The following is a 115,343-nucleotide window of genomic DNA, read 5'->3' as shown; positions in this document are numbered from 1 at the left end:
GGAAGATGGCTTCGTCCATGCCGGCAATATCACAGCTGTCAATAAATACGTGTGTCGTGAAGGTGCTGCCGCCTAATTGGCGGATGAATTTGCCCGCATTACGGGCAACAAAGTTATAAACGTTAAAAGTGGAAGCCGCGTTGATCTGGAATATTTTATCACTTCCATCATAAGCGGCGCCGCCGTTAAGCGTAACCGTTCCGGCTGCCTTGATTGTCAGTGCATCCTCACCGATATCGGTCCAGACAATATTGGCAAGATAGGCATCCCCGTAGGTATGGATACCGTCGGCGGCGGGAGATCCAAGCACGACATTCTTCAGGGTTGCGCCATTTTCAAGACGGAAGACCGGCTTCTGTCCTTCAGCCTGGCTGCCGTCGCCCAGCGAGGAGCCTGCGATAAAGGTTCTGCCTTGCCCGTCGTACACTTCTCCTGCTCCAACGACTATCGTGGAGTTAACCGTCGTGGAGCTTGGGGAGACTTTGACCAGTGTCCACTGCTGATTGGCGCCCTCCAGATCGGTCCATTGATTAATGTTGGCGCCGGGAGTGGTGGAGTAGGTGTAGACTTCGGCCACCTTGCCGCTGAAGCGGTTCTTCAGCTGGACATAGCCGCCGCTGTCCTCCAAGGCCCAGTGCTGGTTCGTACCGTTGATATTCTGCCATTGAACGATGTTGCCGCCGTCCGCAGTCGAATACTGATAGACTTCAAGCGCCCGTCCGCTGTTGGCATTGATGATCTGGTAATAGCCGCTGCCTACGCTGACAAAACGCCAGAGCTGGTTGTCTCCGCCAAGATCGGTCCACTGCGATACGTTGGCGCCGTTTTCATGCGACCAGTTATACACCTCCAGCGCTTGTCCGCTGTTGCGGTTAATGATTTTGTAGAGTCCGTTGTTGGAGACGGAGGCTGCCTCTGCGCGGGGGAACTGCCCCAGCACAAACACCAGGATAAATGCCGTCAGCAATGCAAAGCTTTTTTTCAGCACAATAATAACGCTCCTTTAAATAGATTTTTGTTAAGCGCTTTCGTAATGCTTGAGCCTATGATTTTCCACGTCCTCCCTGAACCGTGAATTACCATAAATATACCATATTATGGTTTAATATATAGTGAAATGGTTGAAAATTCTGTGAATAAATGGATTTATTTTACTTTTGCACACGTGAACTCAGCTCTGGATACCATTTTATCGTCCTTTGTTTTAAAAAATGCCGAAAGAATGAGTTATTCGCTCAGGCTTTCGGATTTTTGGGAAGAAAAAAGTAAGAGGTGATGAGAGTTGGCCCTCAATAACGGCAATTCTGCCGTTAATTCGGGACACGCGGGCCATCCCCGCCTCAATAACGGCATTTCTGCCGTTAATTCGGGACACGCGGGCCAGCCCAGCCTCAATAACGGCATTTCTGCCGTTAATTCGGGACACGCGGGCCAGCCCAGCCTCAATAACGGCATTTCTGCCGTTAATTCGGGACGCGCGGGCCAGCTTTGCCCCAACAACGGCAATTCTGCCGTTATTTCGGGACACGCGGGCCATCCCCGCCTCAATAACGGCATTTCTGCCGTTATTTCGGGACACGTGGTGGCAATCCCACCGGCGGACCTTCATTAACGGCATTTCTGCCGTGATTCCGGAGCAATCCCACCCGGGGACCTCCATTGTTATTTCGGGGCGCACGGGCCAGCTTCGCCTCAACAACGGCATTTCTGCCGTTATTTCGGGACGCACGGGCCATCCCCGCCTGAATAACGGCATTTCTGCCGTTATTTCGGGACGCGCGGGCCAGCTTTGCCCCAACAACGGCATTTCTGCCGTTATTTCGGGACGCATGGGCCAACCCTGCTCCAACAACGGCATTTCTGCCGTTAATTCGGGACGCACGGGCCAACCCCGCCCCAACAACGGCATTTCTGCCGTTAATTCGGGACGCGCGGGCCAGCCCCGCCTCAACAACGGCATTTCTGCCGTTAATTCGGGACGCACGGGCCAACCCTGCCCCAACAACGGCATTTCTGCCGTTATTTCGGGACACGCGGGCTAACCCCGCCTCAATAACGGCATTTCTGCCGTTAATTCGGGACGCGCTGCAGTAATCTTGAGAATAATCTCACACAGCGAGCGAGAAAGAGTAAGCGAATGAGTGTGGAAGTCAGCGTGGGGAAGGGAGCTGCCGGATGCTCAGCTTGCCCACTCCGCACCTGCACAAGGGGATAAGCCCAAAAAGCCCAAAAAGCCCAAAAAGCCCCCTACACGCGTACCTATAGACTGGACACTTAGAAAAAAAGGATGCGGGCTGTTGTTCGCTTGAAAGAAGGCATGGAACTATGAAGCCTTACTCCATTTCGCCCGCACAGATTGTTTGGAGAAGCGTACGATCCGTTCATTCCGGTAACTTATTTTGGGTCAGGTTCTAAATGATCCTCCGATTTCTCGCTGAAACACCCCCGTCCCTCATAAGGACGGCGTAGCCGTTTCTGCTTGAAAGATAAGAATGTATATGTTTTGGGTTCCCCGCAAAGTACCTGAGTCATCATCGAAGCCAAGGCCCCACTTTGTGGGGTTATTTTGTGATTCATTCCGGCCATATTTCCGGATTAATCATTCCGGGGACCACCGCGGGATGCGGGACCGCAAGAAATCCGCTGATCAGGATGAAATGCAGCTTGAATAAATAAGGATGTGGAAAGTATGGAGGATTGAAGGTATGCTTGTAACAGCTGCGGACATGGCGCAGGCGGCAATTGAACGCGGAGGGAGCAAGACGGAGACATGGAAAGACTGCAAAGTATTTTATTTGATTTGGACGGCACCTTAACCGACCCCAAGGAAGGCATTACCAAAAGTGTGGAGTATGCGCTGGGCAAATTCGATATTGCCGTGGAGCATCCGGACCTGCTTTTACCCTATATCGGACCGCCATTATATGATTCATTCGTCGACATACAAGGCTTCAACACAGAGAATGCACTCCAAGCCGTTGAATTCTACCGTGAACGGTACCGCACGCTGGGCATGTTCGAGAATGCGGTAATTCCCGGCATCCCTCAATTGCTTGAAGAGCTAAAGGACCGGGGCTTCGATCTGTACGTTGCCACCTCCAAGCCGACGGTGTTTGCGGAAGAGATTATCCGGCATTATGGCCTGGAGAAATACTTCAGGCATGTGGCAGGCAGCAACCTGGACGGCACCCGCTCCAAGAAGAAAGAGGTGATTCAGCATGTGCTGGCTGAGAATGGCATTGCTGCGGAGGAAGCGCTGATGATCGGGGACCGCGAGCATGATATTATCGGTGCCCAAGCCTGCGGCGTAGCCTCGATTGGCGTCTTGGTCGGCTATGGCTCCGAGACAGAGCTGCGAACCGCCGGGGCAGATTACATTGCCCGCAATGTGAAAGAGATAGGTGAGATTATCTCACGCATTGACGCCAATATTATTGACATAAAATAATTTCCAAAAACGACAGATGCTTCCTGAGCAGGAGCAAGGACCCGCTAAAAAGTCTATTTCTTTTGCGTGGTTGACATTTCTTAAACGGCATGAGTATTATGTAACCAGCAACACCATATCCAAGGCGATGACCAAAGACATGATATCCTTCGCGGACTGGCCAGAGAAAGAAGTGAACGGTGAGAGCTTCTTACAGAGACCGGCAGGATGTTACCCCTTTGCAGCCGTGGCACTGAACCCTCCTTGCTGCTTAAGGCGGCTGTAAATGCCACCGTCTTATCCCCGATAACGGATACCAATGAGGATCATGTGCATATTCTTCCGCCGAACAGCCGGAGGGCGGATATCACAGGTCAAATTAGGGTGGAACCACGAGCCAGAACGCACTCGTCCCTTTCCGGGAGAGCTGCGTTTTTTGCGTTCTGTACATGTATAAAATTGAACTTGAAATTCTGATGAAAGGGTAGAAGTAACGGAGGGGAAGTTTGGAACAGTAGGAGCATAGCGTCCGCCTTTATGATTGAATTTCTACCGTTATCAACGGTTTAAATGGAAAAATGCAGTCATAACAGCGGCCGGAAGTTCAAACATTCTCCGCAGTTACGCCGAGAACCCATAAATAGAATATTTAAAGTTTAGTTTATACAATAAATCTTAGAAGAACTGGAGGCCGAAATCATGGAGATCAATGTCGCACTGCCGGATGGAACAATCAGGAGGTATGCACGCAGCACCACGATTGCAGAAGTAGCGGGATCGATAGGCGCCAGTCTGAAGAAGCATGCCGAAGCTGGGAAAATCGACGGCAGGCTCGTTGACCTGCATCAACCGGTTGAGCACGACAGCTTTGTTGAAATCGTACTTGCGGACAGCAGGGACGGACTGTCCATTCTCAGGCACAGTTCTGCCCATATTATGGCTCAAGCCATTAGGCGCATATACGGCGCACAAAAGGTTAGGCTGGGTATCGGTCTGGCAATAGAGGACGGCTTCTACTACGATATCGATATAGACCAACCGATCTCAACTGAAGACTTCGCCGCCATTGAGCAGGAGATGCAGAAGATCATCCTGGAAAATCTGCCGGTTATCCGGCGGATGGTCAGCCGCAGGGAAGCGCTCGCACTTTTTGCCGCACGGGATGAACCGCTCAAGCTGGAATTGATTCATGGACTGCCGGAGGACGAAGCAATCAGCCTGTATGAGCAGGGAGAGTTCACTGAGCTGTGCCGGGGTCCGCATGTGGCTTCCACAGGCCAGATCAAAGCTTTTAAGCTGCTGAGTTCAGCAGGTGCCTACTGGCGTGGTGATTCCAACAATCCAATGCTGCAGCGGATTTACGGAACAGCTTTTCTCAGGAAGGCGGAGCTTGAAGAACATTTGCACATGCTGGAGGAAGCCAGGAAACGCGACCACCGCAAGCTCGGCAAGGACCTGGGGCTTTTCATGTTCTCCGAAGAAGCGCCTGGCATGCCGTTTTATCTGCCGAAGGGGATGCTCCTCCGCACAGAGCTGGAGAACTTTTCACGTGGCTTGCAGCGGGAGTGGGGGTATGACGAGGTCCGTACACCGCTGATGATGAACAACCGGATGTGGGAGCAATCGGGGCACTGGGATCACTATAAGGACAACATGTATTTCACTCAAGTAGACGACACCAAAAATGCGCTTAAACCGATGAATTGTCCGGGGCATATGCTGATTTTCAAAAACAGCCTGCGCTCCTACCGGGAGCTGCCGATGCGCATTGCAGAATTCGGCCAGGTTCACCGCCATGAGTTTTCAGGAGCGCTGAACGGGATGATGCGGGTGCGCAGCTTCTGCCAGGATGATGCCCATCTGTTCGTGCTTCCCGAGCAGATTGAAGAAGAAATCGGCAGCGTTATGCAGCTGATTGACTACATTTATAAAGTGTTCGGCTTCGAATACAAGGTGGAGCTGTCCACACGTCCCGATGATTACATGGGCTCGGAAGCACTGTGGGATCAGGCGGAAGCATCGCTGCAAAAAGTATTGGAGAAGCGCGGGGTCAGCTATCGGGTGAATGCGGGAGACGGGGCTTTTTACGGGCCGAAGATTGACTTTCATATTCAGGATGCGCTCAAGAGAAGCTGGCAGTGCGGAACGATTCAACTCGATTTCCAAATGCCTGAGAAGTTCGATCTGACGTATGTCGGCGAAGACGGCCAGAAGCACCGTCCGGTTGTGATCCACCGCGCCATTTATGGCTCGGTTGACCGGTTCATGGGGATTCTTACAGAGCATTTCAGCGGCGCATTTCCGCTATGGCTGGCTCCGGTGCAAGTGAAGCTGCTGCCTGTCTCTGAGCACTATGCCGATTATGCCTTTCAGGTGAAAAAGGAGCTGCAGGACGCCGGGATTCGTGTCGAGCTTGATCTGCGGAATGAAAAGCTGGGCTACAAAATCCGTGAGGCCCAACTGGAAAAGGTGCCTTACATGCTTGTACTCGGTGAACAGGAGAAAGGCTCCGCCACTGTAGCTGTGAGAAAACGCTCAGACGGTGATGCCGGAGTCATGGGGATCGCTGAGCTTGTCCGGCAAATCGTAAGTGAGGCGGCGGCAAGAAGTTAAGTGTTTCTTCATTAATTTTCCGGAAATATGTCGGCAAATAGGCCGACCGGAAGCAGTTCCGTTTTTACATAAACGGGGCTGTTCTTTTATATGAATGAGGCAGACAAGGCGGTGAGGGAAGGCGTGCTGCGCAAGCACCGGATTACTGCGGAGGGCTGCATTTCGGACAATGTGCTGTACAGCATCATTGAAGATGAGTGGCCTGCGGTAAAATAAAATCTGCATTATTTGCTTCATGTGAAGTACGCTGAACAACATTTCTATGTTTACGGTTCCGCCAATCTGCCCCTCATTCATAATGTAAATAGCCAGAATTCTGTATCATTGGTATAATAGAAACATATATTCCCGGTATAGAACGTGAAACTAACAGTCCTATGGTTCCATTCTTAAGTTCCCTATATGGGCCGGAAAACCGAAGCGATTGCACTTTGTACAGTAGAATCTCGTGAGAAATGCAGATTTGACCCATACTCCCGGAATCTGTTGCATGAAATACAGCAGAATGCGATTCATCGCCAAGCGCGGGGCGTTCTATTGCACAAAGTACAGCCACGCGGCTGGTTCTTATTGATTTCGGACATAAATGCCACAGAGTTCAAGCTCAATCTATATAGCCCATATTCCACCCTTCATGGGGCAGATATGGGTTTATGTTATTTTGGTGAGGTGATCGATTGAAACAGACGGCGCAGGTATGGGAATACATAGAGCGGATTTATAATTTTATGAAGACAGGTTGGCGTGAAGCATGAACTGGAGTGATTTTGGAGAACGGAATAAACGGCTTAACCCCCTATGGAGCCTCGGTGCCGGCATGAATCTTGGCGAGCTGCAGCCCTATAAGGAAATGCTTGCGCTCAGCGTGCTGCTGCAGGTCTATTATCTGGAGCTGGAATCCAGTGAGCAAAGGACCAGGGAGGATATTGCTGATCTGGCTTGGAGTTCGCTGGAACGCTTCCATATTGCCGGACTGGGCACGCCCGAGTCGGTGGAGCGGCTGGTGGACGGATTGCTGTGGAGCGGGAGCGGCGGGGATTTTGAAGCTTTTTATTATGATGATGCTACCCGGCAAATGACGGTGCAGAAATACAAGTATTTCTCCGTGGACGAGGATGCTACCCGCAGCAGCTGGGAAGAGACCGGCAAGACGGTCTACCGGCTGTCCGAATATGCGATGGAGCTCATCTTCATGAGCCATGAGATTATTGAAGAGTTCCAGATCAGCATCAAGCTGCTGGAGATCCAGATGCATATCAAGCACGGGCGGGTGACCCGTGCCATGCAGGATGTGAATGAACTGGTCACGCGGGTGCGGAAGATGACGCAGCAGCAGCAGGAATACCGCAATGCGCTGCGCCGAAATCCGAAGCATATGTTCAGCGGATACGGCGTGCTGCGGCATCAGCGGCTGGAGGAAATTCATCTGCAGTTTGATGAGGAGCGCAAGCATTTCGATAATATCCACCGTTCGCTCGCCCGTCTGGCCAATGACGAGAAGGATGTCATCGACTTCAATGAGCTGCGCCAGCTCTCCGAACGGGTGGAGCTGTCCAGAAGGGTGCATGATGAGCTTGCCGGGGTGGTGCTGAGCATCTTTGAGGCGGAGACGAATCTCAGGCTGAATTTCCCCGAGCTGTTCTGGGGAGCCGCGGGCTTTAATTTCCGCACGAATGTCTGGGAGGAATGGATCAAGCCGGAGGGGCTGCCGGATGCGGACAGCCTTGAGCTGCTGATCAGCGGCTTGTTCACTCCGAATCAGGATTTTATCTATCCGCTGGCCTGGGCGTGGGAGGAGCAGGAGGTCGGATTTCTGCCTGAAGAGTTTTTGGATGGGCCGGATGAGGCTGGAGAAGAAGAGAAGCCCCCGTATACGCCGAAGTCAATTCCCTGGCCGCAGGTCACCGGGCTGTGGCTTCCGGTATTTCTCGGACTGGCGGACACAGGAAGCTTTACCTTTTCTGCAGAAGCCTTCACGGAGGAAGAACAGCGCAATTGGTCGGCTGCTCCGGATGCAATTGATCTGTGGGCGCAGTTCTTCCACACGGAGATAAGCGTTCAGGCCGAAGACACGGACAGCCAGGGCGGAGCGGCGGATGAATGCCAGAAATTAATCCAGCTGCTGCTGGCGGCAAGGCCGGAGCTGGAGGTGCTGCGCGGTAAGGTGCTGCGTACAATGATCCGGAGCGGACATAGCCACCCCGTCTCCTGGCCCGGCCTGGAAATGAGTCCTTATACCATTACTATAGTTGAGAGGTGAGAGATTACAGCATGAGTTATTCACTTGAACAATTACAACAGGCCTCACGGCTGTTTTTTGACCTGCTTCGCCGGAAGGTGATTTCGCTGGATGATCCCGCTGCCGCCGAATGCATTCAGGACAACGGCGCTTATGATGCCTTGCAGTACATGGCCAAAGAAGGAGGCTGCCGGATCATGAATTCCGGACACCGCCTGCATCTGCTGGTCAATCCGCTCGGCTCGGGCTTTGCCAGCAATTTCACGCAACTCAGGAACAAATATTCACGGATTGAGCGCAAAACCCATTTACATATCATCAACATCATTATTCTGGTCTTCCTCGCCGAGATGGACCAGGATGAGCACCACTTCAAGCCGGGACAGGACAGCATGTCCTATATTCAAATCTCGGATCAGGTATCCGCGCTGTTTCAGGCATGGATTGAAATGGACGACGAGGGCGGCTTCAGCAAGCAGTGGCGCCTTGATATCCAGGCGATGCACAAGGTCTGGTCCAGCCTCTACATGCAGACCAAAAGCCAGGAGGAAGGCGATTCCCTGACCCGCGGCGCCGGTTCCCGGATCGGGCTGATTCATGAGGGCATGAAGCTGCTGGAGGAAGAGCATCTTGTATTCATCTCGGAGAACGAGAAGCGGATCTTCCCGCGGGAGGAACTATATGAAAGGATGCGTTATCTGTACCACGATGTTGACCGTTATAAGGAACTCAAGGCACTCACCCTGCGCACCTTGACGGAGAAGGAGGGGGAAGCCCATGCCGCGCATTGAACGGATTCGGATTGCCGGACTTAAATATGAGAAGATGCTCAAAAAGTATGACGATATGATTCTGGACCTCAGCAATGAGGAAGGGCCGGCCAACACGCTGATTACCCTGATGAACGGGGGCGGCAAGGGGGTGCTGCTGCAATCGATCTTTCAACTGCTGATTCCAAAGGCGGCATGGGGCAAGGACAATGAGAACCAGGTCGAGGCTTTCTTCCATAACCACAAAAAACAGCTGAAGCCCTACACCTTTCACGTAGCGATTGAGTGGCGGCTGGATCACAGTGAACGCACGGAGTATATGACTACCGGCATCGCGATGACGGCGCACAGCTCGGTGGATCAGCTGGAAATCAAAGTGGACTACCTGCTCTATGCGCTGCTGGATTATGAGGAGCATGCCGAGCTTACGCTTTCCACAATGCCGCTGTATGATGCCGGTGCCGGAGGCCCGGTGAGCTTCGAGAGCATTCAGCAGTTTGTCCGCGACCGCCGGGGCGAAATTGCTTCCTTCGGAAGCCACAGCTCGGATCTGAAAAAATATTATAATTTCCTGGCGGAACGGGACATCCATATCGGCGAATGGCGCAACATGCGGCGGATTAACGGTGAAGAGGGAGGGATTAAGGGCTACTTCCAGAAAAACGATGCCTTCACGAACCAGAATCTGTTCGAAAGACTCATTATCCCCGAAATCGGCACCAGTCTGAACGAAGGCTTGTCCGAACAGGAAGGCTCCCTGCAGAAAATGTTCACCGATGCGGCGGTTGTTGCCCAGAGACTGCCGATGCTGGAGCAGCGCGAGAAAGCTTTTGCCGAATTTACTGCACTTGCCGCACCGCTGCATGAACTTGTGAGGCAGGGAGTGGAAGCGGACCGGAGCCACCGCGACACGGAGCTGCTGGGACGGCAAATGTACACCGTTATCCATGACGAGCTGAGAACAGCCGAAGAGCAGCGGCGCCAAAAAGCAGATGAGCTGGTTCAGCTTCACCGGGAAGCCCGCCAGCTGAGTTTTGAAGGGGATAATCTGAGTTATCTGCGCAGCAAGGAGGAAGCGGACCGGAAGCGGGAGGATTTCAAAAAGCTAGGCGATAACCAGACCCGGGCCCGGCAGCGGCTGGAGGAATCCAGAGCGAAGGAAAAGACACTTGAAGTGGCCCATTACCTGGCCAGGCGGAAGGTCCAGCTCCATCAGATGGAGCAGTGGCAAAAGGAAATCGAAGCGATCGAAGGCTCTCTGGAAATGAAGGAGCGCCAGGAGGTGGTGCAGGCCGCGAAGGAAGAGCTGCGCAGCCAGTGGGAGCAGGTACTCAGGCTGTGGCAGGGCCGGATTTCCGGCTTCAGCCGCCGCCAGCAAGGCTTGACCGCCGAGGAAGCCGGGCTGCGCAAGGAACGGGAAAGCTCTCTGCTGGAGCTTGGCGGTCTTGAGAGCCGGATTAACGAGCTGACCCTCTCCATCCGCCAATACACGGAAGCGCTTGGGGTCTTTGCTTCCCGCCATGGACAGGAAGCCGCCCATTCTCCGGCTGCGTCGCTTCAGCGGGCAATCGCCTACGCCAGAAGCTTCGCCGAGAATGGCGCCTTGCTGAATGATCGGCGGAGAGCGGCTGAAGAAGAGCGGTTCAGCCTGCATAAGAAGCATACCCGGCTTACCGAGAAGCTGCTTGCACATGAACAGCAGGAGGCCGGGCTTCAGGAGCAGCTGGATGTGCAGCTGGGCCGGGAATCACAGCTCTGGTCGCAGCTTGTAGTGCTGCTGGAGCTGTATGAGGAGCATAACCGGCTGGGAGCTGCAGGCTTGTTCGAAGCAAGGGCAGTTGTTCAGGAGCGGTTCATCCGCAGGCTGGATGAGGCTGAGGTGGAGACCAAACGGCTCAGAAGGGATTATTACCATCAACTGCTGGATGTTGAGCTTCAGCATGAAGCCTACTGGCTCCCGAACAGTGATCTGCTGACGGTGAAGGACAGGCTGGGTGCGCTGAAGATCAGCTCTATGCTCGGCAGCGCCTTCCTGAACGATCAGCCTTACCTGATTCGCGAGGAGGAGCTGGAGCGGCATCCTTTGCTGCCTTACGGACTCATCATTACCGAACGGGAGGCTGCCAGGCTGCAGCCCGGAATGCTGGACGGCCTGCTGCTGAAATCAGCGGTGCCGCTCTTTATCCGCGAACAGATGGCACAGTCTGCGCTCCAGCCCTTCCTGCTGCTGGACGGGCAAGGTCCGCAAATGGTTCTGCAGCCGGACCGTTTTGTGGAGTGGAGGCAGGGGATTTCGTCCAGACTGAAGGACCGGGAAGGCGAATTGCAGGCTGCCGAAGGCTATTTGTCCAAGCTGAAATCCGCCAGGCAGGAATATGAACGGTTATTCCAGAGCGAGCATTCGGCCAGTCTGAAGGCCAGGCTGAAAGCCCTCGGAGAATTGCGTAATGAAGTGCGCAAGGGCCTCACTGAACTGGGCGCGGAAATCGGCGGAAACGAAGCTGGGATTACAGAAATCGTGAAAGAAGCTGCCGAATGCGAAGCCGGTAAAGCCGAGCAGGAGGCGAGAGCTGCTGCGCTGCGTGAATGGAATGAACAGACCCGGAAGCAGGAGCAGGATTATAAGGATAAACAGAAGGCGGTAGACCGCAAAAGCGGGCTGGGCAAGGAGATTTCAGGCAAGGAGCAGCAGCTGGCACAGCTAAAGGCCGATATGGACAGCACAGCCCTGGAGCGGGAAAAATGGATTGGAGATACCAAGTATTCGTTGTTCCCGAGGCTGCAAGCCTGGTTCCCGGAGCTTGTTTTTCCTGACGGGCTTCAGGCTTCTTCTGACGGCAATGAAGAACTGCCTGCGGAATCCACGCTTGATGCTGCGGTTCAGGACAAGCTGCTGCAGACCCTAAGCACACTGGAAAGCCTTCAGCAATCCCTGAGCCGCAATGAGCTGGAGGTCCGTACGCGGGCCGCACAGATCAAATCGGCAGCCGGACAACTCGCTGAGCTTGAAGCTGCGCTCCAGCAGCTTGACAGTAACTGGCGCAATGTGCAGGAACCCGGCGACACCCCGGACTCGGTCATGTCGGCCAGAACAAGGCAAAAGAGCGGAACAGCATTACTGGATGAGGACTACCAGGATGTACGTGATTCTTTCATCCGCTGCCAGACCGAGCTGGACAATCTGCAGAAGCAGCTGGCCAAAGCGGAGAAGTCGATTAAGGAGAAGCACGAGCGGGCGGTGGAGCTCTGGCATGATTCGCCGGACCGGAAAGAGGAAGCGATCCGGGCACGGGCACGGGACAATGAATATGCATTGGACACCTGCAAGCAGAGAGTAGCTTCCCTGGATCAGCGGCTTCAGACGCTCGCCAGCCAGAGCAGGATTATGGAGACTCATGTGGAAGGCCGCCTGCAGCTGCGGGATGTGCCTGGAGAGGTGCAGCTGCGTACAAGAGAGGACTGCGAACGTTCGGTCGCTGAATGGCTGGTGCGAAGCAGGGAGAGCCGCAGCGAACGGAGCGAAATTTCGCGGAGAATCAAGGAAGAAAAGAACGCGCTCAGCGGCAGGCTTGCCAAGAGCGGCTGGAACGCCGAGCTGGAGACCAAGATTCAGGAACGGCTCAATACCGTTCACTGGGAGGATTTTGCGATTGCGCTCCAGGTGCTCGATTCTATGCTCCAGAGCTCCCGGGATCAGATTGAGAGCATCCGCAGCGATAAAGAAGGCATGGAGCTGTCCCGCAAAATGTGGGTGGGCCGCGCGGCCAAGCGGGTCGTCCAAATCGTGGACATCCTGAAGCGCATGGAGCGGCGGATGATCATCCACAATGAGAACGGCCATGCGTTCCCGCTCGTACGTTTGAATTATAAGAATATTACCGTACCGAAGACAACCGAAGATATCGAACCTTTGGTCAGCGGCTACTTCAACCGCTGCATCGGCAGCCTGCTGGAGAAATTTCCGAAGATCGAGCAGGCTCCGGCAGCCGCGGTGAAGGAGCTGATCAGCGACGGCAAGCTTGTCTGCGCCGCCATGCAGAACCGCTTCCCGGTCTTGCAGGTCTACAAGCCGGTGACAGAGAATTATTTCCTGTATGCTGCTCCCGAGGAGCACCACTACTCCGATTGGGAGGTCATCAACCGCGGCGCACTGGATGAAGCGGTGGGCAGCGGCGGGCAGCGCCAGTCGGTTCAGCTGCTGGTGGCGATGATGATCATGACCCATAAACGGGTCAACCGGGAGAATAAGGGCTGGACAGTCTTTTTGTACGACAATCCGTTTGGTGAAATGGTCTCCAACAACGTGCTTGATCCGGTATTCGAAATCTCCAGGGCACTGCGCTTCCAGTGGCTGATCGTTACGCCGCCGGAGCTTGTCAAGAACGATGTAAGTGTACGGTTCGGCGTGTACTGGCAGCTTTATTTCGGCGGAGAAAAGGGAGATCAGCTGGAATCCACCCTCGTTAAGGGCGGGCGCAAGCTGATTCCGGCTTCATTGTTCTGATTTTCAAATCACAGGATTGGAAGAAGGGACGGGATAACCTATGAAGAATCTGCAATCGGCAACAGCCTTGTATAATGGCATAAAGATGCAGGACAATGGAACTATATCCCATTCCGTGCGTAACCGATATAGAAGATAGGATCTATGACAAGCCGGGGGGTTGCGTATGAAACATACAACGTTTAGAACCGCACTTATTGCCATGCTGCTCAGTGTATGGCTGCTGCCGTCGTTCAGCTCCGCCCAGACAGCCGTTCCAGATCACACCGCTTCGTTTTACGTGAACGATTTTGCCAATGTGATTGATGCCAAAACCGAGAATTATATGGTCAACTACGGTGTGCGCCTGCATCAGAAGGACGGGGCGCAGGTCGTGCTCGTTACTGTTGATTCCACGAACGGCATTTCCATGGAGGAATACGCCACTTCTCTGTTCAACTCCTGGGGAGTCGGGTCGGCGGACAAAAATAACGGAGTGCTGGTGCTGTTGTCCATCAAAGACGACGATTATTGGGCCGTTCCCGGCAAAGGGCTGGAATCTGCGCTGAACGGCAATAAGCTGTCGCAGATTCTCTCTGAATCACTGGAGCCGGATTTCGCCAGAAAGGATTACAGCGCCGGCGCACGTAAGACCTATGGTGCGTTGGTCCAAAGTCTTGGCGGGATTTACTCTGAAACGATAGGCTCCAGAATTTACGTCGGCGATAACGCCGGGGTGTTCAAACAGGTCACCAAGGATTATCTTAACCAATCCGGCAACCGGTATCAGCCTACAGCCAACAGCGGTGTTTATGTCGTAACCGTTAAGAATTCGGGAGACAAGAGCCTGGAGGATTACACCTATGCCAAGTTCGCATCGATGGGGGCCGGACCGAATGATGTCCTGCTGGTGCTGGATACCGGCGGTGACAACTATCATGTGCTGCAGGGAAAGGGCATAGACGGCATACTGACCAATGACGCAGTCAAAGATATTCTGAATAGAGAGCTTGAACCGTTATTTGCCCAAAAGGATTATGCCGCCGGCGCAACCGCTGCGGCCAATGCTTTTTACAGCTTTTTTCTGGCCCGGGCGGATCATGTCCAGGAGGCGGCGGCCAATTCCGGCACACCCGCGGTGGCCGCCGGTCAACCCGTAAAAGGCTCTGCAAGCCCCGTTACGGTCAAGGAAGTAACGCCCGTTTCCATGTCCAAGGGCTTGACCATCCTGACAATCTTTCTGTTCATCATTCTCCTTATCAGCTGGGCTGCGTCTCGGCGCAACCGGCATATTGCGCTCTATGGAATGCCGGTTAATCCATACAGCGCGCGCAATATCCGGCGTTACGGCACCTGGTACGGCCAACCCGGCTACGGCTCAGGGAGCCGCTGGTATAACCGCCGGCACCGCCAGCGCAGATCCCCGGCGCCGCAACGTCATTCCGGCAGCAGCTTCTGGGGCGGCGGCTCCGGCGGCGGCTCGACAAATCACGGCGGGGGCGGCTCTTCCGGCGGAGGCGGAGCCGGACGCAGTTCTTCACACCGTGAGACGAATCACGGCGGCGGATCAAGCAGCGGAGGCGGAGCCGGAACACATTCCTCCGGCTCCTCCGGAGGTTCCAACCATGGCGGCGGAGGCAATGCAGGCGGCGGAGGCGGCGTGGGACGGCATCGCTAGCATGTAACCATCCTAAGTGGGAAAAAGCACCACTAATTGAACCCGATTGGCATAAGGAAAACTCTTAGTGGGAAAAAGCACCACTAATTCTGCCAAAAGCAGCCGCATGTGGTAAATTGGCTGGAATTAAGTGTACAAAATCCCACTAAAGTCTTTTGTAGCTACAATTCGAGTGAATTAGTTTTACTTTTTCCACTTAGCTTCCTTTCCCTATTCATCTAAATAAGGTTAGCATTATTAGGTGAATTGTTTCTCCGTCACTATCATTGGAGCTGCCAGTTGGCAGCTCTTACTCATTTATAGCGGGAAATATACTGTAAGCTTCATGCGCACATGTTCAATAGGGCGATGAAAGGAAATACAACAAATAGGTTCAGGAGCGCTTGGAAGTAAAGGGAACCCTTAGCAATAGATTTGTAGAGTTGGAAAACTCCGGGAGGTCCGTTCAGCTGTTCACAAGCGCTTTGGCAATCTGCACACCCGCTTCATTTGGTATAGGCCTTAGCAACAATTAAACAAACTGAAACCTTTACTCTCGCATTATCGTCTATGATGGGGGATATGAGCCAATACATACTTCCATTATCAGGAAATCCCAGGGAGGAAATCAAGAAGTGAACTCTTCATCGTTACCGCAGCGCTCTACAGTCCGCAAGAAGAAGAAGCCTGTCCGCAAACGCAAGAAAAAAAGCTTTTTCCGCACACTCTCCAGAGTCTTTCTATTCTGTATATTCCTGCTGCTGGCCGCCGGGGGCTGGCTGTATTTTGCACCCTCTGCCCAGAACACCCGTTATTTGATTGCGGATACGCTAATTACGACACAACACCGCTATATGGCGAAATATATTATTGGCGAAGATGAACTGGAGGACCGCGTCACAGAATACAATCAGCGGTTTCAGCATATGGGCGACGAGAAGGACACCCATGTGATTGAAGAACCCGCCGCAGAGGAACAAGTGAAGCCGCTGGTTGAGATTGAGAAGGTGGCCGGCAGCGGTTACAGCGGCTATGTTATGACTGTCAATGACCCGACCAAAGTCCGCTTGGGTGTTCCGGACAAGATAGGCTCGGGTGAAAAAGTGACCAGCATGGTCGCCCGCACGGGAGCCGTTGCCGGTGTGAACGGCGGCGGGTTCGCCGACCCGAACTGGAAGGGCAACGGCTTCAAGCCGATTGGCCTGGTCATCTCACAGGGCAAGCTTTTCTATAATGGTCTCGGCGGCAAGAATTCCACACAAATCGTTGGATTGGACAAGCAAGGGAAAATGATCGCCGGGAACTACACGCTGGAGGAGCTAAGCAAGCTGGGCGTACAGGAGGCCGTGACTTTTCAGCCGCGGATCATTGTTAACGGCAAAGGCCTGATCAACAACGCGGCAGAAGGCTGGGGGATTGCACCGAGAACGGCGATGGGCCAGCGTGCGGACGGCGCACTTCTGTTCGTAGTGATTGACGGCAGACAGCCGGGATACAGCATTGGTGCGAACCTCTATGATGTGCAGCAGATTATGCTCAAGCATGGGGCCGTAATCGCGGCCAACCTCGACGGCGGTTCTTCTACAGTTCTGGTGAAGGACAATGAAATCCTTAACAAACCCTCGTCGCAATATGGCGAGCGCTACCTGCCCACTGCATTCCTGGTGTTCGAGCATCCTGAAGAGGCTGACATCAAGAACATCTGGGAAGGTCTTGACCCGTCCAAGATCGATGCAGGTAAAAAGCGCAGCCAATAGAACGGATTGCGGGACAGCCATTCATTCAGCATGGATGGAACAAAGAATCTGTGCTACGATAATCAAAAATAAAGGTGCCGTCCTTTTTTAGGCGGTATCTCTTTTAACAGCTAGTGAGTGAGGGATCGGCAACAGCAGTCCTTGCCCAAAGGAGGAACAGGTTTGACTTTGCAGCAGCTCCGCTATGCGATCGAGATTGCCAACAGCGGCTCGATGAATGAAGCGGCCAAGAGGCTTTTTGTATCCCAGCCAAGCCTCTCCAATGCCATCAAGGAGCTGGAGAGCGAGCTGGGCATTACGATCTTTGAACGGAATAACCGGGGCATCAGCATTTCAGCCGAAGGCGTGGAATTTCTGGGTTATGCCCGGCAGATTATTGAACAGACTGAATTTATGGAGAACCGCTATACCGGCAAAAAGCGCAGCCCGCTCTATTTTTCCGTGTCCACCCAGCATTATGCTTTTGTTGTGGATGCTTTTGTGAAGCTGCTGAAAGAGAACAAGGTGGCGGAATACAACTTCAGTCTGAGAGAGACGCAAACCTATGAGATTATCGAGGATGTGCGCACGCTCCGCAGTGATCTGGGGATTCTCTATATCAATGAGGGCAATTATAAAGTGATGAACAAGCTGTTCAGTGACGGGAATTTGAAATTCACCCCGCTGTTCAACACCAATCCTCATGTGTATGTGAGGGCTGGACATATTCTTGCCGGCAACGAAATGATTACGCATGAGGATATCCTGCCGTTTCCGTACATTACCTTTGAGCAGGGCGACAACAACTCTCTGCATTTTTCCGAGGAGATGCTCAGCTTCACGCAGATTGAGAAAAATATTCAGGTGACCGACCGGGCAACGCTGACCCAGCTCTTGCTGGGCAGTGATTCCTACACTGTAGGTACAGGAATAATGGATGCAGAGCTGAATGGCGACGGACTGGTGACAATACCTTTTGACAGTCCTGAAGTGTTCACTGTGGGCTGGATTGCCCATAAGGACCGCAAGCCGGGCGAGATGATGTCCACCTATATCGATATTCTCAACGACCTGGTCTCCAGAAATTATTTCGACCTTAAATCTTTTTTACTCTAACAGCAGGAGGGACGTATGATCAGTCCAGTTATCGGCTCCACACGAAATACTCCGCCCTTTCGCTACGATATCGTCGGCAGCTTCCTCCGCCCGGAGGAGCTCAAAGCCGCACGCAGTCTTCACCTACAAGGTGAAATTACGGACGGGCAGCTTCATGAAATCGAGAATACGGAGATACTCAAGCTGCTGGAACAGGAGAAGGCGCTAGGCCTGAAGGCTGTGACCGACGGAGAATTCCGCAGGTCCTGGTGGCATCTTGATTTCTTTTTTGGGATTGCAGGAACGCAGAAGATCAGTCTGGATCAGGGCAGAGGAGCCAAGGAGGGCGTGCAGCGGGCAGAAAGCTTCCGGATTGCCGGCAAAATCGCCTTCGGGAATCATCCTATGGTCAGCCAATTTATTGAGCTGCAAAGGATGGCTGGAGATACCCTGGCCAAGATGACCATTCCATCTCCGGCATTGTTTCACTTCGTGCAGGATTATAACGGAAATGAGATTTATCCTGACCGGGAAACGCTGTACCGTGACATTATCAGCGTCTACCGGGATGCAATTCAGGCATTCTACGAAGCGGGCTGCCGTTATCTGCAGCTGGATGATACGACCTGGGGAACCCTCTGCAGCGGCAGACACCGGGCGCATCTGCGCAGCCGGGGCATTGATCCCGATCAGCTCGCCAAGGATTATGTGCGGCTGATCAATGAAAGCATCGCCGGACGGCCAGCGGATATGACCATTGCGCTGCATGTCTGCCGGGGCAATTTCCGGTCCGCCTGGTTTGCCGCCGGGGGCTATGAGCCTGTTGCGGAAGTATTGTTCGGCCAAGCGGAAGTCGACGCTTTTTTCCTTGAATATGACAATGAACGCTCCGGCGACTTCGCGCCTCTTCGCTTCATCCGGGGTCAGCAGGTGGTGCTGGGTTTGGTAACTACCAAGCACGGCGGACTTGAGAGCAAGGAGCAGATTATCGCGCGCATTGAGGAAGCCGCCCGGATTGTCCCTATCGACCAGCTGTGCCTCAGCGCCCAATGCGGCTTCGCCTCCACCGAGGAAGGCAATATTCTGACCGAGGAAGAGCAGTGGGACAAGCTGCGGCTGATTATTGAGACGGCGAATGAGGTTTGGGTGTAAGGGATGAAGGATGATATGGCTAATCCATAAAAGTATGAACGAAAAGAAGGCAGGAAAACTTTCCTGGCCTTTTTTCGTTTGTTCTCGAAAGATAAGAACTTATATGTTGCCAGCTATAAATCATGGTAGATGAAATAGCGGGAAAAAGATGACTTAATCCAGGCTGATTTCCTGAAAAGGGAAACATTGACCGGATTGGGTATCCGTTTTCCCCAAAGGAATACTATCGAGTGCTGCCCAAAATACAACGCCAAAATACAACGCCAAAGCACAACCCTAAAGATATACCAGTAGTAAGAGAGTTCTTATTCATAGTCAACACCTCACTTTTTTATATATTATGAATTTAAACTTTATCAGTTTCAAGCAGTCGGGCGTAAACCCGGGAAGCGGCATAACACACCGGATTTTTGTTTTATATCACATCAAATGTTATTTGAAGAATACATATGAACACTAACATTTTGTGAAAAAATTATGAAATAATATCTTCTTGGCTGAACTAGGGATATACTGGACAATAACGGTCATTTGCAGCATAACGGTTATCCGGAGCGCGTTATGACTTGTTCATTACGGGAGGTGGAACGATGGGGGTTCTTTCAAGTATCCTTCAGTCATATGATGACATTGAGGAAGAACTTAAATTTTTTATTTTTGATAACTCATCCATAGTGTTTGCTGAGTTCACCTCGGATCTCCTGCAGGATGGGACCATGAAATGGGCCAAACTGAAACCGATTGAGGTCTATTTGCAGGCGCATGTGCTGTCGGATTATGTTCGCTTAACCTCATGGTGCTCGTTGATTCTTAAGAATGTAAACAGCCGCAATGTTGGGAAGTTCGAGCAAAGCATCGGCAATGTTCTGAGCTATATAGAGCAGGATACGATCCTGATGTTCACTACTTTGAAGGATATATTTGCTGATATCAAAAGTGAACTGGATCTTCAGCGCCATATTATTGCCCAGCCTTACCGGGATACGCTCCTTAATAAACAGATTGGATAACAGAGGCAGTACCACAGCGAGGATTACAGCTCTCGTCCCCAAGACGACAATCTTGCGGATGAGGGCTTTATTGCTTTTTGGCAGGTGATTTTTCATGCATGGTCAGAAAAATAGCAAAATGTGCAAATCCCGATAAGCGTGGACAGAATGCTGGCTTTGCTGGATTTTTAGCAGGCGATGGGACTGCCCTTTACGGGATATATCGAACAGAGGTATAATATATGGGACTGTTTATAATTAATGTTGGAAAGTGAGCGGGAACAATATGGGTCGTAAGTGGAATAATATTAAAGAAAAGAAGGCGTCCAAGGATGCCAATACAAGTAAGGTATACGCCAAGTTCGGTGTGGAAATTTATGTAGCCGCGAAGAAAGGTGAGCCGGACCCGGAATCGAACCGTGCGCTGAAGGTCGTGCTGGAGCGTGCCAAAACGTACAATGTGCCCAAGGCCATTATCGACCGGGCCCTGGACAAAGCCAAAGGCAGCGGCGACGAAAACTACGTAGAGCTGCGCTACGAAGGATTTGGCCCAAGCGGCTCGATGATCATCATCGATGCGCTGACCAACAACGTCAACCGTACAGCGCCTCTGGTCCGCTCGGCGTTCAGTAAAAACGGCGGCAACATGGGTGTCAGCGGTTCTGTAACCTATATGTTCGAGCCAACGGCTGTTATCGGTCTGGAAGGCAAAACGTCCGACGAAGTCATGGAGCTGCTGATTGAAGCGGATCTGGATGTGCGCGATGTGCTGGAAGAGGACGAGGCTGTAATTGTCTATGCCGAGCCTGACCAGTTCCATGCTGTGCAGGAGGTATTCCGGGGCGCCGGAATTACGGACTTCACTGTGGCTGAGCTGACCATGCTTCCGCAGAACTACGTGGCTCTTCCGGAGGATGCCGAAGCACAGTTCGAGAAGCTGATTGACGCTTTGGAGGAGCTGGACGATGTGCAGCAGGTCTACCATAACGTGGATTCGGAAGAATAGAACCGCCGTTAACCAAAGCCGGACAGGCTGAGCATATCTGCCTGTCCGGCTTTTTGCGCGTGAATGGAGTTAACCCTGGTCCGCTGCGGCGTATAATCACCTCTATACTTTGCCACAATAAACTGAAGTGACTATCAATTCTGTAATCTTTAAAAAACACAATAAAGAAAATTAATTTATCCTGAATTGAATCAGCTTATATGAGTGGAACCGGAGAACCTGAACAAGCGGATGGAACGCAAGGAGGAGATTCATAGGGGACTGAAGCGAAGTGTAAAAAGTAACACTAATGGGCTGGAATTCTGGCTCTAACGGGCTTTAGTGGGATTTTGTACACTTCATGGAGGCCCGCTCCCGCCATACGGCTGATTTCAGCCGGATTAGTTGTACTTTTTCCCACTAGGGATGATCCAGGATCGGAATGAGCTACCTTAGTTATCCTTTTTACCACTAAAATGGCTGTCATGGATGTACAATGCTTCAATTAGAGGGTGGATCAACTACTACGGACACTTCTACAAATCGCAGCTATACTCCGTTTTACGTCATAGACGGCAGAGTTTCCGGTAAAGGGCATAGTACTCTTTTACACTACGATGTGTTATATTCTATGAAAAATAGCAGGAACGTATGTGCTTATTTCATGAAAAGAGAGCAGGGGTTATCGTGGCGGAGTTCCGGGTATTAAGCGTGGTCCATACCGTTTTAATTAAAGATCAAGAAATAGTTCTGCTCAGGCGCTGCAACACCGGACATGATGACGGCTGCTACGGCCTTCCGGCAGGACGGCTGGATGGCGGGGAACAATTGCATGAAGCAGCTGCCCGTGAGGTATATGAGGAATGCGGAATTACTGTTCAGCACCAGGATTTGAAGAGGCTGGGGGTTATGCATATTAAGACGAATGACGGCGGACGGATTGATTTTTTCTTCACCGCTGAGCGCTGGTCGGGTGAGCTTCTAAATGCCGAGCCAGATAAATGCGATGATATTGGCTGGTTTTCTTTGGACAAGCTGCCTGAGAAATTGATTCCTTTTGTGAAGCAGGCAGTGGGAAAGCTAAGGGATGATTTTTGGTTCTCCAGCCATGGGTGGTAAGCGGTGTTCCTATACCCTAACATAAAGCTTAACAGGGTTGTGTAATTTATCTTATTGACAAAAGTGCAGCGAATTCCTATTATCTTATTAATCCTATGAAAATACTCGAAATTAGTTGACCGGCCAGCCGGAGGCTCTGTACATAAAGTGAATCTGCCCTTATGCGGATTTGCTTTATTGCCCAGGGCCTTCTTTTTTTGAAAACATAGGAACCCGTGTAGAGCGGAAATCAGCTTTGTTTACCAATCGTTGTGATTAATATCACAAAATCTAATAGGAAGAAGGTTGCGCATGACCAATCATTTGTTTACTTCCGAATCCGTTACCGAAGGCCATCCCGACAAAATCTGTGATCAAATTTCCGATGCGATCCTTGATGCGATACTGGAGCAGGACCCGGAGGGAAGAGTGGCTTGTGAAGTTGCAGTTACCACCGGACTAGTCCTGATTGCCGGCGAGATTTCAACGGCTGCGAGTGTGAACATACCCCTCATCGCCAGAAAGACAATTCTGGACATTGGTTACAACCATTCCTCACTTGGCTTCGACGGCAGCACCTGCGCGATTCTCAGCTCGCTGGATGAACAGTCGCCGGATATTGCCCAGGGTGTGGACCGCGCTTTCGAATCCAGAACAGGAACCGGGGCGGAAGAGGACAGTGACGATCTTGGCGCAGGTGATCAAGGGCTTGTGTTTGGGTATGCCACGGATGAAACGGCGGAGCTGTTCCCGCTGCCGATCTCATTGGCACATCGGCTCTCCAGGAAACTGGCGGAGGTGCGGAAGAACGGCAAACTCCCTTACCTGAGACCGGACGGCAAAACCCAGGTTACCGTGGAATACGATGGGGAGCAGGCGGTCCGGGTGGATACCATCGTTGTCTCCACGCAGCATGACCCGGATGTGGAGCTGGATCAGATATGGAAGGACATCGTTCAGCATGTGATTGAACCGACCGTACCTGAAGGGCTGCTGGACACAGAGACCAAATACTATATTAATCCTACCGGACGGTTTGTAGTTGGCGGGCCGCATGGTGACGCCGGTCTGACCGGACGGAAAATCATTGTGGATACTTATGGCGGTTATTCACGTCATGGCGGCGGAGCCTTTAGCGGCAAGGACCCGACCAAGGTAGACCGGAGCGCGGCATATGCAGCGCGGTATGCAGCCAAAAATATTGTCGCCGCCGGACTGGCGCGCAGAGCGGAAATCCAGATTGCCTATGCCATCGGGGTTGCGAGTCCGGTATCGATATCCGTCAACACCTTTGGAACGGGCAGCTTATCCGACCGTCAGATCGCTGGGCTTGTGACCAACACCTTTGATCTGAGGCCTTCAGCAATCATAAGGCAGCTGGATCTCAAACGGCCTATTTACAGCCAGACTGCGGCGTATGGTCATTTTGGCAGAAGCGATATTGATCTTCCCTGGGAAAAGACAGACAAGATTGAGGAACTGAAAGCAGCGGCCGGGCTATTGCGGAACCCTGCGGAAGCTGCACAGGCTGCACATCATACACTTAGCTGATTTGTGATATCGTACCGGACTTGAGCATGAACATTAGGAGGCATACATGATGGCAAAAAAAGCGAAGCACATAGCGATTTACGGCAAAGGAGGCATCGGCAAGTCCACGACCACTTCCAATATCAGCGCCGCTCTGGCGGAGGCGGGCAAGCGAGTTATACAGATCGGGTGCGATCCAAAGAGCGATTCCACCAATACGCTGCGCGGCGGCAACTATTTGCCTACAGTGATTGACAGCCTTAGAGACAGCAGCAATGTCAGGCTGCAGGAAATATCCGCGCTTGGCTTCAAAGAAATTCTCTGCATTGAAGCCGGCGGACCGGTGCCGGGTGTGGGCTGCGCGGGCAGAGGCATCAATGCCGCGGTAAGCCTTCTGCAGGAGCTGAATGTCTTCGAGGAATTCGAGGCGGACTACGTGCTGTACGATGTCCTCGGGGATGTGGTCTGCGGCGGATTTGCCGTTCCGATCCGTGACGGAATTACCGACCGGGCTTATGTAGTCAGTTCATCGGATTTTATGGCGATCTATGCGGCCAACAATTTATTTAAAGCCATTAACAAATATGCCCCTTCAGGTGGAGCAAAGCTTGGCGGCATCATCGGGAACAGCATACTGCCCGGATATCCGCAAGAACTGATTCAGGATTTTGCCGCGAAGACAGCAACATCCGTAGCAGGCTTTGTCCCCCGCTCCCCGGTGGTTGCACAGAGTGAGCTGTATGGAAAGACGGTCATTGAAGCCAGCCCCGAATCTGCGCAGGCGGATGTGTACCGGAAGCTTGCGGCAGCGATTGCGGAGAATGAGGAGCTGACAATTCCCAATCCGCTGAATGTGACGGATCTGCGGGATTGGGCCAGAAGCTGGGGAGATGCCATCCAATCCGAGGCTGCCGCCTTTGCGGCGGCAAGCCGATGAGGGAATTGATATGAGCGACCTTCGTCAACGGTTTCCGCGTACAAGAGAAAAAAAACATGCTGCCTTAACCGCCTATGCGGGAGATTATGCCTCCTTGGCTGCAGAATTGGGGGAACAAGAGAGCAGACAGCGTATCCGCACATATTCGGAGACAGCCTATGATGAAGTTATCGGGGCGCTGCAGCTGCTTGGCAGAATCAGCGGAAGCGTGACGATCATTCACGGTCCGCCGGGCTGCGGCGCGGTCAAGCTTGAGGATTACCTTAACCGCAGCGGAAGCAGCTGGATAATCACCAATATTGAAGAGAATGATTCGATCCTGGGTGCGGATGACAAGCTGGGTGAAGCTGTAGAGCGGGCTTACCGCGTGTACCGTCCGGAAATTATTTTTATCCTGGCGACACCCGTCATCGCCATTAACAATGATGACATTCAATCGATCATCGTGGATAAAAGCGATTCTCTCGGCATCCCGGTTGTTCCCGTCTATGCCGCAGGCTTCAGGTCCAAAACCTCCGTGTACGGCTATGATCTGGTGTATCACGCACTTGCCAAATATGTATTAAGCAAGGAGGCACCGGAATCCCCGGCAGCGGCAATTAATCTGTTCGGCACGGCGGAAACGCACACAGACCATATTGTCAGAGATCTTGCCGGGGCTGGAGTTTTCGTTAATCTGGCTGCCGGGACATATTCCTTGTCCGTACTGAGAACAGCCAGACAAGCGATAGCATCCATTGCCATCGACAATGACAATGCCCTTTATTTGCTTCACTGGCTGGAGGAGGAGTACGGGATTACGCATCTGCGGGAATCCGCACCGATCGGCATCCGCAGCACAGAGCGCTGGCTGCTTGCTGCCGCCCGCATCTTCGGTTCCGCTGAGATTGCAGAAGCTTACATTGAAGCCGAGAAGAATGCAGCGGACAGTATCTTGAACAGCAGGCTTCTTAGTACTGCTTCGGTGTTCATTGATCTGCCTCCCCAGCAGGCCTTTGGTGTGTCCGGCCTGATTACGGAGCTGGGAGGAAGGGTTGCCGGGGTTGCCGTAAGCCATATAGACCGCTCACATGCGGATACTGTCCGTGAGCTTCAGGCGCAGCGGCCGGATACGCCAGTCTATGTCCAGCAGGGGCAGCCTTTTGAAAAGGTGAATCTGCTGAAGAAGCTGGCGCCTGACCTGTATATTGGGCGGTCCGAGGATGCAGTATGGGCGGTTAGGGCGGGTATTCCTGCCGTTGCCATTGATCATTTGGATATTTACGGCTTTGCCGGCGCAAAGGCCTTAAGTTCTGCTATAGCCAATGCTCTGCGGAACAACGCCTTAAGCAGGTATGCGGGAGAAGGCGGAGAGCTTCCTTACCGGAATAACTGGCTGAACCGAAGCTCCAACTGGCATATCAAACAGGAGGTGAAATAATTGGGGGCAGCGATAGCGATCAACCGCAACAGCTGTATGCTTCACGGTGCGGTGCAGACGGTAAAATCAATCACAGGCGCGGTGCCGGTTATTCATTCCACCTCAGGCTGCGGGGTTCAGCAGTATGTGGGTGTCAGCAGTCTTAGCGGCAATGCGGGGTCTGGGGATACAGGCGGGCTGGGACTGCCATCGACTAATTTTCTGGAGCGGCAGGTAGTCTTCGGCGGAACCTCACGGCTCAGGGAACAGCTTAAGAATACTGTGAAGGTGAAAAGCGGCGACTTCTATGTAGTGCTGACCGGCTGCACTCCTGAGCTGGTAGGAGACGATGTCCCTGCAATGACCAAAGAGCTTCAGGAGCAGTCTTACAAAGCCGTCCACATCAGCACACCGGGCTTTAAAGGCAGTGTGCATCAGGGCTATACCGCCGCTGTTCTGGGGATACTGCGCCAGTTCGATAAGCTGTCAGCTGTCTTAAGTGAGAGGGACACGCGCAGGGTCAATATCTTCGGTGTGATTCCGGAACAGGATGTCTTCTGGAGGGGGAATCTCCGGGGCTTGCAGAACGGCTTTGCGGAAATCGGTGCGGAGGCCAATGTTCTATTCGGGCCGGGCTCAAGTCTTGACGAGTGGAGCCGGATCTTTTCAGCCTCGCTCAATCTGTCATTTTCCGTCCATAGCCTGGAAATATGCAAGTGGCTGGAGCAGCAGGCCGGTATTCCCTATCTGCATTTTGACGGCTACCCGGTGGGAGCCTGGCAAACGGCACAGCTGCTGAGAAGTGCGGCGGAGAAGCTGGAATTGGACGGGCGCAAGCTAGAGGAAAGCATTGCCCGAAACCTGAACGAAGAACGCTATTATATTCTCCAGCTGCTGGATGCCTATTACCGCTATGGATTTCAAAAAAGCTTCGCCTTAATCGGCGACAGCAGCATCGTGTCCGGCCTGCTCCAGTTTCTGGTTGATCCCCTTGGCCTGATTCCCCGGATCATTGTCCTGACAGACGATCTTCCCCGGGATACGCAAGCTTCTCTGTCCAAGAGCTGGACCGGACTCAGCGCCGGCAGCACCCTGGAAATCATTTTTGAGCAGGATGGGCAAAAAATAGAAGAACTGGTGCTGCGCAGCGGTATCGGGCTTCTCATCGGCAGCTCCATTGAGCAATCTGCAGCACAGCGTTTGAACATCCCTTTTCTGCCCGTATCCTTTCCCGTTGCCGACCGCACTGTTCTCAATAAAGGGTATGCCGGTTTCACAGGCGGTTTAACGCTGCTTGAGGATCTGGGGAGTGTCATAATCGGCGGAACAGCCCTCTAAATCTGGTTGTCATATGCCGGAGCCGGAAAAAGAACTTGCCCCGCTATTATTCCGAGTATGCGCATTGAATATTATTAAATTGGGAGAGTGACATATGAGCAGAGCACACATCAAAAGCGATTTATACCGCGAGCTGGCCATCAAGAATGAACTGGGGGTTGAAGGGGTAGCCGCAGATCCGGCGATATTCAAGCATCTAAGCTTGGGAGGCGATTATCAGGAGCAGGTGCATTTATGCTTTGAAATGGATCATGAAACCCATGAGGGCTTTGACCTGCCTACGGGCTACGAAACGCCGGGCGGATTGCGGATCAGCTTCAACTGGGACCGTAAATCGGATTATGAAATTGTGTACGACAGCGGGCAATATGTGCTGACCCACCGTAAAAAGGAGCTGTTCCCGGTTGAATTTGAGAAACGGCCGAAGTTCTACAGCCAGCGGGCATCCGACGGAACGCCTTTTTCCAGAATCGGCTCCTTTGCCCATGGGGGGACCATTTCCATCGCCTACAGCAATGAATGCTCGCTGAAAGAAAAGGGCCAGGATTGCCTGTTCTGCAACATCAACGCTACCAAGGACACTTACTCGGAGCTTGAGGGAATCAAATGGAAGAACCCCAAGCAGATCGGTGAAGCGGTAGCTGCCGCTTATAAGCTGGACGGAGCCAGACATACGAATATTACCGGAGGCTTCGTGCCGGAGCGGCGGGAGGTGGATTACTACATTGATGTGGCAGAAGCGATTCAGGAGCATACCGGGCTTCAGGATTTCAACGGCACGGCCGTTATCGGCGCTCCGCTTGACCTCGGCATTATCGAACGCTATAAGGAAGCCGGCTTCCGCACACTCGCGATGAACCTTGAAATGTGGGACACCAACTTCTACAATGCCATTCTTCCGGGCAAGGTCGCCGAATGCGGAGGCAGGGAGCACTGGATCAAGGCGCTGGAATATGCAGCCAAGGTATTCGGCAAAGGCAAGGTCAGATCCGGTTTTGTCGCCGGCATTGAACCTAAAAAAGCGACACTTGAAGGTGTGGAATACCTGGCTTCGATTGGTGTGCTGTCCTTGACGGGAGCCTGGATTCCGAATCCGGGCAGCGCGCTGGAGGGCCACCGGACGCCAAGGGCGGAGTGGCATCTCGATATGGCCTATAAATCCCATGAAATTTTTAAAAAGTATGGTTTTACCTACAATGATTATTTTGATATTGCCCCGAGCCCGAACTTCCTGATCCATGATTTGTTCGCCATTGACGAGGAGCTTTTGCCCGTGTTCACGGCAAATGAGTCCGTGGAAGAAGCAATATAAGCAAAGACCGGAAAGTCAGACAGAAAGGGAGCTGCGAGCATGGCAAAGAAGATAGCTGTTATCGGCGCGGTAGAACAGGAAATTTTCCCTCTGCATGAAGTGCTCCTGCACGAACCGCATTGGCAGCGGACAGAAAGGGGGACCTACCATCATCCGCTGCTGGATTTGGAGGTTCACACCGTGGTCAGCGGGGTAGGCAAAGTGAACTCGGCTTACCGGACGGCGGAGCTTCTGGCAGCTTTCTCACCGGAGCTGGTTGTTAATATAGGTTATGCCGGAGGTCTTGTCCCGCACGCGCAACCCGGCGATATTGTGATTGGCACGGATTACAGGCAGATTGATTTTGTCAGTCTCACAGAGGGCTTTGCCGCCGGAATGGTGCCGGGAGCCTCACCCAATATTGTGCCCGACCGCTTCATCGGAACCGTTGAACAGGTTAGCCGAAGCCTTGGCTACCGTTTTTTCACCGGCCGGATTGCCACCGGAGATTTTTTTCTGAATGATAGTATTCGCAAGGCGGAAATTATCCGCGACTTTGCTCCGGTTGCCTTTGATATGGAATCGGCAGCCATCGCGCATGTCTGTGCAGCCAAGGGAGTTGCTTTTGCGGTTGTCAGAGTATTGTCGGACCTGGCGGATGAGGAGGCCGCAATCCCCCTGGAATCCGAGCTGGCGGATATCGCCCGCAGACCGGTTTCTGTAGTTCTGCAATCATTGAAGGAATTCTACGGGGTATCTGCGGATTCTGTCCTGAAACTTAAATTATCCTAAGGTGGGAACAAGAATGGGAGAAGCCTTGCTGACGATATCGCAGCTGAACAAGCAGTTTGAAACTGCAGCCGGACCGGTGCAGGCTCTGGAGGATGTGAACCTGCAGGTGCAGGAAGGGGAGTTCATTACGGTGATCGGTCCCAGCGGATGCGGCAAAAGCACCTTATTGCGTATTGTGGCCGGTCTGGATACGCTCTATAGCGGCAGTGTCAGTCTGGAAGGTGAGCAAATAGCCGGACCCGGCATCGACAAGGGGTTTATTTTTCAGGAGCACCGGCTCTTCCCCTGGCTGACTGTGGAGAAGAACATCGCTTCGGATTTGCGGCTTTCCAAGCAAGAGGTGCGTGAAAAGGTGGATAAGCTGATCGGGCTGGTGAAGCTCCAAGGCTTCGAAAAGGCATATCCCAAGGAGCTGTCCGGAGGAATGGCGCAGCGTGTCTCCATCGCCCGCGCGCTGCTGCGGAATCCGAAGATTTTGCTGCTCGACGAGCCTTTCGGCGCCCTGGACGCTTTTACCCGTGCGCATATGCAGCAGGTCCTGCTGGAAATCTGGAAGACTAATCAAACGACAATGATCCTGGTTACCCATGATATTGATGAAGCTGTATTTCTGGGCAACCGGGTGGTCATTCTGGAGCCAAGGCCGGGTAAAATACGTAAAATCGTCCCTGTGGACCTGCCCTATCCGCGCAAAAAAACAACGGTTTCCTTTCAGGAGCTGCGCCTTAAGGTTTTGAATTATTTTGAAAATGTGGATGAGCTGGAGCTGGTCGATGGGGCGGGGATTTAAAGAAACGGCTGATCTCCGGCCGGAAAGGAGAAGGGGAATGTCGAATAGGACAGCCGCATTTAAGATTTCAGGAAGCCCAGGAAGAGCAGCTGTATTCAGCCTGGGGCTGATCGTTCCCGGCACTGTTCTGCTGCTTTGGCAGCTGCTTGGCCATTATGGAGTCATTTCGGAGATGCTTTTTCCAACACCCTATACAATCGTACAGGCATTTGCCGCTTTGGCGGTCTCCGGTGATCTATGGATGCATCTGCGGATCAGTCTGGTTCGGGTTGTGGCCGGATTTCTGCTCGGGGGCATTCTTGGGTTGGTGCTGGGAATCATAGTCGGCCTCTTCCGTAAAAGCGAGCGGCTGCTTGACCCTTCACTGCAAATGATCCGCATGATTCCGAGTCTTGCAGTGGTGCCGTTGTTCATTCTATGGTTCGGCATCGGTGAGGAATCGAAGGTGCTGCTGATTGCCAAAAGCGCCTTTTTTCCATTGTATATCAACGTCTTTATGGGGATCCGCAATGTGGATAACAAGCTGTTTGAAGTGTCGCGTGTGCTGGGCTTCAGCAGATTGAAGCAGACGGTGAAGCTGGTGCTTCCTGCGGCGCTCCCGAATATTTTCCTCGGGCTTCGCTTATCGCTTGGCTTGTCTTGGCTGGGTCTGGTTGTCGCCGAGCTGATTGCTTCGACTTCCGGCATAGGCTATATGATGTCCGACGCCCGCCAGTTTGCCGATACACCGGTAGTATTCGTGGGGATCATCACTTTTGCTGTATGCGGCCTTCTCAGCGATATTTTGGTCCGTGAGGCTGAGAGGAGACTGCTGGGCTGGAAAGAAGGCTCTTAAGGCCGGAACGGAAGGAGGTAAAACATGACTGAAATCTCTGAGGGAGTGCTGCCGGGTGCTGCAACAACTCTGGATAAAAGTGTGAGCCAGCCTGCACGCAACAAACTGCCCCCTTCAGGTTCGGCGGCGGTACGGTGGAAGCCGCTCTTTGCAGACATCGCCATTGGGGCTGCCATTCCCCTATTGACAGTCGCAGCGTGGCAGCTGGCCAGCATTATGGGAGTTGCGTCTGATGAATTCCTGCCGTCCCCGGTGGCGATATTCAAGACTTTTCTGAAACTGGCGGCGTCGGGGGAGCTGGTGCATCATCTATATGTCAGTATGGGGAGAGCCGGACTCGGGTTTCTGATCGGTGCCGGGCTGGGCTTGCTCCTGGGAATCCTGGCCGGCCTGTCCAAGGCGGCAGAATATCTGCTGGACCCCAGCGTTCAGATTCTGCGGCTGGTTCCACATTTGGCTATCGCTCCCCTGATTATCCTTTGGTTCGGATTCGGAGAGGTGTCAAAGGTGGTCATTATTCTGACCGGAGCTTTTTTTCCGATGTATATCAACACATTCATCGGCATCCGGCAGGTGGACAACAGGCTGTTTGAAGTGGGCAGGGTGCTCGGCTTCCAGGCAGCCGACAGATTGCGGCGGCTGATATTGCCGGCAGCCTTGCCGGACATCTTACTTGGCTTGCGGCTATCCTTGGCCGTTGCCTGGATTGGTCTGGTAGTTGCCGAGCTGATCGGCTCGCAATCCGGTGTAGGCTTCCTTATTAATGAGGCGAAGCAGAATTCGAACACTGCCGTTATTTTTGTGGGAATTGTAATCTTTGCCGTCATTGGCAAGCTGATTGATTCCCTGGTTCGCCTGCTGGAACGCCGGCTGCTGTTCTGGAGAGACAATTATCAGGGTTAGGAAACAGAAAAGGGGGAATTGGCAGTGAATATTCACCATATACAATCAGAGCTTCGCAGGAGTTATATCAACCGGTTCTATTTTTTGCCCATTTCGGCATTGATGGCAGTTATTCTGCTGCTCTCCGCTTGCGGGAATCCCGGCAGCAATAACGCCGGAGCCGGTTCTGACACGGGCGCCGCCGCCGCTTCGGCTAAAGAAACAGAAGGTACAGCTGCAGCTCCCGCCGTGCTGAACTACGGCTTCATCGGCTCCAATACGCTGAATCTGCCGGGTGGTGCAGAAGGCTGGGGGCTGTACAAGGGGATAATCCAGGAGGAACTGTCTAAGTACGGGATTACAGAGGTTAAGGTAACGGGCTTCCCGAACGGTCCGGACCAGACAGAGTCGCTTATCAGCGGCAGACTGGATTTCGGGAGCCTCGGCGACACACCGGCAATTATCGCGTACGCCACCGGTGCCAAGACGCGGTTAATTTCGCAGCTGGCAACCAACCAGATTGCCTATCTGATCGGCAAGAAGGACGGACCGGAGACGGTGCAGGATTTACAGGGCAAAACGATAGCCATCCAAAAAGGCTCCTTCATGCACCGTTACATTGCTGGATTGCTGGAAGAGGAGGGAGTAAGCGGCTACAAATTCGTTCATATGCTGATTCCGGATGCCGCCGCCGCTTTGGCCCGCGGGGATGTGGATGCCACCACGAATAACGGGGTACCCGCCCTGAAGCAGGTTGCTGACGGCTACCCGCTGCTGGATGATGCCACCAAGCACCCTGCTTTGCTGGGCTCCAGTGTAACCGTAGTCTCAGAGAACTATCTCAGCAAGTTTTCCGCCTTCCCCAAGGTATGGAATGATGCCCGCGAGAAAGCTCTGGCCGATTTGAAGCTGCATGAGAGCGAGTACTATGAATTCATAGCCAAAGTCAATGATACGACACCCGAGATTGCCAAACAGGTCTATCCGATCGGCGATATCAAGGAGACAGCTTTCTCTGAAGAAGGAACTGCGCTGCTGGAGGGAACGAAGAATTTCCTGGTGAAGGAGAAGCTGGCCAAACAAGATTTCGACATCAGCTCATGGAAGCTGCAATAATACAATACGAGTTGAAACAGGCTCCGGTCCGTGAAGATTATTCACAGTCCGGAGCCTTCTGTATAAGCCGTTTCTACTTAATATGCTAAAATAGTAGGAGGTTCCTCCGCGGAGCCGGAATATATCACGAAAGACGCTTCAAAAGGGAGACTGCCATGGACTATGATTGTCTGATTGTGGATGACGAGCGGGAGCTGGCCGAGACCACCTGTGAATATTTTAATCTGTTCGACGTACGGGCGGCATATGTCACTGATGCCCGGGCCTGCCGGAGCTTTTTGCGTGAGCACAGGGTGTCTCTGCTGCTGCTCGACATTAACCTGAACGAAACCTCGGGCTTCCAGCTGTGCAAGGAGCTGCGGCAGGAGACAGGCATTCCAATCCTGTTCATCAGCGCCCGGACCTCCGAGGATGATGTTCTGATTGCTCTGGAAATCGGGGGGGATGATTATATCCACAAGCCCTATACCCTGCGCGTTCTGCTCGCCAAGGTGAAAGCTGTGCTCAAGCGTCTGAACTCCGATGGAACTTCACCTGAAAGGGAAACGTGGAGCGCAGGGCCGGTACGGATTGATCCCGAATCCCGGAGGGCCAGCCTTGAGAACGGCGAACCGCTTAAGCTGAAGGCGATGGAATACAAGCTGCTCAGCTATTTGATCCGGCATAAAAACCGTGTCATCCCGAAGGAAGAATTGTTCTCAGGGGTCTGGGGGGATGTATTCGCCGGAGACGGAACCCTGAATGTACATATCCGCCATTTACGCGAGAAGATCGAGCCAAATCCCCACGAACCGGTATTTATCCGCACGGTCTGGGGCGTTGGCTACGTGTTTCAGGAGGATTAGCCATGCTCCGCAAGCTGCTGGGTGCTTTTGCCGCCGCCGCGGCGGTCATCGGGATCAGTCTGTTTGTGCTGTTGACGAGCCTGCAGGAGAATGCGCCTCCGGACCGGGTGGCTATTAACGGGATCGTGAAGCAGACCGAACGAAACTGGGGAACACCGGAGCTGTTCCAGCGTATTCCCGGCCCCCTGGAATACGCCGTTCTGGATCAGGACGGGAAGCTGCTGTTCCAGAGTAAAGCGGGATTGTCCCGCTCTGTCAACGAGGCGCTCAAAAACAGGGAGACCCCGATGGATCTGACGGTAGACGGGCAAGTTGTAGGAAAGGTGATTGTTCATAACGATGACCGGGACGTCTTCAGCCGCTGGAAGAGGCAATTTGCGCTGGCAAGCGGAGCTGCTATTCTCCTGCTGCTGCTGCTCGGGCTGCTGTATATTTCCTATTTGAACCGGATGATTATCCGGCCTTTCGGCAGGATGCAGCGGTTTGCCCGGCATATTGCCCGCGGAGAGCTGGATTTTCCGCTGGAGATGGACCGGGATCATCTGTTCGGAGCCTTTACCGAAAGCTTTGATATCATGCGCGAGGAACTGGCCGCCGCCAGGCGGAATGAATATTTGGCCAACAAAAGCAAAAAGGAGCTGGTTGCCGGGCTAAGCCATGACATCAAAACACCGGTGGCCTCCATCAAGGCAATCACCGAGCTGCTGCAGGTTAGTGCGGTCGGCGAGAAGACGGGCCGGCAGCTCGGCATGCTCTATTCCAAAGCCGACCAGATCGACCGGCTGGTTACGGATATGTTCCATTCAACTCTGGAAGAGTTGAATGAGCTGCAGGTTAAGATAACTGAAGAGAACAGCAGCCTGCTGAAGCTGCTCATCGCCAATGCCGACTATTCCGGTATCGTCTCCGTGTGTCCGGTACCGGAATGCATCATTGCCATTGATGCGGTCCGCCTTCAGCAGGTTGTGGACAATATCGTGCACAATGCCCGCAAATATGCAGGTACAGGCATCGATATAGCCTTTTTTATACGGGAGGGCTACCTGGAAATGGAGCTTGCCGATTACGGCGCGGGGGTGCCGGAGGAAGAATTGCCGTTCCTGTTCAATAAATACTTCCGCGGAAGCCGGTCGGAGCATCAAAGCGGCGCCGGGCTTGGGCTGTACCTGTCCCGCCATTTGATGCGGAGAATGCACGGGGAAATCGAGGGCTTCAACCGCCCCGGCGGGTTCACGGTGAGGCTGCATATTCCGCTTGCCGGCAAAGTTTAAAAGCGTGGTCCAAATCACCACATTATTAAGAATTGGTTAAGGAATGCGCAAAGCCCTGTTAAGGACCTTCGTTGTATGATTAAGCTGCAATGGCGGTTGCCGTTGCAGCCATTAAACCGCCGGATGTGGAGGGCGGATAATGAGCACAGCCGGACGGAGTGGAGCAAATAATGACGGGAATCATAGAGGACATGGGAAGAGAAGTTCTGCTGCAGACCAGGAAGCTGGGCAAGACATTCTCGAACGGCGGGACCCAGCAGCATGTATTGAAAAACCTGGATTTGACATTGTATCAAGGCGATTTCACCGTAATTATGGGCAGCTCGGGGTCAGGGAAATCCACCTTGCTGTATGCGATTTCCGGCATGGATAAGCCAACGCTGGGCGAGGTTCATTTTGCCGGACGCGAGCTTACCGGTATGAACAATGACCAGCTGGCGGTATTCCGGCGCAGCAACTGCGGATTTGTATTCCAGCAGATTCACCTCCTTGATACAATGAGTGTGCTCGACAATGTGCTGTCCACCGCTTTTCTTGTCCAGAAGAACCGGGCACAGGCGGTGGACAAGGCCCGTGAAATGCTGGACAGAGTGGGGATCCGGGCCCAGACGCAAAAGAAATTCCCCTCGCAGATTTCCGGCGGCGAAGCGCAGCGCGCGGGCATTGTCCGGGCGCTGATCAACAGTCCGCAAGCGCTGTTTGCCGACGAGCCTACCGGAGCGCTCAACAGTGCTGCGAGTGAAAGCGTGCTCGATATCCTGACGGAGGTGAACGGGCAGGGACAGAGCATTATCATGGTAACCCATGATATCCAAACCGCACTCCGGGGCAACCGCATTCTCTTTTTGCGCGATGGTGTCGTGCTGGAGGAGCTGCGCCTGGAGCGCTACAGCAAGCATAACCCGCTGCCGGACCGGCAGGAGAAGCTGCAGAGCTTCTTGTCGAAGCTGGGGTGGTAGCATGGCATCTGTAATTGGAAGACTTGCCTTATCCAATATCCGCAAGCGCAAAAGTGCTGCAGCCACGCTGTTTATCCTGGTTGCGCTGACCGTGCTGCTCTTGACTGTCGGACTTTCTGTCAGCTTCAAGCTGGGGTCGTTCCAGGAGGAGAAGACGGCTGAGCTGCACACTCCGGATTTGCTGGCCTACTATAGCGACAGCAGCCATGCCGAAGCCTACAAAGCCCTGGTCGAAGCTGATCCGGCGACCATTTATTTGGAGGAGGAGAACGCCCTTCTGCTGCAGGAGAGCAAGGTTAAATACGGGGAATCCGATGTGCTGGCGGGATTGCTTATCCTGCATGCACAGAATCCCCGTGAGCTGTCCCCGCTTCCGGAGAAGGCGGTGAATCCGCAATCCGGCCGGCCTGATGCCGTCTACCTGCCTTTAATGTTTCATCTTTCCGGCGGCTATGATGTTGGAGACAGCTTTTCATTTTCGGAGGGAAGCCGGGTATTCTCTTTTCCGATTGGAGGTTTCTTTGAAGATGTCTTGCTCGGAACCTTCAATATGGGTGCTGTGAAGCTGTTTGCGAATGATTCGGCTTTTGAGCATTTGGAGAAAGAGCTGGGCCAAAAAGCCAGGTATCATTTGCTCTCCGCCACCGTGCAGGATTCCGTGAAGGCCGAACAGCTAGGCCAACGGCTGTCCGAGCAAATTTCCACCTGGGACTCAAGGAGCAATTTTGCGGTTATTGATGCGCAGACAGGTATGGAGGGGAACAAATTCTACGTCAATCTGCTGTCCGCGATCCTCGTTGTCTTCTCACTGCTCATGGTCATCATTGCCCTGATTGTAATCCGTTTTCAAATCGTGGCGCAAATTGAGGATTTTATCGTGAACATTGGGGTGCTGAAAGCAAACGGTTATACCTCGCGGCAGATCAGGGGAGCGATGCTGCTGCAATTCTTCGCGGTGAGTCTTGCGGCCGGATTGCCGGGCCTGGCGGCAGCGGGAGCACTGATGCCGTTTGCCGGAAATCTGATTTCTTCTTCCATGGGGCTTTTATGGCCGTCTGCGTTTGACTTGGCCGCTGCCCTGATCAGCCTGGCGGCCGTGGCGCTGCTGGTATTGACGGTTGCTTTCCGGGCCAGCAGGCTTGTCCGGCTCATTACGCCGATCAATGCCCTGCAGAAAGGGCTGAGCAATCATAATTTTAGAACCAACCGGCTTCCTTTGGCCGGATCAAGGCTGGGCCTGCAGCTGGTTCTGGGCCTGAAGGCTCTGTTTCAGCAAACCAGACAGAATGTGATGCTGCTGGTGATTGTGGCCGGATTGACGTTTTCCAGTGTTTTTTGCATCATCATGGGGTTCAATATGAGCGGAGACAACACGGAATTTATTCGTCTGGTGGGTGTGGAGCACAGCAGCATCAGTCTGACCTTGAAGGAGGGCCGGATTTCTCCGGAGCAAATTGCCGATTTGTCGGCGATGGAGGGTGTGCGGAAGCTGACAATGCTCGACCAGATGGTCGCATCCATTCAGGGCAATGTGCTGCTGCTGCAGGTGTCGGATGATTTCGGCAAGCTGGAAACGCAAACGGTCTTTCGCGGCAGAAATCCCCTGAATGACAACGAAATTTCTCTTTCCGGCATTGTTGCGGAGCGTGCCGGCAAATCTGTCGGGGATGAGATAGCAGTTGCCGTAAACGGAATATCGCAGAACTATATAATCACCGGCTTAAGTCAGCAGATTACCCAGCTCGGGATGGTTGCATCCATGACGGATGAGGGCTTCCGCAGATTAGTGCCGGACTATACAAGGCAATCGGTTAATCTGTATCTGAACGATGGGGCGGAGATTGCCGCATTTATGCAGAACGTGGAAGACCGGTTTCCGGGGACCTGGGACATTCTTAACGTGGAAGAGCGGCTGCAGGGGCTTCTGAAGACCTTTGCCGCCGCAATGACGGCCCTGACCTGGATTATTGCCTCTGCTACCATTCTCGTGGTCAGCCTGATCCTGTATCTGGTCATCAAGACGCTGATCCTGAAGCGTAAGCATGAATTCGGCGTTCTCAAGGGACTGGGCTTTACTTCCCTTCAATTGATGACGCAGATTACCTTCAGCCTGCTTCCCGTTATTGTCACGGGAGTGCTGGCGGGCAGTGTGCTGGGATACTTTTATTCGGACCAATTATTTGTCCTCCTGCTCTCCGGCTTGGGGATTTACAATGTTGAAGCTTCGGTAAGCCTGCCGCAGGTGCTGATTCTGTGTCTGGCCGTTGTTGCCGCAGCGTATGCGGTGTCCATACTGGTGTCGCGGCGGATTCGCAGAATCAGCGTATACGGCCTGATCTCCGAATAATACGCATGCCCGGCGAACATACCCTTTTCATAAATGGCTCCCGCCCGTGAGGCTTGTTCACAGGCGGGAGCCTGCTGTATGCAAATGCGGCAGGCTCCCGGCGGATACGGATAAATAAATTGTCTGGTGCGCGTCACAGAAATTGTGTATGCTGGAGTTCTGAAAACTTTCGGCAGGAGGCTTAGCGAAGCAATGGAACATGGCAGTATGGCAATGATTGCAATTTTGGTGGTTTGCGGTTTTTTGGCCGGATTGATTGATTCTGTGGCGGGGGGAGGGGGACTGATTGCCATCCCGGCTCTGCTGTCTGCAGGAATTCCGCTCCCGCTGCTGCTTGGCAGCAACAAATTGGCCGGAACGCTGTGCTCGTTCACCAGCACGGCGTCTTTTGTGCGTTCCGGGAAGATTAACTTCGGACTGGTCAAATACTTAGTTCCGCTCTCTGTGCTTGGGGCGGTAGCCGGCTCGCTAACGGTTCGGCAGGTGCCTTCGGAGTTTCTGAAGCCGCTCGTGATTGTGATGCTGATCGTGATTACGGTCTATACCCTGTTCAAAAAATCCTGGGGCGATGTCTCGACCTTCAACGGCGGCAGCAAAAAATCACTTCTGACCGGCTTGGGCGCAGCCCTGGCTATTGGATTTTATGACGGCTTCTTCGGCCCGGGAACCGGCTCGTTTCTGATCTTCGCCTTTCTGATGCTTGGCTTTGAGTTCGTGACTGCTGCCGGCAACGCGAAGGTGCTTAATTTTGCCAGCAATATCGCAAGCCTGCTGACGTTTGCCGCTGTAGGCTCGGTCAGCTTGTATTACGGACTTCTGCTCGGCATACCGATGGTATTCGGCGCTGTTGTCGGTTCCAGAATGGCAATCCGCAAAGGTGCCGGCTATATCCGTCCGCTCTTCATTGCGGTCACCGTTATCTTGATCGGGAAGCAAATATGGGATACGATGCACTAAGAACGGCTGCGGAGATGAATGTTATGGAGCTCCGCAAGTACATAAAGAAACTGTCTGGAAGCTGCGGCATGAGGTCATGGAGGCCGGAGCATGCGGATACGGGCACTGCGCGCATTGCGGGCTGCATCATGGAGAAGCTCTTCGGCGATGCCGGGGAAGTGTGGGGAGATGAGACTGGATATGAGTAAGAAGCTATACTACGATTCCGCCTATCTGAAGGAATGGCAAACCTCGGTCAGCGGAACCGTTGAGCGGGAAGATGGGCTGTACTTGATCCTGGAGGAAACGGCATTCTATCCGCATGGTGGCGGTCAGCCTTGCGATGCCGGGACCATTGGCGGGATTCCTGTGCTGGATGTCATCCTTGAAGGTGAGGAGGTGCTGCACAAGGTTGCGGCTGTGCCGGGTGAAGGTACGGTCAGCTGCCAGCTTGACTGGAGACGCAGATTTGACCATATGCAGCAGCATAGCGGCCAGCATTTGCTCTCGGCGGTATTCCGCGGCCTCTTCCAGGCGATGACCTTGAGCTTTCACCTGGGCGGCGATTATGCGACCATAGATATTGAGCTTGCGGAGCTGTCGCCGGAACAGCTGGCCGCAGCGGAGCAGGAGGTTAACCGGCAGGTTGTTCAGGACCACAGTATTGTGAGCTATTATGTCACCGGTGAGGAAATGGCCCGCTTGCCGCTGGTGAAGCTGCCCAAGGTAACGGAGAATATCCGGATTGTCGAGATCGAGGGAGTGGAGCACAATGCCTGCGGCGGGACCCACGTTTCTTCTACAGGAGCGATCGGGATGATCAAGCTGCTGAGAGCGGAGAAGCAGAAGGGCAACATCCGGATTACCTTCAAATGCGGAGGGCGTGCGCTGGATGAGGCTAACGCTAACCAGCGTATTCTTGGCGCGCTTTCCGCCAAATTCAATACCGGCAAGGATGAAATTATGGACCGGATCGGGAAATGGGAGGCCGAACAGAAGCTGCTTCAGGCTGAGCTGGCGCTATTTAAGGAGCAGAACGCCGGATATTTGGCACAGGAGCTTTTGGCCGGACAGCAGCAGGAAGCCAGCGTGCTCGCCGAAGTATTTGAAGAGAAGCCGTTCAAGGATTTGCAGAGTCTTGCCGTCAGGCTGACTGCAAGCACGAAGCTTCCCGTGCTGCTGCTGACGGCAGCGGAGAATAAAGTGGTGCTTGCCTGCAGCGGAGCTGACTTCTCCTGCGGAGCCTTCTTCAAAGCAACCTTAAGCGAATTCCAGGGAAAAGGCGGCGGAAGCGACAAAATGGCGCAGGCGGGCTTTCCGGCTTGGGAGGATGCACTGAGATTTTATGAATTCGCCAAAGGTTCCATTTAAACAAGCGGAAGCGCGATAATCGAAAATTATGGAAAAACCTCATTGACAGATGGGAAGGGCTGCTCTATAATCCAGATTAACCATTTAATAGCATTGGATTAGTAGGAATAATAGATCAGGGCTGACCGGTTCTCCGGAAGTCGGAGCTCCTAGTTTTACTATGGAGCGTCCGGCTTCTTTTTTTCAAAGATTAGAATTTATATGTTTTACGCTATCAATTAGCCTTATCTTTCTCGCTGAAACGGATACCGTCCTTATAAGGACGGCGAAGCCGTTTCCACTTGTCCTGATGTGTGATTGTTATCACAATTCCTTTTGCTATTAGGGCTAAATATGCCGACCGGTTAACTGGAGGCTTGACTTGACTAAGTATTATTTAGTCGAATCAAGCCTTTTTTATTTTTATCAAACTTGGAGGGAAGCAAGCATGTCAAGAGTTGCGAAGAAACTGACCGATCTGATTGGAAACACACCGCTTCTGGAGCTTGCCGGCTACAGCAGAGACAAGCACCTTGGAGCCTCGGTAATTGCCAAGCTGGAATACTTCAATCCGGCCGGAAGCGTCAAGGACCGTATCGGCTACGCGATGATCAAGGAGGCGGAAGAGCAGGGCTTGATCGGGCCCGGGACGGTGCTGATCGAGCCAACCAGCGGCAATACGGGAATAGCGCTTGCCTTCGTTGCCGCTTCCCGCGGCTACCGGCTGATTCTGACGATGCCGGACACGATGAGCATTGAACGCCGTAATCTGCTGACCGCGCTGGGTGCAGAGCTGGTGCTGACACCCGGGGCGGAAGGGATCAGGGGTTCCGTTCTCAAGGCGGAGGCTCTGGCAGCAGTTACGCCGAATTCGTATGTTCTCCAGCAGTTCAACAATCCGGCGAATCCGAAGATCCACCGGCAGACCACAGCCGAGGAAATCTGGCGGGATACCGGCGGAAATGTGGATATCTTCGTCAGCGGAGTGGGCACCGGCGGTACCATTACCGGCGTGGGGGAGGTCTTAAAGGAGCGGAAGCCAACCGTAAAGATTGTAGCCGTAGAGCCGTTCAATTCTCCGGTGCTGTCCGGGGGGAATCCTGGTCCGCACAAAATCCAGGGAATTGGCGCCGGGTTCCTTCCGCTGATTCTGAACCGCGGAGTCATCGATGAAGTGTTCAAGGTCCGGAATGAAGAAGCGCTGGAGACGGCCCGGGAGCTATCCCGCACAGAGGGGCTTGTAGTCGGCATTTCCTCGGGAGCTGCGGTCTTTGCCGCCTCACAGCTCGCCAGACGCAAAGAGAATAAAGGCAAAAATATAGTGGTGCTGCTGCCGGATACCGGGGAAAGGTATCTATCCACCGAACTGTTTCAGAAGCCGGTACAGACTGGAGGGATATCATGAGCCCAGTAATTGAAAGGCCGCGCTACGTGTGCGCCCTGGGCGGTGCCATCGGCACAATCCAGTCCTTGCCCCGCGCCATCCCGATCCTGCATTCTTCGTCCGGCTGCGGGGGCAATCTTGCCGGAGCCTTAAGCGGAGCTTCGGGATACAACGGGGGGAATTACTGCGGGGGCCAAGCGCTTCCCAGCTCCAACGTGTCCGAGCGGGATATTGTATTCGGGGGCGAGGGACGGCTCGGAGAACAAATCGAGAATACATTGAAGGTCATGGACGGCGATCTGTATTTTGTGGTCACAGGCTGCATGGTTGAGATGATTGGCGACAATGTACATGCTGTAGCCAAACGCTTCAAGGGGGGCGAGCTGCCGGTGCTCGCAGCGGAAACGGTCAGCTTCAAGGGCAATTCCTATTACGGCTACGGGATTGTTCTGGAGACTTTATTCCGCGAATTCGTGGAGTCCTCACCGGTCAAGGACGCAGGCACCGTCAATCTGTGGGGAGTTGTCCCGATGCAGGATGTATTCTGGAAAGGCAACCTCGGTGTGCTGAAGGATTTACTGAAGAAGCTGGGCTTTGAGACGAATACGTTTTTCGGCCAGGGAGAGACGCTGGATAATCTGAAGAACGCTGCCAGGTCCAGCCTGAATATCGTCGTTTCGGATGCATATGGCATTGAGGCGGCGAAGGTGTTTGAAGAAGTGCATGATGTTCCTTATCTTACCGTACAAATGCCCATCGGCGATCATGGCACTTCGCGTTTCCTGCGTACAGTAGGCAAGGCGCTCGGTGTGGATGAATTCAAGGTGGAGAAGCTGATCCGCGAGGAACGCAAGGCTTATTATCCCTATCTGGAGCGGCTGGCGGATGTCTATAATGACCTGGATTTCCAGCGTTACGCGACTGTGGTCGGCGATCCGAATTATACCCAGGCGCTGACCAGATTCCTCGCCGACGATCTTGGCTGGCTGCCGGAGCTGGTAGTGGTTACGGATATTCTGGATGAGCCGCAGAGAGAGCGGGTGCTCGCAACCTTCAGCGATTATGAATCGGGGTTAATCCCTGAGGTTGTGTTCGATCAGGACGCTTCGAGCATCGGAGGGCATATCAACCGTCATTGGCCGCAGAGCCACGGGCAAAAATATCATAAAGGGTTCTCACCCGGATTCATTATCGGAAGTGTTATGGAACGCGATACGGCAGAGCAATTCAAGGTGCCGTTGCTTCCGGTGACGTATCCGATCTCCAACCGAGTAGTCCTTAACCGCGCTTACGCCGGATATTCCGGCGGCCTTACCCTTGCCGAGGACATATTGAGTCTTGTCGTCAGCCACCGCTAACCAGTAAACAGGAGGTAATGTCCAATGGATTATATCAAACATAAGGTACCGCCAGTGCGTGAAGACCGTCTTGCGGCCTGCGGAGCGTACGGTGGCACCTGCAGCGGACTGTCTGCAGATTCCAAGAAAGGCTGCCTGTATGCTTCAAAACGGACCTTCTCACAGACACAGGGCTGCCAGCTGAATCTAAGCCTGTCGATGATCAGCTCGCTCCGCGATGCCGTGATGGTAATTCACAGCCCGATCGGCTGCGGCGGAAACCTGATCCAAAACGCCGGGATTAACAAGGTGTTCCAGAAATTGCGTCAGGAATCCGCCGTCGGTCTGCGCTGGATCAATACGAACCTGAGCGAGGTAGATGTGATCAGCGGAGGAGAAGCCAAGCTGCGGCAGGCGGTGCTGAAGGCAGAGCGCGAATTCCGCCCCGCGTCCATTCTGGTGTTCAACAGCTGTGTTCCCGCCCTGATCGGCGATGATATTGACGGTATCGTGGATGATCTGCAAAAGCAGATATCCGCTACCTTGGTGCCTATTCACTGCGAAGGGTTCAAGACCAAAATTCAGGCAACCGCCTATGACTCTGTCTATCATGGTCTGATCCGCAATCTGGTGGGTGAAGATAAAAGCACGAAGCCTGCGGTCCTTCGGACGCCGGAGGAGGAGACGCAACATCAGGCCAAAATCAGCAAAACGGTTAATCTGCTTAATGTCGGCTCCATGAGCCGGATTGACGAGGAAGAGCTGGTGCGCCTGCTGAAAATCCTGGATCTGAACGTGCGGATTCTGCCTTCCTATTCACATCCGGATGATTTTACATATGCCCATGAAGCTGCCCTAAATGTAAGCATCTGTGCCACACATGACGATTATTTCGTGGAGCATTTCAAACAAAAGTACGGGATTCCCTACGTGCTGCGGACGATTCCAATAGGGATTGCCAATACCAACAAATGGCTGCGGGATATCGCTGCGTTTTTTGGCCTTGAGGAAGAGACAGAACGGCTGATTGCGGCGGAAACCGCGGAGCTGGAGAAAGCGCTGGAACCCTACAAAGCCCAGTTCAAAGGAAAAACGGCCTTTATTACCGGAGGCGAGGTACGGATACTCACTACCGCTGAGCTGCTGCATAACCTCGGAATGGAGATTTTGGGGCTGCGGGGATACCATTTCGACAAATATGGGGAGCATCTGCTTGATGAATACCTGGAGGATGTGCCGGGTTCAGAGCAGACGATTTTTAACGTAGGTGCAGGGCAGGTATTTGAACAGGCCAATCTGCTCACCAAAATCATACCGGATCTGTTCGTCGGGCATATCGGTGTAAACGGCTCGGCGGCCAAGCAGGGCTTCCCGATTTTTCCGCTGTTCGGACAGAGCGATGATTATCTCGGTTATAAAGGTGTCTATGAGGTGGCTGCACGGGTCAGCCGCATTCTCAAAAATCCTGCATTTAACAGGAATTTGCGCAGTAATACAAGGCTCCCTTACCGGGAGAGCTGGTATGAGCAGGACCCGTTCAGCTATATCAACGATTCGGCAGCAGCGGCTGCCCACATCGGTTAGCAGGAGGCGGCAGGAAGGCCTTAACTCATCAGGCATCTGAAAAGAAGAAAGGAGAATGTGAAATGTCCGCAACTGAAGCAAAAATCATCATCAGCGGGGTAACCCGCAAGTATTCGATCCGCCGGAACACAGAAGAAGCCAGGAAGGAATTTACCGCTTTGCAGGAAGTGGACCTGACGGTAAGGCCCGGTGAATTCTTGACCATTGTAGGACCCAGCGGCTGCGGGAAGTCAACACTGCTGGATCTGATCGCCGGGCTTGCGGCTCCGACGGAAGGCGCATTGTACATTGACGGGAGAAAAATCACCGGCCCCGCTCTGGACAGAGGTATTGTTATGCAGGGGTACGCCTTATTTCCCTGGCGGACGGTCCGCCGCAATATAGAGTTTGGCCTCGAAATCAAAAAGGTTCCAAAGAGAGACCGCAAAGCCGTCAGTGACCGTTATTTGGAGCTTGTCGGGTTAAGCGGCTATGGCGACCGTTATCCGTATGAGCTGTCGGGTGGAATGAAGCAGCGGGTGGCGATTGCCCGCGCACTTGCTTATGACCCTGAGGTGCTGCTTATGGATGAGCCATTTGCCGCAGTGGATGCACAGACCCGGGAAACGCTGCAGGATGAATTGCTGCAAATCTGGGAGCAGACCGGGAAGACGATTGTATTCGTGACCCACAGCATTGATGAAGCAGTCGCTCTAGCCGACCGTGTCGTTGTCATGTCGCCCAATCCGGGCAGAATCCGCGATATTGTCGATGTCGCCCTGCCCCGCCCCAGACGTGTTGGGGATGTGCAGGCCACCGCTGATTTCAGCTGGATCAGGCACCGGGTATGGGAACTGCTGCAGGGAGACAGCGCACCGGTTAAAGGTGTACAGCAGCAGGCTGCACCCCAGACAACATTGGAGCTTGCAGAGCAGCTGTCCTCATCGGCAGTGCTATAAACGTTCATGGCGGCTTGAGATAATGGAACACTGTGATTTAAGATGTGCTTGGCGATGGCTTGAATCGGCTTCGCCGCTCCGGTGCGGAAAGGCAATGCTGAGCATGTTTTTACGGTGAGCTCTTCCGCTTGTAGAGGTTGTGCAGGAAGATATAAGTACCGGAAGGAGCAGGGAATGGCAAGAGCACTTGTGGTGAACCAAATTACAGAGCTGATCGGGAATACACCGGTGGTGAGGCTGCAGCGGCTGACAGGAGCGGGACATTCGGAGGTACTGGTTAAGCTGGAGTGCTTCAATCCGTCCGGCAGCGTCAAAGACAGGGCGGCTTACCATATGCTCCTGGATGCTGAACGAAAAGGCCGACTGCGGCCCGGAGGAACGGTTATTGAAGCCACGAGCGGCAATACAGGAATCGGACTTGCCATGAATTGTGCAGTCAAAGGGTACCGCTGTGTTATCGTCATGCCAGATAATGCATCCTCTGAGCGTATTCAATTATTGAAGGCTTATGGTGCAAAGGTGGTGCTTACGCGGGCTGCCGGAGGCATGAAAGGCGCGCTGGACATTGCAGGTCTGCTTCATGCAGAATTTCCAGGCAGCTTCATGCCCGGGCAATTTGAGAACGCAGCCAATCCGGACATCCACAGAAGGACAACTGCGGTCGAAATCGCAGCGCAGACAGACAGTAAGCTGGATGCGTTTGTAGCCTGCGCTGGCACAGGCGGTACAATTACCGGAACCGGAGAAACGCTGCGAAGCCTCATTAAGGGAATTTCTATCTATGTTGTTGAACCACAGGGTTCTCCCGTACTCTCCGGCGGTAACCCCGGACCTAACCGGCTTACCGGTACCGGTCCGGGGTTTATACCGGCTGTGCTTAATACCGCTATCTATGATGAAATCATCCAGGTTGCCGATGAAGACGCCCTGTCAGTTATGAGGCTGCTTGCCCGCAGTGAAGGATTGCTTGTAGGCCCGTCCTCAGGAGCGGCAGTATGGGCCGGCATGCAAATTGCCAAAAAACTGGGGCCGCATAAAAAGGTGCTGTGCATAGCACCGGACAGCGGAGAACGGTATTTGAGCATGGATTTTTTCTGACATTCCAATAACAAGGTCACGCATTCGTAAGCTCACCGACTATTTGGCGCTAGCCTCTGCTTTTACGGAAGGATTTCATATGAAAGCTGGTAATATGGCGGAATAAGGCTTGTCCGTCATCTGAAACGGCAAAGTCCCGGCTGAGCGGAAGCACCATGGCCCGGTAAGGCTCAGGCAGCCAGATGTATTGATGCACATAGGAGGTGCCGATAAATCCGCAGTGCTCCCAGAAACGGACCCGCGCTGCGTTCTCTTCCGTGTTGTCCGCTTCGACTTCTATCAGAACCGCATGTATATGATGCTCCTTCACCGCCCAATTGCAGAGGCTCTCGAGAAACTGCCTGCCCAAACCACGGCCCCGCTGCGCAGCATCTACGGCCATGTAATCAATAATCAGCATTCGTTCCGCAGTGGAACCGCTAAGACCTGTAACTGCCATCGCCGCGATTGTTCCGTCCTGGTATCCGGTGTGGAGCCAGGCTATTTTTTTGTCCAGCATGGCATGCAGAATGTTAACCGGCTTGGCACCGTGGGGGAAAGCTTCCCGGTAGAGCGGTTCGAGCCTTGCCCATAGCGCGTCGTCCCACTCATCGTAAGTCATGAACTCAAGTGTCATGTAAGTCGCCTCCGGATTTATCATAGCAGAGCTGATCTCACGAAGTAAAATATGCCCGGGTTTATTTTTCGATTTTTACCAGTCAAGTAAGCAGCGGCAACATCATGCCGGCGGATGAACCGAGATTTGCTAAGGCGGCCATTCAGGGCAGGGTCTGTTGAGTGTCCCGACAAAGAGGGGTCTTGGCTTCGAAGGCAAAAAAGGACTCGAATCCAAGCTGGGCCTGGGTTTGAGTCCTTTTTTGTGAGTGCTTGGATTAAGGAGGATTGGCTGCTAGGCCATCAGCAATACGGAAGATGCCTTGATGACAGCAGTGACAGGAGAGCCTTCTTTAAGCTCCAGCTCGCGCAGGGCTTCTACTGAAATAATGGAAGTAATCTTCTGGCCGCCTGTGTCGACAACAATCTTGGCATTGACTTGCCCTTCTTCAATCGAGACCACTTTGCCTTCAAACTGGTTTCTGGCGCTGATTTTCATGGCTTATCCTTCCCTTCAGTTAGAATGATGGCGAAAAAACAATGTATAGTGTGGTTCTTGGATGTTATTGGCGGATAGTGATTTAAATATAACTAGATCATACTAGATATATATTCAGTAAACAAGAATTTCCTTGTGATATCCAGGGTTATTGGTGAGAGATTTGAAGAATGTTCTGAATGTATGGGCGAGGCTGGACCTTCAAAAGCAAAGCCTTCATAATAGGTGAGGTGGGCGGCTGCTCATTATGCATCATATGAAACCAAACGGGAGGTTGAATAGATGAATTACCGCAAACTGGGCAAGACAGGGTTATCCGTCAGCGAGGTGAGCTTCGGCACGTGGGCCATTGGCGGCGATTGGGGCGTGAGCCGGGATGAGGATGGATTGAAGGGGCTGGCGCTGGCGCTGGAGCAGGGAGTCAATTTTTTTGACACTGCGGATGTATACGGCTCCGGGCATGCCGAGGAGTTGCTCGCGAAGGCAACCAGGGGCAAAGAGGATCAGATACATATTGCCACTAAATTCTGCCGGGCAGGTGACATCCATGATCCCGGGACCTATTCGGAGCGTAAGGTAAGCGATTACTGCGAGCAGAGCCTGCGCCGCCTGAACCGGGAGGCTGTTGATCTGTACCAGATTCACTGCCCGCCCATTGAAATCCTGCGTGACGGAAGTGTGTTCCGGGTGCTGGACAAGCTGAAGGCACAAGGGAAAATCCGCCATTACGGAGTCAGTGTAGAGACGATTGAAGAAGGGCTGCTCAGCCTGGAGTATCCCGGTGTTGAAGCGCTGCAGGTGATCTTCAATCTGTTCCGCCAGCAGCCGGCGCAGGAGCTGCTGCCCCGGGCGGAAGCGGCAGGGGCAGGAATACTGGTGCGGCTGCCGCTTGCCAGCGGATTGCTGACCGGAAAGTTCAAGAAAGACAGCACATTTGCTGCCAACGACCACCGGAATTTCAACGCCAACGGGGAGCAGTTCAATGTGGGCGAAACCTTTGCCGGACTGCCTTTTGTGAAAGGTGTGGAGCTGGCCCGGGAACTCGAATGGATTGCGGATGGACGCGGCAGCATGGCCAGAGCGGCGATGCGCTGGATTCTGGACCATCCCTCTGTCAGCTGTGTCATCCCCGGATTCAAGAATGAATCCCAGATAACGGACAATCTTGCCGCATCTGAAGTTCCATCCTTCAGCACAGTGGAGCTGGAGCGGCTAAGCGCTTTTTACCGGACTGAGGTTGCTCCGCATATCCGTGGAGGTGTATAGCCACACTGTATGAAAAATATAACCATCGGCCTGCTCGCGCATGTAGACGCCGGCAAAACAACCTTCGCCGAGCAGCTGCTTTATCACACACAGGCTATACGCAGCCGGGGCCGAGTGGACCATAAGGATACCTTCCTGGACACGCATGAGATTGAAAAAGCGCGCGGGATCACCGTTTTTGCCGATCAGGCAGAGTTTGTTTACGGGGATACGCGGTATTTTCTGCTGGATACGCCGGGACATGTCGATTTCTCCCCGGAGATGGAGCGCGCACTGCAGGTGCTGGATTATGCGGTAGTGATTGTCAGTGCGGTCGAGGGGGTGGAGAGCCACACGGAAACGGTATGGCAGCTGCTGCGCAAGCACGGGATTCCTACCTTCTTCTTCATCAACAAAACCGACCGTACGGGGGCTGAACCGCAGCGCGTGTTCGGGGAGATTCGCGGCCAGCTTAGCGCTGATGCGCTGAAGCTCCCGGAATCGGGGGGGACAGAATTGCCGGAGGATATCAAGGCCTTTCTCGCCGAACGCGATGAGGCCTTGCTTGAAGCTTATCTTGAAGGGACTATGGGAGAATCGCAGGCGCAAGAAGCCATGGTGCGGATGATACGCGCAGGAAGGATATTCCCGTGCATGCATGGCTCCGCCTTGCTGGATCAGGGAATTACCCCGTTTCTGCGGTGGCTGGAGACTCTGACTGTGACCGGTTATGATGCCGCACTGCCTTTTGCCGGCAGGGTGTACAAGATCCGCCACGATGAGAAGGGTACCCGCATTACATACATCAAAGCGCTGCAGGGAGTGCTCAAAGTAAGGGAAGAGCTGGCCTGCGGACCGGATGATGAGACTGAACCCGAACGGATTACGGGGATACGCAAATACAACGGCCTGAAATATACCTCAGCGGATTGGGCTGCTGCCGGTGAGCTGTTCGCTGTCACCGGGCTGTCGGCAGTTATGCCGGGAGACGGTGTAGGTGCTTTGCAGGACAGGCTGGGCAGTGAGCTAATTCCGACGCTGAAGTCCAAGGTGCTGTTCGGGCCTCCGGTTCATCTGAAAGAGGTGCTGAATGCTTTTCAGCTGCTGGGAGCGGAAGATCCTTCCCTTAACACAAGCTGGGATGAACTGGTGCAGGAGCTGAATATTCAGGTTATGGGGCAGATTCAGCTGGAGATTCTGGAGCAGCTCCTGCGCGAACGGTTCATGATCCCGGTAGCTTTTGGCCCGCCGGAGATTCTTTACAAGGAGACGATTTCCGCTCCTGTGTACGGCTGTGGACATTTTGAACCGTTGAAGCATTACGCCGAAGTGCTGCTGAAGCTTGAACCAGGCCCGCGGGGCAGCGGGCTTGTGTTCATCAACGAGTGCCATCCCGATGACCTGGCGGTGGGGTATCAGCACCAAATTGGACAGCATCTGCTGGAGAGCGGACACCATGGTCTGCTTACCGGCTCTCCGCTTACGGATCTGCGGATGATACTGCTGAGCGGAAGAGCGCATAACAAGCATACCCATGGGGGAGATTTCCGGGAAGCCTCGTTCCGTGCGTTGCGCCAGGGTCTGGAGCAGGCAGACAATATCCTGCTGGAGCCGGTCTACGACCTCAAGATCAGGATAGACACCGGTGATCTGGGCAAAGTAATGACAGATATTCAGCAGGCCAGCGGCAGCTTTGCCCCGCCGGAGATCACAGGAGCCAAAGCTGTAATTACCGGGAAGGTGCCGGTAGCCGCTTTTATGAATTACGCGGTCAGACTGGCTTCGATGACACAAGGAAAAGGGGCATTATCGCTCAAGGTTGCAGAGTATCAGCCCTGCCGCCAGACGGACGAAGTGATCGCACTGAAGAATTACAATAAGGATGCCGATCCGGCATATACGTCTTCTTCTGTCTTCTGCGCCAAAGGGCAGTCCTATTCTGTGCCTTGGGATGAAGCACGGGCGCATATGCATATCAAAAACGGTTATGAAGACCGCAAGTGAAGAGAGGATGAACCGGCATTATGAGTGAAATCATCGATAAAGTCGCCTGGATTGTGATTGCGGATGGACATGTGCTGGGTACACGCTCCAAAGGCAAGGATACCTATTACTTTCCCGGAGGCAAAAGAGAGCCCGGTGAGAACGATATCCAGACGTTGATACGTGAAGTCAAGGAAGAGCTGTCTGTGGATATCTTGGCGGATACGGTCACACCGTTTGGCACGTTTCAAGCGGCAGCGGATGGCAAGGCGGAAGGGGTGCTGGTGAAGATGGCCTGCTTTACCGCCGGTTACACCGGTGAATTGGCTCCGGCTGCAGAAATTGCGGAAATGGCCTGGCTTTCTTATGGAGACCGGGAGCGTGTGTCGGAGGTCAGCCGGATTATATTTGACCAGCTCCATGAACTGATGCTGCTGAATTAACGGATATACATCAACAAAAACCAGCGTTCAAGCCCGTTTTGAGCCATTTCCATGGCCTGAGGCGGGCTTTGTACTTGTTTAGGGGATTATGTTTTTCTGTCCATTCTGGAGAAGGGAGGCTAACCGGGATCGCTGCCGCTGTTCCGCGGGTCCGTCCGCTCCGCTGTTTAAGCGGGAGGCGGTTCTGTCATCTTTAAAAAACACAATAAGGAAACTTAATGTATAGGAATGGAACCGGCGAACCTGAACAAGCTGATGGAACGCAAGGAGGTTCATAGGGAACGGAAGCGAAGTGTAAAAAGTAACACTAATGGGCTGGGATTCTGGCTTGAACGGGCTTTAGTGGGATTTTGTACACTTAATAGAGGCCCGCTACCCCCATACGGCTAATTTCAGCCGAATTAGTTATACTTTTTTCCACTAGGGATGATCCGGTATCCGAATGCGGTGGATTAGTTATCCTTTTTACCACTAAATGGCTGCCCTTGGATGAATGGTTCAAGTTCATCTTAAATTAAGCGTATTCCTCTGTAAGGGAGACAAACGGATCGATTAGGGTTCCTTTTTCCCACAAATACTTGCGAAAAAGCGGCTGAGGGAATATGAAGTGACCTTTTCACTTGGGCTTAGCCGCCGGGTCTCAGCAGGAAGGTCTGGAGAAATCGGGGAGGAAGAGCTTCAGCCGGCCAGGGAACCGCAGCCAGCCTTACACCTGAAATGCCAACAGCTGCGCTGCCCGGTCAAGGACGGCATAGCCGTTTCTACTTAAAAGATAAGAATTTATATGTTTCACGCTATAAATTAGGCTTATCTTTCTCGCTGAAACGGATACCGTCTTTATAAGGACGGCGAAGCCGTTTCTACTTGTTTTTCGGGACTGTAATCCCAATGAATGGATTAAAAAGCTGAGGACATATGTCCTACCGCGAATTTCGAATATGTCTTTTAATGAATACAGAGAATAAGACAGAGGAGAGAGAAGCTATGCGCGGAATTATTTTTGCATTTATCGGCGGGGCCTGCATTACGCTGCAAGGGGTGGCCAACGCGCGGATCAGCCAGGATATCGGCACCTGGCAGGCCGCAACCGTTACCCAGTTTACCGGATTTCTAATGGCTCTGATGATTCTGCTGTTCGTGCGGGATGCGAAGAGGCAGGGTTTCAAGCAGGTCAAGCCCTTGTATCTGGTCGGCGGGGCGTTGGCCGCATTTGTTATTTTCAGTGAGGTTACGGCTATTCAGGGCATCGGCGTTACACTGACCATCTCTGCGCTTTTGATCGCCCAGTTGTGTCTGACCTTTGTCATTGATATCAACGGGTGGTTCGGCATGGTGAAGCAGAAGATGCGGCTGCCGCAGTTTATCGGAATCGGCATGATGATTGCCGGAGTGGTTATTTTGAAATTTTAAGGATGGGAGCGGGCCATGAGAGAAATTCTGGATTTGGAGCAGCTTCAGGCCTATCTTCAGACTTATGCGCTGGAGTCCATTTTCACAGAGGAACTGAAGGGGCATTTGCACCTGTATGGCTTCGCCCAAGGGGAGCATATCTGCTCCAAGGGAGATCCTGCCGGGATCCTGTATGTTCTGGTCAAGGGAAAGCTCAAAATCTACACTGCCACACCGGAAGGGAAAACACTTATTATCTCCTTCAAAACACCGCTCGAGCTGATCGGCGATATTGAATACATTCAAGGCACGGAAATGATCAATACGGTGGAGGCGGTATCTCCGGTGCATATGCTTGGCATAGAGTACGGCCGGCTTAATAAATACGGCAGAAATCACCCGCCGCTGCTGCACTTCCTGCTGGAGATCATTACACAGAAGTTCTACCGCAAATCGAATTTTCTCAGCTTGAATCTGATGCATCCGGTAGAGGTGCGGCTGGCCAGTTACCTGCTGTCCATCTCTTATGATGAATCCGACCCCAATTTTACCGGTAAGCTGAATACGATCAATCTGATTGATACCGCTAATTTCATCGGCACAAGCTACAGGCATTTGAACCGGGTAATCCAGAAGCTAAGCAAGGAGGGTTTGATTGAGCGCAAGAGCGGGCATATTCTGGTAAAAGACAAGGAAGAGCTTACTGCACTTGCCAGCCGCAACATCTATGAGCCAAGCTGAGGCTTGAGGAAATTAGGCTCACAAAACTTAAGCTTATGCTTCCGAAGCAAGTTTTGTACGAAGATATTTCAATGCAGCCAGGCTCACAAAACTTAAGCTTATGCTTCCGAAGCAAATTTTGTACGAAGATATTTCAATGCAGCCAGGCTCACAAAACTTTTAGGAGTTGAAAAAATGTTAATAGGACTAGTATTGGCGCTTATTGCCGGTTCGCTGGTTAGCTTACAAAATATATTCAACAGCAAGGTCAATGAGCATACAGGCTCCTGGTCTACGACAACGTTAGTACTGGGCATGGGATTTATCGCGTCGCTGACGATGGGGCTGATTATGGAGGGGGGAAACATGTTCACCCTGCAGCATATGCAGCCCTGGTATTGGTTCAGCGGCATGATTGGAGTCGGCGTAGTCATTTGTCTGGTGCATGCCACAAGATTGCTTGGACCCACTTATGCGATTTCCATTGTGCTCACTTCACAGCTCGGATTTGCCCTGCTGTGGGATTCCATGGGCTGGCTCGGTCTGACAAGGGTTCCGTTCTCGTTCAATCAGCTGATCGGCGTATTGGTGATAGTCGTCGGGATTCTGGTATTCAAATTGGGCGGAGCGCGTGAGCCTAAGCAGGATACCGGCACAGGCCAGCCGAAGCAGGCTTTGAATCTGAAATGAGGCCGAACCAGCAGCTGTATCTGTAAAAGCGCAATAAGCGCGCATCCGTCTTAACCCGCGCTTATTGCGTGTTTGCGTTTATCGGGAGTCCTGTATGGAAGCTATGCTGTTGTTTGTTCTCCGATCTGCCAACGGGTCAAAAGGAGGACCGGTGATTGTGCCAACCACGGTATTCTCGGGACTGCCCCAGGCATTGCCTGAAAAAACCATAACCGCCCGGTCATTTACTAATCATCGTTATTGTAAAAGGTGTTATTGATAATCTCGCTTGTAGTATTTTTGATTGAAGTAGGCAGGCTGCCGCAAGGAGTAAAAGTTGTTGTTCCGCAGGATCAGATTGTCATGTTATTGGCGGGAGCGGCAGACCGGGCTTGAAAGGGCTCCTGCCTGGCAAACCGCCCGGCTCACAGTGCCAAACGCCGTCGGCTTCACAACGCCGTCACCTATGCCTCCATACCGCACGGCAAGAAACAGCTGGTAAAGTCCGGGCAGGAGCAATCCCGCAAGCGCTCATACAGGGTCCCATGTCCAATCGGGTATGATCCGCTTTTTTGATTAAAGGGATAGCGGTTTCATAACGGTATTTCGGCAAATTTGGCCATGAAACGTCCTTTGTAGCTGCGCAAATTGACCGCAAGCATTTTCATAATCATATTTATTGTAACTACTTAGGTCCTGGTTGTTACGAGAACGAAAACTGACCTTGGATCGCGAGAAGCAAGGAAGGAAGAAGGGGTCGAGATTGTTTGCGAAGGGAAGAAATCAAACTGCGAATTCGGGCAAATTCCACCGCTCCTTGCAAGTTTCGAATCGAACCGGAAATCTTCTGTTTGACTTTAACCATACGCAGATCCCGCTCGGCCTGGTTATTATCAAATGGAATGTACGCATCGTGAAGAAACCTAAGGATATAGAGTTTGCAGGCTATCATGCGGTTGCCCAAACTTGCGGCTTTCGTTTGTTTTTGCTTTCCTTTCTTGAGCTTGGAGCGTTTAGGCGGGCTCCATTCCAACGGGCCTTCTTGCAAGATCTCATCGTATCGCTGCTCAAGGAGAGCCACCTCCGCTTCCGTCAGAGGCTTTGCTTGCCGCTTGGCTTCCTTGGAGAGATGACACGCTTTTTGAAGCCGGGCTTTCATATCCGTTGCCCACAAATGCCCATCGTTGTCCACAATGCCTTGGCATTCTCGAATCAGGTGTACCCCGCACAGCCCATGGGAATACGGAAACGATTCACGAAAGTACATGGCGAGGCGGCTGTCGTGAATGACACACCCCGTATAGACGGGGAGAATTCCCTCTTCTTTTACGGCCTGCCTCCTTGAGGGGGGAGACCTTCTCCAGCGAAGACTCACAGAAGGGGCACGTGTGCAGAGGGAGCCGAATGATTTCATCGGGAGATTCCATCCAGTGCAACGTGGTACCCGGATGTCCATGGGGGACTCTTTTTTCCCTCCCGCCTTTCGGGAACTGGGAGGAAGCTTGCGAAAGCCGTCACGAGGGAGGTTTGCTGCTATTTTGGCTATTCTGCTTCAACTGACGTTCCAGTTCCTTGACCCGAGCCTCGAGCTGGGCCACTTGGGCACCCAAAACCGTAATCACGCGCTCAATCGTTTGGGGATCACTGCGGCTGATTCGTCGAATGTCTTCGGGATTCATCTCTGCTCTCCTCCTTCCCAGATAGGTATAGAGTATAATTTACCCATTATCTGGATGGTGATAACAGAGAGGACCTAAGTAGTTACTATTTATTACAACTCATCGGCCCTTGACTGCACAAGAAAACTCAGTAATTCCCTGGTATTCCAGATTCTCCCTCGGCGGCTCTCCGACCGAGTATGCCTTGAAAACGGATTATCCTATCACCCAAGTAGAAAAGCAAAGGACAGTACAAGCATTACGGGCAGTGGCAGGCCAGCAAGGGCCGGAGCAAGTCATCGCATAAGGTCAGCCTGGTAATTGATATACAGTCCTAGATGAGGTCGGGAAAGGCCCCGCCTAAGAACGGTGGGCCAAGATGTTCAATCTCAACAAATGGCTGCAACACTTAAATATTTACAGAAAAACAACCTGCTGGAATATGAACAGCTTGCGGAACGCCACAGGCCGCTTTCATACCCTGTCAGATAAAATCAAAACCATTAGACAGAGGCGCATACAAATGCTGACGTGATGACGGCGACAGTTGATTATGCGAAAACCCGTGCTGTATTTGCCGGATACAAAGTCACAAAGTACAGCTGGAAATATTATGTGGAGCATGAGGCCGGTATAGAATTATATCGGGCAGCGAAGGCTGCTTTCAAGCGTATTCTTTCCGGGGCGAAACTCCAAAGCTGGACACACAGAAACAGGAGTGGCAACGAAACAAAGCGCAGCGCGCTAGATAAACCGGATGGCTGTCCTCATACAAAATTTCGATTGATTCTAGGTCAGCATAGGCATTTGCATATGCACTTTGGTATGCTTATGGGGTGCATTATTGAAAACTTAACCCATATTTGGAATAGAAAATCCAAATTATGGTGCAGAAACATTCTTCCCGTTTTTATCAGGAAGTCCTGATAACCGTTTTACGCCTATATAAGCATATATTATTTTGCACCTATATTCCGACTTATCTTAGCGGGAGGCAAGTATGAAGGTGCGGCAGACTGTAGATTAAATAAGTGCAGGTGTAAGCACAAATAAGATATGATTTGTTTGGTCAGTTTTATTTATAAATCTATGCTTTACATTTGGAGGAATGCGGACGACATCTCCTTCACCTAAAAAATACTCTACACCTTCCAATTCAACATACGCCTCTCCTTTCATGACAACGGCAATTTCTTCTTTATCAGTGTGTGAATAGTAGCTTTCCGTAGTACTTGCGTTGGCATTCAAATCCATCATTAAGAGTTGGATATGCGATTTCATAAAGTCTGGTGTTAATACGTCGTGAACAACATGATCATTGTTTTCACGATAGATTTTCTTACGATCCTGTTTCTTCGAGATGAGGGAATTTGCATTAAAATCATTAATAAAAAGCGTATAAAGCGGCACATTTAAGGCTAGTGCAATTAATTCCAGTACATTTAGTGATGGATTCGCTTGCCCACGCTCAATTTGGCTGATAAGTGACGTGCTGATACCGGAATAATCCGCAAATTCACGGATTGTCATCCCCTTTTTCTTTCGATAAGTCAGAACCGTTTGGCCTAAACGATGATAATTCATGCCTTAATCTCCTTGCCATAATAATGTATCTTTCTGTCATTTTGTACTGACATACTGGAAGCATAAGATAATACTGTTTTTCATCGAGCAACTATAATATAATGGTCTTGTACATTATACCACACGATGTCTTTTATATATTACAAGCGTAAGGAGCTTTTTAAGTGAAATCACAATTTTCTTCGTATCTAATTTTATTTTTTGGGGTTTTCTCACTATACACTTCAGCCATTTTTGTGAAATTAGCAGATGCACCTTCTGCCATTACGGCGTTCTACCGTCTGTTTTTCACTGCATTGATGCTCTTGCCATTTCTATTGTTTTATTAAGAAGAATTGGCATGAATTGCTAACGATAACAATAAGGCAACGGAGATGGGGGCTATTGTCAGGTATTTTTAGCATTTTATGCTTTTAGTCAACCAGTTTCTTTCGTTCATTATCTCTTACCGGCATGGGGAGCCTTTATTGGGTTGGCACTTATCGCAACTGTTTTCGGGCAATTGATTTTTAATTGGCTATTGAAGTGGTTACCTGCAACGGTCATTTCAATGAGTATTTTAGGAGAAACGGTTGGAACCTGCATTCTAGCTTATTTCATTCTAAATGAGGTTATTTCTTTACAACAAGGTATCGGTATAGGAACTATCTTAGTTGGTTTGGCCTTTTTTTACTTCAGACAAAAAATCCACCCATTTTAAGTTTGGATAAAGAACTTATTAACTTAATTATTATAAAATTATGAGGTGCGTAAAATGGAAAAGATTAATATTGGAGAAAAACTTAGCCTTTTTAATGAGTACTGGAGTCCCAGAATTATTGGTGAAGTCAATGAATCCTATGTGAAAATAGCTAAGTTCAAAGGGGATTTTATATGGCACACTCATGAAAATGAGGATGAGATGTTCTATGTACTTAAAGGGGTATTGACAATCAAATTTAGGGATAAGGATATTTTCTTGCAAGAGGGCGAATGTATCGTCATCCCCAGAGGTATCGAGCATTTGCCAGTTGCTGTCGAAGAAGTTCATGTGATGCTGATAGAGTCAAAAACTACTTTAAATACAGGCGATATAGTAAATGATAGAACTGTCGAAAAACTAGAAAAAATATAATATACTACTTTTGACGAGGCTTTTTTATAGAATTTATCCACCCGAAGGTATTGCCATTGGAACAGCCTCCCATGCCATTGGCACAGACCAATCAATGGGATGGGCGAAGCGGAAGGCGCTAGAGTAGTTTAGCGGTTGTGGTGTTGGGGTTGATGATTGCCGATTATGCCGCCATGCGCCTTACGGGAAGCAGCGAGCCTATAATGGATTCCACTCAAGCTGCCGGCCGGGGTGCTGCGGCATCCCCTCAGGAGCTTTTGATCAAGAAGCCCTTGCACGGACTGAACCCTGCTGGTGAATATCAGAACGGGAAGCCAGCTGTCCGGCCTTGAGGATTCGGGCGGGAATATTGAGGGCTTGGAAGCGCGTTCGTTTCCCGGAGGGTGTGTGCTGGCGGTTGGTGCCGCCCTTAGCGGGGGGGAAGTCCTATGCGCTAATGGAAAATTTTATTCGTCAAGTTATCTTTTCTACAAGGAATGGCAGATGAACTGTATGACTTCTATAAATGTTTCGAAAATGCAACGTCTGGGAAACGCTGGACCGGGCTGATCGGCTCCGGCCCTGCGCGTGAAAGTGGAAGCACGGTTTGGACTGCCGCTTACGCAAAGTACAGCTTCTGAGGAAGCGGGGCAGTACTTAGGATGAAATGAACGCTTCCAGTATAAGGAATCGCGGTTCATTTGAAATTGAAAAGGCGCGGTCCCCGGAATACTTACGGGAGCTGCGCCTTTAAACTACTCAAGAAATGGACATACAGTTTATTCAACTACGGACAACGTAAAGCGGAGGCTGTAAGGACGGTTAGCGGGCAGTGTGAACTCCTCATGTGTTGGGGCGCCCCAGCTGTCATCGCCGCCCACACCCATTTGCTTGTAATTGACCCTCAGCACGCTTTTGGCGGAAGGTGTCAACTTATACGTATGATCGCTGGCTTCCAGCTCTTCCGGTGTCCATGGAAGCACATTGACCTCTATAGGCAAGGAGCCTTCCAGATGGAATCCGCCGCCGTGGGCGCCTTCCGTCAGGGAAGCGAAGCGCACACCGGTTTTGTTGCCGCATTCCTGAGGACGGAGATAAGGGACGAACTGTTCGCTTACCTGGCCGGTGTACAGCCCCAGCTTGGCGCCTGTCTGCCGGTCCCAATAGTTCTCATGCGGTCCTTTACCGTACCAGGAGACCGTATCCAACTGACCATCCAGTTCGAACAATAGCCCAAACTCGGGGATTTCCGGAAGGCCGGCAATTCCCGGATTCAGCTCTTGAGTAATATTCACACTTCCGTCCGGCGCAATTTCATATTGCAGCAGCAGGGTGGAGGCAGCCTGGGGAGCCAGCAGGTAGGTGACCGCCACGATGCAGTGCTTATCCCGGGTAGAGCAGGAGAAGCCCGCAAGCGTTCTGTTATAAGAGGCTTCGCGCCAGACGGCACAGCGCTTGTCGTGCCCGTTGCCCAGATCATTGTCGGTTACCGCTCTCCAGAAATTAGGTCTTACAGGTGCAAGCAAGCGCTCCTTTCCGCCCGAGGTTATGGAGAACAGCTCTCCGGTTGCAGAGTTGAAGGCCAGAGCAAAGCGGTCTCCCTGAATAGTGACAATATCCGCCTGTTCCGCAATGCGCAGCTCATTTCCGGCGGCGGCAGGAACGGAAGAGCTTGCGCCGATTCGCGGCGAGACAACAAATTGTTCCCAGGCAACCTCATGTCCCGGCTCAGACCAGGCGGCAGCCGAAGGCTGGATGAAGGACAGGGTCAATACCGCCTCCTGATTGCCAGCCCAAGCGCTCCGGTCGTAAGGAACGGTATATTCAGCGGCTTCCCCGGGTTCAACAGAAACTTCGGAAACACCTTCTTGCACAACTGTTCCGTTCAGCGCTACATTCCATTTCAGCACGTATTCAGCAAGGTTCGTAAACAGGTATTTGTTGCGGATTTCAAACCGGCCTTGGGCAAGATCCACAGCGGTTATTTTCACATTCTGGTAGCATTTCTTCACCTCAAGGAGCTTGGGCGTAACCGTCCGGTCGGCGAACAGCAGCCCGTTGCCGCTGAAGTTGCCGTCATGCGGATTCTCACCGAAATCTCCGCCGTAAGCCAGATAAGGAATTCCCTCTGCGGTCTTGGTGCGGATCGCCTGATCCACCCAGTCCCAGATGAATCCGCCTTGAATGATATCGTACTGATCGAACAGCTCTGTATACAAATGCAGGCCTCCGCACGAGTTGCCCATGGCATGGCTGTATTCGCAGAGGATATAAGGCTTTTTGGGATCCTTCTTCGCATACGCAGCGACATCATGCGGTTTGATATACATCGTGGATTCAATATCACTTGCCGCATCTGAAGTCCGGTAATGGAAAATCCCTTCATAATGAACGACCCGGCCAGGATCGGCTTCCCGCAGGTAGTCATGCATAGCCACAAAGTTATCGCCGCCGAAGGATTCGTTGCCGAGCGACCAGATGACCACGGACGGATGATTTTTGTCTCTTTGCAGCATGGAATTGCAACGGTCGAGCACGTTGGCGCGCCATTCCGGTCTGCTGGCGGGAACGTTGCCGTCATGCAGCTCTTTTTGCCCATATTGCCAGGAGCCGTGCGTTTCCAGGTTCGTTTCATCAATTACATAAAGCCCGTATTCATCGCACAGCTCATACCAAATGGACTGATTCGGATAATGTGAGGTGCGTACAGCGTTGATGTTGTGAGCCTTCATCAGCTCAATATCGCGGATCATATCCTCTTTGCCGAGTGCACGGCCGGTCTCGCAGGAGAACTCATGGCGGTTCGTGCCCTTGAAGACAACCCTTTTCCCGTTAATCTTCATCAGGCCGTCCTTGATCTCAAAGGTGCGGAAGCCCACCCTGCTGCTGACCGCTTCCTGCAATTCACCGTCTTCATTCTTCAAAGAGAGGACAACGGTGTATAGATTCGGCTTCTCAGCACTCCATTTGTCCGGTCCAAGAACTGCTGCCCCAAGCTTATGCTGTTGCAGCCCGCCACTCTGAAAGCTGACCCCGGCAGATAACGGAGCAGCCCACACGGTCCGGCCATTTCCGTCATACAGCTGGATTTCAAGCGTAAATGAACCTGAATTCGCGTTAAAATAATCCTCAATCTTCACATCCACATGGAATTGCGCATCGGCGTATTGCTCATCCAGATCGGTATGGACGAAGAAGTCGGCAATGTGTACAGGCGGAGCCGTATAGAGATAGACATCGCGGAAGATTCCGCTGAGCCGCCAGAAATCCTGATCCTCCAGCCAGCTTGCGTCACACCAGCGGTAGACCTCAACGGCCAGCTTGTTCTCACCTTCGTGCAGATAAGCCGTAATATCGTATTCGGAAGGGGTGAAGGTATCTTCTCCATACCCTGCCAGTTCACCATTTACCCATACATAGAAGGCGGATTCAACTCCCTGGAAGCTGAGATAGACCGGCTGGCCGGCCCAATCTTCCGGTACAGTAAAGGTACGGATGTAAGAGCCTACGGGATTATATACTGTCGGGGCAAAAGGCGGCTTCAGCTCCGGTTCGGACACTGCCCAAGGATAACGGACATTCGTATATTGAGGGTAGTCATAGCCCTGGAACTGCCAATGGGAAGGGACAGGAATCTCTGCCCAGCTGCTGCTGTCATAGTCTGCGCTGTAGAAGTCCTTAATACGCTGTTCCGGCGTTTCGGCAAAAGCGAATTTCCAGTTCCCGTTCAGCAGGCGGTAATTGGGCGAAGCTGTACGCTCCCCCCTGAGAGCTTGGGGAACTGAAGGGTATGAGATCATGGAAGCATGCGCATCCAAACGGTTCAGCTGAAAAATTTCAGGGTTGTTGTTCCATTCGGGATATCCATTGGCAGGTGGCTGGTAGGTAAACTTGTTGCGCACATTAACATCTCCTTATATTATTATATTCATATTATAAAAGGCTGACTCTTCAAGAGATATAGAAGAATATTCGCTTATATAACACAATATGAAACAGGAGAGCTGACATGGAGAGCACACTGATCTTTTGCGAGACGGAAGAAATGGCAGCGTTGCCGCTGTATGCTACAACGATTGGGTTCTGGGAGCATCAGACGGAAATGGAGCGTCCCGGGGGGTTCCCGGACTATCAGCTGCATCAGGTTCTTGAAGGCAAGGGGGAGCTGTTTCTGAAGGACAAACGGTACATCGTGGAACCGGGGGATGTCTTCTTTCTCTTTCCGCATGTTGCCCACGCCTATGCGCCAGTCAGCGGAGAATGGATGCTGTCCTGGGTTTCTTTTAATGGAAGAGAGGCCGGAAGTCTTCTGACGTATGCCGGAATCCGCGAGTCGGGAACGGGAAGGCTGAACGCGCTGCCGCTGCTGGAGCCGCTGCACAGAATGCTGGAGCTGTCCCATGGCAACACCCTGGAGATCAATCTGGAGCGCTCCAAGCTGATGTATGCGCTTATGCTTGAACTCAAATTGCAGCTGTCGGCACCGGCAGGCGGGCAGGATGAGCTCGAGCGTATGAAGCCTGTGCTGCAGCATATCGAGCACAATCTGCACAGGCCGCTGACACTCAAAGAATTGGCCGAGACAGCCTCAATCTCGCCGCAGTATTTATGCCGTCTGTTTCAGCGGACGCTGCATGAACGCCCGGTCGCCTACATCAACAAGCAGCGGATCAACCGGAGCAAGCAGCTTATGTTCAGCGGAAGGGAGAAAAAGATCTATGAAATTGCCGGACAGGCCGGTTTTGAGAATGTGGGTTATTTCTGCGCCGTTTTCAAGCGGATAACCGGAATGAGGCCGGATGAGTTCAAACAGCTGCATGGCCTGGATGGCCGAAGGTTGTAAGTACAGCGCAGGATTCCCCGTTTCAGATGCATAGACGGCCAAAAGACCGTGAGCCTTCATCACGGTCTTTCAGTATTGCTGAAATATTCTTAAGAGCTGCATTCCGCCCCCTTAAGCCGGCTTGCCTGATTTGCGGAAAGTCGCTACCAGCGGAAGCATACAGATGAGCAGCAATGCTACAAGCATGAACACCTGCTGCACCCCGTAGACTACGGCTTCGGAGCCATTCGCTGGGGCTGAACCGCTAGAAGAGTAGGCCTCCGTTCTCCAGGTATAAAAAGCGGTGAAGATTGCAATGGACAGGGAGCCCATGCATTGGCGCACCCAGCTTGTCATTGAGGTAGCATAGCCGATCTGAGAATCGGATAATGTGGATAATCCGGCATTCATGAGCGGCATGGACGAAAAGGCGATTCCGATATTCCGGGTCACTGTCCACAGGATCACTTCGGCATTGGCCGTATCCAGCGTCATACGGGACAGCATCCAGGTGCCAAGCACCATTAAGCTGATTCCGGCCGCCGCCAGCTTCATCGGCCCGAGGCGCGAATACAGCCTGCCCACGACAGGAAGCAGGAGCACCATCACCACGGAAGAAGGAAGCATCACAAGTCCGGTGCTGGCCGCTGGCACGCCTTGGGCGGTCTGGAGGAAATAGGGCACGAAATAGACTGCCGCGAACAAGGCGGCATTGATAAGGCCGAGCAGCAGTACGCTGATGGCATATGCCCGGCTGCGGAACACGCGGAACTCGAGCAGCGGGGTGTCCGAGCCGAGCTGGCGTCTGACGAACAGAACCAGCAGGAGGATACCGGCGGCGAGCAGCAGCAAGGTTTTGTAGCTCACAAGCCCCCAGGCGGAAGCCCTGCTGAAAGCGAACAGCACGGTGAAGCTGCCGGTGCTGGACAGCACGGCGCTCAGCTTGTCCAGCCGCATGCCCGAATCGCCGGAGCTTGCAGGGACATAGCGGAGCACGAGCAGGATAGAGAGCAGCAGCAGGGGCAGATTCAGCAGGAACAGCCAGCGCCAGCTCAGAAACTGCAGGCAGATGCCGGAGACAGCCGGCCCGAGCGCCGGACCCAGCCAGCCAGCGGCTTCCCACAGGCTGACGGCCATGGGCTGCTGCTTGCGGTCAACCGTCCGGTAGAGCAGGGTGAGGGTGACGGGAAGCATCAGCCCGGCACAGCCCCCTTGGATGACGCGCGCGGCAATCAGGGAGAGAGGCGACCAGGCCAGAGAGCAGAGCAATGAGGCCATGGAAAAGCCGATCAGAGTAGTGCATATACCTTTTTGGTGCCATATCTCGATATAAGAAAACCGGCAAGCGGTGAGCCGATGCCGATAGCCATCATATAACCGGTAAGCGCCCACTGCATAACCGACATGTCTGCACGAAAGGCCTTCATTAAAGTAGGGACGGCAAGATTCACTGTGCTGGTATTCAGATTTGAGACGAATACGCTGCAGAAGACTGCAATTATGATGGGCGCCAGTGGAACAGCGGCAGCCATTTTGGTATTGGATTTCAAAGTATAACATCTCCTAGTTGCGGCTATGAAGCTTAATCATAATAGAGCGGAGCCAGCTTGGCCGTTTGAATAAAAGCCGGATCATGCAGCGGGAACAGGATACTGCCGGGTTCCTCCGCTAGCCGTTTCAGGCGCAGCAGGGATTCCAGTGCCTGTCCGTCATCGCTGGCCGAGCCGGGCAGCAGCTCCTGCTCGAAATTCTGCAGGAAATCGCCCGCATCGAAAGTGAGCACAAGCCGCTTGCCGCTTGGAAGGGAGATCAATGCCGATTGATGCCCCGGTGTATGGCCGGGGGTGGCTAGAAGCTGAATTCCCGGCATTAGCGCATAATCTCCCTCAATCAGCTGCCAGTCCAAATCCGGCAGGTCGTAGTCCTCTATGATATTTCCCAGCCCGGGAGGGGTGTGCAGGGCATAATGGTGTTCTGCGCGCTGGGCAATAATTTTCGCATGGCGGAACAGCTTGAGATAGCCGGTATGATCGGTATGCATATGCGACATTACGACCTGGTGAATATCCTCCGGCTGAATACCGATTTCTTTCAGTTGTCCTGTGAGAGAATGAACCGGATGCACGACAGGGAGAGTGGTCCAGCCCCGGTCGGTGTAATAGGCTTTGGCCAGGACAGGATCATGAATCCGTGAAGCGTCGATGCCTGTATCGAACAAGACCCATCCGGCCTCAGTTTCCGCAAGATATGCGCAGATCGGCTCCGCAACAATAATGCGGTTATCGCCTCCGCGGAGGGAAATGCCCAGCGGGAGAATTTCGAAGCCGCAGAGCAAAACGTATAATTTGTGTACTGAAGTAGCAGCTGCCATAGAATCTCCAATCCGCAAAGGGTTCAGACCCGACCCTCCGCATGTATGTGATTTATTCCTTGGAATGCAGCAGATCGACAATCTCTTTTTTGAGTGCGATGAACGGTTCAGAATCCTTAAGGTCTTTATTCTGGCGCATTTCGGCCGGAATCTCGATCTCGCGGACAATGCGGCCTGGACGGCTCTTCATTACATAGAGCCTTTCCGAGAGGAAAATGGCTTCTTCAATGTCATGCGTTATGAACAGAATCGTGGCCTTCTCATGCTTCTGAATGTTCAGCAGCAGCTCCTGCATATCCCCGCGTGTCTGCGCGTCAAGGGCGGCAAAGGGTTCGTCCATCAGCAGCATTTCCGGGGAATTGGCCAGGGCTCTGGCAATCGCAACCCGCTGCTTCATGCCGCCGGACAGCTGTTTGGGATAGGTGTCGCCAAAATTGACGAGGTTCACCAGCTCCAGATATTTATCGGAGACCTCTCTGCGCTGCTTGCGCGGAATGTTCTTCAGGGCCAGGCCGAACTCGATATTGTCACGGACAGAGAGCCAGGGGAAAAGGGTATAGGATTGAAAAACGACCCCGCGGTCCGCACCCGGGCCTTCTATTGTTCTGCCGGAGATGGATGCGGTGCCCGAAGAGGCATCCTCCAGACCGGCCAGTATGCGCAGCATGGTGGATTTCCCGCAGCCGGAAGGCCCGACAAGGGTGACGAACTCATTTTCGTAAATATGCGCGTCTACATGGTCCAGGGCCAGAAATGTGTCTTTTTTGGTTTCATAGCTTTTGGACAAGGAATTGACCACGATCTTGCGTTTTCTGGGTTCCCCTGCAGCGGAGGTGCCGGTCGGACCGTTTGCAGTGTATAAAGTATTCATCCTATCGCCCTCCTTCGGCCCATGGGAACAGCTTCTTGTTCAGCAATGCGAACAGCCGGTCGATAATCAGACCCAGGAGCCCGATGACAAGAATCCCCAGGAAAATCGTTTCAGTCTGCATGTACCGCTGAGCCCGCATAATCATGAATCCGAGACCGGAGCTTGCAGCGAACAGCTCTGCCGCCACCAGATACGACCAGGCCCAGCCCATGATCAGGCGCAGGGAGTTCATCAGATCCGGCAGCAGTGCAGGCAGCAGCACCTTGCGGAGCACCTGGAATTTGCCTGCCCCCAGCGTATAGGAGGCTTGCAGCAGCTCGCCTGATACGGATTTGGCATTATCGGCAACCATCAGCACCATCTGGAAGAAGCAGCCTACAAAAATCACGGCAATTTTAGCGGATTCTCCAAGCCCAATCCAGACGATAATGAGGGGAATAAAGGCTGTAGCAGGCATGTAGCGGATAAATTCGGTTACCGGTACAACAATGGCCTCGAAGAGCTTGAACGTCCCTGCCAGAATACCCAGCGGAATTGCGAGCAGGCAGGTGAGCAGATAGCCCATCAATACGCGGTAGGCGCTGATTCCGACATACCCCCAGAAATCTCCGTCCTGAATGTTCGTAATGAAGGAATGCCATACCTTTCCCGGTGAAGGCAAAAAAGTAGGACTGACCAGGTTTCCGTAGCTCAGCAGGCTCCAGATTGCAAGTATTCCGGCAAAGGTTGCAACTACAGTGATCATGTATACCTTGCGGCTGATTTCACCGCGGATCTTGAACAGCCGAATTTTCTTTTTCTTCATCTAATTGTTCTCCCCTCCGTTGAACGGCCTTGCAAATGACTCATTTGTGCGGTCGAAGCATCCGTATTATACGGATGCTTTTCGGGCTTGGCCCCAAGCCTCAATGACAGGAACCATTTCATCGGAATTTGTCCTGGACGCATGCTGCAGATACGTCATGGCATTCAGGGAAGCTTGATGCGCTTCATTGCTGGAGCCCAGACAGCCGTCATGCAGGACGCGGATATAATAATCGTGCTGATGGGCATCTACGGCGGTATAGTGCACACAGACATCGGTATAGTATCCGCCCATAATCAGTGTCTGTACGTTCAGTCCGCGCAGCAGAATATCCAGATCCGTTCCGAAGAAGCAGCTGTAGCGGCGTTTCATATTCGTGAACTCTCCGTCGACGGGCTGCAGGCTGTCGATAATATCGATATACTCCGAGCCCTCCAGGCAATGAATATTCTCGGTTCCGTCCAGCTCACGGCCGTAATCGACCATCTCCTTGCGGTGGATCTCCTGAAAGAAAATGACCGGCATGCCGGCTTCCCGGGCTGCTTTGAGCACACGCCCGAGTGCTGCTACAGAGGCTTCTACTTCGCCTTCCGCATAACCTCCGGGAGCTTTGTATATTCCCTTTTGCGGATCAACCAGCAGCAGGGCGGGATTGCCGACGATTTTGCGTGATTCTTTTTCCATGATAAGTTCCTCCCCGATGTTTGCTTAACAGATTATGCGTTATTCGTACAGGAAACCGTTGATGATGCCGGCGGTGTCTACCGGAGAAGTAATAATCTTCTGGTCCATGAAGAACGCGGAGAAGCTGCCCATAGTTGTTTCCCATTCCGTTTTGTTATCGACAAGCATGGTTTTGGAGGCATCGGCGGTTGTCAGATCCAGAGTGGCAATGGTGCTGTTCACTGCGGCAAGATCCATATCGAGCGCATCAGCTACAATTTGCTTGCCTTCATCGGTAGTGTTGAACAGCTCAAGCCCTTCGTCAAAAGCGGCAACCATAGCTTTCAGCGCTTCCGGATGCTCATCGATCATACTCTTCTTCACTACCAGGGCATCGACAATCAGATTTGGCGCATCGGCAGTGGAATAGAGCAGGTGACCGTCTTTGGCGGCGGCTTCGGACAGATACGGCTCCCAGGTTACAGCGGCGTCTACCTGACCGGCCATGAAGGTGGAACCGGCGAGGTTATTGTTCATATTCACAATATTCACATCAGCTTCCTTCAGGTCAACGGTCTGCAGCGCGTGCAGCAGCAGGAAGTGGGCAACCGAGCCGATGGATACGGCGATATCCTTGCCTTTCAGGTCCTGAAGAGCGGCAATGTCGTTCGCAGCAATAATTCCGTCCGCGCCCTTGGATCTGTCAATTACGGCAATGACCTGAACCGGATCTTTAGCATCTTCATTGGCTTTCATTTGAACCACAGCGTCCAGGGACTGGACAACGGCATCCAGCTTGCCCGACATGAACGCATCCTTTGTATTGCCTTCCATTTGCACAAATTCTACATTGGCACCCTTATCGGCAAAAATTTTCTTCTCATTAGCGACGATTGCACCCGCAGAGCCGAGCCATGGGCTGTAGCCGAAACGGATATTGACATCATCTGCGGCAGGAGCGGCTGAGCTGGATGCTTCAGCAGTTGGCGCTGTAGTTGCTGCGGCGTTAGCTGCATCATTATTGGCTGTATTGGCGTTGCCGGCTCCACAGCCGGCAATGAACAGCAGCGTGGACATGGCGAGTGCAAGAAATCCTTTTTGGTTGTTTTTCATTGGGTTACCCTCCGTATAATGTATTATTTACTGTCCTATCCGTTTAATTCCAACCGATGCCTCCTTGTATTATTATCAGAATAGAAGAAGATATTTGCTGCTCCATATCCTTGAGTCTTCTATTTCCTGCGAGAAAACGGCACTGTCCATCATGAGGACGGGGCAGCCGTTTTTGCCCGGTAGGTAAAAAGAAAAACCCGGGAGATTATTTGGTAATAATCTCCCGGGTTTTTATCCCTCCGTGTCACATGCTGCATGGATTATGCACCACATGGTTTACTCTCGGACCGGACCCTCGGATAAGGCGGAACCCTAGTAAACTGTTTGGTATTTAATTTATGTTACGTATACTAACATAAACATTTTTATTCTGACAAGCTATTCTTTAAAAAAAATCAAAAAAAGCGGCGGGTCGTGATGAATAATGTTGAATTTTGTCATTTAACGAATTATTGTTTGACACATTAAAGAACTGAATGTTATATTAACTGACGTAGAATTCAGCGTGATTATAATTGAATATTTTATAGTCTACTAGGGTTCCGCCGGCAGCTATGCCGGGGCTGGTCCGAGAGTAGACAGCTTGCCCCAGCGGCAGGCGGACACGGAAGGATAAAAACCTGGGAGATATCATCAAGACGCCAAGTCTTGTGATGTCTCCCTTTTATTTTTCCATAAAACAGACACAGGAGGAGTGAGCGGGATGAATTCACGGCATTATTGGAGTGAAACGATGTCACCGGGGGGCAAATGGTTAGGGCCGATCGGAAGGGGCAAGCTGGTCCGCTTTACGGCTATGGAGAAGGGAGCGGGTGTCTCTATTCTACTGTACAACGTGCAGGATTTGACGGAGCGCTACAATATGCCGGACACCTTGAAGGCACAGCACACAGCGCATTTGACGCAAGGACATGTGCTGATGAGCGACAACGGGCGGGTCATGGCGAGTATTGTCCAGGACAGCCTGGGCTGGCATGATCCGATCGGCGGCTACAGCCTCCGCTCGGCAACGGAAGAGAAATATGGCATCAGCCGTTATCAGGAGGTACGCAATGACCGGTACCGGAATGCCCAGGACAACTTCTCTATTGAACTGGTACGTAACGGCATGGCAGCCAGAGACCTGTCTCCATCGTTCAACCTGTTCTCCAAAATTTACTGTGATGATGAAGGCGGGATGCATTTTGCGGAAGGGCATTGCCCGGCTAACGCCAGCGTAACACTGCGTACAGAAATGAATATTCTGCTCCTGGCTTCCAATACGCCGAATCCGCTGGATCCAAGACCTGTCTATCCTTCCGTTCCGGTCAAAATCGAAATTCTGCACGCTGAACCGCTTAATGCAGATGACGAATGTGTGAATAACCGTCCCGAGAACCTCCGGGCTTTTGAGAATACTTGGAAGTATTACGGTCTACTGGGCTAAGTCAGCAAATCGAGAAACAGGGAGGAAACTAACATGAGTTCATTTCATCGGGTAGAGAGCAGCCGGAAGGCTGATGAGGCAATATACAACAAAGTCATTCCAGCAGGCGAGGGATGGATGCAGGCGCTGCTTCCGGGCCAGGTGCTGCGGATCGTGGATCTGGACGGCAATCAGGCGGCGGATACTCTGCTGTATGACGCGGAGCACCCGGAGGATCACTACAGTGCGGTGCAATCCATTGCTGCCCAGAAGAATATCTATCTGACCACAGGCTCAGTGCTGATGACTGAATCGGGTAGACCTCTCGCCAGGATTGTGGCGGATACCTGCGGGCGTCATGATACGCTCGGCGGAGCCTGCTCGTCACAGAGCAATACGGTACGCTACGCCCATGAGAAGGGGCATATGCATAATTGCCGGGACACCTTCATGCTGGAGCTGTCGCGCCACCCGGAAGGGGACAAATACGGAAAGCGTGATCTGGCTCCCAATATCAATTTCTTCATGAATGTGCCGGTCACTCCGGGGGGCGGACTGACTTTTGAAAATGGGGTATCCTCTCCGGGGGCATATGTGGAGCTGCAGGCGGAACGCCGGGCCATGGTGCTGATCAGTAATTGCCCGCAGCTGAACAACCCCTGCAACGCCTACAACCCCACACCGGTGCAGGTGCTGATCTGGGACAAATGAGAAAAGTGACATCAGGGGAGGAAGGCAACTATGTTTACTAAAGTGCTAATAGCCAACAGAGGGGCAATCGCCGTCCGCATTGAACGCACGCTGCGGGCTATGGGCGTAGCTTCTGTGGCTGTCTATACCAAAGCGGATCAAGCCAGTCTTCATGTCGGCGGCGCAGACGAGGCGGTCCTTATCGGAGAGGGCGCTCCGCAGTCCAGCTATCTGAATGCCGAATTAATTCTCCGGGTTGCCAAGGAGACCGGGGCGCAGGCAATTCACCCCGGGTACGGATTCTTAAGTGAGAATGCCGCGTTTGCCCGTGCGTGCAGGGAGCAGGGGATTGTCTTCATCGGCCCGGCACCCGAGCAGATGGAAATGTTCGGCCTGAAGCACTCGGCCCGGGAGATCGCAGCGGCGGCGGGAGTTCCGCTGCTTCCCGGAACCCCGCTGTTGACAGCGCTGGCGGAGGCGCTTCAGGCTGCCGGAGAGATCGGTTATCCGGTCATGCTCAAGAGCACGGCCGGAGGCGGAGGCATTGGGATGCGGATTTGCCATTCCGCGTCCGAGCTGCAGGAAGCTTTTGCTTCGGTTACCCATCTGGCGGCTTCCAATTTCAATAATGGCGGCGTATTTGTGGAGAAATACATCGCCAGAGCACGCCATATTGAGGTGCAGATCTTCGGGAACCGGTTCGGAGAAGTCGCGGTGCTTGGTGAAAGGGATTGCTCGATCCAGCGGCGCAACCAGAAGGTAGTGGAAGAAACTCCGGCTCCGCTGCTCATGCCGCAGGTGCGGGCTGAACTGCTGGAGGCTGCCCGCAAGCTGGCTGAAGCCGCGGGCTACCGCAGTGCCGGAACCGTTGAATTCCTGTACGATCCAACGGCGGAAGCCTTCTATTTCCTTGAAGTGAATACCCGCCTGCAAGTGGAGCATGGGATCACTGAAGAAGTGCTCGGTGTCGATCTGGTGGAATGGATGGTCCGGGAAGCGGCTGATGAGCTTCAAGGACTGCAGGGCCGTGTGCCTGAAGCGCAAGGACACAGCATCCAGGCCCGCATTTATGCGGAGGATTGCCTTCGTGATTTCCGCCCCAGTGCCGGAAGGCTGGATCGAGTCGTCTTTCCGCCGGATTCCCGCAACGAAACCTGGGTAACTGACGGGGTAGAGGTTACCACTCTTTATGATCCGATGCTGGCTAAGATCATTGTGCACGGCCAGAACCGCGGGGAGGCCATCCAGCGACTGGAGGCTGCTCTGGGCGCGAGCCGTTTCTATGGGGTCACCACGAATTTGTCCTATATCAGCGGGCTGCTTCAGGAGAAGGAATTCCTTGCGGGCCGGGTCTATACCCGGCTGCTGGACGGTTTTGCTCCTGCGGAGCACGCACTGGAGGTGCTGGATGGCGGTGTGCAGTCCACGGTACAGGACTATCCCGGCCGTACCGGCTATTGGGATGTGGGCGTTCCTCCGTGCGGACCGATGGACCCGCTCTCCTTCCGCATCGGCAACAAGCTGCTGGGCAATCCCGATGACGCACCGGGTCTTGAGCTGACGCTGCGCGGCGGCAGCTACCGCTTCCGGGACGAAATGTGGTTCTGCCTTACCGGGGCAGATATGAAGCCTGTCCTGGATGGTGTTCCGGTACCGATGTTCCGGCCTGTTCTGGCCGGGCAGGGACAGACGCTGACGTTCGGCGAAGCTGACGGCGGGATTCGCAGCTATCTGCTGCTGGGAGGCGGGCTGGATATGCCGCGCGTGCTGGACAGTGCAGCCACCTTTACGCTAGGCGGTTTTGGCGGACATGGCGGACGGGCGCTGCGGACAGGCGATGTCCTGGGCGTCCGTCCTGCGGCAGCCCCGCCGGCTGAAGCAGAGCTGCCGCAGGAGAAGCGCCCGGTGCTTACCCGGCACTGGACGGTAGGTGCCGTGCCTGGCCCGCTCAGTACAGAGGAATTCCTGAAGCCGGCTTACATGGAGCAGCTGACAGGCACCGGATGGGAGGTGCATTTCAACAGCTCCCGCACGGGGGTGCGCCTGATTGGACCGGCCCCGCTGTGGGCCCGCGAGGATGGCGGCGATGCCGGTCTGCATCCCTCCAATATCCACGACAATGCCTATGCGGTGGGCGCGCTTGATCTTACCGGCGACATGCCCATTCTGCTGGGGCCGGACGGGCCTTCGCTAGGCGGCTTTGTCTGCCCGGTGACCACCGCTTCGGCGGAATTCTGGAAGCTTGGCCAGCTGCGGCCGGGTGACAAGGTCCGCTTCCGGCTGCTTACGCTGGAAGAAGCGGAAGCGCTGAGGGAAGAGCAGGAGCTGTTCCTGCAGCAGCTTGGCGAACAGCGCGAGGAGCTGCCGTTCCCGGAGATGCCGCTTCACATCACCCAAGTGGAGCAGAGCTACCCGATTCTGCACCATGCCGGAGAGCACCGCCAGTTTCCGGTTACGATCCGTGCCAGCGGGGATTCCAACCTGCTGGTGGAATACGGCGACATGGAGCTGGATCTGCTGCTCCGCTTCCAGGTTCACGCCCTGATGCAGGCCATTCAGGAGCATGGCGGGATTCCGTTCATGGATCTGACGCCGGGAATCCGCTCACTGCAGGTTCATCTCGATGCCGCGCGGATGACGGTCAAAGAAGCCGCTCGGATCATCGCGGATATTGACCGCTCCTTGCCGCCGCTGGAATCCATCCGGGTGCCATCCAGGATCGTACATTTACCGCTCTCCTGGGATGATCCGGCTACCCGCATAGCGATCGAGCGTTATCAGAAGACCGTCCGTCCGGATGCCCCCTGGTGTCCGAGCAATATCGATTTTATCCGCCGGATTAACGGTCTGGAGAGCATGGAAGAGGTCAAGAAAATCATTTTCGAAGCCAATTATCTTGTCTTGGGCCTGGGTGATGTCTACCTCGGTGCCCCGGTGGCCACACCAACCGATCCGCGCCACCGTCTGGTGACGACCAAATACAATCCGGCCCGCACCTGGACCCCGGAGAATGCGGTCGGCATCGGAGGAGCCTACTTGTGTGTATACGGCATGGAGGGACCGGGCGGCTATCAGTTCGTCGGACGCACTGTACAGATGTGGAACCGTCTGCGGTCCACGGAGAGCTTCCAGCCCGGCAAGCCTTGGCTGCTGCGCTTCTTCGACCAGATCCGGTTCTATCCGGTTAGCGAGGAGGAGCTGTTGACGCTCCGTGAGGATTTCCTCCTTGGACGCTTTGAGGCCAATATTGAAGAGACAACCTTCGATCTGGGCGAATATCTGGAATTTTTAGGCTCGATTGAAGACAGCACTGCGGAATTCCGCACCCGCCAGCAGAACGCCTTCAGAGAAGAACGCGAGAACTGGAAGAAGCTCGGACTGGCTGAATACATGTCGGAGCAGGATCATGCCGGGCCTGAAGCAGAACAGGAGCTTCCGCCGGGTGGTGTAGCTGTAAGAAGCGATATGCCGGGCAGTGTATGGAAAATACTCGTTAATCCCGGCCAGCACATCGACGAAGGCGATACCCTGGTCATCCAGGAAAGCATGAAGATGGAATTCAACCAGAAGGCTACTTCCTCCGGAACGGTGGCTGCTGTATATGTCCAGCAAGGCGAAACGGTGCAGGCAGGCCAGCTGCTGGTAAGCATTGTCACTTAAGAGAGGAGAGGTTCCAACCATGGGCAAAAAAGATATTGCGCACAAATTAACGGTAGCCGGCTTGCGTGCTGCTTATCTGAGCGGAGACACTACACCGCACGAAATCATCCATGAGATTATCGGGCGCGCAGGCAGAACTGATGATATGAATATTTGGATCACGCCGCCGGACCTGCAATTTATTCAGCCTTACCTGGACCGCCTGTCCGCACTGAATCCACTGAAGTATCCGCTGTGGGGCATCCCATTTGCCATCAAAGACAATATCGACCTGGCAGGTGTGCCAACTACGGCGGGCTGTGCTGAATATGCCTATATTCCCGAGCGGCATGCCGCTGTGGTTGAGCGCCTGATTGCAGCCGGAGCCATTCCGGTCGGCAAAAGCAACCTGGACCAGTTCGCCACGGGTCTGGTCGGTACCCGCAGTCCATACGGCGAAGCCCATAATGCGCTTCGTCCGGAACTTATCAGCGGCGGCTCCAGCTCAGGCTCCTCGGTTGCCGTTGCCAGGGGACAGGCCGCATTCTCGCTTGGCACCGACACCGCAGGCTCCGGGCGTGTCCCGGCCGCATTGCACGGGCTGGTCGGCTGGAAGCCCAGCCTCGGCTCCTGGCCGAGCCTCGGTGTTGTCCCGGCCTGTGCCAGCCTTGACTGCGTGACGGTCATGGCTCATACGCTTGAGGATGCGCTTCAGATCGACAGGGTGGCTGCCGGTTTCCACCCCGATGATCCGTGGTCGCGCCGCTTGCCGCAGCTTGAGGAGAAGCTTCCGCTGCATATAGCGGTCCCCGCCGAGCCTCTGGTGTTCTATGGCCCGTTCGCGGACAGCTACAGAGCAGCCTGGGAATTCTCGCTGGAGGCTCTTTCCGATATGGGTATTCCGCTGGTGCCGGTCGATACACAGATGTTCTCGGAAGCCGCAGCAATCCTGTATGGTGGACCATGGGTAGCCGAACGCTGGGCCGATCTCGGCGGCTTCATTGAAGCGAATCCGGGAACAGCCTTCCCGGTGACCGAGACTGTGCTGCGCTCCGGAGCGGCAGCAGAATATAATGCCGCATCCGTATTCCAGGCCATGCACAAGCTCCAGGCATTCAAGCTTGAAGCCCGCAAGCTGCTGAAGGATGCGGTGCTTGTCCTGCCGACGGCCGGAGGAACCTGGACACGGGACCAGGTCCGTGAAGATCCTATAGCCGCCAACAGCTTGATGGGGCTGTATACCAACCATTGCAATCTGCTGGATTTCTGCGCCGTGGCGCTGCCTGCGGGCGAAGCTGGGGAGAACCTTCCCTTTGGCATCAGTGTGTTCACTCCGGCTGAGGAAGAAGGCAGGCTGCGGGGGTTTGCCAAGCTCTATTCCAAGGATGATGGAGGCAAGGGATGATGGAGCAGCAAAAGAATACAATTATAGTTGCGGTATGCGGTCTTCATATGCGCGGGTTTCCGCTGGAGCAGCAAATGAACGGCTGTGGAGCGCAATTCATCCGGGAAGCGGAATCCGCAGCGAAATATAAGCTCTATGCTCTTCCCACAGTCCCCGCCAAGCCGGGCATGATTAAGCAGTCCGAAGGCGGAGCTGCCATCAGCGTGGAGCTGTGGGAGATGCCGGTTGCTTCATTTGGCGGATTTACAGCCTCTATTCCGGCACCGTTGGGGATTGGCAAGGTAGAGCTTGCAGACGGCGAAGAAGTCTCCGGCTTTATCTGCGAAGGCTATGCCGCGGACAACGCCGAAGACATCACCGCATACGGCGGCTGGCGCAGCTTTCTGGGCAGATAAACTGAATTAATGACAAGAGGTACAGTCGAACTATGGTCAGCCTGTTTATAAGACGCTGCAAGCGGCAGCGGCATGGCTCCGCCAGTGGATTGCTTCCTATAGAAACAAGGATTTCTGCAGATGGGCGATTCTTTTGACAGACACGGAGGAATGTATCTATCATCGAATATACCTTTGCACAGACGAAGCTGCACCGGCTGCCTGAAACGGATGAATATGATGACAGAGTTCATTATAGCGTTGTACAGGGGGATTTGTGATCTGCAGCACAAGCCCTGCATATAATCTATAAAAGCCCTTGCCCTGATCATACGCTCATGGCAAAGGCTTTTGGGGCTTGTACGGCAAGAATCCCGCATCCAGCTTAACGCCCAATAAACCCCTCAACAGCCTCGGCCGCAGCACGCATATCCGGGTTTGAATTGTCGATCTGCAAAATATGCTCTGCCGGAATCGGCCAGGCTACCGTGCGGCTGGCGAGTGAAGAACGGAACGTTTCCCAGTTGAGGAACTTCCACTCATCCAGCGGTGAATGCCTGCCTTCGATCCGCTCCCGGTATAGCCCAGCGTTATTCAGACTGACCAGAACAACCTTTACTTGGACCTCATCCAGGTTCCGGCCGATCCGGGCAAGCTCACTGCCGATCCACCCGGCATTTGCGGCTTCTTTTGTAAAAGGACCCACCACATACACATCGCAGTCCAGTCCGATATTGTCGAGCGCGGCATCCATGGTGATCCGGTAGCCCAGGTCGCGGCACAGCTTCTTATATTCGGCCGAATCTCTGTCGTCCGGGTCCAGCCCGTGCAGCTTCAAAATGACATCGGCCGCAGGCCGGAGCAGGATATCCATATCCAGAACAGCGGCTTTGCGGCGGAGCGCAACGGCTTTGGCCAATGTCGTTTTGCCTGCGCCTGCCGGTCCAAGGAAAAATACAAGCTGGTTCATCAGTGTCTCTCCCAACATTAAAGGATCATTATACTATCGTATCATTTTTCGAACAGGAAATCTTCGCAGCTGGACGCAAAATCACTGACAGCCAGCCGGCGGGATGCTATTTTGTCCTTATAGATAACGGGAGGTGATCCCTTTGAGTCAGAGTGAGAGCGATACCGATGCCTTAACCTATTTAACATATTCCTTAGCCGGTAAAGACGGAGAAGCCGGACAGTATTACAGGGACGTTGCAGTTTTTACCGATGAAGTCCTGGCGAAATTGCATGAGGACCCGGCTGTAGCCAAATTCGGGCGGAATGCTGCTATAAAAAAACTCCAGCCTTTGGATCAGCATATTTACGCGCTTGAGCTGCTGATGATCGGCGTTTTTTGGAATGTATACAGCAGAAGGGCGGTTGCGGGGAGCGCGTATACGGGAAAGCTGCTGTCTTCCCTTTATGGGCTGAGAAGCCGGAGCCAGGGGGCGCGCAGAACCGTCGACAGATTGAAAGGCATTGCCGGAACTACCGTGTTGGCCCGGCGCCGAAAGCCCGGCGGGCGGATTCAGCTCCATTCCTTCTCCAGACTGATCGGCTGGCTGCGGGGCAGCGGCGAATTCGAGCAGGAGAGCAGGCGGCTGGCGGTCTGGCTGGATTTTTTGCGGGGATTGCCGGACAGTGAGCGCGCAGGCATATTGCAAAGGGCAGTACAGAAGGCTTTGTGGTTTGAGCGGCGCAGTCTGGAGTGTCTGGGCAGCTATACCGGCAGGGTGGATTCTTATATAGAGAGCAACCGCCAGCGGCTGAAGTGGCAGGAGAACCGTATTTTTTGCAGCCGGGAACGGGTGGAGTACCATTTGAACATGGCGGGTGCAGAGATCATGAACCGTGTCTTCCATGATGGCTTTTATGCGGCACAGGAGAAAAGAGTCTTTCTGCCCATTTGCATGCGGAACAAATCCGCCGAAGACTGCCGTGCCGTTAAGGAAGGACCAGGGTATGTCTGCAGGCGCTGCTCCAAAACCTGCCGGGTACATGCGGTTACAGCGATGGCTGAAGCCTGTGGCGGCAAGGTGCTGATGATTCCCCATGCCAGCACGGCCTTCGGTCATGAACGGATCACTGAGGGAGAGGTAGGCATTGTCGGCGTAGCCTGTGTGCTGAATCTCATCTCCGGCGGCTATAAAGCTTATGACATGGGATACCTTCCGCAATGTGTGCTGCTCCATTATTCCGGCTGTGTGATGCACTGGCATCCGGAAGGAATTGAGACTTGTATCGATATGGACCGGCTGAAGGCCATGCTGGAATAAGGCATGCCGCGCGGTAAAGCCTGATTTAAGCGGAATATTATGATATGGTAGATAAAGATCTTCTCTTAACAGCTAACAACGGCTTGGGGGCTAAATAGAACAATGAATATCCGGCACATCGAATATAAAGACAACGCAGCAATAGAACACATCATCAGGGCGTGCCTGATCGAGTTCGGCGGGAACCGAGAGGGCCTGGCCTGGGCGGATGAGAGCATGCATGATTTGTATCACTACTACACTTATAAGCCTAACCGGGGGTATTGGATTGTAGAAAGGGACGGGGAAGTTCTAGGCGGCTGCGGGATTGCACCTTTTGCCGGTTCTGATCAGATATGCGAGCTGCAGAAAATGTATCTGTCACAGAGTATTCGCGGCAGCGGAATTGCCGCAGAATTATTGCGGACTGCTCTGGATTTTGCCGCATTTCATTATAATAAGTGTTATCTGGAAACCCTGCAGAGCATGCATGCCGCAGGCCGGTTCTATCTCAAGCACGGTTTTGGGCATTTGGATGCCCCGCTGGCCGGTTCGGAGCATTACGCCTGCGATGCCTGGTACATCAAGGATCTGGTCCGCTAACCGCCGAACGGATAACCGTCTGACAACTAAACCGTCCGGACGGTATATTTATTTCGAGGCGGTGATGTTCGCAATGAGCGGCAATAAAGACAAAATTCCCAAACGAAAGCTTGTTCTGCTAGCGGCCATAGACATTATGCGTGAGCTGGGCGGGGAGCAACTTACGCTGGACCTGGTTGCCAAGAAGGCCGGTGTCAGCAAAGGCGGCCTGCTGTATCATTTCCCAAGCAAGGAAGCGCTGGTGCTTGCTGCAGTAGGAGCGTTGACGGATAGCTTTGAAGCTGACTGGCCAGCCGGATCGGACAGGATAAAGAGCGAACAGGAAGATGGAGCAGGGCTTATGTCGAATCAACCTTTGATGATGCCGGTGTTGGGAATGATGTGGGTCCAGCGCTTGCTTCAGCCATGTATATCAACCCCGGCTCTTTGGACGGAATTCGGGACGCTTATGCGGAATGGCAACGGAATATTGAGAATGACGGGCTGAATCCGGTACAATCGACAATTGCCCGGTTAGCTTCTGACGGCTTGTGGTTTGCTGAAATTTTCGGACTTGCCCCGCCAGACAAAGAATTGAAGCAGCGGGTACGCGAGGAATTGCTGCGCATCACCAAGGAGGAGAAGTAATGGCCTATCTTGCGGTATCCATTGCCAGTGAGCTGCTTGGAACTTCGATGCTCAAGGCTTCCCAAGGATTTACCAGGCTGATTCCCTCTCTCGTGACAGTGGTTGCCTTTGTATGTTCATTCTTCTTCCTGTCAATATCGCTGAAGTCGATTCCCTTGAACACCGCGTATGCCATTTGGTCAGGACTTGGCACGGTCGTTACGGTGATTGTGTCGGTTGTGATCTGGAAGGAAAAGATTAATACGGCGAGTGTCGTAGGGATTGCGCTGATCATCATCGGCGTGGTTGTGCTGAATTTGCTCGGTCCGGGTCATGGGGCTTCTGGGGATGCGGCGGCAGAAGGGCAAATTCAGCCGGTTCAAAAGCCTAGCGGGCTTCTTTAATCCCGGAGTTCAAGCTGTCTTGCAATGGGAGGAAGCCCAAGTGGAACAAGTGAACTTAGTTCTTACCCGCTTCCCCTTTTCCGCAAGCGTTAGTGGAAAAAAGGATGCCTAATCCATCCGTTTCTCCCCCTTACAGAGGAATACGCCTACATTAAGATGAACTTGAACCACATCCAAAGGGCAGCCATTTTAGTAGTAAAAAGTAACACTAAGGTAGCGCATTCGGATTCTCGATCATCCCTAGTGGGAAAAAGTACAACTAATCCGGCTGAAATCAGCCATTTGGAGGGAGTGGGCCTCTATTAAGTGTACAAAATCCCACTAAAGCCCGTTAAAGCCAGAATTCCAGCCCATTAGTGTTACTTTTTACACTTCGCTTCCGTTCCCCATGAATCTCCTTGCGTTCCATCAGCGTGTTCAGGTTCTCCGGTTCCATTCATATACATTAAACTACCTTTTTGGCTCAACACCAAAATCAGCGGTTGACGATGTGAATGAAGTCCGCTGCGGGTTCAGAGGGTTCTTCCGGCCGTGTAAGTGTACTAATTCTTACGAATTCCACTTTACTCCATTCCACTTCACGTCACTGCCCCGGTAGGGGCCTCGGCTGGACCCGCTCTATTCCGCGCTTCCTCCTGCAAAACATAGAACCCTCAGACTCCGCACGGCTCAGGAGACTCTGCACAATTCAGCAAACTCTGCACGACTCAGTACGGTTCAGCACGAATAAGACGCATTACAATTTCCCCTCTAACTTCATAAACTTCATAACATACCTTATCCACAATTGACGAGAAGCATAATTTCCTAAACGATAAAAAAACCACTTCAAATGCTGAAGTGGTCTTCTGGCTCAGTTAGCTTTATTATTAGGCACGCAAGGTCTTCAAGGCACCGCTCCATGCAAGCACCTGATCAAGCATTGCATTTACGTTAGCGGTGTGAAGCTCCGCCGGCTTGAAAACAGAGCCGTTCTCGAAGTCGGTGAACAGGGACAAGAGCGGATGCACCCGAACATCGGCAACCTGCAGCTCCCCAAGGATTCCACGCAGATGCTCGGCAGCGCGAACGCCTCCGGCAGAGCCATAGCTGACGATGCCCGCAGCTTTGTTGTTCCATTCTTCACGGGCGGAATCAAGCGCGTTCTTCAAGGCTCCCGAAAGACTGTGGTTATATTCCTGGGCAATGAATACGAATCCGTCCAGAGTCGCCAGCTTTGCCGCCCAAGCCTGGGCAGGCCCATAATCGTCTGATTCGCCGAGCAGCGGCAGCTTGTAATCGGCAATATCCACGATTTCATAATTTGCATCTCCGCGTGCATCCGCAATGCCTTTCACCCATTCGCCGACCTGTGGACTTACCCGACCTTGACGGGTGCTGCCCAGAATAATTCCGATGTTTAAAGTTGTCATTTAATTTTCCTCCTAAAATAAGTAGTTGTATTGGATTCATTCAAGCGGTAAAGCTTATGTTGTGTTTATTATAGCACATTACTTATTTATAGCAAGTAATAAATCGAAACTTTAAATTCGAAATAAATGATCCTGCGCTGACGGGGCTGCCAGCTGGACTAGACCAATAGCAGGCACCGCCAAAGCCGATCCGTTATCTTTAAATATTCAGCTTATATCTATTATGAACACAGAAATGCTATGCATACATCGACAATTCGCAGTAGCTTAATTTATTACGTTCGGCACACCGGGGGGGATGGGAACACCAATAGGGCGGCTCAAGCCCTACTGCCGGCTGTGGGTCACCCTCTGTTTGCTGTTTATTTGAAATATGGAATGCGCCGCGTTTTCTCCCGCCGATACATACCTGTTTAGAGCCACCAACGCAACAGATCCGGCCACCATTCGTCTTTTCTGTCCATGATATGGATGTGATCAGCCTTTGGTCCCGGGATATAGACAAGCCCGACTCCATCGGCTGCCTCAGGTGAGAGCCTGGCTAATTCCCGCTTGAAGCGTTCCGCATTCTCGGGGGGGATATGCTTGTCCTCTGCACCCAGAGTCAAACGCATCTGCGGTCCATTAAGATAACGCTCCAGATGGGTCATGGGATTCAGCTCGTCATAAAAAGTCTGCGATGCCTCATCCGGCATCCCCGGGTCCATCAACGGCGCGCTGCCGGAGATTTCGTGCATGCCCGGACGAAGCCAGTCCGGCGTGGCGATGATCGGTGCGATGCGGACAATCCGCGGGTCGATGCCCGCTGCCGCAATGGAGATATCCCCGCCCATGGAGATGCCGCCCACTCGAACGTCCGATTGAACCCCCAGCGTATCGATGGCCCAGTCAATTACTGTCTTTGTATCAAGCGTGGTTTGTCCAAGGATTTTCCACCCGTAATTTCTCATGTTGGAGAACACCCGGTCTACCAAATTCCCGCTCCCCGCTGAGCCGCGTTCCCCATGCTGGTCATTGTCAAAAGCAAGGGCGATATATCCCTGATCGGCAATATCCTGCAAATAGGGCACCAGCCTCTCTTTATTTCCGCCCAGACCACTGAGGAAGATAGCCAGCCGCCGTTCTGCTGCCGGTTCTTTGGGCTCTATGATAAGCACCGGAATATGCCCGGCCCAATTTTTGCGGACCGAAGCACCATTGACCACTTCAATTGCAGATCTGTCTTTTTTCGCCAAAATAACATCCCCTTCTTAAAGCATCCCGCTCCCAGCTAACAATAGCAAATCATTACCGGGCTGTGCAAGTAAGCCAGAAGCATGGAATCGCCCATCTTTTCGGTAGAATTGCCTATCATAGGTATTCCTGCATTATATCTATAATGAATATGTATTGCAGCAGTAATCTCATACAATATGGAGGAGGAAGATGATGCGCAACAAGTTTTTTGTATGGCTGGTCATTGGGACCCTGATGATCACCAGCTTGTTCATGGGCATGGATTCATTCACGCCCGCTTCAGCAGCTGGTGGCTCCAACCTGACGATCGGCAAAACCATCACAGCAAGCGGCCAATCCCAGACCTACAGTCCTGACAACGTGAAGGACAGCAACCAGGCCACGTACTGGGAAAGCACGAACAATGCTTTTCCGCAGTGGCTGCAGGCCGATCTGGGCACTCTCACAAGTATTGATCAAATTGTACTGAAGCTTCCTGCAGGCTGGGAAGCACGGACCCAGACCCTTTCAGTTCAAGGCAGCACGAACGGAACGGCATTCACCACTATTGCCGGCAGCGCCAATTATAATTTCAGCCCTACCGTTCAGAGCAACACCGTTACCATCAGCTTCAATGCAGCCAGCACACGTTATGTGCGTCTTAGCTTCACAGCCAATACAGCCTGGCCGGCGGCACAGCTGTCCGAATTTGAAATCTATGGCGCCAGTGGCACAACCCCGACCCCTACGCCTTCTGCTACGGCAACCCCTGCGCCTTCAGGCACTTATCAGGCGGAGAATGCCGCGCTTGCGGGGGGCGCGAAGGTGAACACGGACCATACCGGTTACTCCGGAACAGGCTTTGTAGACGGCTACTGGACAGTGGGGGCATCGACTGCCTTCACCGTCAGCGTGACGGCGGCAGGCAACCGGGAGGTGGCGCTGAAATATGCCAATGCAAACGGCAGCGCGAGCACAGTCAGCCTCTATGTGAACGGAAGCAAGATCCGCCAGACTTCCCTGCCTGCCTTAGCCGATTGGGATACCTGGGGCAGTAAAGTGGAAACGCTTACTCTGAATGCGGGCAGTAATACGATAGCCTATAAATATGACCCGGGCGATTCCGCCAATATCAATCTGGATCAGATTACGGTAGCCGCCACAGTTTCTCCTTCGGCTACGCCAAGCACGACGCCAGCTCCAACTGCGACCGTAACACCAACAGCAACACCGACAACTGCACCAACGGCTACACCTACAGCAACACCTACAGCAACAGTTGCACCGACTCCTACAGCAACAGCCACGGCGACACCTGTCCCGGGCAGCAATATCGCCATCGGCAAATCCATAACGGCTTCTTCCAGCACACAATCCTTTGCCGCTGCGAACGCGAATGACAACAGCACGAGCACGTATTGGGAAGGGAGCGGCAATCCAAGCACATTGACACTGGATCTCGGAGCGAACCACGATATTACCTCGGTTGTCCTGAAGCTGAATCCGGCTTCCGATTGGAGCACGCGCACCCAAACCATCCAGGTGCTCGGTCACAACCAGAGTACAACAGCCTTCAGCAATTTGGTATCAGCGCAGACCTATACCTTTAACCCATCGACAGGCAACTCTGTGACCATACCTGTTACGGCAACCGTCAAGCGCCTGCAGCTGAATATCACATCAAACTCCGGCGCTCCGGCGGGACAAATCGCCGAATTCCAGGTCTTCGGCTCGCCCGCACCGAACCCGGATCTGACGGTTACGGCAATGTCCTGGTCGCCGGCTTCTCCGGTCGAGACCAGCGCAATCACGCTGAATGCTACCGTCAAAAACATCGGCAGCGCAGCTTCTGCGGCAACTGCCCTCAGCTTCTACCTGGGCGGTGAGCTTGCCGGTACAGCTCCGGTTAGCGCACTTGCGGCTGGGGAGTCAACCGCCGTTTCGCTGAACGCTGGTGCGAAGACCGCCGCGACTTACCCGCTCAGCGCCAAGGTGGACGAGAGCAACACCATCATTGAGCAAGATGAGACTAACAACAGTTATACGAATCCTTCGTCCCTCGTAGTCGCCCCGGTTGCAAGCTCCGATCTGGTTGGAGCCACATCCTGGAATCCGGGGAATCCGGCAGCGGGCAACACTGTCAGCTTTGCTGTGAACCTCAAGAATCAGGGAACGGTGGCTTCAGCCAGCGGTGCACATGGCATCACTGTTGTTCTCAAGAATGCCGCCGGATCGACGGTTCAGACCTTCAGCGGCTCTTACAGCGGTGTAATAGCTGCGGGATCGTCCGTCAATGTCTCCATTCCGGGTACATGGGCGGCAGTAAACGGGAACTACACCGTTACCACAACCATTGCGGCAGATGCCAATGAAGTTGCAGCCAAGCAGGCCAACAATGTTAATACGGCCAATCTGGTTGTCTATGCACTCCGTGGCGCAACTGTCCCTTACAGCCGCTACGATACCGACGATGCTGTGCGCGGTGGAGCAGCCGCACTCAAATCGGCACCGAATTTCGATCAGACGCTGATTGCTTCGGAAGCATCCGGCCAGCGCTATATCGCCCTGCCTTCGAACGGCTCCTATGCACAGTGGACGGTAAGGCCGGGCCAGGGCGGAGCAGGGGTAACCATGAGATTTACAATGCCGGACTCGGCAGACGGCATGGGACTGGCCGGCTCGCTCGATGCCTATGTGAACGGAGTCAAGGTTAAGACTGTAGCTCTGACCTCGTATTACAGCTGGCAGTATTTCTCCGGGGACCAGCCTGGTGATGCTCCGAGTGCCGGACGTCCGCTGTTCCGGTTCGATGAAGTGCACTGGAAGCTGGATACGCCGCTGCAGCCCGGTGACACGATCCGCATCCAGAAGAATAACGGGGACAGTCTTGAATATGGTGTGGATTTCCTGGAAATTGAACCTGTTCCGGCAGCCATCGCACGCCCGGCCAATTCCGTTTCCGTAACGGATCATGGTGCGGTTGCGAATGACGGACAGGATGACCTTGCGGCCTTCAACGCTGCAGTGACTGCGGCGGTTGCTTCCGGCAAATCTTTGTACATTCCCGAAGGAACATTCAACCTCGGCAGCATGTGGCAGATTGGTTCCATCAACAGCATGATTAATAACTTTACCGTTACAGGCGCGGGCATCTGGCATACGAACCTGCAGTTCAACAACCCCAACGCCGCAGGAGGCGGAATTTCGCTCCGCATCACCGGCAAGCTTGACTTCAGCAATGTGTATATGAATTCGAATCTGCGGTCACGCTACAACCAGAATGCGGTTTACAAAGGGTTCATGGACAATTTCGGCAACAATTCCATCATCCACGATGTGTGGGTGGAGCATTTTGAATGCGGCATGTGGGTGGGGGACTACGGCCATACTCCGGCAATCTATGCCAGCGGACTGGTTGTAGAGAACAGCCGTATCCGCAACAACCTTGCCGACGGCATCAACTTCTCTCAAGGAACCAGCAATTCGACCGTGCGCAACACGAATGTGCGCAACAACGGCGATGACGGGCTTGCTGTATGGCCCAGCAATACTTTTGGCGCCCCGGATGGCGTGAACAATACTTTCTCGTACAACACGATTGAGAACAACTGGCGTGCCGGAGCGATCGCCTTCTTCGGAGGAAGCGGGCACAAAGCTGACCACAACTATATCATCGATACGGTGGGCGGCTCCGGCATCCGGCTCAACACCACGTTCCCCGGCGCCCATTTCAGCAACAATACCGGCATTGTATTCTCGGACACGACCATCATCAACAGCGGAACAAGCCGGGACTTGTATGACGGAGAACGGGGGGCCATCGATCTTGAAGCCTCCAGCGATCCAATCAAGAATGTGACGTTTACAAATATCGATATCATCAATACCCAGCGCGATGCCATCCAGTTCGGATACGGCGGCGGATTCTCCAACATCGTATTCAATAACATCACTATCAACGGTACGGGGCTGGATGGGGTAACAACCTCCAGGTTCTCGGGAGCGCATAAGGGGGCGGCCATTTACACTTATACCGGCAATGGCTCCGCCACCTTTAATAACCTGACAACCAGCAATATTGCCTATCCTGATCTGTATTACATTCAAAGCGGCTTTAACTTAACCATTCACTAGCATTCAATACACGGCAAGACATGATAAGGGGGGAGCCTCACAGCTCCTTCCTTTTTGTTGTGCAAGGAGAGCGCCGGACACGGACCAAAATCCCCATCTCATATTCACGCTCCAGTGTCATATCCGCGTTCATGTCAATGACTAAATTTTGCTGTTATTTGGCACACTTTAAGGAACAAGCCTGCAGGCTAAAACTATAAGTTAAGGATGAGCGGAATGTGGTCAACGATTGTACCCTACATTCCTGGCTGGATCATATTTGTGCAGGCTGCAATTACACTGATCTGTCCGCTGGGAATATATTTTACATACCAAAAGCTGTATGCATTCGTAGGCAGCGGACGCGGCCCCAGAACGAAGCGGGTCTCTTCAGCGTCCCCTCACAAGGCGGCTTCGACTGCGGGCAGCCTGGTCAGCGGGAGATACGAAGCGGATCTGACACTTATTAAACAAGCGGTTGCCGGGAACAGTGATGTGCATATCCGGGAGTTTGTGGTCAGCGGGCATGGGCTTCGGGCTGCGCTTGTCTTTGTTGAGGGCCTGCAGGATGAAGAAATGATCAATAAGCAGGTCATGCAGCCGCTGATGCGCGAAGTCAGAACCGGGAGCGCGCCAGACAGAGAGGGCTTCAGGGAACCTGTTACACTGTCCGGCCTAAAAGAAAACCTGCTTCCGCTTACTGAGCTTGAGGAAGTGCAGGAGCTGGAGAAGCTGCAGGAGCTGGTTCTCTTTGGCTACACCTTATTAATCATGGACGGGATTCCCGCAGGGCTTCTGGTAGGGCTGCCGCACGGGTCCGTCCGGACCATTACGGAGCCGACTTCAGAGGCGCTGCTTCGCGGTCCAAGAATCTCCTTTTCCGAGGTGCTGAGTGAGAATACCTCCATGCTGCGCCGGCAAGGCTTGAATAAAAATCTGGAAATGAAGCTGTATGAGGTTGGAAGCCTGGTGAAACGGAAGCTGGTCCTTGCCTACATCAACGATATCGTGAATCCCGATCTGCTGAAGGAGGTTATGAACAGAGTTTCCAAGATCGATATGGATTTCATAGCAGAATCCGGCTATGTGGAACAACTGATTGAAGATAATTATCTAAGCCCTTTTCAGCAGGCTCTGAATACCGAAAGACCCGACCGTGTCATCAGCGCTCTTCTGGAAGGAAGAATAGGAATTCTGCTGGACGGCACCCCGTTTGCATTGATTGTTCCGGTGACCTTCAGCATGCTGCTGCAGTCACCCGAGGATTATTATGAGCGCTGGCTCCCGGGGTCGCTGCTTCGCATGCTGCGATTTTTCGCTTCATTTATGGCGCTGATGGCTCCGGCATTGTACATTTCCTTCATCTCTTTCCATCCGGGCCTGATCCCTACAGAGCTGGTCATCAGCATTATTGAGACCCGTCAGGGCGTGCCGTTCCCGTCTGTTATCGAAGTCCTTATTCTTGAAATATCGATTGAAATTCTGCGTGAAGCGGGAATTCGGCTGCCTAAGCCCATCGGACCTGCAATGGGGATCGTTGGCGGTCTGATCATAGGCGATGCTGCCGTACAAGCCGGAATTGTCAGTCCGTTCCTGGTGATTGTAGTTGCTGTTACCGCCATCTCCTCTTTCTCCATACCACTGTACAGTGCAGGGATTACATTGCGTGTTTTACGCTTCATCGGCATGGGCTTTGCAGCCTTTTTGGGGATGTACGGCACCATCCTGTTTTTCTTGCTGATCCTCATCCACTTAAGCAAATTGAAGAGCTTCGGTACGCCCTATGTCACACCTTTCTCGCCAATCCGTTTGAGCGACTGGAAGGATCTTTACATCCGCGCGCCACTGTCCATCATGAAACGCAGACCCGAAATGATGAAGCCGCAAAAGAATAGACGCAGGTCTTAACAGGGAAGCGGAGGGGAAATACAAGTGTTCACACGCTCTGACGACAAAATTACGACAACACAAGCTGCGTTATTTCTGACGAATACAGTGCTGGGTGCGGGGATACTGACATTGCCCAGAGGTGTGACCGAAGCGGTAAAAACTCCGGATGCCTGGATGTCCGTACTGCTTGGCGGAGGCATTGTAATGCTGGTAATTCTATTGATGGTGAAGCTAAGCCAGCAATTTCCCGGCAAGACTATCTACCAATATTCGCAACGGATCGCTGGCACGGCTGCCGGGGGATTTTTGTGTATGCTGCTGATTGCTTATTTTATAATCACGGCCGGTTTTGAGATTCGCGTGTTTGTTGAAATTACGATTTTCTTTCTGCTTGAAGGAACTCCCATCTGGGCCATCGCCATTCCGTTCATCTGGGTAGGAGGCTATCTGGTTTTCGGAGGAATAAATTCCATTTCCAGAGTATACCAGATTATTTCCCCAATCAGTATTTTTATACTGATCTTATGCTATTGCTTGAGTATCCGGTTGTTCGATGTTAATCACCTGCGACCAGTGCTGAGCGAAGGCATTCTGCCTGTGATCAAAGGCTTGAAATCGACTGTGCTGATTTTCTCGGGATGTGAAGTGGTGATGACGCTGACAGCGTTCATGCAGCATCCGGAGCACGCCGTCAAAGCCATGCTGGTGGGGATAAGTGTGCCTTTGTTCTTGTATCTGCTCACGGTGGTTATGGTTATCGGAGGCTTGTCGATAGATACGGCAATCACCAGCACCTGGCCAACGATCGATTTAATACGCAGCTTTGAAATCTCGGGCTTTTTTTTTGAACGGCTTGAATTCCCGCTGCTGGTCATATGGATGATGCAGATGTTTTGCAACTTTTGCAGTTTTTTCTTTAATGCCTCGCTGGGAATTTCACAAATTTTTAAGCTGAAGCTGACTCCGGTCATCTTCGCACTTATGCCGCTGATTTTCATAGTAACGATGATTCCTGTACGCATGAATGATGTTTTTGCCCTTGGCGACGCTATCGGTAAGATGGGGATTATCTTGTTTCTATTGCTGCCCGTGCTGCTTTCGGCAGTTCTGATCTTCAGAAAGAAAGGATTGAAGCAGAATGTGTAGACATAAGCCGCTGTCCGTTCTGCTCGCCTTTGCACTTCTGTTCACCCAATCAGGCTGCTGGAGCAGCAAGGAGATTGAAGATTTGAGCATCTACACGGGTCTGACATTGGACCAGGGTGATCCTGATGCGGTGGAACGCGCCTTTGACAGGGAGGGAGGGGATTACTTCAAGAATAACAGGGTAACGGCTACCGTACAGATTGTTCCCAAAAAAATCTTTAGCAGTGCCAATGAATCCTCGGATAACGTGCAGACGTCCCATTATATCAATGTCTCCGAAACCGGAGACTCCCTGTTTGAGATTTTCCGCCAATTCTCCATTCGCCTGGACCGCCCGATTATCGGCCATCATCTGAAGGTGATCGTAATAGGCTCCAAGCTTGCAGAACAGCAGGACATGCGGAAACTGATGGATTTTGTGCTCCGGGATAACGACATTCGTCCCAGCTGCCTGATCTTCCTAAGCAGGGGGAAAGCCTCCAATGTGCTGGTTACCAAATATGCGGATGAGATTCCTTCCGTTCATATCCGGGAAATGATCCGTAACCGCTTCAGAACGAGCAAGGTGATGGAGAGTGTTACGCTCTCTCAACTGGATGCGCTGATGTATTCTAAGAAAAGCTTCTTGCTGCAAAACATTCTCGAAACCCAGGGAGAGCTTGAGTTCTCAGGCGGAGGAATCATCAAGGGTGAAACTGGAAAATGGATCGGAACACTGAATCAGCAGGACCTGGAAAGCATTTCCTGGTTTAAGGGGGAGGTCAAAGGCGGGGTAATCAAGACCTATAATGAAGATAAAGAGCCCATAACGTATGAGATCAAGTCCGCATCAAGTAAAATTACTGCAAAAATCACGGCTGACGGCAGGCTCTCCTTTCATGTGGATATCCAGTCCGATGGGCGCTTGATTGAAAATTGGAACCCGGAACAGAAATCCTCCGGCATCTCCTTTCTGAGGGAGCTTGAGTCTCTTTTTGAGCAGAGGCTCACAGCCATGCTTCAGCACCTATTGCAATCCATGCAGACAGAGTATAAGGTGGAGGTTGCCGGATTCGGGGAGTGGCTGAGTATCGAAAAGCCTCAAGTCTGGAAGAAAGTGAAGGAGCATTGGGATGATACGTTCACCCGGGTTCCGGTCACGTTTGATGTGAAATTTACGATTACGGATTTCGGGTCGGCCACTGAATAAAAGTCCATATGCTTTTCTGCGATTGCTGCATGGTGCAACCCTGCCGGAATGCTTATAATACATAAGCGAATGTATTATAAGCAACGGTGCAGGAGGTTGGGGAATGACTGCAATATTCGAAATCCAACAGATAAGCAAACGCAGACGGAATACCGGGAAACCGGGTGCAGGGTATTTGTTCTCAGATGTAGCGGCTGAAATATCCGTCCCGGACCGGATTGCGCTTATAGGCGCTTCCGGACAAGGCAAAAGCACCCTTCTCCGCATATTGGCGCTGCTGGAAGCCCCGGACGAAGGAAATTTGCGGTTTAAAGGGGTTACGTTCAAGCAAATGAATCCGCGGCACTGGAGAATGGCGGTTTCTTATGTAGCGCAGCAAGCCGTAATGCTGCCTGGAAGTGTAGAGGATAACCTGCGTGCGGCAAGCAGACTGCATGAGCTTCCATATGACCCGGCCCTGGCAGCACAGCTGCTGGAGCAGCTTGGACTTGATGATCTGGATTTGGGCAAAGCGGCGGCGGATTGCTCCGGCGGGGAGAAGCAGCGGATCGCGCTGATTCGCACCTTGCTGCTCCGCCCCAGCATTCTTTTGCTGGATGAAATCACGGCCTCTCTGGATATTGCGAGTACCCAGAAGGTCGAAGCCCTGCTGCTGAAATGGCATCGGGAAGAGGGAGCCTCCCTGATCTGGATTACCCATGATCTGCAGCAGGCCAGCAGATTCAGCAGCAGAACATGGGTGATGGGAAGAGGACGGCTGGAGGAACACAGCAGTGAAGCCTTCTATAAGGAACCGGAAGCTTTATTGGTGGACAAGTATATCCAGTCCAAGGAAGGGAGCATGCGGAGATGAGCTTAACTGCCCTCAGCTTTACGCTCCTTTTTGTGCTGGGAACCATGCTGGTTTCGATCTGGCAGAAGCTTGGACTGGAGAAGGACATCGCCATTGGAACCATACGGTCGGCGGTACAGCTTCTTGCCGTCGGCTACGTGCTGCAGTTTATCTTCCGGGCGGAGCACGCAGCCTTTGTCGTCCTGATCATAATCTTTATGATCTCTGTAGCTTCATGGAACGCCGCCAAAAGGGGCAAAGGATTGCCAGGACTGGTCTGGAGAATTGCAGTGGCGATTACCGCCATGGAGCTTCTGATGATGGGTGTCCTGCTCGGACTGCATATTATTGAGCCAACAGCACAGTATATCATTCCTATCAGCGGCATGACGATTGGAAGTGCGATGGTGGTTTCCGGCCTGTTCATTAATCACATTAAGCATGAGATTCAACGGAACAAAGGGGAGATAGAAACCTTGCTTGCTATGGGTGCAACAGCCGGGCAGGCGATGCAGGAGGTGCGGGCAAGAGCTGTGAAGTTCAGTATGATCCCTACCATCGACGGCATGAAGACCGTCGGTCTTGTACAGCTTCCGGGGATGATGACAGGGATGATTATCGCCGGAGCCGATCCGGTAGTGGCTGTCCGTTATCAAATCCTGATTGTGTTCTCCTTCACCGCCTCCGCCGCCATTACAAGCATGCTGCTGAGTGTGCTGGTGTACAGGCTCTTCTTCACAGCAAACTTGCGGCTGAAGCTGCCCGAAACTATTAATTGAGCCGTTTGGCGGCTGATTTCCATGGACTTCATTCAGAGTAATGCTTATAATTGATAATAATAATCATTATCTTTATTAAAGATATATACTTACATTACACCGCCTGCCAGGGTGGTGTTTTTTCAGGAGAGGCGATTGCCTTCACTAGGCAGGCAGAAGGGAGGACACATCATTTGTTAACACCGGTGAAGACACATCCTTTTCTAAAAAATGTTCTCTACGAAATCACGGAAGCCCGTGAAAGCTCCTCTGTCCCGGAATGGGCGGCAGGCAAACCCTTGGCGCATCATATTCTGATATACATAACCCGCGGCAATGGGCAGCTGTCCGTTAACGGACAGCTGATCAAGCTGGAACGGGAATCCCTCCATATGCATCCGCCGGGAGCATGCCTGAAGCTGCACACGGGAAGCCGGGAGGAGGAGCTGCAATGCTGCTGGATTTCATTTGACATGTACCGCCTGACGGAAGCTAGCCTTAACCGCAGAGAGTACTGCCGGGAACTGGGGTTTCCGCTTCACGGGGAACTTCGGATCGGCGGCATCCAGTTCAAGCGTTTATTTTATTTGCTGATTGCCGAAGGCAAGCTTAAGCGGGAACAGCATCCTTATCTCAGCCAGCAATATGTGCATGATATGCTGGACGGCCTGCTGCGGTATGCAGAACCGGCAGCTCCGAATGATGCCGATATGCGGCTCAAATTGACGCTGGATTATTTGCAGAACCACTACCGCGAGGAAATCCGGATAGACAAATTGGCGGAGCTTGCCCAGTTGCATCCTGCCTATTATTCACAGGTGTTCAAGCAGGCCATGGATAAGTCCCCGGTGGCCTTTCTTACCCATCTCCGGATCAATAAGGCTAAAGAGCTGCTGCTTCAGACGGATAAATCCATTCGGGACATTGCCGCAGAGGTTGGTTATAAGGATGAATTTTATTTCAGCAGGCGCTTTAAAGAGTCGAGCGGATATTCCCCCCGGGTGTTTGCGAAGAAAAACGACAAGAAAATAATCTCACTGTCAGCACCATATACCGATCATTTGTATACCCTTGGTCTAAAGCCCTGTGCGGCCCAGCTGCACCGGCATCTTCCCATGACAACCATAAGCCTCACCCTTCCCGAGCATGCCGCCGACCCCTGGGGCATCAGCCGGGAAGCCTTTCTGGCAGAGCAGCCGGATCTTATTGTCTGCAAGGATAATGTGCTTAACAAAGCCAGGAAGCATATCAATGACATTGCGCCCATTGTAGCTGTTCCTTGGTTAAGCCAGGATGTCTACACCCATCTGATGCATATTTCAGAACTGGTGAACAGGGAGGCGGAGGCGGTCCAGTGGCTTCAGAAGCATGAGCGGAGTGCGGAAAAAATCCGCAAGAAACTCCGTCCGTCAGTCGGCTCAGGAACCGTTGCCGTCTGTGTCTGCCGTGAACATGAGCTTAGAATGTACGGCGCGAGGAACATTGGGCATGTGTTCTACCGCTCGCTGCAATTAGCGCCTCCGGAACGGATACAGCGGCAGATCGATTTGCATCCGGCAGGTACGGCATATAATTGGACAGCGATAGAGCCTGACGGGCTGAAGGACTATGACGCCGATTTTATATTTTTTGCTGTGGAGACGGAAGGGGATAAGCGGCGGGTTTTTGAGCTGATAAAGACGGATTCGGCATGGAAGCGGCACTCCGCAATTAAGAACAAACGGGTCTATTTTATCGATTGGGAAAAATGGATGATGTATGCCCCGTTCCTCATTTCACAGCAGCTGGAGGAGGCTGCGCGTTTATTGAGCCAGTCTCCCAGCCTCAGAGAGCTGATCTAAAAAAAGTCCATTTTATATTCTTGGATATTGGCATGTCATGCATGATTAAACTCAGATATAATCATTTAAGTGATAATGATTCTCATAATCAACGGTTAGGAGGAGGGTCTGAATCTCTGAGTATGAAAAAAAAGCCGGGAATCACCACAGTTTTTTGGTTCATCACTGCGGCAGCGGGATTGGCCTGCACGGTTTTCCTGTCCATTTCCTTTGGTGCCAAGGAGCTTAGCCTTCATACGGTGTGGTCGGCCGTCTTTCAATACGATTCCGCCTTGACTCCCCATCAGATTGTGCATGAGCTCAGGCTCCCCCGTGTGCTTGGCGCAGCTGTGACAGGGATGGCGTTTGCGGTGGCCGGGGCCATTATGCAGGGGGTGACGCGCAATCCGCTGGCGGACAGCGGAATTCTGGGCGTAAATGCCGGCTCCTCGTTTGCGGTTGCGCTGTGCTTTGCCTTGATGCCTGGAATGTCCTATTGGGGATTGATCTTCTTTTCCTTTATTGGCGCCGCGTTGACCACGTTATTTATTATGCTGCTGGGGTCTGCAGCCCCAGGCGGATTGACTTCGCTGCGGTTGACCATTGCCGGAGCAGTCGTTGCAGCGATTCTGCATTCGTTAAGCACAGGAATTGCGATTTATTTTGCGCTGAGCCAGGATTTGGCCTTCTGGTATGCCGGAGGAGTCTCGGGGGTAGGCTGGGAGCACCTGCGGATACTGACACCCGTTGTCCTGTTAACCATCCTGTGGGCCATAACGATGGGACGGCCAATCACCTTCATGTCCTTGGGAGATGAAACGGCCGTTAACCTGGGCATACACACGGACCGGATACGCATTCTTGGACTTACTGCCGCTGTTATTCTTGCCGGCTCCTCTGTGGCAGTGGCGGGCTCGATAGGCTTTGTGGGACTGGTTGTGCCTCATATTGCAAGACGTCTGATTGGAGTCGATTACCGTCTGCTGATCCCTTTTTCCGCATTTCTCGGCGCGATTCTGCTGGTCTGGGCCGACTTTGCCTCACGCATGGTTCATCCGCCGCAGGAATTTGCAATCGGCGCCATGGTTGCCATGGCGGGTGTTCCTTTCTTCCTTTACCTGGCGCGCAAAGAGGGGAGGGAGTTGTAGCATGGGCATTTATAAGGACATGCAGCGACTGGAAAAAAAGAGAGGACAGAAAGTGCTTTTTATCAGTCTGACACTGCTGCTGTTCGCTGTTGGTGTAGTCACAATCAGCTTGAATACCGGCTCGATCTCTTTGCCGCCGCTCACAGTGTGGAAAACGCTGCTGGGCCAGGGGACAAGCGAGAATTCCATGATCCTCTTCGAGTACCGGATGCCCCGGATTATAGTAACCATGCTGGCCGGGATCGGGCTTGGTATTTCAGGCGCTGTTTTTCAAGGAGCAACAAGAAATGCACTCGCTGATCCGGGAATCCTTGGCATCAATACAGGTGCGGCGTTTGGACTCATTGTTTTTGTCTCTTTTTTCCGCACTATGGAGGGACCGGTCGCGCTCTTCATTCCGCTGTTCACTTTTCTTGGAGGCACCCTTACCGCACTGATTATTTTTGTTATCGCCTATGACCGTCACCGGGGGCTTATTCCGGTTCGCCTGATTCTGGTCGGAATCGCGGTAGCGGCCGGTGTCAGTGCAGCAACGCTGCTGCTCTCGCTGAAGCTGGACGAGGACACCTATGCTTTTACTGCGCGCTGGCTGGCAGGAAGTGTATGGGGGCGGGACTGGATACATGTACTTGCTCTCCTGCCGTGGATTGCGATCCTGGTTCCGCTGATTTACCGCCGCTTCAAAACGCTGGACATCTTCGTCCTGGGTGATGAAATTGCCTACAGTGTGGGCAGCCATGTCACCCGTGAGCGGTTGCTGATGCTGGGCATGGCCGTGGCACTCTCCTGCGCCAGCGTGTCTGTAGCGGGCGGCATCGGCTTCATTGGCCTGATCGCCCCGCATATTGCCAAACGTCTGGCCGGTCCGCAGCACCGCTATTCCCTGCCTGTGGCCGCATTAATCGGTCTGGTGATTCTGGTCACAGCCGATACGGTCGGTCGCTCCATTTTCAGGCCCAATGCGATTCCGGCGGGTGTGGTTGTTGCGGCAATCGGCGGACCGTATTTTCTGTATTTGCTGTTCAAAACGAAAGACTGATCTTATTAATCCGGAGGTATATACAACTTATGAAAAAGACTAAATTAACGCTGGTTTCTCTGATGCTGCTGTTGTTGCTGTCCGCTTGCGGACAAGCCCACGAGGCAGCCAGTCCGGCTTCAACCGCTTCGCCTTCTGCCCCGGCCTCCGCTGAGCCGGCCACGGATATCACCCATGATCCCAATGCCAAAATCGCCTCCATGTCGATACACATTACCAATAACCTGCTTGCACTGGGCATCACTCCGGCCGGTTCCGTCATCGGTGGGGATGTTAAAGACTTTCTGCCGCATGTGGCGGACCGCCTGCAGGGTGTAACCAAATTCGGTGTAGTTACCGATCCTGATATGGAAGCCGTACTTGGACTCAAGCCGGAAGTAATCTATATCGATGAAACTTACTCCGGCGAGGATCTTGCCAAATTCGAAAAGATTGCTCCCACCATTTCCATTGATATGGACAGCGGAACCTGGAGGGACCATCTGAACCGGATCGCTGAAAATGTAGGCCTTGAGCAAGAAGCCGAGGCGTTCATTCAGGATTACGAAACCAAGGCTGAGCGGGTCAGCGGGCTGATCACAGCAAAACTGGGTGCCGATGCCAAGGTCATGGCAATCCGTATGACCGCCAAGGAGCTGCGCGTAATGGGGACCAGAAGACCGCTTGGCCCGATCATGTTCGAGGATTTGAAACTGAAGATGGCTGACGGAGTAGAGAAAATTCCGGCGGATGAGCCTTATCAGGTCATTTCCAAGGAGGTGCTGCCCGACTTTGATGCGGATGCCGTCTTTGTCATCATCAGCACAGGAGATCAGGCCAAGAGCAATTTCGAGGAACTGGAGAAGAATGCGATCTGGCAAAATCTGAAGGCCGTTAAAAACAATCACGTCTATGTGCTGGACGGCCAAAAATGGCTGGATTACTCCTCACTCGGGCAGAGTATGGCTATTGATGATGCAGAACAGTTATTCAGCAACTAATTGAGATTATGAGTTAACAAAGTCAGTCCGTAACGATTTAAGGTCACTTAAATGGATGGAAGAGTTTCCGGTAAAAGGAATAGCGGGAAAAAGTATACTTAATTGAAGCATATTCCTCTGTAACGGGGAGAATTGGACGATTTAGGTGTCCTTTTTCCCACTAACGCTTGCGAAAAAAGGGGTTGGGGAAGAATTAAGTTCACTTTTTCCACTTGAACGGACTTCCCTCCAAATCCTGTAGCGCAGAGGGAATTGAAGGCAGCCCCTATTTACAAATAACTGATAATAATGAAGCTTCATTGCTGACAATGACTCCCTGGAATGCTGGTGGGAATAAAGATCATCCGGTAACAAACTTATACTCTGTATCTAAAGTTAGCGCTCTGAGAGTAAAGGCTTCTTCATCTGTCAATATCGCATTCTATAACAGTTCAAATCAACAAATTACCAGTTGGTTGTTCTTCAGTGCTGAGCAAGCAGACGGAAGATTGATAGATATAACTCCAGTGAATAATGTATATAAAATAGTGATTTTTAATAATTTGTCTTCCTCAGTATCAGTGAATGAAATTCAACTATATTCAGATGTACCATTACCGCCCACATCAACACCAGAGCCAACAGTATCACGAGCCCACGCTACCGGTGACGCCAGAACCAACTGTAGAACCAACACCAACGGTTACTAATACTCCATCTCCAACTCCGGAGCAGCCAACTGGTGACCGCGCTATTCTCATTGTTACCATGACCACCGGCCTTGAGAAAGAGTTCGACCTGAGCATGACTGAAGTTAATGATTTCATCACCTGGTACGGGAACAAACAGTCCGGAACAGGAACAGCGTCCTATGCCATTGACAAGCACGGGAACAACAAAGGACCATTCACCAACCGTAAAGACATATGATCTTCGATAAAATCTTAACCTTCAGTGCAGACGAATATTTCGCGGAATAGAATTATCATATTATTCCATAAAAGTTAAAATGAAGGTAACGTAAGCACCGTACCCTGCCAGCATTGGTGGGGGCTTTTCAATTTGAAGGAGTGGTGAAATGAAAAATACCCTTAGAGTGCTCGGTATTGTTTTTACAGTGGTAACCGTTGTTATAAATCTGTTTTTATTATCAAAGGACTATAATGCCGAAGATCAGGTATTGAGATCTTAGTCAATGGTACTACTATGCGGGATACTACTATTTGAAAAACAAAAAGGGTATCAGCATGATTGCCGTTGGAGTAATCATTCTAGGAGCAGCAATGTTTACAATTTCTGTTTAGGAGTAATGTTTGAGTACTGCATACAAAGCTTAGATCTCACCGGATAAATCAAGGGTTTATTCCAATGTCTATTCTAAGTTGCACTTCATTTATACTGACCGGGCTTCTTCGTCATCAATGTATTCGATAATTGAAGAACCTGCGGTTTGTAAGCTATACTCGAAGGAAACAAGGGGGCCGTACCCGTTCAAGATTTCGGCAGACCTTCTTCAGGAGTTGACATCAGAATATGATTGTGGAAAATCAGCTTTTACTATGGAATCAAGCTGTGCTGAAGATAATGGATGTGAGGCGTCTAGAACTGGCGCCCGGCGGTCAGCCGCATCTCATCCGGCTTCCGGAAAATACTTTGCTGTATACGATACAAGGCCGTGCCCGGCTGCTGCGGGCCGGAGAAGAGCATATCTTGGAGCAAGGCTATGCTTATCATGCGGGGAAAGGTGCAGTGCTTACGTTCACGGATATTTCCGCATCTTTGAGCTGTTATGGGATTCAATATAGGGCTGCTTTACCGCTGCCGTGCAGCAGGGAGCTGCTTGATTTGCTGGAGCTTGAAAGACCCTTTGAGAGGCAATATGGCTTTGCAGCCATTCATGCCGCCCCGCTCTCCGCTGCCTTGTCACGTATGGAGCAGGAGTGGAGACGGCCGGGAGCACTGGCCAAGCTGCAGGTGAAATCGTTGTTTTATCAGTTCATGTGCGAGCTGATGGGCCAGCTGCAGCGGCGCAGGCTGGAGCCAGCGTCACCGGACATGGCAGTGCAGGCTGCCCGGTATATCGCTGAAAATTATACGGAACCGATTACGGCGGACACAATTGCGGCGTTGTTTAAATGCAGCCCGCGCACACTGCAGCGGCTGTTCAAAAAACGGCTGGGACTTGGACCGATTGACTATCTGCAGCAGGTGCGTATGGACAAGGCAAAGGCGCTGCTCAGCCGCACCGATGCCGGACTTAAGGAAATCTCCGAAGCGGCAGGCTATGCGGACAGCTATTATTTCAGCCGCTTGTTTAAACGCTGCACAGGAGTTTCTCCAAGCACTTATCGGGAATGGATACGGCAATTTGGCGATTCTGAATCAGAAAGAGCGTCTGTGCCCGCGCTTTCACCGGCAGCAGGAGGCATCGGCAGCAGCGGAAAGACCTTAATGGAACTGCCGGATACGGCTTCCCGCCGCTCCTTGCGGACAGCCGTTCATCTTAAGGGCGAGCTCCCGCTCACGCGGCTGCCTGGAAAAATTGCTGTGCTGGACCCCCAGTTTACGGACCATATGCTGGCTCTGGGAGAACAGCCGGCCGGAAGTGTTACGGTGAACGGGGACCCGAATGGCTTTCCTGAGTATCTGATAGGCAGCCTGCGTACGGTGAGGACTCTGGGAACGAAGAATGAGCCTGATTTGGAAGCATTGCGGGCGCTTGCGCCCGATCTGATTCTCTGCACCGAGTTTCAAAAAAGCATTTACGACAGATTGGCGCAAATTGCCCCCACCATTATGCTCAAGCGAAATCACGACTGGAAGGAAACCTTGCGGATCATCGGACGGATCGTAGGCAAAGAAAGGGAGGCAGAGCAGATCCTGCAGAGATACAAGCAAAAAATCGGCATTCTGAAATCGGATCTGGCCGCCAAGCTGCACGGCCAATCGGTTACAGTCATCCGTCCGCGGGACAATAGCATCAGACTGCATACGAGCGCCCACAGGACTGCAGCGATTTTATACGGTGATCTGGGACTGTGTCCACCGAAGCAAGCCGTTCACCGCCAACGCACCAGCTCGATGATCTCCTTGGAAAGCCTGTCTGAGCTGGATGCCGATCATTATTTTGTATTGACCGGCGGCCACTTGGACACCTGGCCAGATGAGGTCCAGAATACAGCAACCTGGAAAAATCTCCGTGCGGTGCGGCAGGACCATGTGTATCCCGCCAAAATGAGCATGTGGATCGCTTACTACGGTCCGATTGCGATGAACCGGGTGGTGGATCAGGTGGCGGAGGTGTTTCTGAATGCGAAATAGCTGGCTGGCCGGGCATTGAGGAGAGATAAACCGCCGGTGCGCAGCCTTATGCTTGCAGCAGCACTGCTGAATCCGGATTGCAAAACCGGCAGCGGTGTTTTTTTGAAATATAGAATTTATATGCTCTGCACACTAAATTATCCTTCTATTTCTCGCTGAAACACGCCGTCCTTTACAAGGACGGCGTAGCCGTTTCTACTTGTGTCGTCATAATCCATTGCGGTTGTCGTAAGTATCCATTGCCGGGAAGGGCCGGAGTCATTATAGTGTTGTAATGATGATGAGTATCATTATCAATTAGAAAAAGGAGGGATTGCATCTATGCATCCGAAAATAAAAGGGCCGGGGGTCATCAGCCTGTTCGCATGTCTTATTATGCTGCTTGGGGCGTGCTCAAACCCTTCAAATGAAGGCAGCGGAAATAGCGCAGGAACAGCATTGAACCAAACGCAAGCCACTTCCGAGCCGGCTGCAGATACAAGCTCCGTAGCAAAACCGGCGCCGATCACGATTCAGCATCTGAAGGGCGAGTTGACGCTGGAGGAAGTACCGGAGAGAATTGTCGTGCTGGACGTTCAGTACGCAGACGAGCTGCTGGCGCTCGGCAAGAAACCGACCGGCAGCGTAGTAGCCGGAACCGACAACGCAGTTCCAGAATACCTGGGTAATCAAATGGATAATGTTACTTTAATCGGAACGTATGAGGAGCCCAACGTGGAAGCGGTCGTTTCGCTGAGTCCGGACCTTATTATCGGCACGGAGTTCCATGACAAGATTTATGAAGAGCTGCAGAAAATCGCTCCGACACTTATGCTTGAGCGTAATGAAGACTGGAAAACTGTAATGCTGAAGATCGGCCAGGTTTTGGACCAGCCGGAACAGGCACAGCAGCTGATAGATGATTATAATCAGAAGGTGAGCAATCTGAAAGAGGCGCTGGCCGACAAGATGAAGGGACAGACTGTTGCCTTGATCCGGCCGAGGGACGGCATGATCCGTCTTCAAAACACAGCGCACCGGACCTCCCAAATTCTGTACGAAGATCTTGGACTGACTCCGCCTCCAATGGCCGTAAACAGCTCGGATACCAGCTCGATGATCTCGATTGAAGTCTTGCCGGAGCTTGGGGCAGACCATATCTTCCTGCTTCAGGATGAAACGAACAAGGCTCTGACGGCTGAATTCCAAAGCACCTCGGTCTGGAAAAATCTGAGTGCAGTTAAAGACAACCGGGTGTATGAGGAAAATACGGCGCAATGGATCGGTTATTACGGACCCATTGCCATCAACCTGATCGTCGATCAGATTGCCGACGCGCTTAACTAGAGCTTGCTGCATTCAGAACTCAAGGAGGGATTGGGTTTGAATAGTCAGTCCCCGCTCGAACGGGAAGAATGGGCGGGCTTAAGCCTGTATTTCGGCTTGCAGGAGCACGCCGGAGCTTGCATCGCTTATCCGGTACAAGCTTCGGAGTTAATAGAAGCTGAAGCCTGTTCCGATTATCTGGACCGGCTGAGCGTGCTGCTGAAATCCCCTTCGAGAGGGGTTGCCGCTTCTCAGTTTATAAAAAGATACGCCTTCTTAACCGCAGCACCTATGCTGTACGCCATGACAGTGTTCAATAAGGGTCTGGATTTCTCGGCGGGCAACTGCCGGCTTCCATCACCTTCGGGACGCTCCTGGCTGGAGCATATCGGTCTGGACGAAACAAATACATCGATACCCGGAACTGACGGGCGGCAGGCCTGGCGCGATACGTTGCTTCAGGCACTTTTTGCCGGGAATCTGGGCAGGCTTATCCAAGTGATGTCCAAGGTGGCGCATGTGCCAAAAGCAATATTATGGGAAAACGTCGCGGTACGTGTGTTTTCACTTTATGAGAAACGAATCGGCCTGCAGGGGGAACTGCACGGGCAGGCCCGGAGACAGGCCGACTTTCAATACCTGATTGACCATGCTCCCGGTGCCTTATTCGGGGAGAAGCACAATCCGTTGAAACGGTTCTACAGCCGTCCGGGCAGTTCATCGGTCCCTGATTCTCATTTGCGGGTCCGTAAAACCTGCTGTTTCTATTATGAGGTCGCAGGCAGCGCGGAATACTGCTCCAACTGTCCGAAGAAGAGAAGCTAGGCGAAGCCGGGAATATATGCATGAACGGTTTTACCTATATATAAAGCGCCGCCAGATTCCCTGGGCGGCGCTTTATTTGCAAGCCCTTATTGAACCTGTTCAATTTGGGCCGCCATATTCACCAATTCAAGCAGCAGTTGTCCTTCGAGCTTGATCAATTCATGCATTTTTTTGTGGATCTTTACCCTTTGTGCGAACTTATTCCCGGAGCACATTACCTTGATCATGAATTGATTGACGACATTCCACTGCTCTCCCATGTGCTGGTAGCCGTCTGCGAACCCGGAAAGTCCCGGAGCATCCGGAGCATCGGCAAGCGTACGCAGGAACAGGCTGTATCTTATCCGGCTGATCGGAATTGTATTGGCTGAGAGCAGGAAGTAAGAGCTGTATTCTGCGGGATGTTCTGTGGTAATTCCTGTTTCCAGATAGGTGTCGGCATAAGCTCTGAGGTGATCAGCAACCTGCAATGGCTGCACCTGCCGCAGCGGCTTCGCCAGCGTATGGTGCAGAGCCTGCCGCCAATTACTGAGTGAAAGCGAAGGCTGGCTAAGCCCAAACAGTGCATAGAAATGACAGGCTGGCTCGAATGCATCGAAATCCACAGCTTCGAGCGTTCTGCCATAAAAGGCATCGGTCAAATAAATCCTATTGCCCGAACGGTCCAAGCCAACGGCCAGACAGGCATGGCTGGTATGCAGCTTACGGTAGGCAAGGCACCATGGACAGTCATAGGAATCGAATCCAACCAAAACAGGCATGCCCAGGGAGAAGCGGCTCTCCAGCATATCCAGCATGAAGTCCTTGTCCATAGCCGGCTCCTTCCGCTGGATATAGCTGAACTGAAGTCCATGATAAGCCGAGAGATATTCCCTGCTGATCCGGGGAATGGCTACCCTGTCAATCAACGGCTGATCCGGCGAATGCCGCTCTTCAAAAGACAGCTGCCAGGCATCCCCGTACATCCCCTTGCTGTCCTTGCCCAGCCACTCGGCAACAGATTGAATACAATCATCAATACAGCTGCGGAGCTTCGGATAGGAGGTGCTCTTAATGGGAGGAATATTCAGCACTGCTCATCAGCTCCTTCGGCGACAAAAAATGGCTATGCAGTTTATTCCGGTAGTTGGCCGGAGTCATCCCGCTGTATTCGCGGAACAACCGGTAGAAATATTTCATATCGCCGATCCCAACCTCCAGAGCAATATTCTGAATGCCGAGCTCCGTGAACATCAGCAGCGCGCAGCTGTATTTCATGCGGATTTCCTGAAGCATCTGAATATAGGATTTGCCGGTCTTTAATTTGAATAATCTCTGAAATTGACGGGAGCTCATTGCGATGCGGCGGCTGATATCTTTCAGCGAGATTCGCTGTCTGAAGTTGCTGACCATATAAAGGATAACGTCATGCAGCGGATCTTCGGGGGGCTGGGGCTGCTGGGCAAACGGAACGGCTGCATAAGGCAGAATGAGGCTGACCAGCTCGAACAGCAAGGCATATAATTGGAGCTGACTCTCCCGGGAAGCGCTGTTATGTATTTCCTGCATACGGCTGAACAAGAGGGCAAGCTCCCTGTTTTTTTCCTTGTATCCGAACCAGTTCTTAATCCCGTGCAGTCTTGTTAAGCGAACGGTGTCCTCTTGTGAGGCTTGCTCCTGCAGCTCTGCGGGAAGCCTGAACAATTCAGCTCCCAGCATGCAGTTCAGGATAAGCAGCGGCCGCGAACCGGACAGATCCTGCGGCTGAAACACATGCGAGACGCCAGGGGGAATCACAAACAAATCACCCTTGGCAACCTGCATCTTATCCCCGGCAACCATATGGATGCCCTCACCCTCAACTACATAGGCAAGCTCCAAAAAATCGTGCTGATGACGTACGGAAGTGAGCGTTTCCTGAGTCAGGAGCAATTGGACCGGTGAACAGGAGTCAAATAGATATTCTCCAGTAAATACCGGAAAAACTTCCATAGACAAACCTCCGTTTCCTACTTCCTTATTAAGAAAAAATGGTGCCGGCAGCTGGAATCCACATTAGTATAACTGAATATTTTGGCGCATTCAACCATATATTAACATCCTCTGTTTTGGTATATTTTTTTCATTCATTCCTAATCTCCACACTGAAAGGGGTAGACACATGCAACGGAAAGTCATTGAAATTATCGCCGAAATCAAGGAGGATCCAGGGCTGCTTCAGACGCTGAACGGTGCCTCCGACCTGACCTTGGATGCCGCACTGGATTCACTGCAAATTATTAATTTTATTCTGAGAATCGAAGATGAGTTCAATATTGAGGTGGATTTCGATACCTTTGATCTGGAGCATTTGAAATCGGTTGACCGTTTCTCCGGTTATGTCTCCGGGCTGGCCGGACGATGAAGACCGCTGTACATTGCGGCAGCTTTGAGTCGGAACGATACTGGCGGGAGGCAGACCTGGCTGTCCTTCCCTCCATACCCGATGCCGGAGCAATGGCCATCGTTCAGGCGATGGATGAGATGCTGTTTGTCTTCTGCGGAAGCGGGGATGTTCTTTTGACCCGCAGTGGCATGGACCAAGCCCAAATCGACTATCTGCACTCTGTCGGATATTCGTTCAAGAGCAATTTGTATCCGCTAACATTGGAAGGCGGAGAGGCCCGGGGCAGGCAGGATGCATTGAACGTGTTTGAACTGCTCGGCAGCCTGGACCCCGGGCAGGAAATAGACGGGCTGCTATCCGGAGGAGCAGTGCTTGAACCGTTCGCCGTGCTTCCCGGGACACGCCAAGCCGCCAGACGCTACAAGCTTGGGCCTGCTCTGCCGGATGAGCAGACTGTGCGCACAGTGAACACCAAAACCTACTCTGTCGCCATGCGGGATAGGCTGTCATTGCCGAATATAGCCCAGGTAGCCCGCAGTGCAGACGATTTGCTGCGGCAAGGAGGGGCACTGCTGGAGAAAGGGGCTTTTCTGATCAAGGATGAGTACGGCGTATCCGGCAAAGGCAACCAGCCGGTAGACACTGAACGCACCCTGCACAGAATTGCCGGATATCTGAAGTCCGGCAGAAATAAGGATAAAAGAATACAGTTTGTGCTGGAGCCGCTGCTGGACCGTGAAACCGATTTTTCCTGTCAATTCCGCATTGATCCTGCAGGCAAAATCTCCATCCAGTCGGTCCAGCAGCTGGTTAATAATGGCTTTGCCTTCGGAGAATCACAGTCGCCGGAGCCGGCGCTGCTGGAGAGGCTGGACCGTGAAAATTATTATGAAATCATGCACAGCATCGGCCGGGAGCTGTATGCCGACGGGTATTATGGCGATGTATGCGTGGACTCCATGCTGCTGCGTGACGGAAGCCTCGCACCGCTCGTTGAGATCAATGCCCGTAAGTCGATGAGTCTGATCAAACACGGGATTGACCGGCAGCTTAACCGGGATGATCTGCACACCTGCCTCATACAGGTACCGCTGGTGTACACGGAAGAGGTCCGCTATGAAGAGTTACTGCAGCGGTTGGAGCAGACCGGCATATTGTTCTCGGCGGAAGCAGGAGAAGGAGTGCTGCCTTTGTCTTCGGGCACGCTCAAGCCGCCAGGCCCATTCCGCTCCGCCGCTCACGGCAAAGGGAAGCTGTATGCGGCGCTTGCCTTCCGGGACGGGGAGCACAAAAAAAGACTGGCCCTCAAGCTGGACGAAGTGCTGACTGGCACTGGCTATACTATACTGCGTTAAGGAAAGGAACCCTCAAATGAAGGATGCCGTGACAATACTATGTTCTGGTTTTGGGCTGGGCTTCTACGTCCCCGGCCTGCTGATTGAACGGAGCCTTAAGGCACTTGGAGTCAATGCGGAGATTGAGGTTTTTGAGACGCTTATGCCGGAGAGCAAGAAAAAGCTGACGGACGACAGCCGCAGAGCATACCAGGACAACTTCGCCGTAGCGCTGACCTCGCAGAAAATACCGGGAGACATCCGGGGCAGCCTTGATCCTGCCGAAGTTGAAGCACTGTTCGGTCAATGGCGCCTGGAAGAAAGACAGCACTTCATCGCGTTATCCGGCCACTGGGTACATGTTCTCGACAGGTACCGTGAAGCTGCCGGTTATCCGGTATATGCCGATTTGCTCTATATTGATGCTGATCTTTCACCATCCTGGAAGAATCTCCGCAGGGTGAACCCCGGTTATGCGGAAGGCTACCGTGAAGTCGGCATGTATGACCGTGTGAAGCGAGAAGTCCTCTTCAGCATTGATGCCGGAGACAAGGAGAGGCTGCCAGCCTCTGCAAGAAACGGGCATTTGGTCGTTCATGGCGGAGGCTGGGGAATCGGAACGTTCCGCGAGAAGCTTGAGGCGCTGGAGGCGGCCGGATTCGAGCTGGATATAGCCGCTTATCGGCCGCAAGAGATCGGAGAGGCTGTCTCCGGCAGACGATATTATATGAACGACCCGGAATGGCGGACATGGCTGCGTGACAGCAGCGGACAGTATACCTTCCCCCCGTTCGCCGGGGTAACCCGCAACAGCCACAGCAGCTTTCCGCCCTGCCGGCACTATCCGGAGGGAATGTATGGCGTCATCCGCCAGGCTTCGGCTGTAATCAGCAAGCCGGGCGGAGGCGCTTTGATCGATTCCCTGGCGTCAGGAACGCCGCTCGTGCTGCTGGACCCTTTTGGACCCCATGAGAAGATTAACAGCGATCTTTGGGTAGAGCTTGGTTACGGCATACGTTATGAACAGTGGGCAGAAACGGGATTTGCCCGTGAGGAACTGCGCAGGCTATCGGATAATCTCCTGGCTGCCGGAGGGCGTTACCCGGATTATGCTGCCGATTATGCGGAACGTTTGTCCGTTTCGGAAGGGAGAAGCTAATGCAGCCTACCAGTAAAGTTACCCTGGACGCTAAGTCCTTTGAAGCCTTGAAGCGCACAATTAAGAACGTCGTTATTCCGCATAGGGAACGCAAGCGTGATCCAGGCTTCAAGACCGTTATGCCGGAAATTATGTCACTCAAGCTGACCAACCGCTGCAATCTCCGCTGCAAGCATTGCTATCAATGGAATGAATCGGGCTATCATCATGATATGGATAAGGCCGAGCAGAACCTGGATATGGATCTGGAAATGATCCGCACGCTCCTGCAGGAAACCGATGAAGCCGGATCACGGCTCTATTTGTGGGGCGGGGAGCCGTTGTTTCACCGGGAGGCCAAGCAAATTCTGGAGCTTCTGCAGGAGCATCCCAGGGACACGACGATTTGCACCAATGCCTACCTGATCCATAAATATGAAGAGGAGCTGTGTGCGATCTCTGACAATCTGGAGCTGCTGATTCCGATCGAGGGCTTCGAGGAAGAGCATGATCTGCTGCGCGGCAAGGATTCTTTTGCAAAGGTGGTCGAGAACGTGGACCGGCTGCTGGCCCTGCGCGCAGAAGGACGGTTCCGGGGCAGAATCTCCGTGCACAATGTGATTAATGACAACATGATCGGCAGGCTGTATGAGCTGGTGGAGTTTTTTGAGCAAAAAGGCGTCGATCTGGTGCTGCTCTGCTTCCCCTGGTATATTTCTTCGGAGACCAGCCTGGAAATGGACCGGTTCTACGACGAGCACTTCCAGTGGCTTGCGGAGCTGGACCCGCAGCACCGGAGCAGCTGGCATGCCTTCAAATATCATATCAAGCCCGGCAATGTCGGCAGGCTGACCGATGATCTGAAGCGAATCAACAGCAACACCTGGCAGAATACCCGAATCCGCTACCAGCCGGGACTTGATTTCGATGAAATTGAGGATTTTGTCGCCGGCAAGCCAATAGCTTCCCGCAGCTCGTCGAAATGTCTGGCGCTCAGCACCCGGGTGGATATTGCTCCGAATGGTATGGTGAGCGCGTGCAAATTTTTTGGCGAGCTGTCGATCGGCAATGTGAATGAGCATTCCCTGACGGACATCTGGAACTCGGAACGCTACGATCGTCTGCGGCGGATTCTGGATGAAGGCTTGTCCCCGGCCTGCTCCAAGTGCAACGTGCTCTATCTGAATACCTATGCAGCGCTGACGCACGTATAATGGCTGGCGAAGAACAACGTTCGTACCGGCTGGGCATTCTCGGCGCCTCGAATATTGCCGCACCTGCCATGCTGGAGCCTGCCGCGTACGCGGGGGCTGTAAATGTAGCGGCCATTGCCAACCGTACAGCCGCGAAAGCGCTGGTACTGGCGGAAGCTTACGGGATTCCTTACGTCGCAAGCAGTCTGGATGAACTGCTGGAGATGAAGGAGCTGGATGCCGTATATATTGCGCTAAGCAATGAGCTGCATTCAGAATGGGCGGTAAAAGCACTGGAGGCAGGCAAGCACGTATTGGTGGAGAAGCCGATTGCCTTAACTATTGAAGAAGCAGAATGCTTGAGAAAAGCGAGTGTACAAACAACGGGAGCGAAGCTCGAAGAAGGCCTGATGATCGCGCATCATCCATGGCAGCAGGCGCTGAAATCCATTGCGGAGTCCGGGCGATTCGGTCAGCTGCGCAGGATCAAAACGCGGATCACCGTTCCGGCCAAAGACAGGCATGCCGGGAATTACCGCAGTGTCAAAGCAAAGGGAGGAGGAGCTTTTGCCGATCTGGGGTGTTACTGGCTGCAGTTCCTGCAAGTGCTGGCCGGCCTTGAAGCCAATGACATTTCAGCGCAGTCCGGGTTCGACGGGCCGGATGGCTGCGATTGGACCTTCCAGGCTGCGCTCCGCTATGAGTGTGGATTGGAGGCCGAATGCCTCACTTCCTTTGAAATGCCGTTCCGGGCTTCGCATACCCTGTATTTTGATCAGACCGTGCTGACCGTTCCGGATTTTTTCCGGCCGGTCAAAGGGTTTTACAAAATTAAAATCAGGCATGACCTTCCGGATAACCGCAGCACCCTTCTTGAGTTCGAGCCGATGAATTATTATGTGAACCAGCTGGAAGCTTTTGCGGAAATCATGGACGGGAAGCAAAATGTGAATCTGGAGAGCGCCTTGCAACGGGTGAAGCTCCAGTCTGAAATCATGGCTGCGGCACAGCAGCGCCAAATCTATTTATGACAATCACTCCACGCACAGCAGCCTGCATCTAATGATGCAGGCTGCTGTGCGTGTGTCTACATTAACGGTCCGGTAAGGCCGGGGGCTGCTCCATCCAGCTTCGCTCATTGTTCTTCACATAGATCCCAAGCGCTTGTTCAAAGGACAAGCCATGGTTATAAAAAGCCAGTATTCTCGCAGCGAACCGCAGAGCTTTATCAAGGCCGGGGGCTTGCAGCAGCTCTGTTGCCAGCTTCCGGAAATCCTTAGGCTTGTGCTGCGCAGAATCCACGGCATCGAGCAGAGCCTTGTGGCTCGGAAAGAGCATCCGGTTATACGCCAGAATCATCCGGCCGCTGAACAGCACCAGGCTGCTCACCGTGTGGGCGAGCAGATAGGCATCATTTTTCTTGGCGGCTTCCTTGGCGAAATAGAAGGCATACAGATGAATCTGCGCGCTGAAGTCCTGCAAATTCTGTTCGCGGTTCTGCTCCGGATACACCGGTATTCGGGCCACCAGCTCATCCAGCCCGGGGATTCTTGAGAACAGCACCTCGGAGCCGGTAAAAGCATAGCGCGTCGGCTCGTTCCCCTGCGTCGCCGCAAGCTCCAGAAAACGGAGGTTGATGACTTTTATATCTGCATAGCCGCCTTCATAGGTGCTAACCTCACGGTCTACATAGGACAGGGTATTGTTCTTGCTGTATTCTTCATACGCTTCATCGGTGACCAGCAGATGGACATCCACATCGGAGGCCGGCTTGGCCTGCCCCAGAGCTACCGACCCGCTGGTAATTGCCGCCAGACAGGCAGGGTCCGGCTCCAGCTTGCGCACCAGCATCTCCAGTGTCTGTTTGTGATGCTCCAACATCAGTTTCATCCTCTCTTTTTGCTCCTCTATACCTTAAGGGTATCGATTGTCCCGCTCGGCGGCTATGGTCAATTCAGACATAACTATTGCTTGTATTCTATTAATGGCATTATTAAAAAAATAAATCCTTTTCCGGTGCTCGTACGTCTTACCTGTTAGAACTTCATTTAGAGGACATCTTCCCTGTACACGCACTAAATAAAGAAAGGGGAGTGGTATGTGGTGGGAAAATCCATGGAAGAAGCCAGGCCGGAGGCTGCCGGAGTGCATCACGAAGAGGCTTTTTTTGCGCGGCTGTATGCTGAACACCGCAAAATGTATGTAATTGCCCTGAGTTATATGCGGTCTGAAGCGGATGCGCTGGAAGTGGTGCAGGAGGCCTCCTGCCGTGCGTGGATGAAACGCAAAAAACTGAGGGACGAGTCGGCTTTTACACCCTGGATCATCCGGATTACGATTAACTGCTGCATGGATGAGCTGCGGCGCAAGAAGCGTGTCTTCCCGGCGGAGGGTCTTGCAGAGCAGGCGGCCCGGGAGATGAACAGCAACGAGCGGATTGACCTGGAACGGGCGATGGATCGGATGAAGCCGAAATACAGGCACACAGTGATGCTCAAATATTATCAGGACATGACAACCGCACAAATCGCAGAGGTGCTGCAAAAACCTGAGGGAACCATCAAAACCTGGCTGCGCGAAGGATTGAAGCAGCTGCGCAATGATCTCTGGGATACGGAGGCGAAACACAATGGCAAATAAGGAAGAACAAGCGCTTGAGCGGAGTATGGAGGAGATCAAGCGGCGCGCCGTGATGGTGCCCGACATGCAAATGTATACAGCCATGCGCAGCGGTATCCGGGAAGGGAAGAGACGGGAGCGCCGGCGAAAATATACCTATGGGATAGCTGCGGCTGCGGCCGTGATCATTGCCGCTCAAATAGCAATTTACCCGGATGTCCCAAATAACAGGGATGCCATACTTCCGGTGCAGACTTCTTACGGGAAGCACTGGAACGATTCAGAAATATACCAGTCGGCAAACCTCAGTGATCCCGCCCTGGCAAATGCCTTGGAACGGAACCTCATTAAGCCTGTATACACAAGCGTTGAGAACAAGGGGATTCGTGTGGAAATACTGGGGGCTGTTACGGACGGCCGCAAGGCCTTTATATTATATAATGTACAGAATCATTCGGAGCAGACGGTCATTCATGCGGGGTTCTCCCTGGATTACGGAACGATTAAGGCACCATTTGTAGGCGCATCACTTGAAATGGCAGGTTCGAGCAGTCAGATCGGCCCGGGTCAAACCGTAAATTTTGCCTACTCCGCGACTCTTCTGCCATCTGTGGATTATCCCAAGAACGTGAGATACAATGCTGTATTCACCCAAATCTCGGAAAAGGCGCTCAGCTCCAGCAGCAGCAAGTACCGGACCAGTCTGAGCATTCCTTTTGAGCTGGATTCCGGCATGTTCCAGGATGAAACTATGCTGGTACCTGTGAACCGGTCACTAACCGTTGATGGTCAAAAGATTATGGTCAACCAGCTGCTGTATACGCCTCTGGGCACTTATGTAGACATGGCTTACGATGAGAACAATTCCAAGCAAGTGTTTCAGTTGCTGAACCCTGTGTTGCTCGGTAAAATCGGGGATACGGCCTCGAAACTATATTATCCCGGCATTATCACAGCTGACAATTCTGAAGTATACACGGACGCTTCCAAGTTTACGCTTGTCTTCAGCGGCAGTCCGCAGAAGTTCGACAGCGTGTCTCTAAAAATCGCCGGAATCGCCGCTCTGGACAAAAATGAAATGAATATTACAGTCGACCTGAACAAGAAACAAATCATCCAGGCGCCGGGAAAAGATCTGACTCTTGCTGAACCGGCGGGCACAACAGAGGCGGGGCAAGTCCTGTTCAGCCGAACGATTCAAAAGATACAGTCCCTGACAAGCTTCAACATGCGGCTGGCCGACAGCTTCACGGATGCAAAAGGTGCGGCATATAAAATTTCCGGCGATATTGGCTATACCAGCCGAATGGTATCGGAGGATGCTGTTGCGGAAGCTTACGCCTATAACTTTGGAGCCCAAGCTGTGAATTATCCGCAGCCGCTTACAATTGCAATTGAGCGGTATTGGAATCCGATCATTGAATCCCATACGCTTGAGCTGGACTCCAAATAGTATAGCTGAAGCTGTAATGTAATTTATTGTATGTTATTTCTGCGTGTCTCCCTCTTAAATTATGAATGAAATGTGACGATAATAATCAAAACCATTCCCTAAGTAGGAGAGATTCGATGGATAACTTGAACGCATTAGTGCTGGCTGCTCCCTTTTTCAAGCAGATTCATTCCCAGGATATTATGATCGGGATAACCGACAAGGAAATATTTCATTATTATGCTCCAAGCAAGGCGCTGGATTTCGGACTGGGTAAAGGCAGCCCCGTTCCTCCGGATGACCCTTCCCTCGGAAATGCTCTCGCCGGACGTGCGACAACAAACCGTCTGCCGTCCGAGCTCTATGGGGCTACGGTGATCTCCTCGGCTGTGCCGGTTTACGATGCGGAAGGGGAGATTATCGGTGCATTGGCGATTGCCTACACGCTGGAAAACGAGGATAAGATGGAGCAGCTGACCGACAGTGTCAATCAGATCAGCGGTCAACTGCTGGATATGGTCCAGAATGTGGCTGCCCAGTCCCAAGAGCTGTCGGCCACCACGGCGCAGATTCTTGAGAATTCACGCAAGACGGTGGAAGAGTCCAATCAGGTGGGCAAGGTGGCTGGCTTCATCCGTGAAATTTCCGAACAAACGAATCTTCTCGGGCTGAATGCGGCCATTGAAGCTGCACGGGTGGGACAGGAAGGAGCAGGCTTCGGGGTAGTGGCAACGGAAGTGCGCAAGCTGTCCGTCCATACGAAGGAAGCAACGAAATCCATCGAGGCTTCATTGAGCACTGTCCAGCAATCCATACGGCAGATGGAGAAGGAGATTGAGGCCATAGCTGCTTCTTCCTCCGAGCAGGCCGAGCTGGTCACCGAATTCAGTGATGTCATTGAACGGCTGAATAAGACAAGCGGCGAAATGGCAAAGTTCATATCCTCCATTATTCAATAATTGCGTTCCGGAATTAACATATCCGGTCAACTCAGGAAAGTACAAAGGAATCCGCAGGAGTATCCCCTCCATCTGCATCTGCGGATTTTTTAAAGAGAAATTATCCCGAATTTCGAAAGTAAGTATCCACAAATCATCTAAAAAGCTCTACACAAAGGGATTTCTTGCTAAAAACAGCTTGCACCCAATGGGTGAAGGAAAAAGAGGGTTATCCCTTGTCCGATCTGGATT

At 52.6% G+C, this 115,343-nt stretch carries 92 protein-coding genes, 4 pseudogenes and 2 riboswitches (1 of these 98 running past the window's edge); of the genes and pseudogenes, 75 read left to right on the top strand and 21 right to left on the bottom strand.

The genetic code is table 11. The features are described from left to right. From HYD27_RS04980 to HYD27_RS04970, 3 genes are all read right to left on the bottom strand, one after another. Window positions 1-940: the 5' portion of a pectate lyase gene (locus HYD27_RS04980; protein ID WP_309242021.1), read on the bottom strand. It extends 113 nt beyond the left edge of the window; only the first 940 of its 1,053 coding nucleotides appear in the window; the start codon lies at window positions 938-940; its stop codon lies beyond the left edge, outside the window. 264 nt (window positions 941-1,204) lie between these two features. Then, complete coding sequence (locus HYD27_RS04975; protein WP_219212166.1) at window positions 1,205-1,579, bottom strand: hypothetical protein; 375 nt, start codon at window positions 1,577-1,579, stop codon at window positions 1,205-1,207. Next, window positions 1,566-2,033, bottom strand: a complete 468-nt coding sequence (locus HYD27_RS04970) for a hypothetical protein (protein WP_219212165.1) — start codon at window positions 2,031-2,033, stop codon at window positions 1,566-1,568. The genes HYD27_RS04975 and HYD27_RS04970 overlap by 14 nt, the downstream gene beginning before the upstream one ends. Window positions 2,034-2,770: 737 nt before the next feature. On the opposite strand from HYD27_RS04970, the gene HYD27_RS04965 reads away from it, so the two are divergent. The 35 genes from HYD27_RS04965 (at window position 2,771) to cysK (HYD27_RS04800) (ending at window position 47,203) form a co-directional block, all read left to right on the top strand. Continuing rightward, window positions 2,771-3,448 (top strand): HAD family hydrolase, encoded by a 678-nt coding sequence (locus tag HYD27_RS04965; RefSeq protein WP_219212163.1) that lies wholly within the window; start codon window positions 2,771-2,773, stop codon window positions 3,446-3,448. A gap of 678 nt (window positions 3,449-4,126) precedes the next feature. After that, window positions 4,127-6,040, top strand: a complete 1,914-nt coding sequence (gene thrS / locus HYD27_RS04960; protein ID WP_219212161.1) for a threonine--tRNA ligase — start codon at window positions 4,127-4,129, stop codon at window positions 6,038-6,040. Between the two features lie 90 nt (window positions 6,041-6,130). Continuing rightward, window positions 6,131-6,256, top strand: coding sequence for a hypothetical protein (locus tag HYD27_RS32335; RefSeq protein ID WP_255596195.1), 126 nt, complete (start codon window positions 6,131-6,133; stop codon window positions 6,254-6,256). 535 nt (window positions 6,257-6,791) lie between these two features. Beyond that, window positions 6,792-8,300: a hypothetical protein gene (locus HYD27_RS04955; protein ID WP_219212159.1), complete on the top strand. Its 1,509-nt coding sequence runs from the start codon at window positions 6,792-6,794 to the stop codon at window positions 8,298-8,300. An 11-nt stretch (window positions 8,301-8,311) separates the two neighbouring features. Further along, entirely contained in the window at window positions 8,312-9,070 is a 759-nt protein-coding gene (locus HYD27_RS04950) for a DUF6063 family protein (protein WP_219212157.1), read from the top strand. Then, window positions 9,057-13,553 (top strand): coiled-coil domain-containing protein, encoded by a 4,497-nt coding sequence (locus HYD27_RS04945; protein ID WP_219212154.1) that lies wholly within the window; start codon window positions 9,057-9,059, stop codon window positions 13,551-13,553. Before HYD27_RS04950 ends, HYD27_RS04945 begins: the two co-directional genes overlap by 14 nt. A 166-nt stretch (window positions 13,554-13,719) precedes the next feature. Continuing rightward, entirely contained in the window at window positions 13,720-15,210 is a 1,491-nt protein-coding gene (locus HYD27_RS04940; protein WP_219212153.1) for a TPM domain-containing protein, read from the top strand. Between the two features lie 614 nt (window positions 15,211-15,824). Next, the gene (locus tag HYD27_RS04935; protein WP_219212151.1) at window positions 15,825-16,946 is read left to right on the top strand and encodes a phosphodiester glycosidase family protein; all 1,122 of its coding nucleotides are present in this window, start codon (window positions 15,825-15,827) and stop codon (window positions 16,944-16,946) included. 162 nt (window positions 16,947-17,108) lie between these two features. Beyond that, entirely contained in the window at window positions 17,109-18,041 is a 933-nt protein-coding gene (locus HYD27_RS04930) for a LysR family transcriptional regulator (RefSeq protein WP_219212149.1), read from the top strand. A gap of 15 nt (window positions 18,042-18,056) precedes the next feature. Next, the gene (locus HYD27_RS04925; RefSeq protein WP_219212147.1) at window positions 18,057-19,172 is read left to right on the top strand and encodes a 5-methyltetrahydropteroyltriglutamate--homocysteine S-methyltransferase; all 1,116 of its coding nucleotides are present in this window, start codon (window positions 18,057-18,059) and stop codon (window positions 19,170-19,172) included. A gap of 590 nt (window positions 19,173-19,762) precedes the next feature. Then, entirely contained in the window at window positions 19,763-20,182 is a 420-nt protein-coding gene (locus tag HYD27_RS04920) for a hypothetical protein (RefSeq protein WP_219212145.1), read from the top strand. Window positions 20,183-20,447: 265 nt separating this feature from the next. After that, window positions 20,448-21,167: a YebC/PmpR family DNA-binding transcriptional regulator gene (locus tag HYD27_RS04915; protein ID WP_219212142.1), complete on the top strand. Its 720-nt coding sequence runs from the start codon at window positions 20,448-20,450 to the stop codon at window positions 21,165-21,167. 459 nt (window positions 21,168-21,626) lie between these two features. Further along, window positions 21,627-21,737 carry a group II intron maturase-specific domain-containing protein gene (locus HYD27_RS04910; RefSeq protein WP_228744998.1) on the top strand — a complete coding sequence of 37 codons (111 nt, stop codon included), beginning with the start codon at window positions 21,627-21,629 and terminating at the stop codon, window positions 21,735-21,737. 96 nt (window positions 21,738-21,833) lie between these two features. Beyond that, complete coding sequence (locus HYD27_RS04905) at window positions 21,834-22,265, top strand: NUDIX hydrolase (protein WP_309242017.1); 432 nt, start codon at window positions 21,834-21,836, stop codon at window positions 22,263-22,265. A 291-nt stretch (window positions 22,266-22,556) separates the two neighbouring features. Beyond that, on the top strand, window positions 22,557-23,795 hold the full coding sequence (metK, locus tag HYD27_RS04900; protein WP_219212135.1) for a methionine adenosyltransferase: 1,239 nt from the start codon (window positions 22,557-22,559) through the stop codon (window positions 23,793-23,795). A gap of 46 nt (window positions 23,796-23,841) precedes the next feature. Next, window positions 23,842-24,711, top strand: a complete 870-nt coding sequence (locus HYD27_RS04895) for a nucleotide-binding protein (RefSeq protein WP_228744984.1) — start codon at window positions 23,842-23,844, stop codon at window positions 24,709-24,711. Beyond that, window positions 24,665-26,131 carry a nitrogenase component 1 gene (locus HYD27_RS04890; RefSeq protein ID WP_219212133.1) on the top strand — a complete coding sequence of 489 codons (1,467 nt, stop codon included), beginning with the start codon at window positions 24,665-24,667 and terminating at the stop codon, window positions 26,129-26,131. Before HYD27_RS04895 ends, HYD27_RS04890 begins: the two co-directional genes overlap by 47 nt. Continuing rightward, complete coding sequence (locus HYD27_RS04885) at window positions 26,132-27,448, top strand: nitrogenase component 1 (protein ID WP_219212131.1); 1,317 nt, start codon at window positions 26,132-26,134, stop codon at window positions 27,446-27,448. Between the two features lie 94 nt (window positions 27,449-27,542). Continuing rightward, on the top strand, window positions 27,543-28,760 hold the full coding sequence (locus tag HYD27_RS04880; RefSeq protein ID WP_219212129.1) for a radical SAM protein: 1,218 nt from the start codon (window positions 27,543-27,545) through the stop codon (window positions 28,758-28,760). A 39-nt stretch (window positions 28,761-28,799) separates the two neighbouring features. Next, window positions 28,800-29,531 carry a 5'-methylthioadenosine/S-adenosylhomocysteine nucleosidase gene (mtnN, locus tag HYD27_RS04875; RefSeq protein WP_219212127.1) on the top strand — a complete coding sequence of 244 codons (732 nt, stop codon included), beginning with the start codon at window positions 28,800-28,802 and terminating at the stop codon, window positions 29,529-29,531. Window positions 29,532-29,544: 13 nt separating this feature from the next. Further along, window positions 29,545-30,321: an ABC transporter ATP-binding protein gene (locus HYD27_RS04870; protein WP_219212125.1), complete on the top strand. Its 777-nt coding sequence runs from the start codon at window positions 29,545-29,547 to the stop codon at window positions 30,319-30,321. Between the two features lie 37 nt (window positions 30,322-30,358). After that, window positions 30,359-31,156, top strand: a complete 798-nt coding sequence (locus tag HYD27_RS04865; protein ID WP_219212123.1) for an ABC transporter permease — start codon at window positions 30,359-30,361, stop codon at window positions 31,154-31,156. Between the two features lie 24 nt (window positions 31,157-31,180). Then, complete coding sequence (locus HYD27_RS04860) at window positions 31,181-32,059, top strand: ABC transporter permease (protein ID WP_219212121.1); 879 nt, start codon at window positions 31,181-31,183, stop codon at window positions 32,057-32,059. A 24-nt stretch (window positions 32,060-32,083) separates the two neighbouring features. Further along, complete coding sequence (locus HYD27_RS04855) at window positions 32,084-33,154, top strand: ABC transporter substrate-binding protein (RefSeq protein ID WP_309242016.1); 1,071 nt, start codon at window positions 32,084-32,086, stop codon at window positions 33,152-33,154. A gap of 155 nt (window positions 33,155-33,309) precedes the next feature. After that, window positions 33,310-33,999, top strand: a complete 690-nt coding sequence (locus HYD27_RS04850; protein WP_219212119.1) for a response regulator transcription factor — start codon at window positions 33,310-33,312, stop codon at window positions 33,997-33,999. Between the two features lie 2 nt (window positions 34,000-34,001). Next, complete coding sequence (locus HYD27_RS04845) at window positions 34,002-35,270, top strand: HAMP domain-containing sensor histidine kinase (RefSeq protein WP_219212117.1); 1,269 nt, start codon at window positions 34,002-34,004, stop codon at window positions 35,268-35,270. 170 nt (window positions 35,271-35,440) lie between these two features. Next, window positions 35,441-36,229 carry an ABC transporter ATP-binding protein gene (locus HYD27_RS04840; protein ID WP_228744983.1) on the top strand — a complete coding sequence of 263 codons (789 nt, stop codon included), beginning with the start codon at window positions 35,441-35,443 and terminating at the stop codon, window positions 36,227-36,229. 1 nt (window position 36,230) lies between these two features. Next, window positions 36,231-38,576, top strand: coding sequence for an ABC transporter permease (locus HYD27_RS04835; protein ID WP_219212115.1), 2,346 nt, complete (start codon window positions 36,231-36,233; stop codon window positions 38,574-38,576). Between the two features lie 192 nt (window positions 38,577-38,768). Further along, window positions 38,769-39,533 carry a TSUP family transporter gene (locus HYD27_RS04830; protein ID WP_219212112.1) on the top strand — a complete coding sequence of 255 codons (765 nt, stop codon included), beginning with the start codon at window positions 38,769-38,771 and terminating at the stop codon, window positions 39,531-39,533. Between the two features lie 180 nt (window positions 39,534-39,713). After that, the gene (locus HYD27_RS04825; protein WP_219212110.1) at window positions 39,714-40,883 is read left to right on the top strand and encodes an alanyl-tRNA editing protein; all 1,170 of its coding nucleotides are present in this window, start codon (window positions 39,714-39,716) and stop codon (window positions 40,881-40,883) included. Between the two features lie 427 nt (window positions 40,884-41,310). Beyond that, complete coding sequence (cysK, locus tag HYD27_RS04820; RefSeq protein ID WP_219212108.1) at window positions 41,311-42,267, top strand: cysteine synthase A; 957 nt, start codon at window positions 41,311-41,313, stop codon at window positions 42,265-42,267. Further along, window positions 42,264-43,604, top strand: coding sequence for a nitrogenase component 1 (locus tag HYD27_RS04815; RefSeq protein WP_219212106.1), 1,341 nt, complete (start codon window positions 42,264-42,266; stop codon window positions 43,602-43,604). The genes cysK (HYD27_RS04820) and HYD27_RS04815 overlap by 4 nt, the downstream gene beginning before the upstream one ends. Window positions 43,605-43,628: 24 nt before the next feature. Next, window positions 43,629-45,167, top strand: coding sequence for a nitrogenase component 1 (locus tag HYD27_RS04810; protein ID WP_219212104.1), 1,539 nt, complete (start codon window positions 43,629-43,631; stop codon window positions 45,165-45,167). Window positions 45,168-45,229: 62 nt separating this feature from the next. Beyond that, window positions 45,230-46,105: an ABC transporter ATP-binding protein gene (locus HYD27_RS04805; RefSeq protein WP_219212101.1), complete on the top strand. Its 876-nt coding sequence runs from the start codon at window positions 45,230-45,232 to the stop codon at window positions 46,103-46,105. Window positions 46,106-46,279: 174 nt separating this feature from the next. Beyond that, window positions 46,280-47,203, top strand: a complete 924-nt coding sequence (cysK, locus tag HYD27_RS04800; protein WP_219212099.1) for a cysteine synthase A — start codon at window positions 46,280-46,282, stop codon at window positions 47,201-47,203. 49 nt (window positions 47,204-47,252) lie between these two features. On the opposite strand, the gene HYD27_RS04795 is transcribed toward cysK (HYD27_RS04800), so the two are convergent. Both HYD27_RS04795 and HYD27_RS04790 read right to left on the bottom strand, forming a co-directional pair. Next, entirely contained in the window at window positions 47,253-47,819 is a 567-nt protein-coding gene (locus HYD27_RS04795) for a GNAT family N-acetyltransferase (RefSeq protein ID WP_219212097.1), read from the bottom strand. Window positions 47,820-48,092: 273 nt separating this feature from the next. Then, window positions 48,093-48,296: a TOBE domain-containing protein gene (locus HYD27_RS04790; RefSeq protein WP_219212095.1), complete on the bottom strand. Its 204-nt coding sequence runs from the start codon at window positions 48,294-48,296 to the stop codon at window positions 48,093-48,095. Between the two features lie 282 nt (window positions 48,297-48,578). On the opposite strand from HYD27_RS04790, the gene HYD27_RS04785 reads away from it, so the two are divergent. From HYD27_RS04785 to HYD27_RS04760, 6 genes are all read left to right on the top strand, one after another. Next, window positions 48,579-49,562: an aldo/keto reductase gene (locus HYD27_RS04785; RefSeq protein ID WP_219212093.1), complete on the top strand. Its 984-nt coding sequence runs from the start codon at window positions 48,579-48,581 to the stop codon at window positions 49,560-49,562. A gap of 9 nt (window positions 49,563-49,571) precedes the next feature. Then, window positions 49,572-51,545: a GTP-binding protein gene (locus tag HYD27_RS04780; protein ID WP_219212091.1), complete on the top strand. Its 1,974-nt coding sequence runs from the start codon at window positions 49,572-49,574 to the stop codon at window positions 51,543-51,545. 20 nt (window positions 51,546-51,565) lie between these two features. Then, the gene (locus HYD27_RS04775) at window positions 51,566-51,967 is read left to right on the top strand and encodes an NUDIX hydrolase (RefSeq protein WP_219212089.1); all 402 of its coding nucleotides are present in this window, start codon (window positions 51,566-51,568) and stop codon (window positions 51,965-51,967) included. Between the two features lie 984 nt (window positions 51,968-52,951). Further along, window positions 52,952-53,377, top strand: coding sequence for a DMT family transporter (locus tag HYD27_RS04770; protein WP_219212087.1), 426 nt, complete (start codon window positions 52,952-52,954; stop codon window positions 53,375-53,377). Between the two features lie 15 nt (window positions 53,378-53,392). After that, complete coding sequence (locus tag HYD27_RS04765) at window positions 53,393-54,097, top strand: Crp/Fnr family transcriptional regulator (protein ID WP_219212085.1); 705 nt, start codon at window positions 53,393-53,395, stop codon at window positions 54,095-54,097. Window positions 54,098-54,271: 174 nt separating this feature from the next. Next, window positions 54,272-54,766 (top strand): DMT family transporter, encoded by a 495-nt coding sequence (locus HYD27_RS04760; RefSeq protein WP_219212084.1) that lies wholly within the window; start codon window positions 54,272-54,274, stop codon window positions 54,764-54,766. 682 nt (window positions 54,767-55,448) lie between these two features. Here the strand turns inward: HYD27_RS04760 and HYD27_RS04755 are convergent. The 3 genes from HYD27_RS04755 to HYD27_RS04745 all read right to left on the bottom strand — a co-directional run bounded on the left by HYD27_RS04755 (window position 55,449) and on the right by HYD27_RS04745 (window position 57,987). After that, on the bottom strand, window positions 55,449-56,159 hold the full coding sequence (locus tag HYD27_RS04755; protein ID WP_219212082.1) for an IS66 family transposase: 711 nt from the start codon (window positions 56,157-56,159) through the stop codon (window positions 55,449-55,451). Window positions 56,160-56,259: 100 nt separating this feature from the next. Next, complete coding sequence (locus HYD27_RS04750; protein WP_219212080.1) at window positions 56,260-56,424, bottom strand: DUF6444 domain-containing protein; 165 nt, start codon at window positions 56,422-56,424, stop codon at window positions 56,260-56,262. A 1,002-nt stretch (window positions 56,425-57,426) separates the two neighbouring features. Further along, on the bottom strand, window positions 57,427-57,987 hold the full coding sequence (locus HYD27_RS04745; protein ID WP_219212078.1) for an XRE family transcriptional regulator: 561 nt from the start codon (window positions 57,985-57,987) through the stop codon (window positions 57,427-57,429). A gap of 164 nt (window positions 57,988-58,151) precedes the next feature. Here HYD27_RS04745 and HYD27_RS31895 point away from each other — a divergent pair. Both HYD27_RS31895 and HYD27_RS04735 read left to right on the top strand, forming a co-directional pair. After that, window positions 58,152-58,687, top strand: a pseudogene (locus HYD27_RS31895) (EamA family transporter). A 54-nt stretch (window positions 58,688-58,741) separates the two neighbouring features. After that, window positions 58,742-59,101, top strand: coding sequence for a cupin domain-containing protein (locus tag HYD27_RS04735; RefSeq protein ID WP_219212062.1), 360 nt, complete (start codon window positions 58,742-58,744; stop codon window positions 59,099-59,101). A 758-nt stretch (window positions 59,102-59,859) separates the two neighbouring features. Here HYD27_RS04735 and lacZ read toward each other — a convergent pair. Then, window positions 59,860-62,982: a beta-galactosidase, LacZ type gene (lacZ, locus tag HYD27_RS04730; protein WP_219212056.1), complete on the bottom strand. Its 3,123-nt coding sequence runs from the start codon at window positions 62,980-62,982 to the stop codon at window positions 59,860-59,862. 107 nt (window positions 62,983-63,089) lie between these two features. On the opposite strand from lacZ, the gene HYD27_RS04725 reads away from it, so the two are divergent. Next, a complete protein-coding gene (locus tag HYD27_RS04725; RefSeq protein WP_219212054.1) occupies window positions 63,090-63,923 on the top strand; it encodes an AraC family transcriptional regulator in 834 nt (277 codons plus the stop codon). A gap of 111 nt (window positions 63,924-64,034) precedes the next feature. Here the strand turns inward: HYD27_RS04725 and HYD27_RS04720 are convergent. The 6 genes and pseudogenes from HYD27_RS04720 to HYD27_RS04690 all read right to left on the bottom strand — a co-directional run bounded on the left by HYD27_RS04720 (window position 64,035) and on the right by HYD27_RS04690 (window position 69,725). Next, window positions 64,035-65,434 (bottom strand): annotated as a pseudogene (locus HYD27_RS04720) (DHA2 family efflux MFS transporter permease subunit). Between the two features lie 50 nt (window positions 65,435-65,484). Then, window positions 65,485-66,273 carry an N-acyl homoserine lactonase family protein gene (locus tag HYD27_RS04710; protein WP_219212048.1) on the bottom strand — a complete coding sequence of 263 codons (789 nt, stop codon included), beginning with the start codon at window positions 66,271-66,273 and terminating at the stop codon, window positions 65,485-65,487. Between the two features lie 52 nt (window positions 66,274-66,325). Then, the gene (locus tag HYD27_RS04705; protein ID WP_219212047.1) at window positions 66,326-67,144 is read right to left on the bottom strand and encodes an ABC transporter ATP-binding protein; all 819 of its coding nucleotides are present in this window, start codon (window positions 67,142-67,144) and stop codon (window positions 66,326-66,328) included. 1 nt (window position 67,145) lies between these two features. After that, window positions 67,146-67,949, bottom strand: a complete 804-nt coding sequence (locus HYD27_RS04700; RefSeq protein WP_219212045.1) for an ABC transporter permease — start codon at window positions 67,947-67,949, stop codon at window positions 67,146-67,148. A 66-nt stretch (window positions 67,950-68,015) separates the two neighbouring features. Further along, complete coding sequence (locus tag HYD27_RS04695) at window positions 68,016-68,633, bottom strand: cysteine hydrolase family protein (RefSeq protein ID WP_219212042.1); 618 nt, start codon at window positions 68,631-68,633, stop codon at window positions 68,016-68,018. Between the two features lie 39 nt (window positions 68,634-68,672). Further along, the gene (locus HYD27_RS04690) at window positions 68,673-69,725 is read right to left on the bottom strand and encodes an ABC transporter substrate-binding protein (RefSeq protein ID WP_219212041.1); all 1,053 of its coding nucleotides are present in this window, start codon (window positions 69,723-69,725) and stop codon (window positions 68,673-68,675) included. Window positions 69,726-69,943: 218 nt separating this feature from the next. Next, window positions 69,944-70,052, bottom strand: a riboswitch (guanidine-I (ykkC/yxkD leader). Window positions 70,053-70,248: 196 nt separating this feature from the next. Further along, window positions 70,249-70,354: riboswitch (guanidine-I (ykkC/yxkD leader) on the top strand. A 74-nt stretch (window positions 70,355-70,428) separates the two neighbouring features. On the opposite strand from HYD27_RS04690, the gene HYD27_RS04685 reads away from it, so the two are divergent. From HYD27_RS04685 to atzF, 4 genes and pseudogenes are all read left to right on the top strand, one after another. Beyond that, window positions 70,429-71,151, top strand: a complete 723-nt coding sequence (locus HYD27_RS04685) for an urea amidolyase associated protein UAAP1 (protein WP_219212040.1) — start codon at window positions 70,429-70,431, stop codon at window positions 71,149-71,151. Window positions 71,152-71,184: 33 nt separating this feature from the next. Further along, window positions 71,185-71,841 (top strand): urea amidolyase associated protein UAAP2, encoded by a 657-nt coding sequence (locus HYD27_RS04680; RefSeq protein WP_219212039.1) that lies wholly within the window; start codon window positions 71,185-71,187, stop codon window positions 71,839-71,841. A gap of 30 nt (window positions 71,842-71,871) precedes the next feature. After that, complete coding sequence (uca, locus tag HYD27_RS04675; protein WP_219212038.1) at window positions 71,872-75,480, top strand: urea carboxylase; 3,609 nt, start codon at window positions 71,872-71,874, stop codon at window positions 75,478-75,480. A gap of 19 nt (window positions 75,481-75,499) precedes the next feature. Beyond that, a pseudogene (gene atzF, locus HYD27_RS04670) lies at window positions 75,500-77,259 on the top strand (allophanate hydrolase). Window positions 77,260-77,623: 364 nt separating this feature from the next. Here atzF and HYD27_RS04665 read toward each other — a convergent pair. Next, entirely contained in the window at window positions 77,624-78,208 is a 585-nt protein-coding gene (locus HYD27_RS04665) for a P-loop nucleotide/nucleoside kinase family protein (protein ID WP_219212037.1), read from the bottom strand. Between the two features lie 142 nt (window positions 78,209-78,350). Here HYD27_RS04665 and HYD27_RS04660 point away from each other — a divergent pair, with 142 nt between their 5' ends. The 5 genes from HYD27_RS04660 (at window position 78,351) to HYD27_RS04645 (ending at window position 81,100) form a co-directional block, all read left to right on the top strand. After that, on the top strand, window positions 78,351-79,508 hold the full coding sequence (locus HYD27_RS04660) for a DUF116 domain-containing protein (RefSeq protein WP_219212036.1): 1,158 nt from the start codon (window positions 78,351-78,353) through the stop codon (window positions 79,506-79,508). Window positions 79,509-79,610: 102 nt separating this feature from the next. Further along, the gene (locus HYD27_RS04655; RefSeq protein WP_219212034.1) at window positions 79,611-80,090 is read left to right on the top strand and encodes a GNAT family N-acetyltransferase; all 480 of its coding nucleotides are present in this window, start codon (window positions 79,611-79,613) and stop codon (window positions 80,088-80,090) included. After that, on the top strand, window positions 80,059-80,577 hold the full coding sequence (locus tag HYD27_RS32625; protein WP_309242015.1) for a TetR/AcrR family transcriptional regulator: 519 nt from the start codon (window positions 80,059-80,061) through the stop codon (window positions 80,575-80,577). Before HYD27_RS04655 ends, HYD27_RS32625 begins: the two co-directional genes overlap by 32 nt. After that, complete coding sequence (locus tag HYD27_RS31885) at window positions 80,472-80,717, top strand: hypothetical protein (RefSeq protein WP_309242014.1); 246 nt, start codon at window positions 80,472-80,474, stop codon at window positions 80,715-80,717. The genes HYD27_RS32625 and HYD27_RS31885 overlap by 106 nt, the downstream gene beginning before the upstream one ends. Further along, window positions 80,717-81,100: a DMT family transporter gene (locus tag HYD27_RS04645; protein ID WP_219212033.1), complete on the top strand. Its 384-nt coding sequence runs from the start codon at window positions 80,717-80,719 to the stop codon at window positions 81,098-81,100. Before HYD27_RS31885 ends, HYD27_RS04645 begins: the two co-directional genes overlap by 1 nt. 869 nt (window positions 81,101-81,969) lie before the next feature. Here HYD27_RS04645 and HYD27_RS04640 read toward each other — a convergent pair. Both HYD27_RS04640 and HYD27_RS04635 read right to left on the bottom strand, forming a co-directional pair. Further along, window positions 81,970-82,512 (bottom strand): NADPH-dependent FMN reductase, encoded by a 543-nt coding sequence (locus HYD27_RS04640; protein WP_219212032.1) that lies wholly within the window; start codon window positions 82,510-82,512, stop codon window positions 81,970-81,972. Window positions 82,513-82,925: 413 nt separating this feature from the next. Next, the gene (locus HYD27_RS04635) at window positions 82,926-83,747 is read right to left on the bottom strand and encodes an alpha/beta hydrolase (protein ID WP_219212031.1); all 822 of its coding nucleotides are present in this window, start codon (window positions 83,745-83,747) and stop codon (window positions 82,926-82,928) included. Window positions 83,748-83,940: 193 nt separating this feature from the next. Between HYD27_RS04635 and HYD27_RS04630 the strand changes: the two genes are divergently transcribed. The 14 genes and pseudogenes from HYD27_RS04630 (at window position 83,941) to HYD27_RS04565 (ending at window position 104,072) form a co-directional block, all read left to right on the top strand. Beyond that, complete coding sequence (locus HYD27_RS04630) at window positions 83,941-87,861, top strand: discoidin domain-containing protein (protein ID WP_219212493.1); 3,921 nt, start codon at window positions 83,941-83,943, stop codon at window positions 87,859-87,861. A gap of 216 nt (window positions 87,862-88,077) precedes the next feature. Continuing rightward, window positions 88,078-89,748 (top strand): spore germination protein, encoded by a 1,671-nt coding sequence (locus HYD27_RS04625; protein WP_219212025.1) that lies wholly within the window; start codon window positions 88,078-88,080, stop codon window positions 89,746-89,748. Window positions 89,749-89,772: 24 nt separating this feature from the next. Next, window positions 89,773-90,876 carry a GerAB/ArcD/ProY family transporter gene (locus HYD27_RS04620; protein ID WP_219212023.1) on the top strand — a complete coding sequence of 368 codons (1,104 nt, stop codon included), beginning with the start codon at window positions 89,773-89,775 and terminating at the stop codon, window positions 90,874-90,876. Further along, the gene (locus tag HYD27_RS04615; protein ID WP_219212021.1) at window positions 90,869-92,065 is read left to right on the top strand and encodes a Ger(x)C family spore germination protein; all 1,197 of its coding nucleotides are present in this window, start codon (window positions 90,869-90,871) and stop codon (window positions 92,063-92,065) included. The genes HYD27_RS04620 and HYD27_RS04615 overlap by 8 nt, the downstream gene beginning before the upstream one ends. A gap of 103 nt (window positions 92,066-92,168) precedes the next feature. After that, complete coding sequence (locus HYD27_RS04610; protein ID WP_219212019.1) at window positions 92,169-92,918, top strand: ABC transporter ATP-binding protein; 750 nt, start codon at window positions 92,169-92,171, stop codon at window positions 92,916-92,918. Next, window positions 92,915-93,676, top strand: coding sequence for an ABC transporter permease (locus tag HYD27_RS04605; protein ID WP_219212017.1), 762 nt, complete (start codon window positions 92,915-92,917; stop codon window positions 93,674-93,676). Before HYD27_RS04610 ends, HYD27_RS04605 begins: the two co-directional genes overlap by 4 nt. Window positions 93,677-93,849: 173 nt before the next feature. Beyond that, a complete protein-coding gene (locus HYD27_RS04600; protein WP_219212015.1) occupies window positions 93,850-95,496 on the top strand; it encodes a helix-turn-helix domain-containing protein in 1,647 nt (548 codons plus the stop codon). A gap of 122 nt (window positions 95,497-95,618) precedes the next feature. Then, a complete protein-coding gene (locus tag HYD27_RS04595) occupies window positions 95,619-96,623 on the top strand; it encodes a FecCD family ABC transporter permease (protein WP_219212013.1) in 1,005 nt (334 codons plus the stop codon). 1 nt (window position 96,624) lies between these two features. Further along, window positions 96,625-97,662: a FecCD family ABC transporter permease gene (locus HYD27_RS04590; protein ID WP_375373892.1), complete on the top strand. Its 1,038-nt coding sequence runs from the start codon at window positions 96,625-96,627 to the stop codon at window positions 97,660-97,662. Window positions 97,663-97,691: 29 nt separating this feature from the next. Further along, window positions 97,692-98,642 carry an ABC transporter substrate-binding protein gene (locus HYD27_RS04585; RefSeq protein ID WP_219212011.1) on the top strand — a complete coding sequence of 317 codons (951 nt, stop codon included), beginning with the start codon at window positions 97,692-97,694 and terminating at the stop codon, window positions 98,640-98,642. Window positions 98,643-99,347: 705 nt separating this feature from the next. Then, window positions 99,348-99,601: pseudogene (locus tag HYD27_RS04580) on the top strand (hypothetical protein); the annotation flags it as partial. A gap of 553 nt (window positions 99,602-100,154) precedes the next feature. After that, entirely contained in the window at window positions 100,155-101,942 is a 1,788-nt protein-coding gene (locus HYD27_RS04575) for an AraC family transcriptional regulator (RefSeq protein ID WP_219212009.1), read from the top strand. 321 nt (window positions 101,943-102,263) lie between these two features. Beyond that, complete coding sequence (locus tag HYD27_RS04570; RefSeq protein ID WP_219212006.1) at window positions 102,264-103,268, top strand: ABC transporter substrate-binding protein; 1,005 nt, start codon at window positions 102,264-102,266, stop codon at window positions 103,266-103,268. 36 nt (window positions 103,269-103,304) lie between these two features. Then, the gene (locus tag HYD27_RS04565) at window positions 103,305-104,072 is read left to right on the top strand and encodes an IucA/IucC family C-terminal-domain containing protein (protein ID WP_219212004.1); all 768 of its coding nucleotides are present in this window, start codon (window positions 103,305-103,307) and stop codon (window positions 104,070-104,072) included. An 86-nt stretch (window positions 104,073-104,158) separates the two neighbouring features. Here the strand turns inward: HYD27_RS04565 and HYD27_RS04560 are convergent, their stop codons facing one another. Both HYD27_RS04560 and HYD27_RS04555 read right to left on the bottom strand, forming a co-directional pair. Then, window positions 104,159-105,145, bottom strand: a complete 987-nt coding sequence (locus HYD27_RS04560) for a hypothetical protein (RefSeq protein WP_219212002.1) — start codon at window positions 105,143-105,145, stop codon at window positions 104,159-104,161. Further along, window positions 105,123-106,043, bottom strand: a complete 921-nt coding sequence (locus HYD27_RS04555; protein ID WP_219212000.1) for an AraC family transcriptional regulator — start codon at window positions 106,041-106,043, stop codon at window positions 105,123-105,125. Before HYD27_RS04555 ends, HYD27_RS04560 begins: the two co-directional genes overlap by 23 nt. Window positions 106,044-106,212: 169 nt before the next feature. On the opposite strand from HYD27_RS04555, the gene HYD27_RS04550 reads away from it, so the two are divergent. The 5 genes from HYD27_RS04550 to HYD27_RS04530 are packed head-to-tail and all read left to right on the top strand — an operon-like array spanning window position 106,213 to window position 111,133. Continuing rightward, window positions 106,213-106,455: an acyl carrier protein gene (locus HYD27_RS04550; protein ID WP_219211998.1), complete on the top strand. Its 243-nt coding sequence runs from the start codon at window positions 106,213-106,215 to the stop codon at window positions 106,453-106,455. Continuing rightward, window positions 106,452-107,792 (top strand): hypothetical protein, encoded by a 1,341-nt coding sequence (locus HYD27_RS04545; RefSeq protein WP_219211997.1) that lies wholly within the window; start codon window positions 106,452-106,454, stop codon window positions 107,790-107,792. Before HYD27_RS04550 ends, HYD27_RS04545 begins: the two co-directional genes overlap by 4 nt. A 28-nt stretch (window positions 107,793-107,820) precedes the next feature. Next, window positions 107,821-108,930, top strand: a complete 1,110-nt coding sequence (locus HYD27_RS04540; protein ID WP_219211995.1) for a glycosyltransferase family protein — start codon at window positions 107,821-107,823, stop codon at window positions 108,928-108,930. Then, window positions 108,930-110,123 carry a radical SAM/SPASM domain-containing protein gene (locus HYD27_RS04535; protein WP_219211993.1) on the top strand — a complete coding sequence of 398 codons (1,194 nt, stop codon included), beginning with the start codon at window positions 108,930-108,932 and terminating at the stop codon, window positions 110,121-110,123. The genes HYD27_RS04540 and HYD27_RS04535 overlap by 1 nt, the downstream gene beginning before the upstream one ends. After that, entirely contained in the window at window positions 110,123-111,133 is a 1,011-nt protein-coding gene (locus tag HYD27_RS04530; protein WP_219211991.1) for a Gfo/Idh/MocA family protein, read from the top strand. The genes HYD27_RS04535 and HYD27_RS04530 overlap by 1 nt, the downstream gene beginning before the upstream one ends. A gap of 61 nt (window positions 111,134-111,194) precedes the next feature. Here HYD27_RS04530 and HYD27_RS04525 read toward each other — a convergent pair whose 3' ends face one another. Beyond that, window positions 111,195-111,992, bottom strand: a complete 798-nt coding sequence (locus HYD27_RS04525; RefSeq protein ID WP_219211989.1) for a hypothetical protein — start codon at window positions 111,990-111,992, stop codon at window positions 111,195-111,197. Window positions 111,993-112,205: 213 nt separating this feature from the next. Between HYD27_RS04525 and HYD27_RS04520 the strand changes: the two genes are divergently transcribed. From HYD27_RS04520 to HYD27_RS04510, 3 genes are all read left to right on the top strand, one after another. After that, complete coding sequence (locus HYD27_RS04520; protein WP_375373891.1) at window positions 112,206-112,742, top strand: sigma-70 family RNA polymerase sigma factor; 537 nt, start codon at window positions 112,206-112,208, stop codon at window positions 112,740-112,742. Beyond that, window positions 112,732-114,174 (top strand): DUF4179 domain-containing protein, encoded by a 1,443-nt coding sequence (locus tag HYD27_RS04515; RefSeq protein WP_219211987.1) that lies wholly within the window; start codon window positions 112,732-112,734, stop codon window positions 114,172-114,174. The genes HYD27_RS04520 and HYD27_RS04515 overlap by 11 nt, the downstream gene beginning before the upstream one ends. Before the next feature lie 116 nt (window positions 114,175-114,290). Further along, the gene (locus HYD27_RS04510; RefSeq protein WP_219211985.1) at window positions 114,291-115,112 is read left to right on the top strand and encodes a methyl-accepting chemotaxis protein; all 822 of its coding nucleotides are present in this window, start codon (window positions 114,291-114,293) and stop codon (window positions 115,110-115,112) included. Window positions 115,113-115,343 lie beyond the last annotated feature (231 nt).

Origin of the sequence: Paenibacillus sp. S150, from assembly GCF_019352175.1 — a bacterium.
Lineage (GTDB): Bacteria > Bacillota > Bacilli > Paenibacillales > Paenibacillaceae > Paenibacillus_AQ.
This window is presented reverse-complemented; position numbering and strand designations above follow the sequence as displayed.

Bases quoted from the DNA above. Each gene is read 5' to 3' on its own strand.
- HYD27_RS04965 (WP_219212163.1), top strand. From the start codon at position 2,771: ATGGAAAGACTGCAAAGTATTTTATTTGATTTGGACGGCACCTTAACC.
- thrS (WP_219212161.1), top strand. From the start codon at position 4,127: ATGGAGATCAATGTCGCACTGCCGGATGGAACAATCAGGAGGTATGCA.
- HYD27_RS32335 (WP_255596195.1), top strand. From the start codon at position 6,131: ATGAATGAGGCAGACAAGGCGGTGAGGGAAGGCGTGCTGCGCAAGCAC.
- HYD27_RS04955 (WP_219212159.1), top strand. From the start codon at position 6,792: ATGAACTGGAGTGATTTTGGAGAACGGAATAAACGGCTTAACCCCCTA.
- HYD27_RS04950 (WP_219212157.1), top strand. From the start codon at position 8,312: ATGAGTTATTCACTTGAACAATTACAACAGGCCTCACGGCTGTTTTTT.
- HYD27_RS04945 (WP_219212154.1), top strand. From the start codon at position 9,057: ATGCCGCGCATTGAACGGATTCGGATTGCCGGACTTAAATATGAGAAG.
- HYD27_RS04940 (WP_219212153.1), top strand. From the start codon at position 13,720: ATGAAACATACAACGTTTAGAACCGCACTTATTGCCATGCTGCTCAGT.
- HYD27_RS04925 (WP_219212147.1), top strand. From the start codon at position 18,057: ATGATCAGTCCAGTTATCGGCTCCACACGAAATACTCCGCCCTTTCGC.
- HYD27_RS04920 (WP_219212145.1), top strand. From the start codon at position 19,763: ATGGGGGTTCTTTCAAGTATCCTTCAGTCATATGATGACATTGAGGAA.
- HYD27_RS04915 (WP_219212142.1), top strand. From the start codon at position 20,448: ATGGGTCGTAAGTGGAATAATATTAAAGAAAAGAAGGCGTCCAAGGAT.
- metK (WP_219212135.1), top strand. From the start codon at position 22,557: ATGACCAATCATTTGTTTACTTCCGAATCCGTTACCGAAGGCCATCCC.
- HYD27_RS04895 (WP_228744984.1), top strand. From the start codon at position 23,842: ATGATGGCAAAAAAAGCGAAGCACATAGCGATTTACGGCAAAGGAGGC.
- HYD27_RS04890 (WP_219212133.1), top strand. From the start codon at position 24,665: ATGCCATCCAATCCGAGGCTGCCGCCTTTGCGGCGGCAAGCCGATGAG.
- HYD27_RS04880 (WP_219212129.1), top strand. From the start codon at position 27,543: ATGAGCAGAGCACACATCAAAAGCGATTTATACCGCGAGCTGGCCATC.
- mtnN (WP_219212127.1), top strand. From the start codon at position 28,800: ATGGCAAAGAAGATAGCTGTTATCGGCGCGGTAGAACAGGAAATTTTC.
- HYD27_RS04870 (WP_219212125.1), top strand. From the start codon at position 29,545: ATGGGAGAAGCCTTGCTGACGATATCGCAGCTGAACAAGCAGTTTGAA.
- HYD27_RS04865 (WP_219212123.1), top strand. From the start codon at position 30,359: ATGTCGAATAGGACAGCCGCATTTAAGATTTCAGGAAGCCCAGGAAGA.
- HYD27_RS04860 (WP_219212121.1), top strand. From the start codon at position 31,181: ATGACTGAAATCTCTGAGGGAGTGCTGCCGGGTGCTGCAACAACTCTG.
- HYD27_RS04850 (WP_219212119.1), top strand. From the start codon at position 33,310: ATGGACTATGATTGTCTGATTGTGGATGACGAGCGGGAGCTGGCCGAG.
- HYD27_RS04845 (WP_219212117.1), top strand. From the start codon at position 34,002: ATGCTCCGCAAGCTGCTGGGTGCTTTTGCCGCCGCCGCGGCGGTCATC.
- HYD27_RS04840 (WP_228744983.1), top strand. From the start codon at position 35,441: ATGACGGGAATCATAGAGGACATGGGAAGAGAAGTTCTGCTGCAGACC.
- HYD27_RS04835 (WP_219212115.1), top strand. From the start codon at position 36,231: ATGGCATCTGTAATTGGAAGACTTGCCTTATCCAATATCCGCAAGCGC.
- HYD27_RS04830 (WP_219212112.1), top strand. From the start codon at position 38,769: ATGGAACATGGCAGTATGGCAATGATTGCAATTTTGGTGGTTTGCGGT.
- HYD27_RS04825 (WP_219212110.1), top strand. From the start codon at position 39,714: ATGAGTAAGAAGCTATACTACGATTCCGCCTATCTGAAGGAATGGCAA.
- cysK (WP_219212108.1), top strand. From the start codon at position 41,311: ATGTCAAGAGTTGCGAAGAAACTGACCGATCTGATTGGAAACACACCG.
- HYD27_RS04815 (WP_219212106.1), top strand. From the start codon at position 42,264: ATGAGCCCAGTAATTGAAAGGCCGCGCTACGTGTGCGCCCTGGGCGGT.
- HYD27_RS04810 (WP_219212104.1), top strand. From the start codon at position 43,629: ATGGATTATATCAAACATAAGGTACCGCCAGTGCGTGAAGACCGTCTT.
- HYD27_RS04805 (WP_219212101.1), top strand. From the start codon at position 45,230: ATGTCCGCAACTGAAGCAAAAATCATCATCAGCGGGGTAACCCGCAAG.
- cysK (WP_219212099.1), top strand. From the start codon at position 46,280: ATGGCAAGAGCACTTGTGGTGAACCAAATTACAGAGCTGATCGGGAAT.
- HYD27_RS04795 (WP_219212097.1), bottom strand. From the start codon at position 47,819: ATGACACTTGAGTTCATGACTTACGATGAGTGGGACGACGCGCTATGG.
- HYD27_RS04790 (WP_219212095.1), bottom strand. From the start codon at position 48,296: ATGAAAATCAGCGCCAGAAACCAGTTTGAAGGCAAAGTGGTCTCGATT.
- HYD27_RS04785 (WP_219212093.1), top strand. From the start codon at position 48,579: ATGAATTACCGCAAACTGGGCAAGACAGGGTTATCCGTCAGCGAGGTG.
- HYD27_RS04780 (WP_219212091.1), top strand. From the start codon at position 49,572: ATGAAAAATATAACCATCGGCCTGCTCGCGCATGTAGACGCCGGCAAA.
- HYD27_RS04775 (WP_219212089.1), top strand. From the start codon at position 51,566: ATGAGTGAAATCATCGATAAAGTCGCCTGGATTGTGATTGCGGATGGA.
- HYD27_RS04770 (WP_219212087.1), top strand. From the start codon at position 52,952: ATGCGCGGAATTATTTTTGCATTTATCGGCGGGGCCTGCATTACGCTG.
- HYD27_RS04765 (WP_219212085.1), top strand. From the start codon at position 53,393: ATGAGAGAAATTCTGGATTTGGAGCAGCTTCAGGCCTATCTTCAGACT.
- HYD27_RS04760 (WP_219212084.1), top strand. From the start codon at position 54,272: ATGTTAATAGGACTAGTATTGGCGCTTATTGCCGGTTCGCTGGTTAGC.
- HYD27_RS04755 (WP_219212082.1), bottom strand. From the start codon at position 56,159: ATGAAATCATTCGGCTCCCTCTGCACACGTGCCCCTTCTGTGAGTCTT.
- HYD27_RS04750 (WP_219212080.1), bottom strand. From the start codon at position 56,424: ATGAATCCCGAAGACATTCGACGAATCAGCCGCAGTGATCCCCAAACG.
- HYD27_RS04745 (WP_219212078.1), bottom strand. From the start codon at position 57,987: ATGAATTATCATCGTTTAGGCCAAACGGTTCTGACTTATCGAAAGAAA.
- HYD27_RS04735 (WP_219212062.1), top strand. From the start codon at position 58,742: ATGGAAAAGATTAATATTGGAGAAAAACTTAGCCTTTTTAATGAGTAC.
- HYD27_RS04725 (WP_219212054.1), top strand. From the start codon at position 63,090: ATGGAGAGCACACTGATCTTTTGCGAGACGGAAGAAATGGCAGCGTTG.
- HYD27_RS04710 (WP_219212048.1), bottom strand. From the start codon at position 66,273: ATGGCAGCTGCTACTTCAGTACACAAATTATACGTTTTGCTCTGCGGC.
- HYD27_RS04705 (WP_219212047.1), bottom strand. From the start codon at position 67,144: ATGAATACTTTATACACTGCAAACGGTCCGACCGGCACCTCCGCTGCA.
- HYD27_RS04700 (WP_219212045.1), bottom strand. From the start codon at position 67,949: ATGAAGAAAAAGAAAATTCGGCTGTTCAAGATCCGCGGTGAAATCAGC.
- HYD27_RS04695 (WP_219212042.1), bottom strand. From the start codon at position 68,633: ATGGAAAAAGAATCACGCAAAATCGTCGGCAATCCCGCCCTGCTGCTG.
- HYD27_RS04690 (WP_219212041.1), bottom strand. From the start codon at position 69,725: ATGAAAAACAACCAAAAAGGATTTCTTGCACTCGCCATGTCCACGCTG.
- HYD27_RS04685 (WP_219212040.1), top strand. From the start codon at position 70,429: ATGAATTCACGGCATTATTGGAGTGAAACGATGTCACCGGGGGGCAAA.
- HYD27_RS04680 (WP_219212039.1), top strand. From the start codon at position 71,185: ATGAGTTCATTTCATCGGGTAGAGAGCAGCCGGAAGGCTGATGAGGCA.
- uca (WP_219212038.1), top strand. From the start codon at position 71,872: ATGTTTACTAAAGTGCTAATAGCCAACAGAGGGGCAATCGCCGTCCGC.
- HYD27_RS04665 (WP_219212037.1), bottom strand. From the start codon at position 78,208: ATGAACCAGCTTGTATTTTTCCTTGGACCGGCAGGCGCAGGCAAAACG.
- HYD27_RS04655 (WP_219212034.1), top strand. From the start codon at position 79,611: ATGAATATCCGGCACATCGAATATAAAGACAACGCAGCAATAGAACAC.
- HYD27_RS32625 (WP_309242015.1), top strand. From the start codon at position 80,059: ATGCCTGGTACATCAAGGATCTGGTCCGCTAACCGCCGAACGGATAAC.
- HYD27_RS04645 (WP_219212033.1), top strand. From the start codon at position 80,717: ATGGCCTATCTTGCGGTATCCATTGCCAGTGAGCTGCTTGGAACTTCG.
- HYD27_RS04640 (WP_219212032.1), bottom strand. From the start codon at position 82,512: ATGACAACTTTAAACATCGGAATTATTCTGGGCAGCACCCGTCAAGGT.
- HYD27_RS04630 (WP_219212493.1), top strand. From the start codon at position 83,941: ATGCGCAACAAGTTTTTTGTATGGCTGGTCATTGGGACCCTGATGATC.
- HYD27_RS04625 (WP_219212025.1), top strand. From the start codon at position 88,078: ATGTGGTCAACGATTGTACCCTACATTCCTGGCTGGATCATATTTGTG.
- HYD27_RS04615 (WP_219212021.1), top strand. From the start codon at position 90,869: ATGTGTAGACATAAGCCGCTGTCCGTTCTGCTCGCCTTTGCACTTCTG.
- HYD27_RS04610 (WP_219212019.1), top strand. From the start codon at position 92,169: ATGACTGCAATATTCGAAATCCAACAGATAAGCAAACGCAGACGGAAT.
- HYD27_RS04605 (WP_219212017.1), top strand. From the start codon at position 92,915: ATGAGCTTAACTGCCCTCAGCTTTACGCTCCTTTTTGTGCTGGGAACC.
- HYD27_RS04595 (WP_219212013.1), top strand. From the start codon at position 95,619: ATGAAAAAAAAGCCGGGAATCACCACAGTTTTTTGGTTCATCACTGCG.
- HYD27_RS04590 (WP_375373892.1), top strand. From the start codon at position 96,625: ATGGGCATTTATAAGGACATGCAGCGACTGGAAAAAAAGAGAGGACAG.
- HYD27_RS04585 (WP_219212011.1), top strand. From the start codon at position 97,692: ATGAAAAAGACTAAATTAACGCTGGTTTCTCTGATGCTGCTGTTGTTG.
- HYD27_RS04575 (WP_219212009.1), top strand. From the start codon at position 100,155: ATGATTGTGGAAAATCAGCTTTTACTATGGAATCAAGCTGTGCTGAAG.
- HYD27_RS04570 (WP_219212006.1), top strand. From the start codon at position 102,264: ATGCATCCGAAAATAAAAGGGCCGGGGGTCATCAGCCTGTTCGCATGT.
- HYD27_RS04555 (WP_219212000.1), bottom strand. From the start codon at position 106,043: ATGGAAGTTTTTCCGGTATTTACTGGAGAATATCTATTTGACTCCTGT.
- HYD27_RS04550 (WP_219211998.1), top strand. From the start codon at position 106,213: ATGCAACGGAAAGTCATTGAAATTATCGCCGAAATCAAGGAGGATCCA.
- HYD27_RS04545 (WP_219211997.1), top strand. From the start codon at position 106,452: ATGAAGACCGCTGTACATTGCGGCAGCTTTGAGTCGGAACGATACTGG.
- HYD27_RS04535 (WP_219211993.1), top strand. From the start codon at position 108,930: ATGCAGCCTACCAGTAAAGTTACCCTGGACGCTAAGTCCTTTGAAGCC.
- HYD27_RS04530 (WP_219211991.1), top strand. From the start codon at position 110,123: ATGGCTGGCGAAGAACAACGTTCGTACCGGCTGGGCATTCTCGGCGCC.
- HYD27_RS04525 (WP_219211989.1), bottom strand. From the start codon at position 111,992: ATGAAACTGATGTTGGAGCATCACAAACAGACACTGGAGATGCTGGTG.
- HYD27_RS04515 (WP_219211987.1), top strand. From the start codon at position 112,732: ATGGCAAATAAGGAAGAACAAGCGCTTGAGCGGAGTATGGAGGAGATC.
- HYD27_RS04510 (WP_219211985.1), top strand. From the start codon at position 114,291: ATGGATAACTTGAACGCATTAGTGCTGGCTGCTCCCTTTTTCAAGCAG.